The sequence below is a fragment of the Paracoccus sp. J55 genome (assembly GCF_000513975.1).
Lineage (GTDB): Bacteria > Pseudomonadota > Alphaproteobacteria > Rhodobacterales > Rhodobacteraceae > Paracoccus.
In genome coordinates this window covers 54,300-165,471 of record NZ_AZVA01000004.1, presented here as the reverse complement: position 1 = coordinate 165,471, position 111,172 = coordinate 54,300, and the positions used below count along the sequence as shown (strand labels likewise).

The 111,172-nt window shown below is 67.9% G+C and carries 108 protein-coding genes, 4 tRNA genes and 1 riboswitch (2 of these 113 only partly in view); of the genes, 55 read left to right on the top strand and 57 right to left on the bottom strand.

Annotated elements, in window-relative coordinates; translation table 11 throughout:
• The 6 genes from PARJ55_RS0106060 to PARJ55_RS21540 all read right to left on the bottom strand — a co-directional run.
• Positions 1-2,050, bottom strand: partial view of a 3-hydroxyacyl-CoA dehydrogenase NAD-binding domain-containing protein gene (locus PARJ55_RS0106060; protein ID WP_028712211.1) — the 5' portion only. 128 nt of this gene lie to the left of the window's left edge; only the first 2,050 of its 2,178 coding nucleotides appear in the window; it begins with the start codon at positions 2,048-2,050; its stop codon lies beyond the left edge, outside the window.
• A gap of 11 nt (positions 2,051-2,061) precedes the next feature.
• Entirely contained in the window at positions 2,062-3,273 is a 1,212-nt protein-coding gene (locus PARJ55_RS0106055) for an acetyl-CoA C-acetyltransferase (RefSeq protein WP_028712210.1), read from the bottom strand.
• Complete coding sequence (locus tag PARJ55_RS0106050) at positions 3,270-3,911, bottom strand: glutathione S-transferase family protein (protein ID WP_028712209.1); 642 nt, start codon at positions 3,909-3,911, stop codon at positions 3,270-3,272. Before PARJ55_RS0106050 ends, PARJ55_RS0106055 begins: the two co-directional genes overlap by 4 nt.
• Positions 3,912-4,188: 277 nt before the next feature.
• Positions 4,189-5,967 (bottom strand): acyl-CoA dehydrogenase C-terminal domain-containing protein, encoded by a 1,779-nt coding sequence (locus PARJ55_RS0106045; protein ID WP_028712208.1) that lies wholly within the window; start codon positions 5,965-5,967, stop codon positions 4,189-4,191.
• A gap of 24 nt (positions 5,968-5,991) precedes the next feature.
• On the bottom strand, positions 5,992-6,381 hold the full coding sequence (locus PARJ55_RS0106040) for a MerR family DNA-binding transcriptional regulator (RefSeq protein ID WP_028712207.1): 390 nt from the start codon (positions 6,379-6,381) through the stop codon (positions 5,992-5,994).
• An 80-nt stretch (positions 6,382-6,461) separates the two neighbouring features.
• Positions 6,462-6,887: a MerR family DNA-binding transcriptional regulator gene (locus tag PARJ55_RS21540; protein WP_036697707.1), complete on the bottom strand. Its 426-nt coding sequence runs from the start codon at positions 6,885-6,887 to the stop codon at positions 6,462-6,464.
• A 128-nt stretch (positions 6,888-7,015) separates the two neighbouring features.
• Between PARJ55_RS21540 and PARJ55_RS0106030 the strand changes: the two genes are divergently transcribed.
• Genes PARJ55_RS0106030 through PARJ55_RS0106020 form a run of 3 tightly spaced genes read left to right on the top strand, consistent with a single transcriptional unit; the run spans position 7,016 to position 9,294 of the window.
• Positions 7,016-7,459 (top strand): PaaI family thioesterase, encoded by a 444-nt coding sequence (locus PARJ55_RS0106030; protein WP_028712206.1) that lies wholly within the window; start codon positions 7,016-7,018, stop codon positions 7,457-7,459.
• 1 nt (position 7,460) lies between these two features.
• Entirely contained in the window at positions 7,461-7,964 is a 504-nt protein-coding gene (locus tag PARJ55_RS0106025) for a PaaI family thioesterase (RefSeq protein WP_028712205.1), read from the top strand.
• Entirely contained in the window at positions 7,957-9,294 is a 1,338-nt protein-coding gene (locus tag PARJ55_RS0106020) for an MATE family efflux transporter (protein WP_036697704.1), read from the top strand. The genes PARJ55_RS0106025 and PARJ55_RS0106020 overlap by 8 nt, the downstream gene beginning before the upstream one ends.
• A gap of 39 nt (positions 9,295-9,333) precedes the next feature.
• Here PARJ55_RS0106020 and PARJ55_RS0106015 read toward each other — a convergent pair whose 3' ends face one another.
• Positions 9,334-9,648 (bottom strand): DUF1476 domain-containing protein, encoded by a 315-nt coding sequence (locus PARJ55_RS0106015; protein ID WP_028712203.1) that lies wholly within the window; start codon positions 9,646-9,648, stop codon positions 9,334-9,336.
• Between the two features lie 147 nt (positions 9,649-9,795).
• Between PARJ55_RS0106015 and purC the strand changes: the two genes are divergently transcribed.
• The 9 genes from purC to rnr all read left to right on the top strand — a co-directional run bounded on the left by purC (position 9,796) and on the right by rnr (position 20,094).
• Positions 9,796-10,560, top strand: a complete 765-nt coding sequence (purC, locus tag PARJ55_RS0106010; protein ID WP_028712202.1) for a phosphoribosylaminoimidazolesuccinocarboxamide synthase — start codon at positions 9,796-9,798, stop codon at positions 10,558-10,560.
• Positions 10,561-10,571: 11 nt separating this feature from the next.
• Complete coding sequence (gene purS / locus PARJ55_RS0106005; RefSeq protein ID WP_024843653.1) at positions 10,572-10,811, top strand: phosphoribosylformylglycinamidine synthase subunit PurS; 240 nt, start codon at positions 10,572-10,574, stop codon at positions 10,809-10,811.
• 99 nt (positions 10,812-10,910) lie between these two features.
• Positions 10,911-11,783 carry a LysR family transcriptional regulator gene (locus PARJ55_RS21535; RefSeq protein ID WP_036713857.1) on the top strand — a complete coding sequence of 291 codons (873 nt, stop codon included), beginning with the start codon at positions 10,911-10,913 and terminating at the stop codon, positions 11,781-11,783.
• Between the two features lie 75 nt (positions 11,784-11,858).
• Positions 11,859-12,338 carry a formate dehydrogenase subunit gamma gene (locus PARJ55_RS0105995; protein ID WP_028712201.1) on the top strand — a complete coding sequence of 160 codons (480 nt, stop codon included), beginning with the start codon at positions 11,859-11,861 and terminating at the stop codon, positions 12,336-12,338.
• Positions 12,335-13,861 (top strand): NADH-ubiquinone oxidoreductase-F iron-sulfur binding region domain-containing protein, encoded by a 1,527-nt coding sequence (locus PARJ55_RS0105990; RefSeq protein WP_028712200.1) that lies wholly within the window; start codon positions 12,335-12,337, stop codon positions 13,859-13,861. Before PARJ55_RS0105995 ends, PARJ55_RS0105990 begins: the two co-directional genes overlap by 4 nt.
• Positions 13,858-16,737 carry a formate dehydrogenase subunit alpha gene (gene fdhF / locus PARJ55_RS0105985; RefSeq protein WP_028712199.1) on the top strand — a complete coding sequence of 960 codons (2,880 nt, stop codon included), beginning with the start codon at positions 13,858-13,860 and terminating at the stop codon, positions 16,735-16,737. Before PARJ55_RS0105990 ends, fdhF begins: the two co-directional genes overlap by 4 nt.
• 4 nt (positions 16,738-16,741) lie before the next feature.
• Positions 16,742-17,557, top strand: a complete 816-nt coding sequence (gene fdhD, locus PARJ55_RS0105980; RefSeq protein WP_028712198.1) for a formate dehydrogenase accessory sulfurtransferase FdhD — start codon at positions 16,742-16,744, stop codon at positions 17,555-17,557.
• A gap of 6 nt (positions 17,558-17,563) precedes the next feature.
• The gene (locus tag PARJ55_RS21530) at positions 17,564-17,785 is read left to right on the top strand and encodes a formate dehydrogenase subunit delta (RefSeq protein WP_036697700.1); all 222 of its coding nucleotides are present in this window, start codon (positions 17,564-17,566) and stop codon (positions 17,783-17,785) included.
• 44 nt (positions 17,786-17,829) lie between these two features.
• Positions 17,830-20,094, top strand: a complete 2,265-nt coding sequence (gene rnr, locus PARJ55_RS0105970) for a ribonuclease R (RefSeq protein ID WP_028712197.1) — start codon at positions 17,830-17,832, stop codon at positions 20,092-20,094.
• Between the two features lie 213 nt (positions 20,095-20,307).
• Here rnr and PARJ55_RS0105965 read toward each other — a convergent pair whose 3' ends face one another.
• Positions 20,308-21,906, bottom strand: a complete 1,599-nt coding sequence (locus PARJ55_RS0105965; protein ID WP_028712196.1) for a phosphoenolpyruvate carboxykinase — start codon at positions 21,904-21,906, stop codon at positions 20,308-20,310.
• A gap of 232 nt (positions 21,907-22,138) precedes the next feature.
• Here PARJ55_RS0105965 and PARJ55_RS0105960 point away from each other — a divergent pair, with 232 nt between their 5' ends.
• From PARJ55_RS0105960 to PARJ55_RS0105935, 6 genes are all read left to right on the top strand, one after another.
• Positions 22,139-22,567 (top strand): HPr kinase/phosphorylase, encoded by a 429-nt coding sequence (locus PARJ55_RS0105960; RefSeq protein ID WP_028712195.1) that lies wholly within the window; start codon positions 22,139-22,141, stop codon positions 22,565-22,567.
• A gap of 8 nt (positions 22,568-22,575) precedes the next feature.
• Positions 22,576-23,535, top strand: coding sequence for an RNase adapter RapZ (rapZ, locus tag PARJ55_RS0105955; RefSeq protein ID WP_028712194.1), 960 nt, complete (start codon positions 22,576-22,578; stop codon positions 23,533-23,535).
• Positions 23,536-23,559: 24 nt separating this feature from the next.
• On the top strand, positions 23,560-23,985 hold the full coding sequence (locus tag PARJ55_RS0105950) for a PTS sugar transporter subunit IIA (protein WP_028712193.1): 426 nt from the start codon (positions 23,560-23,562) through the stop codon (positions 23,983-23,985).
• Complete coding sequence (locus PARJ55_RS0105945) at positions 23,982-24,272, top strand: HPr family phosphocarrier protein (protein WP_028712192.1); 291 nt, start codon at positions 23,982-23,984, stop codon at positions 24,270-24,272. Before PARJ55_RS0105950 ends, PARJ55_RS0105945 begins: the two co-directional genes overlap by 4 nt.
• A 9-nt stretch (positions 24,273-24,281) precedes the next feature.
• Positions 24,282-24,893 (top strand): TetR/AcrR family transcriptional regulator, encoded by a 612-nt coding sequence (locus tag PARJ55_RS0105940; protein ID WP_028712191.1) that lies wholly within the window; start codon positions 24,282-24,284, stop codon positions 24,891-24,893.
• Between the two features lie 150 nt (positions 24,894-25,043).
• Entirely contained in the window at positions 25,044-25,466 is a 423-nt protein-coding gene (locus tag PARJ55_RS0105935) for a DUF2852 domain-containing protein (RefSeq protein WP_028712190.1), read from the top strand.
• 60 nt (positions 25,467-25,526) lie between these two features.
• On the opposite strand, the gene PARJ55_RS0105930 is transcribed toward PARJ55_RS0105935, so the two are convergent.
• The 5 genes from PARJ55_RS0105930 to PARJ55_RS0105910 are packed head-to-tail and all read right to left on the bottom strand — an operon-like array spanning position 25,527 to position 29,833.
• Positions 25,527-26,906, bottom strand: a complete 1,380-nt coding sequence (locus PARJ55_RS0105930) for a glutamate--cysteine ligase (RefSeq protein WP_028712189.1) — start codon at positions 26,904-26,906, stop codon at positions 25,527-25,529.
• A gap of 49 nt (positions 26,907-26,955) precedes the next feature.
• A complete protein-coding gene (locus tag PARJ55_RS21525; RefSeq protein ID WP_036697696.1) occupies positions 26,956-27,471 on the bottom strand; it encodes a hypothetical protein in 516 nt (171 codons plus the stop codon).
• Positions 27,471-27,887 (bottom strand): GNAT family N-acetyltransferase, encoded by a 417-nt coding sequence (locus tag PARJ55_RS0105920; RefSeq protein ID WP_028712188.1) that lies wholly within the window; start codon positions 27,885-27,887, stop codon positions 27,471-27,473. The genes PARJ55_RS21525 and PARJ55_RS0105920 overlap by 1 nt, the downstream gene beginning before the upstream one ends.
• Positions 27,884-29,032, bottom strand: a complete 1,149-nt coding sequence (dapE, locus tag PARJ55_RS0105915; protein ID WP_156929433.1) for a succinyl-diaminopimelate desuccinylase — start codon at positions 29,030-29,032, stop codon at positions 27,884-27,886. Before dapE ends, PARJ55_RS0105920 begins: the two co-directional genes overlap by 4 nt.
• Positions 29,033-29,059: 27 nt before the next feature.
• On the bottom strand, positions 29,060-29,833 hold the full coding sequence (locus PARJ55_RS0105910) for a sulfite exporter TauE/SafE family protein (protein WP_028712186.1): 774 nt from the start codon (positions 29,831-29,833) through the stop codon (positions 29,060-29,062).
• A 165-nt stretch (positions 29,834-29,998) separates the two neighbouring features.
• Here PARJ55_RS0105910 and PARJ55_RS0105905 point away from each other — a divergent pair, with 165 nt between their 5' ends.
• Complete coding sequence (locus PARJ55_RS0105905; protein WP_036697745.1) at positions 29,999-31,654, top strand: acyl-CoA dehydrogenase family protein; 1,656 nt, start codon at positions 29,999-30,001, stop codon at positions 31,652-31,654.
• Positions 31,655-31,681: 27 nt separating this feature from the next.
• Here the strand turns inward: PARJ55_RS0105905 and PARJ55_RS0105900 are convergent, their stop codons facing one another.
• Genes PARJ55_RS0105900 through cyoA form a run of 5 tightly spaced genes read right to left on the bottom strand, consistent with a single transcriptional unit; the run spans position 31,682 to position 36,609 of the window.
• On the bottom strand, positions 31,682-32,389 hold the full coding sequence (locus PARJ55_RS0105900; RefSeq protein ID WP_028712184.1) for an SURF1 family protein: 708 nt from the start codon (positions 32,387-32,389) through the stop codon (positions 31,682-31,684).
• Positions 32,386-32,766: a cytochrome o ubiquinol oxidase subunit IV gene (cyoD, locus tag PARJ55_RS0105895; RefSeq protein WP_028712183.1), complete on the bottom strand. Its 381-nt coding sequence runs from the start codon at positions 32,764-32,766 to the stop codon at positions 32,386-32,388. Before cyoD ends, PARJ55_RS0105900 begins: the two co-directional genes overlap by 4 nt.
• The gene (gene cyoC, locus PARJ55_RS0105890; protein ID WP_028712182.1) at positions 32,766-33,383 is read right to left on the bottom strand and encodes a cytochrome o ubiquinol oxidase subunit III; all 618 of its coding nucleotides are present in this window, start codon (positions 33,381-33,383) and stop codon (positions 32,766-32,768) included. The genes cyoD and cyoC overlap by 1 nt, the downstream gene beginning before the upstream one ends.
• A 3-nt stretch (positions 33,384-33,386) precedes the next feature.
• Positions 33,387-35,393, bottom strand: a complete 2,007-nt coding sequence (gene cyoB / locus PARJ55_RS0105885) for a cytochrome o ubiquinol oxidase subunit I (RefSeq protein WP_028712181.1) — start codon at positions 35,391-35,393, stop codon at positions 33,387-33,389.
• 13 nt (positions 35,394-35,406) lie between these two features.
• Complete coding sequence (gene cyoA, locus PARJ55_RS0105880) at positions 35,407-36,609, bottom strand: ubiquinol oxidase subunit II (RefSeq protein ID WP_028712180.1); 1,203 nt, start codon at positions 36,607-36,609, stop codon at positions 35,407-35,409.
• Positions 36,610-36,840: 231 nt separating this feature from the next.
• Between cyoA and PARJ55_RS0105875 the strand changes: the two genes are divergently transcribed.
• Positions 36,841-38,169, top strand: coding sequence for an MFS transporter (locus tag PARJ55_RS0105875; RefSeq protein WP_028712179.1), 1,329 nt, complete (start codon positions 36,841-36,843; stop codon positions 38,167-38,169).
• Positions 38,170-38,197: 28 nt separating this feature from the next.
• On the opposite strand, the gene PARJ55_RS0105870 is transcribed toward PARJ55_RS0105875, so the two are convergent.
• Together PARJ55_RS0105870 and tpa are read right to left on the bottom strand one after the other, a co-directional pair.
• Complete coding sequence (locus tag PARJ55_RS0105870; RefSeq protein ID WP_028712178.1) at positions 38,198-39,664, bottom strand: PLP-dependent aminotransferase family protein; 1,467 nt, start codon at positions 39,662-39,664, stop codon at positions 38,198-38,200.
• 62 nt (positions 39,665-39,726) lie between these two features.
• On the bottom strand, positions 39,727-41,106 hold the full coding sequence (gene tpa / locus PARJ55_RS0105865) for a hypotaurine--pyruvate aminotransferase Tpa (RefSeq protein WP_028712177.1): 1,380 nt from the start codon (positions 41,104-41,106) through the stop codon (positions 39,727-39,729).
• A gap of 329 nt (positions 41,107-41,435) precedes the next feature.
• On the opposite strand from tpa, the gene PARJ55_RS0105860 reads away from it, so the two are divergent.
• The 8 genes from PARJ55_RS0105860 to PARJ55_RS0105825 all read left to right on the top strand — a co-directional run bounded on the left by PARJ55_RS0105860 (position 41,436) and on the right by PARJ55_RS0105825 (position 49,540).
• Positions 41,436-42,647, top strand: coding sequence for an ABC transporter substrate-binding protein (locus PARJ55_RS0105860; RefSeq protein ID WP_028712176.1), 1,212 nt, complete (start codon positions 41,436-41,438; stop codon positions 42,645-42,647).
• Between the two features lie 65 nt (positions 42,648-42,712).
• Positions 42,713-43,567: a branched-chain amino acid ABC transporter permease gene (locus PARJ55_RS0105855; RefSeq protein WP_028712175.1), complete on the top strand. Its 855-nt coding sequence runs from the start codon at positions 42,713-42,715 to the stop codon at positions 43,565-43,567.
• Positions 43,568-43,569: 2 nt separating this feature from the next.
• Positions 43,570-44,541: a branched-chain amino acid ABC transporter permease gene (locus PARJ55_RS0105850; protein WP_232215669.1), complete on the top strand. Its 972-nt coding sequence runs from the start codon at positions 43,570-43,572 to the stop codon at positions 44,539-44,541.
• Between the two features lies 1 nt (position 44,542).
• Positions 44,543-45,310, top strand: a complete 768-nt coding sequence (locus tag PARJ55_RS0105845) for an ABC transporter ATP-binding protein (RefSeq protein WP_028712173.1) — start codon at positions 44,543-44,545, stop codon at positions 45,308-45,310.
• On the top strand, positions 45,307-46,011 hold the full coding sequence (locus PARJ55_RS0105840; protein WP_028712172.1) for an ABC transporter ATP-binding protein: 705 nt from the start codon (positions 45,307-45,309) through the stop codon (positions 46,009-46,011). Before PARJ55_RS0105845 ends, PARJ55_RS0105840 begins: the two co-directional genes overlap by 4 nt.
• A gap of 9 nt (positions 46,012-46,020) precedes the next feature.
• Entirely contained in the window at positions 46,021-47,280 is a 1,260-nt protein-coding gene (locus tag PARJ55_RS0105835) for a Zn-dependent hydrolase (RefSeq protein WP_028712171.1), read from the top strand.
• Positions 47,277-48,761 carry a M81 family metallopeptidase gene (locus PARJ55_RS0105830; protein ID WP_028712170.1) on the top strand — a complete coding sequence of 495 codons (1,485 nt, stop codon included), beginning with the start codon at positions 47,277-47,279 and terminating at the stop codon, positions 48,759-48,761. The genes PARJ55_RS0105835 and PARJ55_RS0105830 overlap by 4 nt, the downstream gene beginning before the upstream one ends.
• A gap of 8 nt (positions 48,762-48,769) precedes the next feature.
• Entirely contained in the window at positions 48,770-49,540 is a 771-nt protein-coding gene (locus PARJ55_RS0105825; protein WP_028712169.1) for a FadR/GntR family transcriptional regulator, read from the top strand.
• Between the two features lie 59 nt (positions 49,541-49,599).
• Here the strand turns inward: PARJ55_RS0105825 and ssb are convergent, their stop codons facing one another.
• Entirely contained in the window at positions 49,600-50,100 is a 501-nt protein-coding gene (gene ssb / locus PARJ55_RS0105820) for a single-stranded DNA-binding protein (RefSeq protein ID WP_028712168.1), read from the bottom strand.
• Positions 50,101-50,314: 214 nt separating this feature from the next.
• On the opposite strand from ssb, the gene PARJ55_RS0105815 reads away from it, so the two are divergent.
• On the top strand, positions 50,315-50,962 hold the full coding sequence (locus PARJ55_RS0105815) for a lytic transglycosylase domain-containing protein (RefSeq protein ID WP_028712167.1): 648 nt from the start codon (positions 50,315-50,317) through the stop codon (positions 50,960-50,962).
• Between the two features lie 59 nt (positions 50,963-51,021).
• Here the strand turns inward: PARJ55_RS0105815 and PARJ55_RS0105810 are convergent, their stop codons facing one another.
• Both PARJ55_RS0105810 and hemB read right to left on the bottom strand, forming a co-directional pair.
• Positions 51,022-51,591 carry a YSC84-related protein gene (locus PARJ55_RS0105810; protein WP_198019317.1) on the bottom strand — a complete coding sequence of 190 codons (570 nt, stop codon included), beginning with the start codon at positions 51,589-51,591 and terminating at the stop codon, positions 51,022-51,024.
• Positions 51,592-51,679: 88 nt separating this feature from the next.
• Positions 51,680-52,678: a porphobilinogen synthase gene (gene hemB, locus PARJ55_RS0105805; protein WP_028712165.1), complete on the bottom strand. Its 999-nt coding sequence runs from the start codon at positions 52,676-52,678 to the stop codon at positions 51,680-51,682.
• Positions 52,679-52,839: 161 nt separating this feature from the next.
• Between hemB and PARJ55_RS0105800 the strand changes: the two genes are divergently transcribed.
• On the top strand, positions 52,840-53,406 hold the full coding sequence (locus PARJ55_RS0105800; RefSeq protein WP_028712164.1) for a hypothetical protein: 567 nt from the start codon (positions 52,840-52,842) through the stop codon (positions 53,404-53,406).
• Between the two features lie 42 nt (positions 53,407-53,448).
• Positions 53,449-56,913: a transcription-repair coupling factor gene (gene mfd, locus PARJ55_RS0105795; RefSeq protein WP_028712163.1), complete on the top strand. Its 3,465-nt coding sequence runs from the start codon at positions 53,449-53,451 to the stop codon at positions 56,911-56,913.
• 162 nt (positions 56,914-57,075) lie between these two features.
• On the opposite strand, the gene clpA is transcribed toward mfd, so the two are convergent.
• Entirely contained in the window at positions 57,076-59,397 is a 2,322-nt protein-coding gene (gene clpA / locus PARJ55_RS0105790) for an ATP-dependent Clp protease ATP-binding subunit ClpA (protein ID WP_028712162.1), read from the bottom strand.
• Positions 59,398-59,659: 262 nt separating this feature from the next.
• Positions 59,660-60,406 (bottom strand): hydroxyacylglutathione hydrolase, encoded by a 747-nt coding sequence (gene gloB, locus PARJ55_RS0105785; protein ID WP_028712161.1) that lies wholly within the window; start codon positions 60,404-60,406, stop codon positions 59,660-59,662.
• Between the two features lie 51 nt (positions 60,407-60,457).
• Between gloB and PARJ55_RS0105780 the strand changes: the two genes are divergently transcribed.
• The 7 genes from PARJ55_RS0105780 (at position 60,458) to PARJ55_RS0105750 (ending at position 67,003) form a co-directional block, all read left to right on the top strand.
• Positions 60,458-61,240, top strand: a complete 783-nt coding sequence (locus PARJ55_RS0105780; RefSeq protein ID WP_028712160.1) for a methyltransferase domain-containing protein — start codon at positions 60,458-60,460, stop codon at positions 61,238-61,240.
• A gap of 437 nt (positions 61,241-61,677) precedes the next feature.
• Positions 61,678-62,238 carry a F0F1 ATP synthase subunit delta gene (locus PARJ55_RS0105775; protein ID WP_198019320.1) on the top strand — a complete coding sequence of 187 codons (561 nt, stop codon included), beginning with the start codon at positions 61,678-61,680 and terminating at the stop codon, positions 62,236-62,238.
• A complete protein-coding gene (gene atpA / locus PARJ55_RS0105770; protein ID WP_028712158.1) occupies positions 62,238-63,773 on the top strand; it encodes a F0F1 ATP synthase subunit alpha in 1,536 nt (511 codons plus the stop codon). The genes PARJ55_RS0105775 and atpA overlap by 1 nt, the downstream gene beginning before the upstream one ends.
• Before the next feature lie 12 nt (positions 63,774-63,785).
• A complete protein-coding gene (locus PARJ55_RS0105765) occupies positions 63,786-64,658 on the top strand; it encodes a F0F1 ATP synthase subunit gamma (RefSeq protein WP_028712157.1) in 873 nt (290 codons plus the stop codon).
• A 17-nt stretch (positions 64,659-64,675) separates the two neighbouring features.
• Complete coding sequence (atpD, locus tag PARJ55_RS0105760) at positions 64,676-66,100, top strand: F0F1 ATP synthase subunit beta (protein WP_028712156.1); 1,425 nt, start codon at positions 64,676-64,678, stop codon at positions 66,098-66,100.
• 9 nt (positions 66,101-66,109) lie between these two features.
• Entirely contained in the window at positions 66,110-66,556 is a 447-nt protein-coding gene (locus PARJ55_RS0105755; protein ID WP_028712155.1) for a F0F1 ATP synthase subunit epsilon, read from the top strand.
• A 96-nt stretch (positions 66,557-66,652) separates the two neighbouring features.
• Positions 66,653-67,003, top strand: coding sequence for an H-type lectin domain-containing protein (locus PARJ55_RS0105750; RefSeq protein WP_028712154.1), 351 nt, complete (start codon positions 66,653-66,655; stop codon positions 67,001-67,003).
• 8 nt (positions 67,004-67,011) lie between these two features.
• Here the strand turns inward: PARJ55_RS0105750 and PARJ55_RS0105745 are convergent, their stop codons facing one another.
• The gene (locus PARJ55_RS0105745; RefSeq protein ID WP_028712153.1) at positions 67,012-67,782 is read right to left on the bottom strand and encodes an alpha/beta fold hydrolase; all 771 of its coding nucleotides are present in this window, start codon (positions 67,780-67,782) and stop codon (positions 67,012-67,014) included.
• Positions 67,779-68,378, bottom strand: a complete 600-nt coding sequence (locus PARJ55_RS0105740; protein ID WP_028712152.1) for a 2-hydroxychromene-2-carboxylate isomerase — start codon at positions 68,376-68,378, stop codon at positions 67,779-67,781. Before PARJ55_RS0105740 ends, PARJ55_RS0105745 begins: the two co-directional genes overlap by 4 nt.
• An 81-nt stretch (positions 68,379-68,459) precedes the next feature.
• On the opposite strand from PARJ55_RS0105740, the gene PARJ55_RS0105735 reads away from it, so the two are divergent.
• A complete protein-coding gene (locus PARJ55_RS0105735) occupies positions 68,460-69,479 on the top strand; it encodes a ribose-phosphate pyrophosphokinase (protein WP_028712151.1) in 1,020 nt (339 codons plus the stop codon).
• Positions 69,480-69,550: 71 nt separating this feature from the next.
• Here PARJ55_RS0105735 and PARJ55_RS0105730 read toward each other — a convergent pair whose 3' ends face one another.
• The 3 genes from PARJ55_RS0105730 to rlmB all read right to left on the bottom strand — a co-directional run bounded on the left by PARJ55_RS0105730 (position 69,551) and on the right by rlmB (position 71,497).
• A complete protein-coding gene (locus tag PARJ55_RS0105730) occupies positions 69,551-70,003 on the bottom strand; it encodes a CoA-binding protein (RefSeq protein ID WP_028712150.1) in 453 nt (150 codons plus the stop codon).
• Positions 70,004-70,186: 183 nt separating this feature from the next.
• Entirely contained in the window at positions 70,187-70,546 is a 360-nt protein-coding gene (locus PARJ55_RS0105725; RefSeq protein ID WP_230378441.1) for a YHS domain-containing (seleno)protein, read from the bottom strand.
• 153 nt (positions 70,547-70,699) lie between these two features.
• Positions 70,700-71,497, bottom strand: coding sequence for a 23S rRNA (guanosine(2251)-2'-O)-methyltransferase RlmB (gene rlmB / locus PARJ55_RS0105720; protein WP_028712148.1), 798 nt, complete (start codon positions 71,495-71,497; stop codon positions 70,700-70,702).
• Positions 71,498-71,661: 164 nt separating this feature from the next.
• Here rlmB and PARJ55_RS0105715 point away from each other — a divergent pair.
• The 5 genes from PARJ55_RS0105715 to PARJ55_RS0105695 all read left to right on the top strand — a co-directional run bounded on the left by PARJ55_RS0105715 (position 71,662) and on the right by PARJ55_RS0105695 (position 75,279).
• Positions 71,662-71,745, top strand: a tRNA-Tyr gene (locus PARJ55_RS0105715).
• Positions 71,746-71,978: 233 nt separating this feature from the next.
• Positions 71,979-72,836 carry a hypothetical protein gene (locus tag PARJ55_RS0105710; protein ID WP_028712147.1) on the top strand — a complete coding sequence of 286 codons (858 nt, stop codon included), beginning with the start codon at positions 71,979-71,981 and terminating at the stop codon, positions 72,834-72,836.
• Positions 72,829-74,310, top strand: coding sequence for a plasmid recombination protein (locus tag PARJ55_RS21520; protein WP_232215668.1), 1,482 nt, complete (start codon positions 72,829-72,831; stop codon positions 74,308-74,310). The genes PARJ55_RS0105710 and PARJ55_RS21520 overlap by 8 nt, the downstream gene beginning before the upstream one ends.
• Before the next feature lie 45 nt (positions 74,311-74,355).
• Positions 74,356-74,601, top strand: a complete 246-nt coding sequence (locus tag PARJ55_RS0105700) for a type II toxin-antitoxin system ParD family antitoxin (RefSeq protein WP_028712146.1) — start codon at positions 74,356-74,358, stop codon at positions 74,599-74,601.
• Positions 74,602-74,775: 174 nt separating this feature from the next.
• Positions 74,776-75,279: a hypothetical protein gene (locus PARJ55_RS0105695; RefSeq protein ID WP_156929432.1), complete on the top strand. Its 504-nt coding sequence runs from the start codon at positions 74,776-74,778 to the stop codon at positions 75,277-75,279.
• A gap of 223 nt (positions 75,280-75,502) precedes the next feature.
• Here PARJ55_RS0105695 and PARJ55_RS0105690 read toward each other — a convergent pair whose 3' ends face one another.
• The 6 genes from PARJ55_RS0105690 to PARJ55_RS0105660 all read right to left on the bottom strand — a co-directional run bounded on the left by PARJ55_RS0105690 (position 75,503) and on the right by PARJ55_RS0105660 (position 78,609).
• Complete coding sequence (locus PARJ55_RS0105690; RefSeq protein WP_036713852.1) at positions 75,503-76,675, bottom strand: ATP-binding protein; 1,173 nt, start codon at positions 76,673-76,675, stop codon at positions 75,503-75,505.
• A gap of 327 nt (positions 76,676-77,002) precedes the next feature.
• Positions 77,003-77,212, bottom strand: coding sequence for a hypothetical protein (locus PARJ55_RS0105680; protein ID WP_010399187.1), 210 nt, complete (start codon positions 77,210-77,212; stop codon positions 77,003-77,005).
• A gap of 137 nt (positions 77,213-77,349) precedes the next feature.
• Entirely contained in the window at positions 77,350-77,628 is a 279-nt protein-coding gene (locus tag PARJ55_RS0105675; protein WP_010399189.1) for a hypothetical protein, read from the bottom strand.
• The gene (locus tag PARJ55_RS0105670) at positions 77,628-78,134 is read right to left on the bottom strand and encodes a hypothetical protein (RefSeq protein WP_028712143.1); all 507 of its coding nucleotides are present in this window, start codon (positions 78,132-78,134) and stop codon (positions 77,628-77,630) included. The genes PARJ55_RS0105675 and PARJ55_RS0105670 overlap by 1 nt, the downstream gene beginning before the upstream one ends.
• On the bottom strand, positions 78,131-78,313 hold the full coding sequence (locus PARJ55_RS0105665; protein ID WP_028712142.1) for a hypothetical protein: 183 nt from the start codon (positions 78,311-78,313) through the stop codon (positions 78,131-78,133). Before PARJ55_RS0105665 ends, PARJ55_RS0105670 begins: the two co-directional genes overlap by 4 nt.
• Positions 78,310-78,609 (bottom strand): zinc ribbon domain-containing protein, encoded by a 300-nt coding sequence (locus tag PARJ55_RS0105660; protein WP_232215667.1) that lies wholly within the window; start codon positions 78,607-78,609, stop codon positions 78,310-78,312. Before PARJ55_RS0105660 ends, PARJ55_RS0105665 begins: the two co-directional genes overlap by 4 nt.
• Positions 78,610-78,706: 97 nt before the next feature.
• Here PARJ55_RS0105660 and PARJ55_RS0105655 point away from each other — a divergent pair, with 97 nt between their 5' ends.
• The 3 genes from PARJ55_RS0105655 to PARJ55_RS0105645 all read left to right on the top strand — a co-directional run bounded on the left by PARJ55_RS0105655 (position 78,707) and on the right by PARJ55_RS0105645 (position 82,102).
• A complete protein-coding gene (locus tag PARJ55_RS0105655; RefSeq protein ID WP_028712140.1) occupies positions 78,707-78,934 on the top strand; it encodes a helix-turn-helix domain-containing protein in 228 nt (75 codons plus the stop codon).
• A 240-nt stretch (positions 78,935-79,174) separates the two neighbouring features.
• Positions 79,175-79,295, top strand: a riboswitch (TPP riboswitch).
• Between the two features lie 105 nt (positions 79,296-79,400).
• On the top strand, positions 79,401-81,200 hold the full coding sequence (gene thiC / locus PARJ55_RS0105650; protein WP_028712139.1) for a phosphomethylpyrimidine synthase ThiC: 1,800 nt from the start codon (positions 79,401-79,403) through the stop codon (positions 81,198-81,200).
• A gap of 449 nt (positions 81,201-81,649) precedes the next feature.
• Positions 81,650-82,102 carry a GNAT family N-acetyltransferase gene (locus PARJ55_RS0105645; protein ID WP_028712138.1) on the top strand — a complete coding sequence of 151 codons (453 nt, stop codon included), beginning with the start codon at positions 81,650-81,652 and terminating at the stop codon, positions 82,100-82,102.
• A 72-nt stretch (positions 82,103-82,174) separates the two neighbouring features.
• Here the strand turns inward: PARJ55_RS0105645 and PARJ55_RS23255 are convergent, their stop codons facing one another.
• Both PARJ55_RS23255 and PARJ55_RS0105635 read right to left on the bottom strand, forming a co-directional pair.
• On the bottom strand, positions 82,175-82,747 hold the full coding sequence (locus tag PARJ55_RS23255; protein WP_084637787.1) for an adenylate kinase: 573 nt from the start codon (positions 82,745-82,747) through the stop codon (positions 82,175-82,177).
• A 210-nt stretch (positions 82,748-82,957) separates the two neighbouring features.
• Positions 82,958-83,566 (bottom strand): helix-turn-helix domain-containing protein, encoded by a 609-nt coding sequence (locus PARJ55_RS0105635; protein WP_028712136.1) that lies wholly within the window; start codon positions 83,564-83,566, stop codon positions 82,958-82,960.
• Between the two features lie 118 nt (positions 83,567-83,684).
• Between PARJ55_RS0105635 and PARJ55_RS0105630 the strand changes: the two genes are divergently transcribed.
• From PARJ55_RS0105630 to PARJ55_RS0105615, 4 genes are all read left to right on the top strand, one after another.
• Complete coding sequence (locus tag PARJ55_RS0105630) at positions 83,685-83,927, top strand: hypothetical protein (protein ID WP_028712135.1); 243 nt, start codon at positions 83,685-83,687, stop codon at positions 83,925-83,927.
• A gap of 199 nt (positions 83,928-84,126) precedes the next feature.
• Positions 84,127-85,200, top strand: coding sequence for a tyrosine-type recombinase/integrase (locus tag PARJ55_RS0105625; RefSeq protein WP_028712134.1), 1,074 nt, complete (start codon positions 84,127-84,129; stop codon positions 85,198-85,200).
• Positions 85,201-85,699: 499 nt separating this feature from the next.
• Complete coding sequence (locus PARJ55_RS23250; protein ID WP_028712133.1) at positions 85,700-86,908, top strand: Hint domain-containing protein; 1,209 nt, start codon at positions 85,700-85,702, stop codon at positions 86,906-86,908.
• Between the two features lie 122 nt (positions 86,909-87,030).
• Positions 87,031-87,621 (top strand): hypothetical protein, encoded by a 591-nt coding sequence (locus tag PARJ55_RS0105615; RefSeq protein ID WP_028712132.1) that lies wholly within the window; start codon positions 87,031-87,033, stop codon positions 87,619-87,621.
• Between the two features lie 282 nt (positions 87,622-87,903).
• On the opposite strand, the gene PARJ55_RS0105610 is transcribed toward PARJ55_RS0105615, so the two are convergent.
• The 14 genes from PARJ55_RS0105610 to PARJ55_RS21510 all read right to left on the bottom strand — a co-directional run bounded on the left by PARJ55_RS0105610 (position 87,904) and on the right by PARJ55_RS21510 (position 102,921).
• Positions 87,904-87,979, bottom strand: a tRNA-Phe gene (locus tag PARJ55_RS0105610).
• Positions 87,980-88,055: 76 nt separating this feature from the next.
• Positions 88,056-88,205 carry a DNA gyrase inhibitor YacG gene (locus PARJ55_RS23245; RefSeq protein WP_084637785.1) on the bottom strand — a complete coding sequence of 50 codons (150 nt, stop codon included), beginning with the start codon at positions 88,203-88,205 and terminating at the stop codon, positions 88,056-88,058.
• On the bottom strand, positions 88,202-89,263 hold the full coding sequence (locus PARJ55_RS0105605; protein WP_028712131.1) for a ribonuclease E/G: 1,062 nt from the start codon (positions 89,261-89,263) through the stop codon (positions 88,202-88,204). The genes PARJ55_RS23245 and PARJ55_RS0105605 overlap by 4 nt, the downstream gene beginning before the upstream one ends.
• On the bottom strand, positions 89,260-89,886 hold the full coding sequence (locus PARJ55_RS0105600) for a nucleoside triphosphate pyrophosphatase (protein WP_051416162.1): 627 nt from the start codon (positions 89,884-89,886) through the stop codon (positions 89,260-89,262). Before PARJ55_RS0105600 ends, PARJ55_RS0105605 begins: the two co-directional genes overlap by 4 nt.
• A gap of 43 nt (positions 89,887-89,929) precedes the next feature.
• On the bottom strand, positions 89,930-90,148 hold the full coding sequence (gene infA, locus PARJ55_RS0105595; RefSeq protein ID WP_010397442.1) for a translation initiation factor IF-1: 219 nt from the start codon (positions 90,146-90,148) through the stop codon (positions 89,930-89,932).
• 184 nt (positions 90,149-90,332) lie between these two features.
• Positions 90,333-91,394, bottom strand: coding sequence for a flagellar motor switch protein FliM (locus PARJ55_RS0105590; protein ID WP_232215666.1), 1,062 nt, complete (start codon positions 91,392-91,394; stop codon positions 90,333-90,335).
• Between the two features lie 179 nt (positions 91,395-91,573).
• Complete coding sequence (locus tag PARJ55_RS0105585) at positions 91,574-94,231, bottom strand: ATP-binding protein (RefSeq protein WP_028712128.1); 2,658 nt, start codon at positions 94,229-94,231, stop codon at positions 91,574-91,576.
• Positions 94,221-94,463: a hypothetical protein gene (locus PARJ55_RS0105580; protein WP_036713847.1), complete on the bottom strand. Its 243-nt coding sequence runs from the start codon at positions 94,461-94,463 to the stop codon at positions 94,221-94,223. Before PARJ55_RS0105580 ends, PARJ55_RS0105585 begins: the two co-directional genes overlap by 11 nt.
• 8 nt (positions 94,464-94,471) lie before the next feature.
• Positions 94,472-94,834, bottom strand: a complete 363-nt coding sequence (locus tag PARJ55_RS0105575; protein WP_028712126.1) for a response regulator transcription factor — start codon at positions 94,832-94,834, stop codon at positions 94,472-94,474.
• 58 nt (positions 94,835-94,892) lie between these two features.
• Positions 94,893-96,179, bottom strand: a complete 1,287-nt coding sequence (locus PARJ55_RS0105570) for a helix-turn-helix transcriptional regulator (RefSeq protein WP_028712125.1) — start codon at positions 96,177-96,179, stop codon at positions 94,893-94,895.
• 3 nt (positions 96,180-96,182) lie between these two features.
• Entirely contained in the window at positions 96,183-96,857 is a 675-nt protein-coding gene (locus PARJ55_RS0105565) for a response regulator transcription factor (RefSeq protein WP_028712124.1), read from the bottom strand.
• Positions 96,854-98,251, bottom strand: a complete 1,398-nt coding sequence (locus PARJ55_RS0105560) for a LapD/MoxY N-terminal periplasmic domain-containing protein (protein WP_028712123.1) — start codon at positions 98,249-98,251, stop codon at positions 96,854-96,856. Before PARJ55_RS0105560 ends, PARJ55_RS0105565 begins: the two co-directional genes overlap by 4 nt.
• Before the next feature lie 121 nt (positions 98,252-98,372).
• Positions 98,373-101,495, bottom strand: a complete 3,123-nt coding sequence (locus PARJ55_RS0105555; RefSeq protein ID WP_028712122.1) for an efflux RND transporter permease subunit — start codon at positions 101,493-101,495, stop codon at positions 98,373-98,375.
• Between the two features lie 37 nt (positions 101,496-101,532).
• Positions 101,533-102,921 (bottom strand): efflux RND transporter periplasmic adaptor subunit, encoded by a 1,389-nt coding sequence (locus PARJ55_RS21510; protein WP_084637784.1) that lies wholly within the window; start codon positions 102,919-102,921, stop codon positions 101,533-101,535.
• A gap of 188 nt (positions 102,922-103,109) precedes the next feature.
• On the opposite strand from PARJ55_RS21510, the gene PARJ55_RS0105545 reads away from it, so the two are divergent.
• Complete coding sequence (locus tag PARJ55_RS0105545) at positions 103,110-104,741, top strand: acyl-CoA synthetase (RefSeq protein WP_028712121.1); 1,632 nt, start codon at positions 103,110-103,112, stop codon at positions 104,739-104,741.
• 138 nt (positions 104,742-104,879) lie between these two features.
• Positions 104,880-104,953: transfer RNA gene (locus tag PARJ55_RS0105540), tRNA-Gly, on the top strand.
• Positions 104,954-104,981: 28 nt separating this feature from the next.
• Here the strand turns inward: PARJ55_RS0105540 and PARJ55_RS0105535 are convergent.
• Positions 104,982-105,404: a DUF1489 family protein gene (locus PARJ55_RS0105535; RefSeq protein ID WP_028712120.1), complete on the bottom strand. Its 423-nt coding sequence runs from the start codon at positions 105,402-105,404 to the stop codon at positions 104,982-104,984.
• A 114-nt stretch (positions 105,405-105,518) separates the two neighbouring features.
• Between PARJ55_RS0105535 and PARJ55_RS0105530 the strand changes: the two genes are divergently transcribed.
• A complete protein-coding gene (locus PARJ55_RS0105530) occupies positions 105,519-106,733 on the top strand; it encodes a multidrug effflux MFS transporter (RefSeq protein ID WP_051416161.1) in 1,215 nt (404 codons plus the stop codon).
• A 93-nt stretch (positions 106,734-106,826) separates the two neighbouring features.
• A tRNA-Glu gene (locus tag PARJ55_RS0105525) sits at positions 106,827-106,901 on the top strand.
• Between the two features lie 364 nt (positions 106,902-107,265).
• On the opposite strand, the gene PARJ55_RS0105520 is transcribed toward PARJ55_RS0105525, so the two are convergent.
• The 4 genes in view from PARJ55_RS0105520 to PARJ55_RS0105505 are tightly spaced (at most 2 nt apart) and all read right to left on the bottom strand, a layout consistent with a single transcriptional unit that may run on beyond the window.
• Positions 107,266-108,021, bottom strand: coding sequence for an ABC transporter ATP-binding protein (locus PARJ55_RS0105520; protein ID WP_156929430.1), 756 nt, complete (start codon positions 108,019-108,021; stop codon positions 107,266-107,268).
• Positions 108,022-108,023: 2 nt separating this feature from the next.
• Complete coding sequence (locus PARJ55_RS0105515) at positions 108,024-109,022, bottom strand: iron ABC transporter permease (RefSeq protein ID WP_028712117.1); 999 nt, start codon at positions 109,020-109,022, stop codon at positions 108,024-108,026.
• Positions 109,019-109,870 (bottom strand): ABC transporter substrate-binding protein, encoded by an 852-nt coding sequence (locus tag PARJ55_RS0105510; protein WP_028712116.1) that lies wholly within the window; start codon positions 109,868-109,870, stop codon positions 109,019-109,021. Before PARJ55_RS0105510 ends, PARJ55_RS0105515 begins: the two co-directional genes overlap by 4 nt.
• Positions 109,864-111,172, bottom strand: the 3' portion of a protein-coding gene (locus PARJ55_RS0105505; RefSeq protein ID WP_028712115.1) for a TonB-dependent siderophore receptor. It continues 596 nt past the right edge of the window; the window shows 1,309 of its 1,905 coding nt (coding positions 597-1,905); its start codon lies off the right edge, out of view; it ends in the stop codon at positions 109,864-109,866. The genes PARJ55_RS0105510 and PARJ55_RS0105505 overlap by 7 nt, the downstream gene beginning before the upstream one ends.

Here is a 111,172-nt window from a genome sequence, read left to right as displayed (position 1 = left end):
GCGGGGCGCCCAGCATGTCGAGCCAGCCGAAGGGGCCGCCCGACCAGGGCGCGAAGCCCCAGCCGAGGATGGCGCCGACATCGCCTTCGCGGATGTCCTCGAGCACGCCTTCCTCGAGCGCCCGGACCGCTTCCAGAGATTGCGCGAACATCAGCCGGTGCTGGATCTCGGTCAGTTCCGGCTGGCTGTCCGCTTCCGGCCATTCGGTCGCGAGGCCGGACCAGAAGCCCTGGCGCTTGGTCCCCTCGTCATAGTCGTAGAAGCCGGCCCTGGTCTTGCGGCCCAGCCGGCCCTGGTCGGCGAGCTTGAAGATCACCGCATCCACCGCTTCGTCCGGATAGGCGTCGCCCATGGCGGCCTTCGTCGCCTTGGCGATCTTGACGCCGAGGTCGATCGAGGTCTCGTCCACCAGCTGCAGCGGACCCAGCGGCATGCCCATCATCTTGGCGGCGTTCTCGATCAGCACCGGGCTGACCCCTTCGGCCACCATGCGGATGCCCTCGTTGATATAGGGGATGATGCAGCGGTTGGCGTAGAAGAAGCGCGCGTCGTTGACCACGATGGGGGTCTTGCGGATCTGGCGCACGAAATCCAGCGCCTTGGCCACGGCGCGCGGGCCGGTCTGTTTGCCCTTGATGATCTCGACCAGCAGCATCTTGTCCACGGGGCTGAAGAAGTGGATGCCGATGAACTGGTCGGGGCGGGCGCTGGCGCGGGCCAACTCGCTGATCGGCAGGGTCGAGGTGTTGGTGGCGAAGATCGCCTCCGGCGGAAGCACCGCCTCGGCCTTCTTGGTCACCTCGGCCTTGACGGCGGGATCCTCGAACACCGCCTCGACCACCAGGTCGCAGCCTTGCAAGGCGGCGTAATCGGTGGTGGGCGTGATGCGGGAAAGCACCTCGGCCTTCTTCTCCTCGGTGGATTTCCTGCGGCTGATCGCCTTGTCCAGCAGGCCGGTGGAATAGGACTTGCCGCGCTCGGCCGCCTCTGGCGTCGAATCGATCAGCACCACCTCGATCCCGGCCATGGCCGAGACATAGGCGATGCCGGCGCCCATCATGCCGGCGCCGAGGATGCCGATCTTCCTCACGCTTTGATCGGGGGCTTCGGGGCGGTTCGCGCCCTTTTCCAGCGCCTCCTTGTTGATGAAGAGGCTGCGGATCATCGCGGTCGAGCTGGGGTTCATCAGCACCTTGGTGAACCAGCGCGCCTCGATCTTCAGTGCCGTGTCGAAAGGCACCATGGCGCCCTCGTAGACGGCGCTCAGCAGGGCCTTCGCCGCCGGATAGACGCCCAGCGTCTTGCCGTGCACCATGGCGCTGGCGCCGACGAAGGTCATGAAGCCGGCCGGGTGATAGGGCTCGCCGCCCGGCATCTTGTAGCCCTTGGCGTCCCAGGGCTTGACCAGGTCGGCGTCGCTGGCCTTCAGCACCCAGTCGCGGGCCGCGGCGAGCGGATCGGCCACCACCTCGTCGATCAGCCCGGCGCTCTTGGCCCTGGCCGGGTCGCTGAGCTTGCCTTCCAGGAGGAAGGGCGCCGCGCCCATCGCGCCCAGCTTGCGCACCAGACGGGTGGTGCCGCCGGCGCCGGGAAAGATGCCGACCATGATCTCGGGCAGGCCGATCTTGGCCTTCGGGTTCTCGGCGGCAAAGATGCGATGCGTGGCCAGCGGCAGTTCCAGCCCGATCCCCAGCGCGGTGCCGGGCAGGGCGGCCGCGATGGGCTTGCCGCCCTTTTTCGTCTTGGGGTCCATCCCGGCCAGTTCGATCTTGCGCAGCAGATGATGCAGCGTCATCACGCCGTCGAAGACCGCCTGCGCGCCGCCCTGCTTCATGCCGGCGATGACGTTCAGGTCCATGCCGGCGGCGAAATCCTTCTTGCCGCTGGTGATGATGATGCCCTTCACGGCCGCGTCGGCCAGGGCGTCGTCGATCAACCCGTTCAGCTCGGCGGCGCCGTCCAGCGACAGCACGTTCATCGACTTGCCCGGCACGTCCCAGGTGATGATGGCGACGCCGTCGGCGCCCTTATCCATGGTGAAATCGGTCATCTTCCCCTCCCTCAGACGCGCTCGATGATGGTGGCCGCGCCCATGCCGGACGCGATGCAGAGCGTGGCAAGGCCCACGGTCTTGTCCTGCCGCTCCAGCTCGTCGAGCAGCGTGCCGATGATGATGGCGCCGGTTGCGCCCAGCGGGTGACCCAGCGCGATGGCGCCGCCGTTGACGTTGACCACGCCGGGATCGACCTGGAAGGCCTGCATGAAGCGCAGCACGACCGAGGCGAAGGCCTCGTTCACCTCGAAGAGGTCGATGTCGGAAATCGCCATTCCCGAATCGCGCAGGATCTTTTCCGTCACCGGCACCGGGCCGGTCAGCATGATCGTCGGATCGGTGCCGATCTTGGCGGTGGCGCGGATGCGGGCGCGGGGTTTCAGCCCGTGGGCCTTGCCGAATTCCGCATTGCCGATCAGCACGGCGGCGGCGCCGTCCACGATGCCCGAGCTGTTGCCGGCATGGTGGATATGCTCGATGCGGTCCAGATGCGGGTATTTCAGCATCGCCACCTTGTCGAAGCCGGGCATGGTCTCGCCCATCTCCTTGAAGCTGGCCTTCAGCTTGGCCAGATCCTCCAGCGTGGTGCCGGGCCGCATGTATTCGTCGCGGTCGAGGATGGTCAGGCCGTTCTGGTCCCTGACCGGCACGATGGACCTGGCGAAGCGACCTTCCTCCCAGGCGATGGCGGCGCGGCGCTGGCTCTCGACGGCCAGGGCATCGGCCTCTTCGCGCGAAAAGCCGTATTCGGTGGCGATGATGTCGGCGCTGATGCCCTGCGGCACGAAATAGGTCTTGAAGGTCAGGCTGGGATCGACCGCGATGGCGGCGCCGTCGCTGCCCATGGCGACGCGGCCCATCATCTCGACGCCCCCGGCGATATAGGCCTGGCCGGCGCCGCCCCGGACCTGGTTCGCGGCCAGGTTCACCGCCTCCATGCCCGAGGCGCAGAAGCGGTTGATGGCGAGGCCGGGGATCGACTCGTCCAGATCGGATTCCAGCACCGCCGAGCGGGCGAGGCAGCCGCCCTGTTCCTTGACCTGAGTGACATTGCCCCAGATCACGTCCTCGACCGCATGGCCGGTCAGCCCGTTGCGTTCCTTGACGGCGTTCAGCAGCCGGGCGGAAAGCGCGACAGAGGTGACTTCGTGCAGGCTGCCGTCGGGGCGGCCCTTGCCGCGCGGGGTGCGGGCGGCGTCATAGATATAGGCTTCGGTCATGCGTCCTCCTTCGCGGCCCGGTCCGCGGGGTTGCCGGGCATCAGGTCATAGGGGTGTTTCCAGCCGGGCAGCGCCTGAATGCGGCCCAGCCAGGCGTCGATATGGGGCCATTCGGCGCGGTCGAAGCCGAAGGGCTCCGGGTAATAGAGATAGCTGCAGCAGGACAGGTCGGCGATGCTCGGTCCCTCGCCCGCCAGCCAGGCGCGGCCGGCCAGGTGCCCGTCCAGCGTCTTCAGCGCCGCCCTGCAGCGCCCCTGCAGCCAGGCGATGACCTCGGCCGGGCGCTTCTCGGGCGGCAGGAAGTTCATCAGGAAGCGCAGCGCGCCGAATTGCGCCGAGCCCTTGTGATTGTCCCAGAACAGCCAGCGCAGGATCTCGTCGCGATCGCCATCCAGGAAGCGCCCGGTCCTCTCGGCCAGATGCAGCAGGATGACGCCCGACTGGGTCAGTCTGCGGCCGTCCTCGACGAAGACCGGCGCCTCGCCCATCTCGTTGAGCGCCCGGTATTCGGCGCCGCGGGTGGCGCCGCCGAAGAAATCCACGAAGACCGGGTGCCAGGGATAGCCCGTCAGCTGCATCATCAGGGCCACCTTGTAGGAATGGCCGGATTCTCCGAAACAATGAAGCTGGGCGGTCATCTGGGCTTCCTTTTCTGCTCGGGACGGGCTGTTGAACACTTGGGAATGGGTATTTGTGAAACAAAGAAGGCTTTAGGGCTTTCTTAACGCTTCCGTCCTAGTATCGGTCTCGCGGTACAGGCTGGGGAGCCGATGACCGCAAACAGAGAAGGCGCTTCGAGTTCCCCGCTTCTCTCCTGTCTCTCAGGCGGAGCCGGGTCCTCGAAGCCCACCTTCGGCTTTCTCTGTTTTTCAAATACCCATGCGGCCTTGCCTCCTGGCGTTCCCGCCGTTGATTTCAGAACTGCGTTGCATCCAGCGCCATCACCGGCTCGGCCCCCGAACGGATGCGGGCGAGATGCATCCCGGTCGCCGACAGTTGCCGGGCCATGTAATAGCGGCCCGTCGCCAGCTTGGTCTCGTGGAAGGCGGCGTCCTGCGTGCCTTCGCTCAGCGCCTTGCGCGATGCGGCGGCCATGCGGGTCCACATCAGACCCAGCGCCACATGGCCGAAGAGATGCATGAAGTCGTAGGAACCGGCCAGCGCCGCGTTCGGGCTTTTCATGCCCTGCTCCATGAAGAACATCGCTGCCGCCTGCAGGTCCTTCGAGGCGGCCTTCAGCGGTTCGCAGAAACCCGCTTTCAGCGTCTCGTCGGCTTCATGCGCCTTGATCTCGGCCTTGACCAGCTCGAAGAAGGCCATGATCGGCTTGCCGCCCTCGGCCGCCAGCTTGCGGCCCACGAGGTCCAGCGCCTGCACGCCGTTCGCGCCCTCGTAGATCATGGCGATGCGCGCGTCGCGGACGAATTGCGACATGCCCTGTTCCTCGATATAGCCGTGGCCGCCGAAGACCTGCTGGGCCTGCACCGCCGATTCGAAACCCTTGTCGGTCAGGAAGCCCTTGATCACCGGCGTCAGCAGCGAGACGAGGTCGTGCGCCTCCTTGTCCTCGGCCAGCACCGCGCGGTCGATCAGATGCGCGCCCCAGAAGGCCAGCGCGCGCGCGCCTTCCAGGAAGCTTTTCTGGTCCATCAGGTTGCGGCGGATGTCGGGATGCACGATCAGCGGGTCGGCCGGTCCCGCGGGGTTCTTGTCCCCGGTCACGGCGCGGCCCTGCAGCCGGTCGCGGGCATAGGCGGCGGCGTTCTGATAGGCGGCCTCGGCCACCGAATAGCCCTGCAGGCCGACGCCGATCCGGGCTTCGTTCATCATGGTGAACATGGCGCGCATGCCCTTGTGCAGCTCTCCCAGCAGCCAGCCTTTCGCGCCGTCATAGTTCATCACGCAGGTGGCATTGCCGTGAATGCCCATCTTTTCCTCGAGATTGCCGACCGAGACGGCGTTGCGCTCGCCCAGGGAGCCGTCCTCGTTCACCAGGAATTTCGGCACGATGAAGAGCGAGATGCCCTTGGTGCCCTCGCCGCCGCCCGGCGCCTTGGCCAGCACCAGGTGGATCACGTTCTGCGCCATGTCGTGGTCGCCGGCCGAGATGAAGATCTTCTGTCCGGTGATCCGGTAGCTGCCGTCCTCCTGCGGCTCGGCCCTGGTGCGCAGCAGGCCCAGGTCGGTGCCGGCATGGGGTTCGGTCAGGTTCATGGTGCCGGTCCATTCGCAGCTGACCATCCGGGGCAGGTAGGTGGCCTTCTGCTGGTCCGTGCCATGGGCGTGGATGGCGGAATAGGCGCCATGGGTCAGGCCCTGATACATGGTGAAGGCCATGTTCGAGGCCGAGAACATCTCGCCCGCGGCCAGGCCGATCACATAGGGCATGCCCTGGCCGCCATAGTCCGGGTCGCAGTCGAGCGCGGTCCAGCCGCCCTCGCGCATCTGCCCGAAGGCTTCGAGAAAGCCCCTGGGCGTGTGCACCACCCCGTTTTCCAGCCTGCAGCCCTCGCGGTCGCCGACGGCGTTCAGCGGCGCCAGCACCTCGGAGGCCAGCTTGCCGGCCGCCTCCAGCACGGCCTGGGTGAAGTCGCGGTCGAGCTCGCCATAGCCCGGAAGATCCTGCTTCGAGATCTCGAGCACGTCATGCAGCACGAACTGCATGTCGCGGACAGGGGCGGAGTAGGTGGTCATCGGTCCCTCCCAGGGGATATGCCGTCAGGCATCGGATTTCAGTTTCTGCAGCGAGACCTCGCCCTCGGCAATCTGCTGGCGCAGTTCGGCGATGGCCTCGCCCAGTTCGAGATGCTGCCGCTCCATGTCGGCAAGCCGCTCGCGGGCGGTGGCCAGGACGGCCTCGGTCTGGGTGATGTTGCGTTCGGCCGGATCGTAAAGCTCCAGCAACTGGCGGATCTGTTCGAGCGAGAAGCCGAAGCGCTTGCCGCGCAGGATCAGCGTCAGGCGGGCGCGGTCCGAGCGGCCGTAAAGCCGGTGCTGGCCGCGCCGCTGCGGAAACAGCAATTCGCGGGACTCGTAAAAGCGCAGCGTGCGCGGCGTGACGTCGAAGGCGTCGCACATCTGGCGAATGGTCATCAACGCGTCGCTCATGGCCAATCCCTCCTGTTCGACACCGTCGCGTGACGGGGAATATAGGACAGGTTGACGTTCGCGTAAGGGGCGACGTGGCGTCAGTCCGCGGCTCGGTCGCCTTTCGCCGCCGCGGCGTTTTCGCCGGGTCCCATGCCGTCGAGAAGCGAGACCGTTTCGTTGCGCAGCGTCAGCAGCTCGGACATCGAGGCTTCGAGCTCGTCGCGCTGCTGGCGCAGCACCTGGAGCTGGCGGTCGGCCAGTTCGATCCAGACCCGGTATTGTTCGCGCGTGCCCTTCTCGCCATAGATCAGCAGCCATTGCCGGATGTCCTCGAGCGAGAAGCCGAAGCGGCGGCCGCGCAGGATCAGCTTCATCCGGGCGATCTCGCGCGGGCCGTAGAAGCGCGAGCGGCCTTCCTTGCGGGGGCTGAGCAGCTCGATATATTCGTAATAGCGCAGGGTCCGCGGCGTCACGTCGAAACGTGCGCACATTTCCTTGAAGCCAATGTATTCGTTATCGGACATCGGATGAACTCTATCCTCGGACGCGCTGCAGCCTAACCCGGCGCCGGTCCAAACTCAACCATCGGCGGCTTGCCTGCGTGCCGCGGGCTGCTACCATCCCGCAGCAAGCCAACGAGGGAGCCCGCGCCATGAGCAGAGCATCGGACGAGGACGAGCAGGAGCAGCGCCGGCGGATCGCCCGCCAGTTCATCGAGGTGATCCCACATGCCCGGGCGCTTGGCATGCATCTCGACCAGCTGACGGGCGAGGGGGCCGAGATCTCGCTGCCCTGGCGCGAGGACCTGGTCGGCGATCCGCGCAACGGGGTGATCCATGGCGGGGTGATCTCGGCGTTGATGGACACCTGCAGCGGCGCGGCGGTGATGGCGCATCCGACCGGGGCGCGCTCGACCGCGACCATCGACCTGCGCATCGACTACATGCGCGCCGCCACGCCCGGCCAGACCATCCGCGCCAAGGCGAGCTGCTATCACATCACCCGCTCGGTCGCCTTCGTGCGCGCCTGGGCGATGGATGACGACGAATCCCGTCCCGTGGCCTCGGCCACCGGGGCCTTCACCATCGAGCGTTGACATGGCCGGACGCAACGAACCCCTCGACGCCATCAAGACGCGGCGCAACAACACGCTGAACGCGCTGGTGACCAGCGTGCCCTATATCCGCTGGCTGGGCATCACCTTCGACCGGCGCGGCGACGAGCTGACCGCGGTGCTGCCCTTCGACCAGAAGCTGATCGGCAATCCGATGCTGCCCGCGATCCATGGCGGCGTGACCGCGGCCTTCCTGGAGGTCACCGCCATCGTCGAGCTGACCTGGACCGCGATCTGGGAGGACATGGAGCAGGGCCGCATCGCCCCCGACGCCGCGGTGCCCGAAAGCCTGCCGCGCCTGCCCAAGACCATCGATTTCACCGTGGACTATCTGCGGTCCGGCCTGCCGCGCGACGCCTATGCGCGGGCGCGGGTGGTGCGGTCCGGCCGGCGCTATGCCAGCGTGCATGTCGAGGCCTGGCAGGACCAGCGCCAGAAGCTTTTCGCGCAGGCGACCGGCCATTTCCTGATGCCGCAGGATGGTTGAGGCGCTGCCCGGCCAGCCCGGGGCGCGCGCGGCCGCCGAGATCTCGAACCGCCGCGTGCTGGCCATCGCCCTGCCGGTGGTGCTGTCGAACGCGACGATCCCGATCCTGGGCGCGGTGGATACCGGCGTCATCGGCCAGCTGGGCGAGGCGGCGCCCATCGGCGCGGTCGGCCTTGGCGCGGTGATCCTGGCCTCGCTCTACTGGATCTTCGGCTTCCTGCGCATGGGCACTTCGGGGCTGGTGGCGCAGGCGCATGGCGCCGGGGACGATGGCGAAGCCGGTGCGCATCTGCTGCGGGCGCTGGCCATCGGGCTTGCGGCCGGGCTGGTCTTCATCCTGCTGCAGGGGCTGCTTTTCGCGGGGGCCTTCCGGCTGGCCCCGGCCTCGGCCGAGGTCGAGGCGCTGGCCCGGCAATATCTGGGGCTGCGCATCTGGGGGGCGCCCGCCGCCATCTCGCTTTACGCCGTGACCGGCTGGCTGATCGCCATCGAGCGCACCCGCGCGGTGCTGGTGCTGCAGCTGGTGATGAACGGGCTGAACATCCTTCTGGACCTGTGGTTCGTGCTGGGGCTGGGCTGGGGGGTGCCCGGCGTCGCCGTGGCGACGCTGATCGCGGAATGGACCGGGCTGGCGCTGGGGCTGTGGTTCGCCCGCCATGCCCTGCGCGCCGCCGTGCAGCGTGCCGGGCTGCTGGCCCGCAACCGGATCGAGGAGCTGGCGCGGGTCAATGGCGACATCATGATCCGCTCGGTCCTGCTGCAGGGCTCGTTCACCACCTTCATGTTCCTGGCCGCGGGGCAGGGCGACGTGACCCTGGCCGCGAACCAGGTGCTGCTGCAATTCCTGGAGATCGTCGCCTACGGGCTGGACGGTTTCGCCTTTGCCGCCGAATCGCTGGTCGGCCAGGCGGTGGGGGCGCGGCGGCGCGACCGCCTGCGCCGGGCGGCACGGCTGGCCTCGGCCTGGGGCGTGGCGGGGGCGGGGCTGCTTTCGGCCGCGTTCCTGCTGGGCGGGCCGGCGATCATCGACCTGCTGACCACCTCGGCCGAGGTGCGGGCCGAGGCGCGGCGCTTCCTGCCCTGGCTGGTCGCGGCGCCGCTGATCGGCATCGCCTCGTGGATGCTGGACGGCATCTTCATCGGCGCCACCCGCACGCGCGAGATGCGCAATGCCATGCTGGTCTCGGTCGGGATCTATGCCGTTCTGGTGCTGCTGCTGCCGCCGGCCTTCGGCAATCACGGGCTCTGGGCGGCGCTGATGGCGCTCAACGCGCTGCGCGGCCTGACCATGTGGCGGCTCTATCCCCGGGTCGAGGCGGCCGCGGCCTGAAAGGGCGCCGCCCTCGGGGGCGGCGCGCCGGTCCCGGGCTTAAAGCTCGTCGACGATCTGCTGGCGGGCGGTGGCGCGCAGCTCGACCATCTTGGCGCGGATGGCTTCCTCGTCGGCCTTGCCTTCCAGGTCGGCCGCCAGCTTGCGGAACACGTCCTCGTCGCCGGGCTCGGTGAAATCCGAGGTGACCACGGTCAGCGCATAGGCGCGGGCCTCGTCGCCCGTCTTGCCCAGCAGGCCGGCGGCCCATTCGCCCAGCAGCCGATTGCGGCGCGCCTCGGCCTTGAAGTTCAGTTCCGCATCATGGGCGAATTTCGCCTCATGCGCGCGCTCGCGGTCGTCAAATGTGGTCATGGCGGCCTCCGGCTTGGGATTATCCCGTGGATATTGCGCAGGATATGCCCCTGCGCGCGCCCCATCGCAAGCCCGTATTGCCCCTGACCCCGTTTCTGGCCTATAGCCGCATAAAGATTGTCACCTTGCGGACGGGAGACGCGCAGCATGGCACCAAGGCGCAAGAAAATCTACGAAGGCAAGGCCAAGATCCTTTACGAAGGCACCGAGCCCGGCACGCTCATCCAGTATTTCAAGGATGACGCCACCGCCTTCAACGCCCAGAAGAAGGCCACCATCGAGGGCAAGGGCGTGCTGAACAACCGGCTCTCCGAGTTCTTCATGACCGGGCTGACCAATATCGGCGTGCCGAACCACTTCATCCGCCGCATCAACATGCGCGAGCAGCTGGTGCGCCAGGTCGAGATCATCCAGCTGGAAGTGATCGTGCGCAACTTCGCCGCCGGTTCCATCGCCAAGCGGCTGGGCATGGAGGAGGGCACGCCGCTGCCCCGCCCCATCGTCGAATACAGCTTCAAGAACGACGAGCTGGGCGATCCCTTCGTGTCCGAGGAATACATCATCGCCTTCGGCTGGGCCAGCCAGCAGGACCTGGACGACATCGTCAGCCTGGCGCTGCGGGTGAACGACTTCCTGTCGGGCGTGTTCTTCGGCGTCGGCATCAAGCTGATCGACTTCAAGATCGAGGTCGGCCGCATCTGGGACGGCGATTTCATGCGCCTGGTGGTCGCCGACGAGATCAGCCCCGACAGCTGCCGGCTCTGGGACGTCAAGACCGGGCAGAAGCTGGACAAGGACGTGTTCCGCCGCGACCTGGGCAGCCTGACCGATGCCTATACCGAGGTGGCGCGCCGGCTGGGCCTGATGCCCGCCAACACCACCTCGCTGACCAAACCCACCCTGATCAACTGAGAGGCCCGCAGATGAAAGCCCGTGTCACCATCATGCTGAAGGATGGCGTTCTGGACCCCCAGGGCGAGGCGATCCGGCACGCGCTTGGCGGGCTGGGCTTTGCCGGGGTCTCGGGCGTGCGCCAGGGCAAGGTGATCGAGCTGGACCTGGCGGCATCGGATGCCGAGGCGGCCAAGGCCGAGGTGGCGCGCATGTGCGAGGGCCTGCTGGCCAATACCGTGATCGAGAAATACGCGGTCGAGATCGTCTGATCCGCCGGATGATCCGCCGGGCCGGGGGCTTCGCGCCCCCGGACCCCCGCGGGGTATTTGGAAAACGGAGAAGGCCGGCCGGGCGGGGAGGGCAGGTCCGTGATCGACAAGCTTTCCATGTTCATGGCCCTGGCGCGCGAGAAGCATTTCGGCCGCGCCGCCGAATCGCTGGGCATCACCCAGCCGACGCTGTCATCCGCCATCCGGGCGCTGGAGGAGCAACTGGGCGTGCAGCTGGTGCGGCGCGGCTCGCGTTTCCAGGGGCTGACGCCCGAGGGCGAGCGCGTGCTGGGCTGGGCGCGGCGCATCGTCGCCGATGCCCGCGCCATGCAGGCCGAGATGCAGGCCAGCCGCAAGGGCGTGTCGGGGCGGCTGCGCATCGGCGTGATCCCCACCGCCATGCCGCGCATCGCCGAGTTGACCGGGCCCTTCCTGCGCCGCCATCCCAATGCCGGGGTCTCGATCCTGTCGCGCAGCTCGGACGAGATCCGCGACCAGATCGAGGCGCTGGAGCTGGATGCCGGCGTGACCTATCTGGACAGCGAGCCCCTGGGCCGGGTGCAGAGCCTGCCGCTGTATCGCGAGACCTATTGCCTGATCGACCGCAGCGAGCTGGGCGATCCGGTGGACTGGGCCGAGACCGCCACCCGGCCGCTCTGCCTGCTGACCCCGGACATGCAGAACCGCCGCATCGTCACCCGCCACCTGGTCGAGGCCGGGGCGGATGCGCTGCCGCGGGTCGAGTCGACCTCGATGCTGGCGATCCTGTCGCATGTGGCGACCGGCGACTGGGCGGCGATCCTGCCCCGGGCGCTGGCGCGCGGCCTGCCGCTGCCCGAAGGGGTTCGCGCGCGCGACCTGACCGGCGAGGGGCATATGGTGGGGCTGGTCGTCGCCCGGCGCGAACCGCATCCGCCCCTGGTCGAGGCGCTGATCCGCATCGTCTCATCGATTGATGGTTTCAATCGATAAACGATATATCACGATTGTTTCGTCTATCATCGGTCTCTAGTCTGGACAAAACAGCAGAGCCCGGACCACCTAGCCATGACCTCACCAGCCACCGACGCTGATTTCCTTCTGCGTCTCGACGAAATCATCGCCGCCCACAAGGGTCGCGAAGGGCCGCTTCTGCCCATCCTGCACTACATCCAGGCGGAATGGGGCCATGTTCCCGAGGAGGCGCAGCCGGTGCTGGCGGCCGCCCTGGGCATGACCCGCGCCGAGGTGCATGGCGTCGTCAGCTTCTATCATGATTTCCGCGACCATCCGCAGGGCCGGCATGTGCTGCGGCTGTGCCGGGCCGAGGCCTGCCAGTCGATGGGCGCCGATGCTCTGGCCGAGGAGGTGCGCGCCGCGCTGGGGATCGACTGGCACGAGACCACGCCGGACGGGCGGCTGACGCTGGAGCCGGTGTTCTGTCTGGGGCTTTGCGCCTGTGCGCCCTCGGCGCAGGTCGGCGACAGGCTGCTGGGCCGGGCGAATCTGGCCAAGGTGCGGCAACTGGTGGCGGAGGCGGGCGCATGAGGGTCTGGGTTCCCCTGGATGCCGCCGCAAGGGCGCTGGGTGCCGATGCGGTGGCCGAGACGCTGGGGCGCGAATTCGCCGTCACCCGCAACGGCACCCGCGGCATGATCTGGCTTGAGCCGCTGGTCGAGGTCGAGCGCGACGGCGTGCGTTACGGCTATGGGCCGGTCGGGCCCGAGGATGCGGCCTCGGTCGCCGAGGCGATCCGCACGGGCGGCGAGCATCCTCTGGCGCTGGGGCCGGTCGAGGAATTGCCCTGGATGAAAGCGCAGAGCCGGCTGACCTTCGCCCGCGTCGGCGTGATCGACCCGCTGTCGGTCGAGGAATACGAGGCGCATGGCGGGCTGGCCGGCCTGCGCCGCGCCATCGGCATCGGGCCGGAGAAGATCGTCGAGGAGGTCACCGAATCCGGGCTGCGCGGCCGCGGCGGCGCCGGTTTCCCGACCGGGATCAAGTGGAAGACCGTGGCCGGCGCCAAGGCCCCGCGGAAATACATCGTCTGCAATGCCGATGAGGGCGATTCGGGCAGCTTTGCCGACCGCATGCTGATGGAAGGCGATCCGCTGGTCCTGATCGAGGGCATGGCGATCGCCGGCATCGCCGTGGGCGCGGTGCAGGGCTATGTCTATATCCGCAGCGAATATCCCGACGCGATCCGGCTGATGGAGGCCGCCATCGGCAAGGCGCGGCAGGCCGGTATCCTGGGCCAGTCGGTGCTGGGATCAGACCATGCCTATGACATGGAGGTGCGGGTCGGCGCCGGCGCCTATGTCTGCGGCGAGGAGACCAGCCTGCTCAACAGCCTGGAGGGCAAGCGCGGCGTGGTCCGCGCCAAGCCGCCGATCCCGGCGCTGGAGGGTTTCCTGGGCCGGCCGACGGTGGTGAACAACGTGATCTCGCTGGCCTCGGTGCCCTGGATCCTGACCCATGGCGGGGCGGAGTATGCCAAGCTGGGCATCGGGCGGTCCAAGGGCACGATCCCGATTCAGATCGCCGGCAACGTGAAATATGGCGGGTTGTTCGAGGCCGCCTTCGGCATGAGCCTGCGCCAGATCATCGAGGAGATCGGCGGCGGCACCGCCTCGGGCCGGCCGGTCAAGGCGGCGCAGGTGGGCGGGCCGCTTGGTTCCTACATCCCGCATTGGAATTTCGACGTGCCCTTCGGCTACGAGGAACTGGCGACGAAAGAGGGCCTCTTGGGCCATGCCGGCATCACCGTCTTCGACGACACGGCCGACATGCTGAAGCTGGCGCGCTTCGCGATGGAGTTCTGCGCCGTGGAAAGCTGCGGCAAATGCACGCCCTGCCGCATCGGCTCGGTCCGGGGCGTCGAGACCATCGACCGCATCGCCCAGGGCGACGAGACGGGAATCCCGATCCTGACGGATCTGTGCAACACGATGAAATGGGGCTCGCTTTGCGCGCTGGGGGGCTTTGCGCCCTTCCCGGTCATGTCGGCGCTGACCCATTTCCCCGAAGATTTCAGCGGGCGGCGAGAGCCGCGCAAGGAGGCCGCAGAATGAAGGATTTCATCATTCCCGACCGCGACATGGGCACCCCGGCGGTCAAGTCCGACGTCACCGTGAACCTGCTGGTGGACGGGATTCCGGTTTCGGTTCCCGCCGGGACATCGGTGATGCGCGCCGCTGCCGTGGCCGGGATCTCGGTGCCCAAGCTCTGCGCTACCGATCATCTGGAAGCCTTCGGCTCCTGCCGGCTTTGCGTGGTGCAGATCGAGGGCATGCGCGGCCTGCCGGCATCCTGCACGACCCCGGTGGCCGAGGGCATGGTGGTCCATACCCAGACCGACGAGGTCGCGCAGATCCGCAAGGGGGTAATGGAGCTTTACATCAGCGACCACCCGCTGGACTGCCTGACCTGCGCCGCCAACGGCGATTGCGAGCTTCAGGACATGGCCGGCGCCGTGGGCCTGCGCGAGGTGCGCTATGAGCCGGGCGCGAACCATTTCGCCCGCCGCGACGCCGAGGGGCCGAATCCGGAATACCGGCCCAAGGACCAGTCGAACCCCTATTTCACCTTCGACCCGGCGAAATGCATCGTCTGCTCGCGCTGCGTCAGGGCCTGCGAGGAGGTGCAGGGCACCTTCGCGCTGACCATCGAGGGGCGGGGCTTCGACAGCCGCGTCTCGGCCGGGATGGAATCGGACAGCTTCCTCAGCTCGGATTGCGTCAGCTGCGGCGCCTGCGTGCAGGTCTGCCCGACCGCGACGCTGATCGAGAACAAGGTGATCGAGATCGGCACGCCCGAGCATATCGTCAAGACGACCTGCGCCTATTGCGGTGTCGGCTGTTCCTTCGACGCGCATATGCGCGGCGAGGAAGTGGTGCGCATGGTGCCCAGCAAGGACGGCAAGGCGAACCACGGCCACAGCTGCGTCAAGGGCCGCTTCGCCTGGGGTTATGCCACGCATCGCGAACGCCAGACCCAGCCCATGCTGCGCGAGCGGATCACCGATCCCTGGCGCGTGGTCAGCTGGGACGAGGCGCTGGACTTCGCCGCCACCCGGCTGCGCCAGGCGCAGGACGATTTCGGGCGCGATGCCATCGGCGTCATCACCTCGTCGCGCTGCACCAACGAGGAAACCTATCTGGTGCAGAAGCTGGCGCGCGCCGTCTTCCACAACAACAACACCGACACCTGCGCCCGGGTCTGCCATTCGCCGACCGGCTACGGGCTGAAGACCACCTTCGGCACCTCGGCGGGCACGCATGACTTCGATTCGGTCGACGATACCGATCTGGCGCTGATCATCGGCGCCAACCCGACCGACGGCCATCCGGTCTTTGCCAGCCGGCTGCGCAAGCGGCTGCGCGAGGGGGCCGGGCTGATCGTCCTCGACCCGCGCCAGATCGACCTGCTCAAGACTCCGCATATGGCCGAGGGGCTGCACCTGCCCCTGCGGCCCGGCACCAACGTCGCCGTGCTGACCGCCATGGCGCAGGTGATCGTGGCCGAGAAGCTCTATGACGAGGCCTTCATTCGCGAACGCTGCGACTGGGACGAGTTCCTGGCCTATGCCGAGTTCCTGATGGACCCGCGCCATGCGCCGGAAGAGGTCGAGAAACTGTCCAAGGTCCCGGCCGAGCTGATCCGCAAGGCCGCCCGCGCCTATGCGGCCGCGCCGCGCGCCAGCATCTATTACGGCTTGGGCGTGACCGAGCATTCGCAGGGCTCGACCACGGTGATGGCCATCGCCAACCTGGCGATGATGACCGGCAATATCGGCCGGACCGGCACCGGCGTGAACCCGCTGCGCGGCCAGAACAACGTGCAGGGCTCCTGCGACATGGGCAGCTTCCCGCATGAATATCCGGGCTATCGCCATGTCTCGGACCCCGAGGCGCGGGCGATCTACGAACGCGCCTGGGGCGTCGAGCTGTCGCCCGAGCCGGGCCTGCGCATCCCCAACATGTTCGACGAGGCGCTGGCCGGCCGCTTCAAGGGGCTTTACTGCCAGGGCGAGGACATCGTGCAGTCCGACCCCGACACCCGGCATGTCACCTCGGCGCTGTCGGCGATGGACATCGTCATCGTGCAGGACCTGTTCCTGAACGAGACCGCGAACTATGCGCATGTCTTCCTGCCCGGTTCCAGCTTCCTGGAAAAGAACGGCACCTTCACCAATGCCGAGCGGCGCATCAACATGGTCCGCCGCGCCATGACGCCGAAGAACGGCTACGAGGACTGGGAGGTCACGCAGCTGCTGGCCAACCGCATGGGCGCGGCCTGGTCCTATGCCCACCCGCGCGAGATCATGGCCGAGATCGCGCTGACCACGCCCAGCTTCGCCGGGGTCAGCTACGACCTGCTGGACCGCGAGGGTTCGGTGCAATGGCCCTGCAACGACAAGGCGCCGCTGGGCACGCCGGTCATGCATATCGACGGCTTCGTGCGCGGCAAGGGCAAGTTCGTCCATACGGAATATGTCGCGACCGAGGAACGCACCGGGGCGCGCTTCCCGCTCTTGCTGACCACGGGGCGGATCCTGTCGCAATACAATGTCGGCGCGCAGACCCGGCGGACCGACAACAGCGTCTGGCACCCCGAGGACATCCTGGAGATCCATCCCTCGGACGCCGAGAACCGCGGCATCCGCGAGGGCGACTGGGTGCGGGTGGCCTCGCGTTCGGGCGACACCTCGCTTCGGGCGCATATCACCGAGCGGGTGGCGCCGGGGGTGGTCTATACGACCTTCCATCACCCGACGACTCAGGCCAATGTGGTGACCACGGACAATTCCGACTGGGCCACCAACTGCCCCGAATTCAAGGTGACGGCCGTGCAGGTCAGCCCCTCGAACGGCCCCTCGGAATGGCAAGAGGAGTATCGCCATCATTCCGACCTCGCCCGCCGCATCCTGCCCACCGCTGCCGAGTGACGGCATGCGGGACGTGACGGCCGGCGTGCTGCGCTGGGACGGCGAAGGCCGGGGCGGCGGCTGGCGGCCCATCGAGCCGCCCCCGGCGCCGCAGGAATGCCCCGTGGCCATCGTCATCGACGGCATGAGCCAGGCGGTGCTGATGGCGACGCCGCATGACCTGCGCGACTTCGCGCTGGGATTCGCGCTGACCGAGGGGCTGATCGCCGCGCCCGGCGATGTCGAGGGCTTCGAGGAGGCCGAGGTCGAGGCCGGCGGCTTCCCGGCGCGCGAGGCGCGGCTGTGGCTGCGCCCCGGCCTTGCCGCCCGGCTGGCCGAGCGGCGGCGCAGCATGGTCGGCCCGGTGGGCTGCGGGCTTTGCGGCGTGGACAGCATCGAGGCGGCGCTGCCCCGGATCGTGCCGGTCGCCTCGGACTGGTCGATGCCGCCCGAGGACGTGGCCCGCGCCATGGCCGCGCTGTCCGAGGGCCAGGTCCTGCGCCGCCGGACCCCGGCCATCCACGGCGCCGCCTTCTGGGACGGCGCCCGCGCCGTGACGCGCGAGGATGTCGGCCGCCACAATGCACTGGACAAGCTGGCCGGGGCTTTGGCCCAGGCCGGGCTGGCGGCGGGGCAGGGCGCCGTGGTCATGTCCTCGCGCCTGTCGGTCGATCTGGTGCAGAAGGCCGCCCGCATCGGCGCGCCGATCCTGATCGGTGCCAGCGCGCCGACGGCGCTGGCGCTCGGCTGGGCCGAGCGCGCCGGCATCACCCTGATCGCCCGCGCCCGGCAGGCGAGCTTCGATCTTTACACCCACCCCCGGCGCATTGCCGGAAGCTGAGGCGACATGTCCCACGACCATTCCAAGCTGATCCGCATGGCCACGCAGATGGCGCAGTTCTTCACCAGCCAGCCCGACCGGCCGGCGCCCGAGGCGGTGGCCGCGCATATCAACGATTCCTGGTCGCCGCGGATGCGGCAGGATTTCGTGGACCAGATCCGCGCCGGGGCCGAGGCCGACCCGGTGGTGCGCGAGGCCGCGGCCTTCGTCCGCCTGCCCGCCGCCTGATTTTGCCCCTGCCGCCCCGTCCGGCAGCATGCTAGCGTGACGGCATGGCACAGCTACCTTCCCGTCAAGAGATTCTCGACTGGGTGTCCGCCCATCCGGACGCCACCGCCAAGCGCGACATCGCGAAAGCCTTCGGCATCAAGGGCGCCGAGCGCATCGAGCTGAAGCGGCTTCTGAAAGAGCTGGAGGCCGAGGGCCTGCTGGAACGCCGCCGCCGCCATTACCACGATGCCGAGCGGCTGCCGCCGGTGACGGTGCTGCAATTGTTGCCGCCCGACCGCGACGGCGACATCTTCGCCAGGCCCTTGGAATGGCAGGGCGAGGGGCCGATGCCGCGCATCCTTTACGCGGCGCTGAAATCCGATCCCGCCGTGGCGCCGGGCGAGCGCATCCTGGCCCGGCTGATCGAGACCCGGGGCGAGGATCACGACTATCAGGCCCGGCTGATCCGCCGCATCGGCACGGTGCAGCACCGCATCGTCGGCATCTTCCGCGCGGCCACCGGCGGGCCCGAGGCGGGCGGCCGCATCCTGCCCATCGACAAGGGCCAGGACAAGGAATGGCAGGTGCGCCCCGGCGATGCCCATGGCGCGAAAAGCGGCGAGCTGGTCGAGGCCGAGCAGGTCGGCCCGCGCGGCCGCCTGGGCCTGCCGCTGGCGCGGATCGTCGAGCGGCTGGGCGACCCCTCGGCGCCCAGGGCCGTCAGCCTGATCGCCATCCACCAGCACGGCATTCCCGACGATTTCCCCGATGAGGCGATCGCCGAGGCCGATGCCGCCCGTCCCGCGACGATGAAGAACCGCGAGGACCTGCGCCACCTGCCCTTCATCACCATCGACCCCTCGGATGCCCGCGACCGCGACGATGCCGTCGCCGCCGAGACGCATGAGGATGGCGGCGCCACGGTCTGGGTCGCCATCGCCGATGTGGCGCATTACGTCCGCCCCGGCTCGGCCCTGGACCGCGAGGCGCGCAATCGCGGCAATTCCACCTATTTCCCCGACCGGGTGGTGCCGATGCTGCCCGACATCCTGTCGAGCGACCTGTGCTCGCTGCATCAGGGCGTGGACCGGCCGGTGATCGCGGTCAGGATGCGGCTGGACGCGCAGGGCAACAAGACCGGCCACAGCTTCCATCGCGGCATGATCCGCTCGGCCGCGAGCCTGGCCTATGAACAGGCGCAGGCGGCGGCGGACGGCAATCCCGACGAGCAGACCGCGCCGCTGGTCGAGCCGGCGATCCGGCCGCTCTGGCATGCCTACGGGCTGCTGAGGGCCGCGCGAGCGCGCCGCCAGCCGCTAGAGCTGGACCTGCCCGAGCGCAGGATCGTACTGACCGCCGACGGAAGGGTGAAATCGGTCAACTTCCGCGAACGCTACGATGCGCACCGGCTGATCGAGGAATTCATGGTGCTGGCCAATGTCGCCGCCGCCGAGGAACTGGAACGGCTGCGCCGGCCGCTGCTCTATCGCGTACACGAGGAGCCGACGGTGGAAAAGCTCGACGCGCTGCGCGAAGTGGCCGAGGCTTCGGGATTCACGCTCGCCAAGGGCCAGGTCTTGCAGACGCGCCACCTGAACCGGCTGCTGGAACAGGCCGAGGGCTCGGAGTTCGACGAGCTGATCAACATGACGGCGCTGCGCTCGATGCAGCAGGCCTATTACAACCCCGAGAATTTCGGCCATTTCGGGCTGGCCCTGCGCTCCTATGCGCATTTCACCTCGCCGATCCGGCGCTATTCCGACCTGATCGTGCATCGCGCGCTGGTCATGGGCCATAAATGGGGCGATGACGGGCTGTCGGCGCAGGATATCGAGATGCTCTCGGATACCGCGCAGCATATATCCGAGACCGAGCGGCGCTCGATGGCGGCGGAACGCGACACCACCGACCGCTATCTCGCCGCCTATCTGGCCGACCGGGTGGGGGCCGAGTTCACCGGCCGCATCAGCGGCGTGCAGAAATTCGGCGCCTTCGTGCGGCTGGACGAGACCGGGGCGGACGGGCTGTTGCCGATCCGAGAGATCGGCCGGGAATATTTCCATTACGACCCGGATGCGCAGGTGCTGATGGGCTCCGAGACCGGCCTGGAAATCGGCATCGGCCAGCGCGTGACCGTGCGGCTGACCGAGGCGGTGCCGCTGACCGGCGGGCTGATGCTGGAGCTGCTGGAAGTCGAGGGCCGGCCGCTGCCGCAAGGGTCGGGCGGCGGGCGCGGCAAGGGACCGATGCGCAAGCGCGCCACCCAGGCGCGGCTGGCCGAGATCAAGCGCGCGCAGAAGCGCCGGCGGGTACGACGGCAACATTGATAAGAGGGGGCTTTGCCCCCGCGCGTTCCGCGCTCCCCCAGGGTATTTGGAAAACAGAGAAAGCCGCGAGGGATGCAGGGCTTCTTTCTTGCCCAAATATCCTGCGGGGGAGTCGGCCGCAGGCCGGCGGGGGCGCAAAGCCCCCTCGGGCGGTGCCGAAAGCGAAAGGGGCGGCCCCGTGGACCGCCCCTCGCATCATCTCTCCGTCAGGCTTCAGCCGATGGCGGCGGCGCGGACGTCGTCGTCGATCTTGTCGGCATATTGCGCGAAATTGTCGCTGAACATGCCGACCAGCTTGCGGGCCTGGGCGTCATAGGCGGCACCATCCGCCCAGGTCTGGCGCGGGTCGAGCAGCCGGTCCTCGACGCGGGGCACCGAGACCGGGACCTCGAAGCCGAAATTCGGGTCCTTGCGGAACTGGGCGTTGTTCAGCGAGCCGTCCAGCGCCGCGGTCAGCAGGGCGCGGGTGGCCTTGATCGGCATGCGCTTGCCGGTGCCGAAGGCGCCGCCGGTCCAGCCGGTATTGACCAGCCAGCAGGCCGCGCCGGTCTTGGCGATCTTTTCCTGCAGCAGCTTGCCATAGACTTCCGGGCGGCGCGGCATGAAGGGGGCGCCGAAGCAGGTCGAGAAGGTCGGCGTCGGCTCGGTCACGCCGACCTCGGTGCCGGGCGTCTTCGAGGTGAAGCCCGACAGGAAGTGATACATCGCCTGCGCCGGGGTCAGCCGCGCGATCGGCGGCAGAACGCCATAGGCGTCGCAGGTCAGCATGATGACGTTCTTCGGCTGGCCGCCCAGCGAGGTCGGCGAGGCGTTCGAGATCTGCTCCAGCGGATAGGCGCAGCGCATGTTGTCGGTCAGCGAGTTGTCCTCGAAGTCCAGCTCCAGCGTGTCGGGGTCGTAAACCATGTTCTCGATCACCGTGCCGAACTTGTAGCAGGTGGCGTAGATCTCCGGCTCGGCCTCGGCCGAGAGGTTGATGGTCTTGGCGTAGCAGCCGCCCTCGAAGTTGAAGATGCCGGTGTCGGACCAGCCATGCTCGTCATCGCCGACCAGCGTGCGCGAGGGATCGGCCGAGAGCGTGGTCTTGCCGGTGCCGGAGAGGCCGAAGAAGATGGCGCTGTCGTCCGGGTTGCCGAGCGCGTGGTTGGCCGAGCAATGCATCGGCATCACGCCCTTTTCCGGCAGGATGTAGTTCAAGAGCGTGAAGACCGATTTCTTGTTCTCGCCGGCATAGGCGGTATTGCCGATCAGGATCAGCTTCTTGTCGAAATTCAGCGCGATCACGGTTTCCGAGCGGCAGGCGTGGCGGGCCGGATCGGCCTTGAACGAGGGGCAGTTGATGATGGTGAATTCCGGCGCGAAGCTGGCCAGCTCGGCCGCTTCGGGACGGCGCAGCAGGTTGCGGATGAACAGCCCGTGCCAGGCCAGTTCGGTCACGACCCGGACGTCGAGGCGCAGGGCAGGATCCGCGCCGCCGTAGAGGTCCTGAACGAAATAGTCCTTGCCCTTCATGTGTTCCAGCATGTCGGCATGCAGCCGGTCGAAGGCCTCCGGCTCCATCGGGCGGTTGTTTTCCCACCAGATGCTGTCCTCGACCGCGGGGGTGCGCACGACATGTTTGTCCTTGGGCGAGCGGCCGGTATGGGCGCCGGTCGAGACCAGGAAGGTGCCGCCAAGGCCCAGCTTGCCTTCGCCGCGCTGGATGGCCGCCTCGATCAGCGCCGGTTCGAGCAGGTTGTAGTGGACATTGCCGAGCCCCGTGATCCCCTGGTCTTCGAGACGGCAATTCGGATTGACGCGCGGTTCGCTCATGGCACCTGTGCTCCTGCTTGAATTCCGGGCCGGCAACCGGCCGTTGCGCGTCCTATAACACGGCATTTCCCGGGCGAAAGCGCACTTATGGACAGGGTTAGCGCAATCAGACACGGTTAGCGCTATCATTTGCCGAAGCGTGGCCTTGCCCGCAAGAATCCGCCACAAGGACAGCCGGCCCGGCATCGCGGATCGGGGCGATTCGGCCGGGGGTGAAACGGAGGCGCGCGCGATGATCCTGCATGCATCCTGCATTGCCCATCGGGGCAGGGGACTGCTGATCCTGGGGCCCTCGGGATCGGGGAAATCCGGCCTGGCGCTTGAAATGATGGCCCTGGGCGCGGCGCTGGTGGCGGACGACCGCACCGTGCTGCGCCGCGAGGGCGCCGCCGTCATTGCCGATGCGCCCGATTCGATTCGCGGCCGCATCGAGGCGCGCGGCGTCGGCATCCTGCATGCCGTGCCGCACGGGCCGGTCGAACTGGCGCTGGCGGTCGATCTGGAGCGCACCGAGCCGGACCGCCTGCCGCCCGACCGCCGCCTTGACCTTATGGGCAGGTCCTTGCCCCTTGTCCTTGGCGCGGGCCGTGTTCATCTTGCGTCAACATTGTTGCAATATCTTGTGGCCGGACGGGCGGACACGGATTTGCGCGAGAGGTAGGCCGAACCATGCCGGAGGCGAGAAGCCCCTTGGGCAGTCAGGACGAGCAGGCCCAGCGGCTGGTGCTGATCACCGGGCCGTCCGGGGCCGGGCGCTCGACGGCCATCAACGTGCTCGAGGATCTGGGCTACGAGGCCATCGACAACCTGCCGCTGTCGCTGGTGCCGCGGCTGCTGGACGGGCCCGCCCGGCCGGTGCCGCTGGCGCTGGGTCTGGATGTCCGCAACCGCGACTTTTCCGTCGCCAACCTGACCGAGCTGATCGACAAGCTGACCCGGCTGCCCGAATACGCGCCCGAGGTGCTGTTCCTGGACTGCACGACCGAACAGCTTCTGCGACGGTTCAATGAAACCCGCCGTCGCCATCCGCTGCGGGCCGAGGGCTCGCCGCTGGACGCCATCCGGGCCGAGCGCGACATGCTCGCCCCCATCCGGGCCCGGGCCGACGTGCTGGTCGACACCTCGGACCTGTCGCCGCATGACCTGAAGGCGGAACTGGCCCGCTGGTTCGAGACCGAGCCGGGGCGGCGGCTGACCGTCTCGGTGCAGTCCTATTCCTACAAGCGCGGGGTGCCGCGCGGCGTGGACATGATGTTCGACTGCCGATTCCTCGCCAACCCGCATTGGCGGGCGGAGCTGCGGCCGCTGGACGGCCGCGACCCGCCGGTTCAGCAATATGTGATGGCCGATTCGCGGTTCGACGAGTTCTTCCGCAAGGTGCTGGATCTTGTGCTTTTCGCCCTGCCTGCCCATCTGGAAGAGGGAAAGGCCCACCTGGCGATCGGCTTCGGCTGCACCGGGGGGCGACACCGTTCTGTCACAATGGCGGAAAAAATGGCAGATGCGCTTGCGAAAGCAGGCTGGCAAGTGTCAATTAGACATCGGGAACTTGAACGCCGTGAAAAGGCGCCGGCACCTGGGGATGAGGGTCCTGTTCGGGCCTCTCGCACAGCTTTGGCGCAAGGGTGAACGGCTGGTGCGTGGTGAGGCGAATTGATCGGAATTGTCATCGTGGCGCATGGTGGGCTGGCCAGGGAATATCTCTCGGCGGTCGAGCATGTCGTGGGGCCGCAGACCGGGATCAAGGCCGTGACGATCGAGGAAAACCATGATCGCGGCGAGAAGCAGGCCGAAATCTGCGCCGCCGCCGATGCGGTGGATGCGGGCGACGGCGTGGTGGTGGTGACGGATCTGTTCGGCGGCTCGCCCTCGAACCTGTCGCTGATGGCCTGCGCGATGCGGAATCGCTCGATTCTCTACGGGGCGAACCTGCCGATGCTGGTCAAGCTGGCCAAATCGCGCAAACTGCCGGTTGCGGATGCGGTATCGCTGGCCAAGGATGCGGGACGCAAGTACATCAACAGCTATGACGTTCTGCCTGCCGATGTGCTTCCCATCCCGAACCGTGCCGCTTCATGAATGACATGACCAACGGGGCCGTCACCCGCGAATTGGCGATCATCAACGAAAAGGGCCTGCACGCGCGGGCCAGCGCGAAATTCGTCGAGACGGTCGAGCGTTTCGACGCCCAGGCCACCGTCGAGAAGGACGGGATGAGCGTCTCGGGCGATTCGATCATGGGCCTGCTGATGCTGACCGCGCCGCGCGGCAGCACCATCCGCGTCACCACGCGCGGCGCGCAGGCGGCCGAGCTGGCCGATGCGCTGAGCGCGCTGGTCGGGGACTATTTCGGCGAAGGCATGTAAGGGCCGGACATGGCCCGATCCTCCTATCACCATGGCAACCTGCGCCAGGCCCTTGTCGAGGCCACGGTGCGGCTGATCGAGGAGAACGGCCCGCAGGCCTTCACCCTGGCCGAGGCCGCGCGGCTGGCCGGGGTCAGCGCCGCCGCGCCCTATCGCCATTTCACCGGCCGCGAGGACCTGCTGGAAGAGGTCGCCCGGCAAGGGTTCGAGGAATTCGCCGAGAGGCTGGAGACCGCCTTCGACGAGGGGCGCCCGCGGCCGCTGACCGCCTTCCTGCGCATGGGACAGGAATACCTGAGCTTCGCGGCCGAGCGGCGCGGCTTCTACATCGCCATGTTCGAATCCGGCATCTCGATCGCCGGCAATGCCGGGCTGTCGCAGGCCTCGGAACGGGCGCGCGGCATCCTGGTGCGCGGCGCCGAGGCGCTGTTCGCGCAGCTGCCCGCGGGGCGCCGCCCGCCGCCCGGCATGGTCGCGGACCACATCTGGGCGCTGAGCCACGGCGTGGTCGAGCTGTTCGGCCGCGGCAAGCCCGGATCGCGCTCGCCCATCTCGCCGGCCGACATGCTGGAAAGCGGCGCGCTGATCTATCTGCGCGGCCTGGGCGTGATCCCCGACTGAACGCGGCCCGACCGGCGAACCCGCCACCCGAAAACGGCGAACCCGCCACCTGAAAATCCGGCAGAAAATTTTCGCCGCTTCCCTTGAACCCGGCGGGCTCGGCTCCATCTATGTAAATGTGATTAACATTCACATCGGAAAGGGACCGCAATGAACACTGACATCGCCCCGCGCCCCTCCGCCTTCGACCGGATCGGCGCAGCACTGGCCGGCATCCGGGACTGGCTGGACGAACGCGGGAAGGGCGCCTGGATCGCCGCCATGATCCTGGCCTTCATCGCCTGCTGGCCCTTGGGCCTTGCCATCCTGGGTTACATGATCTGGAGCAAACGCATGTTTTCCTGTCGCCACCGCCATCATCACCACGGCCGCCATTATCGCCACGGTTTCGGCGCGCCGACCGGCAACAGCGCCTTTGACGCCTATCGCGAGGAAACGCTGAAGCGGCTGGAGGACGAGCATCGCGAATTCCTCGACTTCCTGCAGAAGCTGCGCGAAGCCAAGGACAAGGCCGAGTTCGACCAGTTCATGCAGGGCCGCAGCCAGCCGCAGCCCCCCGCGCCGCAGGCGTGAACCGGCGCAGGCGTGATGCGAACGTGATGCGAAAAGGGCCGGGGATCACCCGGCCCTTGGTCAATAGGAATACTCGGCGTAGATGCGGCTGAGATCGCCCGCCCATTCGCCGTGATATTTCTCCAGCAACTCGTCGGCGGGCACCTTGCCCGTCTCGACGCTTTCCTTGAGCGCGTTCAGGAAATGCGTCTCGTCCGGCACCAGCCCGCCCGAGCCGGTGCGGGCCCGCGCCTTCAGCCCGGCTTCCGAGATCGCCAGCACCTCGCGCGCCAGGTCGCGCATCTTCACGCCGTTCACCTCGGCATCCAGCGCCTTGAGCCCGGCGCCGCGCCGCCAGGCCTCGCGCGTCTCGGCATCCCAGCCCTTGACCAGGTCCCAGGCCGCGTCCAGCGCCGACTGGTCATAGACCAGCCCCACCCAGAGCGCCGGCAGGGCGCAAAGCCGCCGCCAGGGACCGCCGTCGGCGCCGCGCATCTCGATGAATTTCTTGACCCGCGCCTCGGGGAAGACCGTGGTCAGGTGGTCGGCCCAGTCCGACAGCGTCGGGATCTCGCCCGGCAGCGCCGGCAGCTTGCCCTGCAGGAAATCGCGGAAGCTCTGCCCCAGCGCGTCGATGTATTTGCCGTCGCGATAGACGAAATACATCGGCACATCGAGCACGTAATCGACCCAGGCCTCATAGCCGAACCCGTCTTCGAAGGCGAAGGGCAGCATGCCGGTGCGCGCCGCGTCGAGATTTTGCCAGATATGCGCGCGCCAGCTTTTCCAGCCGTTCGGCTGGCCGTCGAGGAAGGGCGAATTGGCGAACAGCGCATTCGCCACCGGCTGCAGGGCCAGCGCCACGCGCAGCTTCTGCACCATGTCGGCTTCGCTGGCGAAGTCGAGGTTCACCTGCACGGTGCAGGTGCGATACATCATCTGCGTGCCCAGCGTGCCGACCCGGCCCATGTAATCGGTCATCAGCCGGTAGCGCCCCTTGGGCATCATCGGCATCTGCTCCTGCGTCCAGATCGGCGCGGCGCCCAGGCCGATGAAGCCGGCGCCCAGTTCGTCGGCGACGGTCTTGACCTCGGCCAGGTGGCTGTTCACCTCGTCGCAAGTCTGGTGGATGGTCTCCAGCGGCGCGCCCGAGAGTTCCAGCTGCCCGCCCGGCTCCAGGCTGACATTGGCGCCGTCGCGCTCCAGCCCGATGATGTTGCCGGCCTCCAGAACCGGGGTCCAGCCGAAGCGGCTCTGCAACCCCTCCAGCATGGCCTTGACCGAGGGCTGGCCGGGCGCGGCCTCATAGGGCAGGGGCATCAGGTCGGCATGGCGATAGCCGAATTTCTCGTGCTCGGTGCCGATGCGCCAGGCGTCGCGCGGTTTTTCGCCCGCGGCGAGATACTCGGCCAGTTGTTCGGGACGCTCGATCGGGCCGCCGCCCTGTTGGGGAATGGACATCGGTGGCCTTTCGTTTGCCTTGCGTGCCACAGGTGGCAAGCAAGGCGCGTCAAGTCAAGCGGGCGCGAACCGGCCTCGTCCAAACGGTCTGGATCGCGGGCGCATCCGGCGCCAGCGCCGAGGCGAGGCGCCCCATCTCGATCCCCGGCAGCGTGGCGAAGGCGCCGGCCAGATGCTCGGCCCCCGCCGCATCGACGGGGATCAGCAGCGCCTGGCCGTCGCCGCTTTTCAGCCGCCAGTGCCGGCGGCCGTTCAGCCGCATCAGCCGGATCTCGGCCAGCTCGCGCAGCGCGATCTCGCCGCCCAGCAGCCGGTTGGGCGACAGGTAGCGGATCGCGCCCTCGTCCAGCTCGACCATGCCGGGGCCGAGCGTGTCGTGGCGGAAGCGCATCCGCCGCCGTGCGTCCAGCGCCCAAAGCGCCGAGGCCGCGGCAATGACCGCGCCGATGGGCCACAGGATCCAGCCGCCCAGCGAAAACACCCACAGCCCGAACCCGGTCGCGGCCAGCGCGGCGCCGGTTTCGGCCCAGGGGCGCAGCTTCTCGGCCAGTTCCGGGCGGATCATCAAAGCTCCAGCGCCATGTCGCGATGCGGGATGCCGGCGTCGTCGTATTCGGGGCCGTAGGCGGCGAAGCCCAGCTTCTCGTAAAAGCCGATGGCATGGGTCTGGGCGCCCAGCTTGGCGCGGGTGACGCCGGGCAGGGCGCGCAGCTCGTCCAGCGCCGCGCGGATCAGCGCCGCGCCGGTCCCGGTGCCGCGCGCCGGTTTCAGCACCGCGACGCGGCCGATCTTGCCGGTCGCGCCCTCGACCAGGATGCGGGCGGTGCCCAGGGCCCGGCCGCTGTCATCCCGCGCCAGCAGGTGGATCGCCGCGCCGTCGCGGCCGTCCCATTCCTCGGCCTCGGGGACGTTCTGCTCGACGATGAAGACCTCGCGGCGGATGGCGCGGCAGGTGTCGAGGTCGGTGGTCTTCTCGATCATGCGAAATAACGCTCCAGGATGCGGCGATAGATGCGGGCAAGCTGGCGGACCTGATCGGCCGGCACGCGCTCGTCCACCTGATGCATGAAATGCCCGACCAGCCCGAATTCAAGCACCGGGCAATGATCCTTGACGAAACGCGCATCCGAGGTGCCGCCCGAGGTCGAGAGCACGGGGATCAGCCCGGTCTCCTCCTGCACCACCTCGGCGACCAGATCGACGAAGGGGCCGGGCCGGGTCAGGAAGCTTTCGCCCGACACATCGGTCGAGATGGCGAAATCCACCCTGGTCTCGGCCGAGATCGCCGCCGCGCGGGCGCGGATCATCCGGTCGAGGCTCTCCGAGCTATGGGCGTCGTTGAAGCGGATGTTGATCACCGCCCGCGCCCGTTCCGGGATCACGTTCGAGGCCGGGTTGCCGCAATCCACCGTCGTCACCTGCAGGCCCGAAGGGTCGAAATGCTCGGTCCCTTCGTCCAGCGGCGTCTCGGTCAGCTCGTTCAGCAGCCGCACCAGCGCATGCAGCGGGTTGCGGGCGCGATGCGGATAGGCGGCGTGGCCCTGGATGCCATGCGCCTCGATCTGCAGGGTCATCGAGCCGCGCCGGCCGATCTTGATCATCTCGCCCATGCGGTCGGGATTCGAGGGCTCGCCGACGATGCAGACATCCATCCGCTCGCCCCGCGCCGCCATCCAGTCGAGCAGCGCGCGGGTGCCGTGCTTGCCGGGGCCCTCCTCGTCGCCGGTGATGGCCAGGATCACCGCGCCGTCCGGCGGCGGCGTCTCGGTCACGAAACCGATGGCGGCGGCGGCGAAGGCGGCGACGCCGGATTTCATGTCGGTGGCGCCACGGCCCCAGATCCAGCCGTCCTGCTCGTGCCCGGAAAAGGGCGGATGCGTCCAGCTGGCCGGATCGCCGGGCGGCACCACGTCGGTATGGCCGTTGAAGCCGAAGCTGCGCGCGCCCCTTGCCCCCCAGCGCGCGAACAGGTTCGGCACCCCCTCGCGGTCGACGCGGTGGCATTCGAAACCCGCCGCGCCCAGCACGGTCATCAGCAGGCTCAATGCGCCGCCCTCGTCGGGCGTGACCGAGGCGCAGCGGATCAGCCTTGCGGTCAGTTGGGCGGGGTCGGGGATCAGGGTCATGGCGGGCCTTTCGCTTTTGGCCTGTGGTTACACCGCCGGACCCGCAAGCTCCAGCGCGCGGCGCAGCAGGTTGGCGCCGGTCAGCGCCAGCAGGATCAGCGTCCAGCGCCGGAACCGCGCCGCGTCCAGCCGGTCATGCGCCAGATAGCCCAGCCCCATGCCGACCAGCGCCGGGACGACGAGGATCGCCGAAAACGGCAGGGTCTGGGCGTTCAGCAGCCCCGATTGCAGATGCGAGACGGTCAGCACCGCCGCGCCCAGGAAGAACACCACCCCCTGCACCCGCATCTGTTCCTGCTTGGGCGCGTGCAGCGACAGCAGCAGCACCAGCAGCGGCGGCCCCCAGATGCCCGAGATGCCGCCGATCAGCCCGCCGACGACCCCGGTCGCGATCTCCATGCGCCGGCGGTGATGCACCGGCAGGACCAGGCTGCGGCCCAGGATCTGCCACAGCGCGAAACCCGAGATCGGCAGGCCGATGATGGCATACATCAGCCATTGCGGCACCCGCGGGGCAAAGAAGGCGCTGACCGGGATGAACAGCACCACCATGCCGATATGCCAGCGATAGGCCCAGCTTGCCTGCCAGGCGGGCCGCCAGCCGCCGCGCAGCGCCTGGCGGATATTGGTGACCAGCACCGGCAGGATCACCGCCGCCACCGCCTGCTGCGCGGTCAGGAAGGACCCCAGCGCCGCCAGCATGATCATCGGCATGGCAAAGCCGATGGCGCCCTTCACGAAGCCGGAAAACAGCGTGATCGCGATGGCGGTCCAGAAATGGAAGGGGTCGAGGCCGAACATGGCCGCAGGTTGCTGCGCCGCGCTGCCCGCCGCAAGGGCCGTTCTTGCGCAATCTGCGGGACATTTTAGTTCGCGTTTCGTCTGGATTGCGCATGATAGTTGCGCTGCGGTTGCGAAACGGCTAGTCATGCTGCAACGCCGCACAAGGAGTCTGCCATGAAGGACATGCCCCCGATGCCCCCGATGCCAGCCGATACGCCCTCCGCCCTGCTGGCGCTTGCCGCCGCGGCCCTGCCGGAGCTTGAAACCCTGCAATCGCGCGCCACCGAGGCGCTGCGCGCGCTGGTCGCCCCCTCGGGCAAGCCACAGCCGGCCTTGCTGGAACAGCATCAGCATGCCGCCCATGCGCTGTCCTGGCTTGCCACCTATGTCGAATCGATTCGCCAGCTGACCGGCTGGGCGGCGCGGCTGGCCGAGGCGGGCAGCCTGGGCCGGACCGAGGCGCTGATCCTGCAGATCGGCCTGGGCGAATACCTGACCCAGATCGCCGGCGGCATCCCGATGAGCCAGACGGAATTCGCCCGGCTTGCGGACCTTGGGATCGACTGGCAGCCGGGCGAGGCGGCGGCGGGGCTGATGCGCGGCAACACCGCGCCGGCACGGGCCGAGCTGGCGCGGCTGATGCAGGACAACCAAGGCCGCGCCACCTTCGGGGCCACCGGGCTGGACGAGGATCTGGAGATGATCCGCGACCAGTTCCGCCGCTATGCCGAGGAGCGGGTGATCCCCAACGCCCATGAATGGCACCTGAAGGACCAGCTGATCCCGATGGAGATCATCGAGGAACTGGCCGAGCTCGGCGTCTTCGGCCTGACCATCCCCGAGGAATTCGGGGGCTTGGGCCTCTCGAAAGCCTCGATGGTGGTGGTGACCGAAGAGCTGTCGCGCGGCTATATCGGCGTGGGCAGCCTTGGAACCCGCAGCGAGATCGCGGCCGAGCTGATCCTCTGCGGCGGCACCGAGGAGCAGAAGGCGAAATGGCTGCCGGGCCTCGCCTCGGGTCAGATCCTGTCGACGGCGGTCTTCACCGAGCCGAATACCGGCAGCGACCTCGGGTCCCTGCGCACGCGGGCGGTCAGGGACGGCGACGACTGGGTGATCACCGGCAACAAGACCTGGATCACCCATGCGCAGCGCACGCATGTCATGACGCTCCTGGCCCGCACCGACCCCGAGACCACCGACTGGCGCGGGTTGTCGATGTTCCTGGCCGAAAAGACCCCGGGCACCGACGACGATCCCTTCCCGACCCCCGGCATGACCGGCGGCGAGATCGAGGTCCTGGGCTATCGCGGCATGAAGGAATACGAGCTCGGCTTCGACGGCTTCCGCGTCAAGGGCGAAAACCTGTTGGGCGGCGAGCCGGGGCGCGGCTTCAAGCAGCTGATGGAGACCTTCGAATCGGCGCGCATCCAGACCGCCGCCCGCGCCGTGGGCGTGGCGCAATCGGCGGCCGAGATCGGCATGCGCTATGCCATCGACCGCAAGCAGTTCGGCAAGTCGCTGATCGAATTCCCGCGCGTTGCCGACAAGCTCGCCATGATGGCGGTCGAGATCATGGTCGCCCGGCAGCTGACCTATTTCAGCGCCTGGGAAAAGGACCACGGCCGGCGCTGCGACCTGGAGGCCGGGATGGCCAAGCTTCTGGGCGCCCGCGTCGCATGGGCGGCGGCGGACAATGCCTTGCAGATCCACGGCGGCAACGGTTTCGCGCTGGAATACGCCATCAGCCGCGTGCTGTGCGATGCGCGCATCCTCAACATCTTCGAGGGCGCGGCCGAGATCCAGGCCCAGGTGATCGCGCGCAGGCTGCTGGACTGACCGCAGGCGCGCTGCCGGCGCGCGGGTTCAGGACCGGCCGCTGCCGCGGTCGTCCCGCCGTCCCCGGCGCCAGGCCCAGAAAAGCCAGCCGGCCCATAGCGCCGCCAGCGAGAACCAGGTCAGCGCATAGCCCAGATGGCTGTTGCGGAAACGGATCACGGTCAGCCCGCCGATCGGCTGCGCGCCGTCGCCCTGGGCATCGGCGTCGAGGAACCAGGGTGCCACCGGGCCCAGCCCCTGCGCCGCGGCGATGGCGGCCGTGTCGCGGGAATACCAGCGCCCGGCCCCGGGGTCGTTGCCGCGCAGGAAGGCGCCGCCGGGCTGGCTCATGCGCAGAAGGCCCGTCACCGTCACCTCGCCGCCCGGCAGGGGGCGGTCGTCGCGGGCGGCATCCGCGACGAAGCCGCGATTGACCAGCACGGTCCAGCCCTGCGCGGTCTGCATCGGTGTCATCACCCAGAAACCCGGGCCGCGTTCCGTCACCGCCTTGACCAGCGTGTCGCTGTCCGCGCGATAGGTTCCCGTCACCGCGATGCGGCGATATTCCGCATCGCGCGCGTCCATTCCCGCCCATTCGGCAGGGGCGGGGGCGGGCGGCTCGGCCAGACGCGCCTCGACCCGGGCGATCAGGTCGGTCTTCCAGGCCAGCCGCTGCACCTGCCAGACCCCCAGCGCCATCAGCGCCAGGAACACCGCCAGCGCCCCGGCCGGCGCCGCCAGCCGGCGCAGGGTCACGAACCGAAGCCCTGCATCAGCTCATGGTCCATCTGCGGCATCATGTTGGTGTTCATGTGATACATGACCCAGAGCGAGCCGGCCAGCAGGATGACCACCACCACCACGGTGAAGATGGTGGAGAGCATGGTCCAGCCCTCTTCCTGCCTGCCGTTCATGTGCAGGAAATAGACCATGTGGACCAGGATCTGCACCACGGCGAAGCCGATCACCGTGACAGCGGTCAGCGCCCGGCTTTCGAAGCCGCCGGCCATGACCAGGCCGAAGGGGATCGCGGTCAGGATCACCGAGAGCAGGAACCCCTTGAGGTAAGAGGCATGGCTGCCATGGTCGTGGCCGTGATCGTCGTGATGCGCATGAGCGTGTTCGGCGGACATCAGATCATCCCCAGCAGATAGACGAAGGTGAAGACGCCGATCCAGATGACGTCGAGGAAGTGCCAGAACATCGACAGGCAGACCATGCGGCGCTGGTTCGCCGGGATCAGCCCGGTCCGGGCGATCTGCACCATCAGCGTCACCAGCCAGATCGAGCCGAAGGTGACGTGCAGCCCATGCGTGCCGACCAGCGTGAAGAAGGCCGACAGGAACCCGGACCGCTGCGGCCCGGCGCCGATATGGATCAGGTGGTGGAACTCGTAAAGCTCGATGCCCAGGAAGCACAGGCCGAAGAACAGCGTCACCGCCAGCCAGCGCAGCGTGCCGCGCTGGTCGCCCTTGCCCATGGCCAGCATGGCGAAGCCGAAGGTGATCGAGGACAGCAGCAGCATGGCGGTGTTGACCGCCACCAGCTCCAGGTCGAACAGGTCTTTCGGTCCCGGCCCGGCGGCGAAGCTGGTGCCCAGCACGCCATAGACCGCGAAGAGCACCGCGAACATCAGGCAGTCGCTCATCAGGTAGACCCAGAAGCCCAGGCTGGTCGAGGCGCCCTCGGGGTGGTGATGGGGCTCAAGCTCCCAGTATTGGCGCATGGTGTCGGTTGTCGCGTGGCTCATCTCTCAAACCCCCTGCGCAAGCTGGCGCGTTCGGGCATCCTCGGTCGCCTCGATCTCCGAGGCGGGGATGTAATAGTCGCGGTCGTAGTTGAAGGTATGGGCGATCCCGACGGCGATGATGCCCAGGAAGCTTGCCGCCGCCAGCCACCAGACATACCAGACCAGCGCCATGCCGCAGATGGTCGCCAGCGCGGCCAGGATCACGCCGGTGCCGGTGTTCTTCGGCATGTGGATCGGCATGAAGCCGGCGGTCGGGCGGGCGGCGCCCTGCTGCTTCATCTCCCACCAGGTATCCAGCCCGTGCGAGATCGGGCTGAAGGCGAAGTTATAGGCCGGGGGCGGCGAGGAGGTCGCCCATTCCAGCGTCCGCCCGTCCCAGGGATCGCCGCTGACGTCGCGATAGTCCGGCCGGTTGCGGCGCAGGATCGAGACGCCGAACTGCACGAACATGGCCGCGATGCCCGCCGCGATCAGCACCGCGCCGAAAGCGGCGATGGCGAACCAGATCCGCAGGTCCGGGTCGTCGAAGACGCGCAGCCGCCGGGTCACGCCCATCAGGCCCAGGATATAGAGCGGCATGAAGGCCACCCAGAAGCCCACGACCCAGAACCAGAACGAGACCTTGCCCCAGAACACGTCCAGCTTGAAGCCGAAGGCCTTCGGCCACCAGAAGTTGATCGCCGCGAACAGGCCGAACAGCACGCCGCCGATGATGACATTGTGGAAATGCGCGATCAGGAACAGCGAGTTGTGCAGCACGAAGTCGGCAGGCGGCACCGCCAGCAGCACGCCGGTCATGCCGCCCACGACGAAGGTCAGCATGAAGGCCACCGTCCACATCATCGGCAGCTCGTAGCGGATGCGGCCGCGATACATGGTGAAGAGCCAGTTGAAGAGCTTGGCCCCGGTCGGGATCGAGATGATCATCGTGGTGATCCCGAAGAACGAGTTCACCGAGGCGCCCGAGCCCATGGTGAAGAAATGGTGCAGCCAGACCAGATAGCTCAGCACCGTAATGCAGACGGTGGCATAGACCATCGAGGAATAGCCGAACAGCCGCTTGCCCGAGAAGGTCGAGGTGACTTCCGAGAAGACGCCGAACAGCGGCAGGATCAGGATATAGACCTCGGGGTGGCCCCAGATCCAGATGAGGTTGATATACATCATCGGATTGCCGCCAAGGTCGTTGGTGAAGAAGTTGGTGCCGACATAGCGGTCCAGCGTCAGCAGGATCAGCGTCATGGTCAGCACCGGGAACGAGGCGACGATCAGGATATTGGCGCAGAACGAGGTCCAGGTGAAGATCGGCATCCGCATCATGGTCATGCCCGGCGCCCGCATCTTCAGGATCGTCACCAGCAGGTTGATGCCCGACAGCGTGGTGCCGACGCCGGCGACCTGAAGCCCCCAGATGTAATAGTCCACCCCGACCCAGGGGCTGTAGCCGATGCCCGACAGCGGCGGAAAGGCCAGCCAGCCGGTCTGCGCGAACTCGCCCAGAAACAGCGAGGCCATGGTGATGACCGCGCCCCCCACCGTCATCCAGAACGAGAAATTGTTGAGGAAGGGGAAGGATACGTCGCGCGCGCCGATCTGCAAGGGCACGACATAGTTCATCAGCCCGGTGATGAAGGGCATCGCCACGAAGAAGATCATGATGACGCCATGCGCCGTGAAGATCTGGTCGTAGTGATGCGCGTTCAGGTAGCCCTCGGAGCCGCCGAAGGCCCAGACCTGCTGCAGCCGCATCATGACCGCATCGGCAAAGCCGCGCAGGAACATGATCAGCGCCAGGATGATATACATGATGCCGATCTTCTTGTGGTCGACCGAGGTGAACCACTCGCGCCAGAGCCAGCCCCAGAGCCGGTATCGCGTCAGCGCCGCAAGCAGCGCGATGCCGCCCAGGGCGACGACGACGAAGGTGGCCCAGACGATCGGCTCCTTCGGGATCGCGTCCCAGTTCAGCCGGCCGAGAAGAAAGGTGGTCTCGTTGGAAAAGGTAGCCATGCTTTGCGTCCGATCAGAAGTTCCGCGCCCGGCCCTCGGTCGGGTCCAGCAGCGTGACGGCATTGTCTTGCGAGGGGGCGAAGGGCCCTTTCGGCGGCACCAGCGCATGGCCGCGCAGCGGGGCCGTGTCCAGCGGCGCGCGGGCCAGCTCGGGCGATTGGCCGAACATCCGCGCCGAATCCTCGGACGTGCAGAACGAGGCGACCTGGAACGGCTCCCATCCCAGCACCGGCGCGCGGGTGCCGCGGCGCTGATGCTTGTCATAGGTCAGCCGGGTCACGTTCATCGTGCCGGCCAGCCCGGTGCCGCCCTGCGCGTCCAGCGCCATCATCTCGGCCATGCAGATCTTGCCCGGCTCGACGCACATGTTGACGATGCGCTGGAACAGCTGCGGATCGACTTCGGCGAAGGACATCGGCGGCACGTTCTCGCTGGGCGCCTCCAGTTCCAGGTAGCGCGGGCGGTCCAGCGAGCCGCCCGAGGCCCGCGCCTTCTCGACCCAGGCGTCGAATCCCGCCTCGTCGGTGGCCAGCGCCTTGAAATGCATGCCCGAAAAGCCGTGCCCCGAGTAATGCGAGGCGATGCCCTTGTATTCGCCGGGATGGTTGAAGACGCCGTTCAGCTTGGTCTCCATCCCCGGCATGGCATAGATCATCCCGGCCATCGCCGGAATGTAGAAGGCGTTCATCACCGAGGTCGAGGTCAGGGTGAACGCGACCGGGCGATCCACCGGCACCGCCATCTCGTTGACCGAGGCGATGCCCTGCTCGGGATAGATGAACAGCCATTTCCAGTCCATCGCCACCACCTGCACCGGCAGGGGCCTGTGCTCTTCGGTCACCGGCCGGTCAGAGGCGATGCGGTCCAGCGGCCGGTAGGGGTCCAGAAGATGCGTGCCGACCCAGGTCAGCGCGCCCAGGGTGATGATGATCAGCAGCGGCGCCGCCCAGATGACGAATTCCAGCTTGGTCGAATGGTCCCAGTCCGGGCGGTAGACCGCGTCCCTGTTCCTTTCGCGGTAGCGGCGGGCGAAGACCACGGTCAGCACCATCACCGGCACGATGATCAGCAGCATCAGCAGGGTCGAGATCACCAGAAGGTCGCGCTGGCGCGCGGCGATGTCGCCGGCCGGGGCCAGGACCTCGGCCTTGCAGGCGGCAAGGGGAAGCAGAAGGGCAAGCCATGGCAGGCGGGCGAATGTTCGTTTATGGGTCATGGAACGATCCGAGGTCCGTGAAGCGTCGAGGCAGACGGCGGGAAAGGGGGCCGAGTCGCGGATGCGCGGCACGATATCAGGTTAGTTACCTTGACCTGGATCAAATCGGTATGCGACGATTTGCCGTATGCTTTTTGCCCCCCGCTTACGGCAGCAATAGGGGCGGAAACGCCGCGGCGGGCTTGGTCCATGCGCGGTGCGGATCTGGATCGGATCGGATTCTTCGGGAACATGAGCACAACCTCCTCCATGCCCGCCGGGCAAGCCGCGCAATCGCCCGCCTCGCCGGGGCGTCACAAGGTCTCGCCCTCGGATATCGCCGTGGGCGTCATCATCGGGCGCACCTCGGAATTCTTCGATTTCTTCGTCTTCGCCATCGCCTCGGTGATCGTCTTTCCGCAGCGGATCTTTCCCTTCACCGATCCGCTGACCGGGACGCTGTTGTCCTTCGCGCTGCTGGCGCTGGCCTTCGTCGCCCGGCCGCTGGGCAGCGCGCTGTTCATGAGCATCGACCGCCGCCACGGCCGCGTCACCAAGCTGACCGCGGCGCTGTTCCTGATGGGGACCGCCACCGTGGCGATGGGCCTGATCCCCAGCTACGAGAATGTCGGCGGCTGGGCCGTGATCATCCTGGCCGTGCTGCGCATCGCGCAGGGCCTGGCACTGGGAGGGGCCTGGGACGGCATGCCCGCGCTTCTGGCGCTGACCGCGCCGCGCAGCCGCCGCGGCTTTTACGCCATGGTGCCGCAGCTGGGCGCGCCGATCGGGCTGATCGTCGCCACGCTGCTTTTCGCCTATCTGGCGGCCAACCTGACGGCGCAGGACTTCCTGGACTGGGGCTGGCGCTATCCGTTCTTCGTCGCCTTCTCGGTCAATGTCGTGGCGCTGTTCGCGCGGCTGCGCATCGTCGCCACCGAGGAATTCGCCGAGCTCTTCGAATCGCGCGAGCTGCAGCCGACCCGCATCGGCAGGACCCTGCGCGAGGATGGCGGCGCCATCCTGCTCGGCATCTTCGTGCCGCTGGCCAGCTTTGCCATGTTCCACATGGTCACGGTCTATCCGCTGTCCTGGATCTTTCTTTACACCAACGAGACGCTGCTGAGCTTCCTGATCATCGAGGCCGTGGCCGCGACCGGCGGCATCGCCGCCATCCTGCTGTCGGGCTGGCTGGCCGACCGCATCGGCCGGCGGCGCCTGCTGCTGATCGGGGCGCTGCTGATCGGCGGCTTCGCCGTGCTGGCGCCGCTGCTGCTGTCGGCGGGCAAGACCGGCGAGGTGGTCTACATGATCGTCGGCTTCTTCATCCTGGGCCTCAGCTTCGGGCAAAGCTCGGGCGCGGTCGCCTCGCTGTTCGAGGCGCGCAACCGCTATACCGGCTCGGCCATCGTCTCGGACCTGGCCTGGATGTTCGGCGCCGGCTTCGCGCCGCTGACGGCGCTGCTGCTCTCGACCTGGCTGGGCCTGCCGGCGGCGGGGCTGTATCTGCTGTCTGGCGCGGTCTGCTCGACCATCGCCATCCTGCTGTCGGGCCGGCTGGATTTCCGCGACGCCGGAACCTGAGATCCGGCGGGCGGAGCCGGCGCCCCCCTTATCCCGCCATCTCGCGCAGCGCATCGCCGATGCGGCGGATGCCCTCGGGGATGCGCTCGGCCGAGATCGAGGAATAGGCGAGGCGATAGAAGCCGCTGCCGCGGCCGGGAGAGGCGAAGAACGGCGCCCCCGGCTCGATCAGCACCTCGCGCGCCTTGAGCCGGGCCGCAAGCGCGGCCGAATCCACCCCCTCGGGCGTCGCCAGCCAGAAACTCGACCCGCCGGTCGCCCCGGGCGAGGCGAGGCGCAGCCTCTCGCGCGCGATGGCGGCCAGCATCACCTCGCGCCGCCGGGCATAGGCGCGGCGCATGCGGTTGGCCTGCGCGTCGTAATGGCCCAGCGACAGGAAATGCGCCAGCGTGCGCTGCATGTGGCCGGGCGGGTGGCGCAGCACCATGCCGCGCAGCGCCCGCGCCTCGGCGATGAAACGGGGATCGGCCACGACATAGCCCAGCCGCACGCCCGGAAACACCGATTTCGAGAAGGAGCCGATATAGATCACCGCCCCGGCCCGGTCGATGGCCTTGAGCGCGGGCGAAGGCGCACCGGCGAAGGACATTTCGAATTCGTAATCGTCCTCGACGACCGCGAAGCCCTGCGCCTGGGCGCGGGCCAGCAGTTCCTTGCGCCGGGCCAGCGGCATGGTGGAGTTGGTCGGGCATTGGTGGCTGGCGGTGGTGAAGACCGCGGCGATGCCGGGCGGGATGGCGTCGGGCGGCAGGCCGCGCGCATCGACCGGGACCGGCAGGATGCGGGCGCGGCTGGCCAGCAGGATCTCGCGCTGGCCGGGATAGGAGGGATCCTCGACCGCGCAGGAGGTGCCGGGGCGCAAGAGCAGCTGCGCCACCAGCCACAGCGCGTTCTGCGCCCCCATGGTCAGCAGGATCTCGTCGCGCCCGGCGCTGATGCCGCGCCGGGGCAGGATCTGGCGGGCGATGTGATCGACCAGCTCCGGGTCGTCGGCATCGTAGAGATCGCCGGTGACGGAATCGAATTCGCGCCGGCCCAAGGTGCGCATGGCGCAGTCGCGCCAGGCGGCATGGTCGACCAGCGCCGGATCGGCTTGGCCATAGACGAAGGGATAGGCGAAGCGGCGCCAGTCGCGCTCGCGATCCGTGCGGGCCGCGCGGGCGAAACGGCCTTCCAGCTGGCTGTCCCAGTCGAAGCGCGGCGTGTCCGGGGCGGGGGGCTCGGCCTCCAGCCGCCGCTCGATGCCGTCCGAGATGTAATGGCCCGAACGGTCGCGGCTGGCCAGGTAATCGGTCGAGACGAGTTCCGCGAAGGCCTGGGCCACCGTCACCCGCGCCACGCCCAGATGCCGGGCCAGCGCCCGGGTCGAGGGCAGTTTCTCGCCCGCGCGGAAGCGGCCGGCGGTTACCGCGGCGATGATCTGGCGGCGCAGCTGCACCTGCAGGGGCAGGCCGGCGGCATGGTCCAGGAAGAAGGCGTCGGGGGGAATCGGCATGGGGTGATCCGCGGCGGCTGACGGGGTCCATCAGTTCCCCGAATGCCGCCGCGGATCAAGGGTCAGGCAAAGACCTTGGTCAGGGCGTTGTCGATGGCATCGGTGATGCGGTCGATGTCGTCGGCCGTGGCGACCAGCGCCGGCGACAGGCAAAGCGTGTTGTTGAAGCCGGGCAGCGAGCGGTTGGTCGCGCCGATGATGACGCCCTGCGCAAGGCAGTCAGCCACGACGGCCTGCACCTTCTTCTCGTCCATCGGCTCTTTCGTGGCGCGGTCCGAGACCAGCTCGGCGCCGCAGAACAGGCCCTTGCCGCGCACGTCGCCGATGACCTTGTGCTTTTCCATCAGCGCGTTGAGGTTCGCCAGCGTCCTTTCGCCCATGGCGACGGTGTTGGCCAGCAGGCCCTCGTCCTCGATGATGCGCATGTTCTCGATCGCCGCCACCGGCCCCGAGGTGCAGCCGCCGAAGGTCGAGATGTCGCGGAAGAAGCTCATGCCGTCCTCGGGCGCGTCCTTGAACATCTCGAAGACGCGTTCGGTGGTGACGGTGCAGGAGATCGCCGCATAGCCCGAGGCGACGCCCTTGGCCATGGTGACGAAATCCGGCTGAATCCCGTATTGCTGATAGCCGAACCAGGTGCCGGTGCGGCCAAGCCCGCAGACCACCTCGTCGATATGCAGCAGGATGTCGTATTTGCGGCAGATCTCCTGCACGCGCTGCCAATAGCCTTCGGGCGGGGTGATGACGCCGCCGCCCGCCGTCACCGGCTCCAGTACGAGGCAACCCACGGTATCGGGGCCTTCGCGCAGGATCACCTCCTCGATGGCGTCGGCGGCGCGCTCGCCATAGTTTTCCACGTCCCATTGCTTGCGGTATTCAAGGCAATGCGGCACGCGCACGAAGCCGTCGGGGAAGGGGCCGTAGGCGATGGCGCGCTGGTCCTGGCCGCTGGTCGCCAGCGTGCCGATGGTGGTGCCGTGATAGTCGCGGTCGCGATAGAGGATCTTCCATTTCTTGCCGCCATGGTGGCGCGCCGCGATCTGGCGCACCATCTTGTAGACCTTCTCGTTCGCCTCGGAGCCCGAGTTCGAGTAATAGACCCGGGTCATGCCCGGCATCTTCTCGATCAGCTTTCGGGCGAAGACGGCGCCCGGCACGGTGCCCGCCGCGCCTGCGTAATAGTTCAGCTTGACCAGCTGGTCGCGGATCGCATCGGCGATGCTTTCGCGGCCATAGCCCACGTTCACGGTCCAGACGCCGCCCGAGACGGCATCGAGGAACTCGCGCCCGGTGGCGTCCCACAGCCGCATGCCCTTGCCCTCGACAAAGACGCGCGGGTCGATGGTCTCATACTGCTTGTGCTGGCTCAGGTGGTGCCAGACATGGGCGCGGTCGGCGGCGACCACATGCGACATGTCGTTGGGGTTCAGATCGAGCGTCATGGCCGGACTCCTGCGCAAAGGGGTTTTCTCCTGACTGCGCCCGAACGCGGCAAAGCGATAGAGCCAGATTGTGCCAATATATGGGGCCAGTTTGGCGAGCCTGGGCCGAATCGGATCCGGTGGCATGCCCTTGTCGCGCATTTCCACGCGGCCGCTTTTGCGGATGCGAAAGTATTGCTGCGTCGCAGAAACAGTTAACAGATTGATTTAAAACTGAAATATTTGGAGCGCAAGGCGAGACCGCTTATAGACAGATAATCATATCTATACGTATAGTTTTGAAAGTTGCCTCCCAAGAACCAATGCAACGCCAACAACAGGGTTTGCTCATGCTCAATCGTCGCCGTTTCCTGACCACATCCACGCTGGCCGCGGCCTCGCTCGCCGCGCCGGGGCTTGTCACCCGCGCCCTTGCCCAGGGCGAGGCGCTGAAGATCGGCGTGCCGGTGCCGATCTCGGGCGCCTTCGCCGCCAACGGCAAATTCGCCACCATCGGCGCGGTGATGGCCGCCGAAGAGGTCGCGGCCGCGCATGGCGTGCAGGTCTCGACCCTCGACCTCGATACCGAGGGCAAGCCCGCGACCGCAGTGCGCAAGGTGCAGGATGCGCTGGCACAGGACGGGGTGAAGCTGTTCGCGGGCGGCATCCTCTCGTCGGAATCGCTGGCCATGGGCAAGGAGGTCGAGCGCGGCGGCGGCGCCTTCATGACCACCGCCGGCGCCGACGAGATCACCGGCGTCGATTGCAACAAGGCCACTTTCCGCTGGTCGGTGCCGACCTATGGCGCCATCAACGAAACCGTGCGCCCGATCATCGACGCGCTGCCCGATGCCAAGAAATGGTATACGATCACCCCGCAATATGTCTTTGGCGACGGGCTGCTGAACGCCGCCAAGGATGTGTTCGCGGAAAAGGGCATCGAGCATGTCGGCAACAGCTACCATTCGCTGACCGACAAGGAATTTTCCGGCTACCTGACCAATGCCATCGCCGCGCAGCCCGACGTGCTCTTGCTGCTGAACTTCGGCGCGCAAAGCTCGGACACGCTGCGGCAGGCGGTCAGCTTTGGCCTCAAGCAACGCATGACCATCGTCGTCGCCTGGGCCTCGGGGCTGGAGCAGTTCGAGGCGCTGGGGCCGGATATCTGCGAAGGCGTCTATTTCGGCGCGCAATACTGGCACGGCGCCGATTCGGCGCTGAACCGCGAGCTGGTCGCCAAGGTGCAGGAAAAGCACGGCTTCAACCCGAACTATTCCTTTGCCGGTTCCTATATCTGCGCGAAACTGCTGCTGGAGGCGGCGGTCAAGGCCGGCTCGCCGGATGGGGCGGGCGTCGCCGCGGCGCTGAACGGGCTGAAATATCAGGGCCTGACCGGCGAGGAAGAGATCCGCGCCGCCGACCATCAGGTCATCAAGGACTACTACCTGCTCAAGGGCAAGGCCAAGGCCGACATGGCCGACAAGGACGATTACGCCGAGATCATCAGCGCCGGCAAATCCTTCCTTGCGCCCGAGGATGCCGGCTGCGCCATGCCCGCGTGATCCCCCGCCTCCCCGCGCGATTGCGGTCGCGCGGGGCCTTTTCGCCCGGTTTCAGGGAGAAGCCCGTGATCTACCTTTTCCAGGTTCTGAACGGCATCGGTCTGGGGATGCTGTATTTCCTCCTCGCCGTCGGCCTCAGCGTCATCTTCGGCCTGTTGCAGTTCGTGAACTTCGCCCATGGCGCCTTCTACCTGCTGGGCGCCTATCTGACCTATGACCTGACCATGCGCGGCTTCAGCTTCTGGGCCGCCATGCCGCTGGCCACGCTGATCGTCGCCGGCCTTGCCGCGCTGATCGAGGCGGTGCTGCTGCATCGCATCTACAAGCTGCCGCATACCTTCCACATCCTGGTGACGGTCGGCCTGGCGCTGGTCGTGCAGGAACTGGTCATCATCGCCTGGGGGCCGCTGGGCGGCTCGGTGCCGGCGCCCGAGGGGCTGCAGGGCGTCGTGATCCTGGGCGATTTCATCTATCCGCAATACCGGCTGTTCACCATCGGCCTCACCGTCGTGCTGGCCGGGCTGCTGTGGTGGCTGCTGGAGGGCACGCGGCTGGGCGCCATCGTGCGCGGCGGGTCCGAGTCGCCGGCGAACATGGCGCTGCTGGGCTACAACACGCTGCGCATCAACACCGCCGTCTTCGGTTTCGGCGCCGGGCTGGCGGGGCTTGCGGGCGCGCTGGCCGCGCCGATCCGCGGCGTCGAGCCCTTCATGGGGATCGAGGCGCTGTCGGTGGCCTTCGTCGTCGTCGTGATCGGCGGCATGGGCAGCTATACCGGCGCGCTGGTCGCGGGCCTGCTGGTCGGGGTGGTGCAAAGCGTCATGACCACGCTCTGGCCCGAGGGCGCGCGGCTGATGATCTATGTCGGCATGGCGCTGGTCATCGCGCTGATGCCCCGCGGCCTCTTGGGGAGGGCATGAGCATGAACCCGCTGGACAAACCCTATGCGCAGCTGGCGCTGGCGCTGCTGACCGTGCTGGTCCTGCCGCTGTTCCTGAAATCCGGCATCCTCGCGACCGAGATCCTGATCTTCGCCATGGTCGTCGCTGCCTGCAACCTGCTGCTGGGCTATACGGGCTTGCTGTCCTTCGGGCAGGGCATCTTCTTCGGCATCGGCACCTATGTCGCGGGCATCTGCCTGACGCGCTGGCAGGTCCCGGTGCCCCTGGTGCTGGCCGGCGCGGCGGTGCTGGGCGCGGCCACGGCCACGCTGGTCGGCTGGCTGTCGATCCGCCGGCAGGGGGTCTATTTCGTCATGCTGACGCTGGCCTTTTCGCAGCTGTTCTATTTCGTCGCCTATACGTTCAGCGGCGTGACCGGCGGCGACAACGGGCTGCTGGGCGTGCCGCGCCCCTCGGTCGGCGGCACGGCGCTGAACGCGCCCTGGTCCTATTACACCTTCGTCGCCATCTGCTTCGTGGCGGTCTTTGCGATCCTGGTCATGGTCACGCAATCGACCTTCGGTCGCACCCTGCTGGCGATCCGCGAGAACGAGGGGCGGGCGGCCGCCATCGGCTTCCCGACCAAGCTGTTCAAGCTTGAGGCTTTCGCCATCTCGGGCGCGGTCACGGCCTTCGGGGGCGCGCTGCACGCGATGCTGATCGGCGTCGCGCCCTTGTCGAACATCGAATACCACACCAGCGAGCTGATCCTGATCATGACCATCATCGGCGGCAGTTCCAGCCTGTTCGGCTCGGTGCTGGGGGCGGGGTTCTACCTGCTGCTGGCCGATGCGCTGTCCACCGTCTGGCCGCGCTGGCTGCTGCTTCTGGGCCTGGTGCTGGTCACGGTGGCGCTGTTCCTGCAACGCGGGCTCTGGGGGCTGGTCGAGCGGGGCTACGACCTGGCCTTCCGCCGCGAGCGCGCGCCCGAAACCCCGGCCGAGGAGCATTGAGATGACCGACATCGCCTTGCAGACCCGCGGCCTTGGGGTCAAATACGGCACCTTCCACGCGCTGGCCGAGGTGGACCTGCAGATCCGCCGCAACTCGGTCCATTCCATCATCGGGCCGAACGGGGCGGGAAAGACCACGCTGTTCCACGCGCTGACCGGGCGGGTGCGGGCATCCTCGGGCCGGATCGAGCTGGACGGGCGCGACATCACCGACACCTCGGACGACGACCGGGTGCGGCTTGGCATCGCGCGCTCGTTCCAGGTGACCAGCCTGTTTCCGAACCTGGCCCTGCGCGAGAACCTGCGCCTTGCCGCCCAGGGCCGCACGCCCTGGCAGGCGCTGGCGCCCTGGCGGCGGGCGGAAGCCAATGCCGAGGCGCTGGCCATCGCCGACGAGGTGATCGAGCGTCTGGCGCTTGCCCCCGTGGCAGGCCGGCTGGCGGGCGAGCTGTCGCATGGCCAGCAGCGCCGGCTGGAGGTGGGCATGGCCATGGCCGCGCGGCCGCGCGTCATCCTGCTGGACGAACCGACCTCCGGCATGGGCATCGACGATATCGAGGCGATGAAACAGCTGATCCGCGACCTCGGCCGCGACCATACCGTGCTGTTCATCGAGCATAACATGGGCATCGTGATGAACATCTCGGACATGGTCACGGTGATGCGGCTGGGCCGCAAGCTGGTCGAGGGTCCGCCCGCGCAGGTCCGCGACGACCCCGAGGTGCAGCGCGCCTATCTGGGCAACATGATCACGGGGGACATCGCATGACCGCCGCGCTGAAACTGACCGACCTGCACGCCTATTATGGCAAGAGCCACATCCTGCAGGGCGTCACGCTGGAGGTCGGGCCGGGCGAGATCGTCACCCTGCTGGGCCGCAACGGCGCCGGCAAAAGCACGACGCTGAAGACCGCCGTCGGCCTGATCGCGCCGCGTCAGGGCCGGGTCGAACTGGCCGGCCGCGACGTCACCGGCCAGCCGGCGCATCGCATCGCCGCGGCGGGGCTGTCGCTGGTGCCCGAGGATCGCGGCATCTTCCAGCTGCTGACCGTCGAGGAGAACCTGCGCATCGCCGCGCGCCGCGGCTCGCCTTGGGCTCTGGCCGACATCTATCGCATCTTCCCGCGGCTGGAGGAGCGCAGGAAGAACGGTGGCGGCCAGCTTTCGGGCGGCGAGCAGCAGATGCTCTCGATCGCCCGGGCGCTGCTCAATGGCCCCAAGGTGCTGATGCTGGACGAGCCGGTCGAGGGCCTCGCCCCGATCATCGTCGAGGAGATCGTCGCCCAGATCCGCCTGATCCGCGAGGCCGGCGTGCCGATCCTGCTGGTCGAGCAGAACCTTGCCGTCTGCAGCCAGCTTGCCGACCGGCATTACATCCTGGAACTGGGTCGCATCGTGCATTGCGCCACGGCCGGGCAGTTCCGCAGCGACCCCGAGACCATCGACCGCTATCTGGGCGTCAAGGCGTAAGGAAAACCCATGTCCAACCTGAATATAGACGCTGCCCGGCTGTGGGACAGCCTGATGGAGACAGCGCAGATCGGGGCCACGCCCGACGGCGGCATCGCCCGGCTGACGCTTTCGGACGAGGATCGCCGCGTGCGCGACTGGCTGCGCGCCCAATGCGACGCGCTGGGGCTGGAGATGGTGGTGGACGAGGCCGGCAACATGTTTGCCACCCGTCCCGGCGCCCGCGCGGACCTGCCCGCCATCGCCATGGGCAGCCATCTGGATACCCAGCCCACGGGCGGCAAGTTCGACGGCGTGCTGGGGGTGTTGGCCGGGCTTGAGGTGCTGCGCACGCTCGACGCCGCCGGCTACCAGACCGAGGCGCCGCTGATGCTGGTCAACTGGACCAATGAGGAGGGCTCGCGCTTTTCGCCGGCCATGCTCGGTTCGGGCATCTGGGCCGGGGTCTACAGCCGCGACTATGGCGACGGGCGGGTGGACGCCCGCGGCGACAGCTTCGGCGCCAGCCTCGACCGCATCGGCTATCGCGGCGAGGCCAAGGCAGGGTCGATCCGCTTCGGCGCCATGTTCGAGCTGCATATCGAGCAGGGTCCGATCCTCGAGGCCGAGGGCGCGCAGATCGGCGTGGTGCAGGGCATCCAGGGGATGCGCTGGTTCGAACTCACGCTGACCGGCACGGCGGCGCATACCGGCTCGACCCCCATGGCGATGCGCCGCAACGCGCTGCTGGGCATGGCGCGGGTGATCGAGGGCATCGACCGCATCGCCAAGGCGCATGAGAACGCGGTGGGCAGCATCGGCTTTCTGGAAATCGCCCCGAATTCGCATAACGTGATCCCCGGCCAGGTGCGCGCCACCATCGACCTGCGCCATCCTTCGGACGCGGTGCTGGATCGGATGCAGGCCGAGGTCGAGGAACTGGTGGGGGATGCCGCCCAAGCGGTCGGGCTGGAAAGCCGGCTGGAGCAGATCTCGCGCACCGCGCCGGTGGTCTTCGACGCCGAATGCATCGCCTCGGTCAGGGCGGGGGCGCAGGCGGCGGGCTATGCGACGCGCGACATCATCTCGGGCGCCGGCCATGACGCCGCCCATGCCGCGGCGGTGGCGCCGACGACGATGATCTTCGTGCCCTGCAAGGACGGGCTGAGCCACAATCCCGCGGAATCGACCCAGCCCGAGGAATGCGCCGCCGGCGCGCAGGTGCTGCTGGAGGCGGTTCTGGACTATGACCGCCGCATGGCCGAGGCCCGCAAGGAGGCCGCCGCATGACCCGCCTTGTCCTGGCCCGGCTGAACCACGAGACCAACAGCTTCTCGCCCGTCAAGACGCCGCTGGCCGCCTTCGCCCCGAAATGGGGCGAGGAGGCGCTGGCGGCGGCCGGGAACTATCCGGCCGCCATCGGCGCCTTCCACGCCTTCGCCCGCCGCATCGGCGCCGCGGTGGAGGTGCCGTTGATCGCCCATGCCATGCCCTCGGGGCCCGTCGAGGACGAGGCCTTCGAGGCCATGGCGCAGGCGATCCTCGCGGCGGTCGAGAAGGGCTGCGACGGCATCCTGCTGGACCTGCACGGCGCCATGGTCACCCGCAGCCATGACGATGGCGAGGGCGAGCTTCTGCGCCGGGTCCGCGCCGCCGCGCCGGGCGTGCCCATCGGCGTGGCGCTGGACCTGCATGGCAACATTACCCAAGCGATGCTGGAGCATTGCGACGTGATCGTCGGCTTCAAGACCTACCCGCATGTGGACATGGTCGAGACGGGCGAGCACGTGCTGCGCCTGTTCCAGCCGCTCCTCTCCGGCGCAGCGCGCCCGGCCATGGCGCTGTGCCATCCGCCGATGCTGGCGGCGACGCTGTGCATGAACACCACCACCGATTGCGCCATGACCGACCTGATCGCGCTGGCGCGGCAGGCCGAGGCGCGGCCGGGCGTGCAGGCGGTGACGGTCTTCGGCGGCTTTCCCATCGCCGACCTGGCCGAGACCGGCCTGTCCATCGTCACCGTCGCGGACACGCCCGAGCTTGCCCGCGAGGTCGCGCGGGAACTGGGCCGCGAGGCATGGCGGCGGCGCGCCGAATATGTCTATGCCGAGGAGCCCCTTGCGCAATCCATTGCCCGCGCCGCCGCACTGGCGGACGGTTCGGCGCCGGTGCTGCTGCTGGATCATGGCGACAATTGCATGTCGGGCGGCAGCTGCGACGTGATGGACGTGCTGGAGGCGCTGCTGGCCGCCGATCATGACGGGATCATGGTCGGCCCGATTGCCGATCCCGAGACCGTAGCCCGGCTTTTCGCGGCGGGCGAGGGGGCCGAGGCCGAGATCCGGCTGGGCAACAAGACCCCGGCCGAGGGCCTGCCCGCGCCGCGCCCGCCGCTGCGGCTGACGGGCCGGGTCGCGGCGCTGTCGGACGGGCGCTATCGCGTCTCCGGGCCGATCTATCACGGGCAGGAGCTGTCGATGGGCCGCGCCGCCGCCTTCGATACCGGCGCCGCGCGCATCGTCATCTGCGAGCAGCCGCACGAGCCGCTGGACCTGGGCTGTTTTTCCTGTGTCGGCCTTGACGCCGCGCAGGCGCGCTTCCTGCACCTGAAATCGCGCATGTATTGCCGCCCGGTCTTCGAGCCGCTTGCGCAAGCCGTGGTGGAATGCGCAAGCTCGGGCGTAACCGCTTCGGATTACGATCTGTTCGCTTTCAAAAAACTCGCCCGGCCCATATATCCGCTGGACCCCGGGACAATCTGGCAAGGCTGAAGGACCGCATGGATCAGGACGCGCCGGCAGGCAAGGAACGCAGGCTTACCCGCATCAAGCTGTCGGACCAGGTGGCCGAGGACATCCGCCGCCGCATCGCCCGCGACGGGTTGCTGCCCGGCGACCGCCTGCCGCACGAGCGCGCGCTGATGGAGCATTACGGCTGCTCGAAAGGCACCATCCGCGAGGCGCTGAAGGCGCTGGAGGTCGAGGGGCTGGTGCGCATGCTCTCGGGTCCGAACGGCGGGCCCGAGATCCAGCCCGCCTCGATCGACATCGTCACCCAGCAGCTGCGGCAATACCTGCATTTCCAGAAGATCGACTTCGCCCAGGTCTACGAGCTGCGCCAGTCGCTGGAGGTCAGCCTGGCCCGCAACGTCATCGGCAAGCTGACCGAGGCGCATTTCCGCCGCCTGGAAGAGAACATCCGCATCTGCGAAGCGGCGAACGCGGCGCAGGACCGCGCCGTGGTGCGCCGGGCCGAGACCGAGTTCCACGACATTCTCTGCGAGGCCTCGGACAACGTGATCCTGGTCTTCATGTGCCGCTTCCTGAACAGCATGCTGCGCGATCTGGTCAGCTATCGCAGCGAAAGCATGCGCGAGCACGAGATCTTCGGCGAGGCGAATATCGAAAGCCACCGGCAGCTGCTGGCCGCCTTCCGCGCCGAGGACGGCGATGCCGCCGGCCGGATCATGCACGATCACATGTGCTGCGCCGAAAGCTACATGCGCCGGCTGGATGCCTCGTTCCGCTCGGACCTGCTGAGCCGGTTCTGAAACGGAAAATCCCGGCCGCGAGGGGCCGGGATTCTTGGGGCCGGATTTGGCATCCGCGATCAGAACGGGATGTCGTCGTCGAATTCGGGACGGTTCTGCGACTGCCCGCCGCCGGACGCGCTGCCGCCCGAGGAGGCGCCGCCGCCATAGCCGCCGCCCCCGTAGCTGCCGCCGCCATAGCCCTCGTCGCGGCCACCGCCGCCGGCGCCGCGGCCGTCAAGCATGTGCAGCTCGCTGCGGAAGGGGCGCAGGGCGACCTCGGTCGAATAGCGGTCGTTGCCGCTCTGGTCCTGCCATTTGCGGGTTTCCAGCTGGCCCTCGACATAAACCTTGGAGCCCTTTTTCAGATATTGCTCGGCCACGCGGACCAGCGGCTCGGAATAGATCGCCACCGTATGCCATTCGGTGCGCTCGCGCCGCTCGCCGGTATTGCGGTCCTTCCAGGTTTCGGACGTCGCGATGCGCAGGTTGGCAACCTTGCCGCCGCTGGGGAAGGTGCGGACTTCCGGGTCCTGACCCAGATTGCCGACCAGGATCACCTTGTTCACGCTGCCTGCCATGCTGCGGGTCCTTTTTGTTGGGGTTGTCTTGCGCGGAGGTGTAGCGCGGAGGCCCTGCTTAAGGTAGCGCGCCGGCGAGCGGAAGAGGATATCGGCGGAAATCCGCCGAAGATTCCGGCGTCGGCCGCGTCAAGGAATCCTCTTGCGGCGCCCGCCCGGCTTTGCGCTATAGTGCCGCACAAAAAAAGACGACGGCATGCATGAGGGACCAGAGATGCTTTCACGCAATCGGGCGATGCTGCGCCAGTTTGGCCGGGCCGCGATGGCCCTGACGATTTCGGCCGGGCTGGCCGTTCCCGCCGCGGCCGATGGGCTGCGGCTGCAGGCGAAAAGCGGCAAGTCGCGGCTGGCGCAGTTCGAGCGCCAGACCCGGCTGATGGATTCGCGCCTGGCCGGGCAATACCAGCAATCGGCGCGGCTGCGCCCCGGCGGCACCTCGACCAAGAGCGTGGTCGAGCTGGACTTGCCGACCGCAGTTCCCGCCTATAACGGCAACCGGCGCAGCCAGTATCTGCCCCATGCCCGCGCCATGGCCCGCAAGCACGGCATCCCCGAGGACCTGTTCCTGCGGCTGGTGCAGCAGGAATCGGGCTGGAACCCCTCGGCGCGCTCGCACAAGGGCGCGCGGGGGCTGGCGCAGCTGATGCCGGGCACCGCCGCCAAGCTGGGCGTCGATCCGAACGACCCGATCCAGAACCTGGAAGGCGGCGCGCGCTATCTGCGCATGATGTACAACACCTTCGGCAACTGGCGGCTGGCCCTGGCGGCCTATAACGCCGGGCCGGCGGCGGTGGCGAAATACGGCGGCGTGCCGCCCTATCGCGAGACGCGCAACTACGTGCGCATCATCCACGGCAGCTGAAGCACAAAAGGCCGGGCAGGGCGCCCGGCCTTTCCGGTTCCGGTCGCGGGGCCGCGGCCTCAGAAGGTCGAGGGGATGATGCGGGTGTATTTCGTCCCGGCGATCGAGGCGCCGGCCATCAGCCCGGACTGGCCGAAGACCATCGCCACCACCGGCTGCTGCGAGGTGATGGTGTCGGTGCCCATCGAGACGCCGCCGGCGGGCAGGGCGTAATAGGCCCCGGCCTCGGCCACCCAGCCGGGCGCCTTGCGGAAATCGGCCAGCGCCGCATCGGTCTGGAAGATCAGCACATGCGCATATTGCTGGGCGCCGATCTGCAGGCCGACGCTGGCCTGGGTCGCCGAATAATAGTCCACCGTCACGTTGTTGATGCGCAGCGCGCCCTGGCCGTAGGCGCCGCCGACGCCGAATCCCGCCTCGGTCATCAGCGGCATGTAAAGCACGCCCTTGGCGTTCTGCACCATGGGCGCGACATTGGGATAGCTGCGCAGCAGGAAGTCCCGCGTCGCATCCACCCGCGCGTCCAGCCGCGAGGGCGCGTCCTGCCCGACCGCGTTCGAGCAGCCCGCAAGCCCCAGCGCCGCGCCGCCCAGCAGCAGGCCGCCCCGCAGCACAAGGCGCCGGCTCATCCCTCTGGAATTCATCATCTTTCGCCCTCGTTCCTGTTCGGCGGCTGGCCCGCCTGTCAAGGCGGCGATGATAAAGGACCGCCCGCCCTCATGCCAGCCTTTCGGCGACCTGCGGCGCGTAATAGGTCAGGATGCCGTCGCAGCCGGCGCGGCGGAAGGCGAGCAGGCTTTCGGCCACCACATCGCGCGACAGCCAGCCGTTGCGGATCGCGCCCTCGATCATCGCGTATTCGCCGCTGACCTGATAGGCGAAGGTCGGCGCCGCGAACTGGTCCCTGACCATGCGGCAGATGTCCAGATAGGGCATGCCGGGCTTGACCATGACCATGTCGGCGCCCTCGGAGAGGTCGCGGGCGACGCAGCGCATCGCCTCCTCGCGGTTCGCCGGGTTCACCTGATAGGTCTTCTTGTCGCCCACCAGCCGCCCCGAGGCGCCCACCGCGTCGCGGAACGGGCCATAGAAGCCGCTGGCGAATTTCGCCGCATAGGACAGGATCGCCACGTCCTTGTGGCCGTTCGCCTCCAGCAGGCCGCGCAAGGCGCCGATGCGCCCGTCCATCATGTCCGAGGGACCCAGGATATCCGCCCCCGCCTCGGCCTGGACCAGCGCCATGCGGCCGAGCGCCTCGACCGTCTCGTCGTTCAGGATCACGCCGTCGCGCACCAGCCCGTCATGGCCGTTGGCGTTATAGGGGTCCAGCGCGATATCGGTCATCACCGCCAGCTCGGGCGCGACCTCCTTGATGGCGCGGATGGCGCGGTTGCCGATGTTCTCGGGGTCCCAGGCGCGCTCGCAGCTCTCGGTCTTCAGGTCCGGATCGGAATGCGGAAAGATGCAGATCGCCGGGATGCCCAGCCGCATCGCGGTTTCCGCGGCGCGTTTCGCGCCCTCCAGCGTCAGCCGCTCGACCCCGGGCATCGAGGGGATCTCGCCCTCGCCGCCGGCGATCTCGGTCACGAAGATCGGCCAGATCAGGTTGGCGGGGGTCAGGTTCACCTCGGTCACCATGGCGCGCAGCGCCGGCGTGCGGCGCAGCCGGCGCAGGCGGGCGGCGGGGAAGGGGGCGGCGATCGGGGTCGGGGACATGGCGGGGCCTGTGGCTGCGGGGATCTGGACCCGAAACTGCACCCTGGGCCGGCAGCGTGCAACCCCCGTGGCGCCGCCTTCTGCCGGCGGCGGAAAATCGTGGTTTTCCTTTGCGTCACGCCCGGTTAGTTTGCCTGTCGCAACCGATGCAAGGAGAAGACGTGCTCCGACCCGAGGGAATCCTCGCCCTGCTGGACAGCCGGTCCTTCGGCTCGATCTGGTTCTGGGTGATCCTGACTCTGGCCTGGACCATGGCGGGGCGACGCATTCTCGGCGTGCCCTCGGACGTGATCGCGGGGGCCATCGGGGCCGAGCCGGGCCCCGAGGACGACCCGGCGGCGCTGACGCTGCTCGACTGGCTGTCGCTGACCCTGCCGCGCTGGCGCGTCGACCGGCGCGAAGGCGCGATCCTGCTGGGGCTGGGCTCGTTCCTGCTGACGACGCTGGCCATCCTGGGCTTCGGCTACGGGCTTGAGATGGCGCAGGCGCTGGTGCTGCTGGTCCTGCCCTTCGCCCTGCTTTTCGCGCTGGAACTGCGGCTGGCGCGGCGGCTGCGCGCGGTGCTGGCCCGCGCCGAGGTCGGCCAGCCGGTGAACGAGGCCGGGGCCGAGGCCGCGCGGCTGATGCGCCGCCACAAGGCGGTGATCGTGGCGATGTCGATCCTGGCCGTGGCGCTGACCGCCTTCTACGGCGCGGTCTGGATGATCGCGCATCCCTTCGGGTTCTGAACCGGTCTTGACTTCGCCCGTGCCGGCTTTACCTCGGGGCGCATGGCACCGCATCCCGAACACCTGATCCTGTCCGGCGCGCCCGAAGGCATGGACGCCGCGCTGGTCGCGCGCGAACTGGCCCGCGGCAATCCCGTCATCCACATCGCCCGCGACGACCGGCGCATGGCCGCGATGCGGGCGGCGCTGGGATTCTTCGCGCCTACGGCCGCGGTGCTGGAGTTTCCGGCCTGGGACACCACGCCCTATGACCGGGTCTCGCCCGCCGCCGGGGTGATGGCGGCGCGCATGGCGGTGCTGACGGCGCTGGTGCATGGCGCGCTGAAGGGGCCCTTCGTGCTGCTGACCACGCTGTCGGCCGCGATGCAGCGCGTGCCCGCGCGCGAGGCGCTGCGCGACGCCGGCTTCTCGGCCGCCGTGGGCGACCGCATGGATGAGGCCGCGTTGCGCGCCTTCCTTGCCCGCATGGGATTTTCCCAGGCCCCGACCGTGACCGAGCCCGGCGATTTCGCGGTCCGGGGCGGCATCATCGACATCTTCCCGCCCGGCGAATCCGGGCCGATCCGGCTGGACATGTTCGGCGACGTGCTGGAGGGCGCGCGCAGATTCGACGCGGAAACACAGCGTTCCATCGAAAAGCTCGACCGGATCGAGCTTGCGCCCATGTCCGAGGTGATCCTGGACGAAGCCGCCATCACCCGTTTTCGCCAGAACTACCGCGTGGAATACGGCGCCGCCGCCAACGATCCGCTTTACGAAGGCATCAGCGCCGGCCGCAAGATGGCGGGCATGGAGCATTGGCTGCCCTGGTTCCATGCCCGGCTGGAAAGCCTGTTCGACTACCTTCCCGACGCCTCGGTGGTGGCCGACGACCATCTGGACCAGGTCCGCGACGCGCGCTGGCACACGATCTCGGAACAGTTCGAGGCCCGGCGCGAGGCGCTGGCCCGCAAGGGGGGCACCGACACGGTCTATCGCCCGGTCCCGCCCGCCGAGATGTTCCCGGACGAGGCCGAATGGTCGCGCTGGCTGGCCGCGCATCGGGTGCTGCGCCTGTCGGTGCTGCCGCAGCCCCCCGGCCCCGGGGTGCTGGATGCCGGCGGCCGGGTCGGCCGCAGCTTCGCGCCCGAGCGGCAGGCCGAGAAGGGAAACCTTTTCAAGGCGCTCGCCGATCATATTCGAAGCCTTCAAGCTTCGCGCCGGGTGGTGATCGCCAGTTTCTCGGAAGGCGCGCGCGAACGGCTTGCCGGGCTGATCGCGGACGAGGGCATCAAGGGCGCCAAGCCCATCGCCGACCTGCGCGACCTGCCCGGCCAGCCCGGCGCGCTGGGTCTGGCAGTCTGGCCGCTGGAGGAGGGCTTCACCTCGGACGGCGCGGCGACCGGCGCGCTTGCGGTGATCTCGGAACAGGACGTGCTGGGCGACCGGCTGATCCGGGGCGCGAAACGGCGCCGCAAGGCCGAGAATTTCCTGCGCGACACCACCACGCTGACCCCCGGCGACCTGGTCGTGCATGTCGAGCACGGCATCGGCCGCTATACCGGGCTGGAAACCGTCAAGGCGCTTGGCGTGCCGCATGATTGCGTGGCGCTGGAATATGCCGGCGGCGACCGGCTTTACCTGCCGGTCGAGAATATCGAGCTGCTCAGCCGCTACGGGCATGAGGAGGGGCTGCTCGACAAGCTGGGCGGCGGCGCCTGGCAGGCGCGCAAGGCGCGGCTGAAGGAACGGATCAAGCTGATCGCCGACCGGCTGATGCGCGTCGCGGCCGAGCGTCTGCTGCGGCCCGCCCCGGTGCTGGAACCCGAGCATCACGAGATCGAAAGCTTCGCCGCCCGCTTTCCCTATGCCGAGACCGAGGACCAGGCCAGCGCCATCGCCGACGTGGCCGAGGATCTGGCCGCCGGCCGGCCGATGGACCGGCTGGTGGTGGGCGACGTGGGCTTCGGCAAGACCGAGGTCGCCATGCGCGCCGCCTTCATCGCCGCCTCGCAGGGCCGGCAGGCCGCGGTGGTGGCGCCGACCACGCTGCTGGCGCGCCAGCATTTCCGCACCTTCGCCGAACGTTTCCGCGGCACCGCGATCAATGTCCGGCCGTTGTCGCGCTTCGTCTCGGCGAAAGACGCGGCCGAGACCCGCAAGGGCTTGGCCGAGGGCACGGTCGACATCGTCGTCGGCACCCATGCCGTGCTGTCGAAGCAGGTGCGGTTCAAGAATCTCGGGTTGCTGATCGTCGATGAGGAGCAGCATTTCGGCGTCGCCCACAAGGAGCGGCTGAAGGAGCTGCGCAGCGACATCCACGTCCTGACCCTGACCGCGACGCCGATCCCGCGCACCTTGCAACTGTCGCTGACCGGGGTGCGGGACCTGTCGATCATCGGCACGCCGCCGGTGGACCGGCTGTCGATCCGCACCTACGTATCGGAGTTCGACAGCGTGACCATCCGCGAGGCGCTGCTGCGCGAGAAATATCGCGGCGGGCAGAGCTTCTTCGTCGTCCCGCGCCTGGCTGACCTGCCCGAGGTCGAGGAGTGGCTGAAGGAACACGTCCCCGAGGTCAGCACCATCGTCGCCCATGGCCAGCTGGCGGCGGGCGACCTGGACCGGCGCATGAACGCCTTTTACGACCGGGGGGCGGATGTGCTGCTGGCGACGACCATCGTGGAATCGGGGCTGGATATTCCGACCGCGAACACCATGGTGGTCTGGCGCGCCGACATGTTCGGCCTGGCGCAGCTTTACCAGATCCGCGGCCGGGTGGGGCGTTCCAAGACCCGGGCCTATTGCTACCTGACCACCAAGCCGCGCGTGCCGCTGACGCCCCAGGCGATGCGGCGGCTGAAGTTCCTGGGTTCCATCGACAGCCTCGGCGCCGGCTTCAACCTCGCCTCGCAGGACCTGGACTTGCGCGGCGCCGGGAACCTGCTGGGCGAGGAACAGTCCGGCCATATCAAGGAGGTGGGCTTCGAGCTTTACCAGCAGATGCTGGAGGAGACCATCGCCAAGCTGAAATCCGGCGAGATCGAGGGCACGCCCGAGGACGAATGGGCGCCGCAGCTGAACCTGGGCGTGCCGGTGACGATTCCCGAAAGCTATGTGCCCGACCTGGACGTGCGGCTGGGCCTTTATCGCCGGCTGGCCGAACTGACCACAAAGGTGGAGCTGGAAGGCTTCGCCGCCGAACTGATCGACCGGTTCGGTCCCCTGCCGCGCGAGGTCAACACGCTTCTGCTGGTCATCCGCATCAAGGCCATGGCCAAGCGCGCGAACATCGCCAAGCTGGACGCGGGGCCGAAGGGCGCGACCATCCAGTTCCACGGCGACAAGTTCCCCAATCCGGCCGGGCTGGTCGAGTTCATCCACGACCAGCGCGGCCAGGCCAAGGTCACCGACAACCGGATCGTCGTCCTGCGCGACTGGCCGACGGATGCCGACCGCATCAAGGGCAGTTTCGCCATCGCCAAGGAACTGGCGGCGAAGATCAAGGAAGGCAAGGCGAAGGGCTGAGGCCGGCCTGGCTTTTGCGGACCGCGCGGGCTTTTTCCGCCGCACCGGGGGCGCCGCCCCCGGACCCCCGGGATATTTCGGCAAGAAAGAAGCAGGCGGTCGGCCGGGATGCGCAAGAAAAAGGCGGCGCGCGAGGCGCCGCCCCAAAGGCTTTGGGCGGTATCAGTCCGCCGTCAGCAGCGGCGGCTTGGAATTGCTGATCCTGGGCGTTTCGGGTCCGGTGATGTCGAAGACGGGCTTGTCGTCCTCGATCCTCACCCGGACCACGCCGCCCTTGGTCAGGCGGCCGAACAGCAGTTCCTCGGCCAGCGGTTTCTTGATCGATTCCTGGATCACCCGGCCCAGCGGGCGGGCGCCCATCTTCTCGTCATAGCCGCGTTCGGCCAGCCAGTCGGCGGCTTCCGGCGTCAGCTCGATATGCACGCCGCGGTCGATCAGCTGCGCCTCGAGCTGGAGGACGAACTTCTCGACCACCTGGACGATGATCTCGCGCGAGAGCGGCGCGAAGCTGATCACCGCATCCAGCCGGTTGCGGAATTCCGGCGTGAAGGTGCGCTCGATGGCGGCGGTATCCTCGCCCTCGCGGCGCTCGCGGCCGAAGCCGAAGGCGGCCTTGGCCTGGTCCGCCGCCCCCGCGTTCGAGGTCATGATCAGGATCACGTTGCGGAAATCCACTTGGCGGCCGTTATGGTCGGTGAGCTTGCCGTGGTCCATGACCTGCAGCAGGATGTTGTAGACATCCGGATGCGCCTTTTCGATCTCGTCCAGCAGCAGCACGCAATGCGGATGCTGGTCCACCCCGTCGGTCAGAAGCCCGCCCTGGTCGAAGCCCACATAGCCCGGAGGCGCGCCGATCAGCCGGCTGACCGCATGTTTCTCCATGTATTCGGACATGTCGAAACGCAGCAGCTCGACGCCGAGGGTCGCGGCCAGCTGCTTGGCGACCTCGGTCTTGCCGACGCCGGTGGGGCCGGCGAAGAGATAGTTGCCGATCGGCTTTTCCGGCTCGCGCAGTCCGGCCCGGGCCAGCTTGATCGCCGAGGACAACGCCTCGATCGCCGCATCCTGGCCGAAGACCAGGCGCTTGAGCGTCGCGTCGAGGTCCTTGAGCACCGCCGCATCGTCCTTGGAGACGCTTTTCGGCGGGATGCGGGCGATCTTGGCCACCACGGCCTCGATCTCCTTCGGGCCGATGGTCTTGCGGCGCTTGCTTTCGCTGACCAGATGCTGCGCCGCGCCGGCCTCGTCGATCACGTCGATGGCCTTGTCGGGCAGCTTGCGGTCGTGGATGTAGCGGGCCGAGAGCTCGACCGCCATCTTGATCGCGTCATTGGTATAGCGCAGATCGTGATGCTTTTCGAAGCTGGGCTTCAGCCCCATCAGGATCTTGATCGTGTCGGGCACGGTCGGCTCGTTCACGTCGATCTTCTGGAAGCGGCGCGACAGCGCGCGGTCCTTTTCGAAATGCTGGCGGAACTCCTTGTAGGTGGTCGAGCCCATGCAGCGCAGCTTGCCGCCGGCCAGCGCCGGCTTCAGCAGGTTCGACGCGTCCATCGCGCCGCCCGAGGTGGCGCCGGCGCCGATCACGGTATGGATCTCGTCGATGAAGAGGATGGCGTCGGGATGCTCTTCCAACTCCTTGACCACGGCCTTCAGCCGCTCCTCGAAATCGCCGCGATAGCGGGTGCCGGCCAGCAGCGCGCCCATGTCGAGCGAGAAGATGGTCGAGCCGGCCAGCACGTCCGGCGTCTCGCCGCGGGTGATCTTGAGCGCAAGGCCCTCGGCGATGGCGGTCTTGCCGACCCCCGGATCGCCGACCAGCAGCGGGTTGTTCTTGCGCCGGCGGCAGAGCACCTGGATGCAGCGCTCGACCTCGTCGGCGCGGCCGATCAGCGGATCGACATCGCCCTTGGAGGCCTTCTTGTTCAGGTTCACGCAATATTTCGCCAGCGCGGATTCGTCCTTGGCCTGCACCTGTTCGGCCTGGGCCTGTTCGCCCTGCTGCTCGGAGCCCTGCACCGGGCGGTTTTCCGAGAAGGACGGGTTCTTGGCGACGCCATGGGCGATGAAGTTCACCGCGTCGTAGCGGGTCATGTCCAGCTCTTGCAGGAAGAAGGCGGCGTTCGATTCCCGCTCGGCGAAGATGGCGACAAGGACATTGGCCCCCGTCACCTCGGTCCGGCCCGAGCTTTGGACATGGATCGCGGCGCGCTGGATCACGCGCTGGAATGCGGCGGTGGGGACAGCCTCGGAACCCTCGACATCGGTGATGAGGGTCGAAAGGTCGTCTTCGATGAACTCGACCAGCATCCGGCGCAACTCGTCCAGATCGACATTGCAGGCCCGCATTACCTTCACGGCATCGGGCTCCTCCGTCAGCGCGAGCAGCAGGTGCTCGAGCGTGGCAAGCTCATGGCGATGTTCGTTGGCCAGCGCAAGCGCGGCATGGATGGCCTGTTCCAACGAGGTCGAAAAGGACGGCACTTCAAGCTCCTGTCAGTCGGCTGGCGGTATGGGCCGCCAGATTTAGCGGTCCACCTGACCAGACTGTCACGATACAGTTAAGATTTGGTGGATTTGGCCGCAATTCAAGCGGTATTTGCTTTTACGCCTGCGGATTTTCCCGCGGTTGAGGCAGAAGTGATATCCCGGTGGCCAGATTTCAAGCAGATGGTCCGGCGCAGGCGACCGGCCGCGCGCGGGGCCGGCCTGCCGCCGAATAATCTTGCCGCGTTGCAGAAATGGTTCAGAATCGGTCCTTCCTGGCGCGCAGCTCGGCAAAGACCCGGGCATCGGTTTCCCCGGACAATCCAAGGGAATCAGCAAGTTCCGCGACCCGCAGGAAGGGATTCGTCGCCCGTTCCTCGGCCAGGGTCGAGGGCGCGCAGGGCCGGGCGCCCGAGGCGGTTTCGGCCAGTCTTTTCTGCAACGCGGCATTGTCGGGATCGACCGAAAGGGCGAAGGCGCCATTGCCGCGGCAATAATCGTGGCCCGAGCAGACCAGCGTCTCGGCCGGCAGCGCATTCAGCCGCGACAGCGAGGCCCACATCATTTCCGCATCGCCCTCGAACAGCCGGCCGCAGCCGAGCGCCATCAGGCTGTCGGCGGTGAAGACCATGGCCGAGCCCGGAAGGTGGAAGGCGACATGGCCGACGGTATGGCCGGAGACGTCGAGGACCTCCGCCGTCTCGCCGCACAGGGCGAAACGCTCGCCGGGGCGGACCGGGCGGTCCAGCGGCGGCAGGCGGGCGGCGTCATCGGCATTGCCGATCACCTGCGCGCCGGTTTTCCCGACCAGCTCGGGCACGGCCTGGATGTGGTCGGCATGGTGATGGGTCAGCGCGATCTGGTCCAGCGACCAGCCGCGCGCCTGCAGCTCCTGCAGGATGGGCGCGGCCTCGGGCGCATCGACCAGCGCCGTCTGCCCGTTTCCGTGCAGCAGCCAGGCATAGTTGTCGGTCAGGCAGCGGACGGGAACCAGCTCCAGCGGCATTGGCAAACTCCTCTCTTTGCCGCAGTCTGGCCCCGGGAGGCCGGAGGCGCAATGCATCACGACGTGTTCGAGCTGCGGAAATTCTACTACACCCGCGCCCTGGGCCGGGTGGTGCAGCGCGTGCTGCGCGACCGGCTGACGGCGCTGTGGCCGCCGGAGCAGACGCAGGGCATGACGGTCGCCGGCTTCGGCTTCGCCGCGCCGCTGATGCGGCCCTATCTGGCGCGGGCGCGGCGGGTGGTTTCGCTGATGCCGGGGCCGCAGGGGGTGATGGCCTGGCCGGCCGGGATGTCGAACTGCTCGGTGCTGTGCGAGGAGACGGCCTGGCCGCTGGATACCGGCAGCGTCGACCGGCTGGTGCTGCTGCATGCGCTGGAGACGGCGGACCATCCGGCGGTGCTGCTGGACGAGGCCTGGCGTGTCTTGGGGCCGGGGGGGCGGATGCTGGCCATGGTGCCGAACCGGGCCGGGCTCTGGGCGCGGTCCGAGTCCACGCCCTTCGGCCTTGGCCGCAGCTATACGGCGGGCCAGCTCGAGGTGCAGGCCCGCGCCGCCGGCTTCGTCACCGAACGCACGGGCGCGGCGCTCTACATCCCGCCCTCGGACCGCCGCTTCTGGCTGAAAAGCGCGCAGATGTGGGAGCGGGCCGGCCTGCGCATCAGCCAGGTGCTGGTGGCGGGGGTGGTGCTGACCGAGTTTTCCAAGCAGGTGCAGGCGCCGGTCGGGCCCGGACGGCGTGTCAGCGTGCCGAGCCCGCTCGACGTTCTGGAGGGGATCGCCCGGCCGCGGCCGGCGGGGCAGGGCGCAGGACGCACGGCCCGGGATCCCGGCTGACGGGGCCGGCGCCGCTCGGGTTCCGGGCGAATCCCGGGGGTTGGGCAGGGGGCGGCGAATCCTGTTCGCGCGCCGGCCGGGCCGCGGGCTTGGTTCCGGCGGCTGCGGCGCGCCGAGGCGCAGCTGCGCGGGCCCGCCTCGGTGCCTTTCGGACACGACGGGATGGGAAAAAGGGAATCTGTTCGCGCGCGCGAAGGGCGGGGTGGGCCGCATGTTTGCGCAATCGGTCGCCGCGCCGCTCCGCCAAGGGTCGCAAAGCCTCATATTTCCGTGTTCAAGGCGGTTGCGGCAGGGAAAATCACCTGCTAGAGACGCCGCAGATTTCGGGAAGGCCTCAGCCCGATCCATGCCAGGGCCGACCCTTGACCCGCGCTCCGCGACAGACCGGCCCGCCAGCCGGCCCGCCAGCGGAGCTTGCGCTAACCGGAAGGATGACCGTGGCCAATTCCGCTTCGATTTCCGCTGATATCGCCGGGCGTTACGCGCAGGCCCTGTTCGATCTGGTTCGGGACTCGGGCGGCCTCGACGCCCTCTCCGCCCAGATCGACGATCTGGCCTCGGCCTTTGACGCCAGCGAGGATCTGCGCGCTCTGACCGTCTCGCCCCTTTACGACCGTCAGCAGCAGGAGGCCGCGATCGGCGCACTGGCCGGGCGCATGGGCCTGTCGGCCGAGCTGGCCAACACGCTGCGCCTGATGGCCCGGAACCGCCGGCTGTTCGCCCTGCCGCAGTTCGCGGCCAAGCTGCGCGGCCTGATCGCCGACGCCAAGGGCGAAGTCACCGCCGACGTGGTCAGCGCCCAGGCGCTGAGCGACGAACAGAAGACCCGCCTTGCGGACACGCTGGCCGCGAAATCGGGCAAGAAGGTCAAACTGAACGCGCGCGTCGATGAAAGCCTCATCGGCGGCATGATCGTCAAACTGGGCTCGCAGATGATCGACAGCTCGATCCGCTCGAAGCTCGCCTCCCTCCAGAATGCTATGAAAGAGGTCGGATAATGGGAATCCAGGCAGCCGAAATCTCGGCCATCCTCAAGGATCAGATCAAGAATTTCGGTCAGGACGCCGAGGTGGCCGAGGTCGGGCAGGTGCTGTCCGTCGGTGACGGCATCGCCCGCGTCTATGGCCTGGACAAGGTTCAGGCCGGCGAGATGGTCGAGTTCCCGGGCGGCATCCGCGGCATGGTGCTGAACCTTGAAACCGACAACGTCGGCGTCGTGATCTTCGGCGACGACCGCGACATCAAGGAAGGCGACACCGTCAAGCGGACCGGCGCCATCGTGGAGGTTCCCGCCGGCAAGGAGCTGCTGGGCCGCGTCGTGGACGCGCTCGGCAACCCGATCGACGGCAAGGGCCCGCTGAACGCCTCGGAGCGCCGCATCGCCGACGTCAAGGCCCCCGGCATCATGCCGCGCAAATCGGTGCACGAGCCGATGGCGACCGGCCTGAAATCGGTGGACGCCATGATCCCGGTCGGCCGCGGCCAGCGCGAGCTGATCATCGGCGACCGCCAGACCGGCAAGACCGCCATCGCGCTGGACACCATCCTGAACCAGGCGAACTACAACGGCCGCGAGGCCGATGGCATGAAGACCCTGCACTGCATCTATGTCGCCGTCGGCCAGAAGCGCTCGACCGTGGCCCAGCTGGTGAAGAAGCTGGAAGAGACCGGCGCCATGGCCTACACCACCGTCGTGGCCGCGACCGCCTCGGACCCGGCGCCGATGCAGTATCTGGCGCCCTATTCGGCCACCGCCATGGGCGAGTATTTCCGCGACAACGGCATGGATGCGCTGATCATCTATGACGACCTGTCGAAGCAGGCCGTGGCCTATCGCCAGATGTCGCTGCTGCTGCGCCGCCCGCCGGGGCGCGAGGCCTATCCGGGCGACGTGTTCTACCTGCATTCGCGCCTGCTGGAGCGTTCGGCCAAGCTGAACGAGGCCAATGGCGGCGGCTCGCTGACCGCGCTGCCGATCATCGAGACCCAGGCGGGCGACGTGTCGGCCTATATCCCGACCAACGTGATCTCGATCACCGACGGCCAGATCTTCCTGGAAACCGAGCTGTTCTTCCAGGGCATCCGCCCGGCCGTGAACACCGGCCTTTCGGTGTCGCGCGTCGGCTCGGCCGCCCAGACCAAGGCGATGAAATCCGTCGCCGGCCCGGTCAAGCTGGAACTGGCGCAGTATCGCGAGATGGCGGCCTTCGCGCAGTTCGGCTCGGACCTCGACGCCGCGACGCAGAAGCTCCTGAACCGCGGCGCCCGCCTGACCGAGCTGATGAAGCAGCCGCAATACTCGCCGCTGACCAATGCCGAGATCGTCATCGTCATCTATGCCGGCACCAAGGGCTATCTGGACGGCATCCCGGTCCGCGACGTGACCAAATGGGAGCAGGGGCTGATCCAGTATCTGCGCAACCAGAAGGCCGATCTGCTTGAGGACATGACCAGGAACGACCGCAAGGTGGCGGGCGAGCTTGAGGATGCGATCAAGGCAGCGCTGGACGGCTACGCCAAGACCTACGCCTGAGGGGAGGGATAGATGCCCAGCCTCAAGGATCTCAAGAACCGGATCGGCAGCGTCAAGAACACGCGCAAGATCACCAAGGCGATGCAGATGGTCGCCGCCGCGAAACTGCGCCGCGCGCAGGAAGCGGCGGAAGCCGCGCGCCCCTATGCCGACCGGATGGCCTCGGTGATGGCCGGGCTGACCGCTGCGGCGGCGGGCTCGGACCTGGCGCCGCGGCTGCTGGCGGGGACCGGCGAGGATCGCCGTCACCTGCTGGTGGTGATGACCTCGGAGCGCGGGCTTGCGGGCGGGTTCAACTCGTCCATCGTCAAGCTCGCCCGCCAGCGCCTGCAGGACCTGCAGGCGCAGGGCAAGCAGGTGTCGATCCTGACCGTCGGCAAGAAGGGCCGCGAGCAGCTCAAGCGCGAATATGGCGAGCTCTTCGTCCATCACGTCGACATGAGCGAGGTCAAGCGCATCGGCTATGACAATGCGCGCGCCATCGCCGACGAGATTCTCGACCGGTTCGACGCCGGCGGGTTCGACGTGGCGACGCTGTTCTACAACCGCTTCGAATCCGTCATCAGCCAGGTTCCGACCGCCCGGCAGATCATCCCCGCCGTGGTCGAGGAGGGCGAGGCCGAGGCTTCGGCGCTCTATGACTACGAACCGGACGAGCACGCGATCCTGAACGACCTGCTGCCGCGCTCGGTGGCGACGCAGGTCTTTGCGGCGCTGCTGGAGAACGCGGCCTCGGAACAGGGCGCGCGGATGACCGCCATGGACAACGCCACGCGCAATGCCGGCGACATGATCGACAGGCTGACGACGGAATACAACCGCTCGCGTCAGGCCGCGATCACCAAGGAACTGATTGAAATCATCTCGGGCGCAGAGGCGCTCTGACACGTAGAGGTAGAGACATGGCAGAGGCCAATGGAAAAATCACGCAGGTGATCGGCGCCGTCGTCGACGTGCAGTTCGACGGCCAGCTTCCCGCGATTCTGAACGCTCTGGAAACCGAGAACAACGGCAAGCGCCTGGTGCTGGAAGTGGCCCAGCACCTGGGCGAGAACACCGTCCGCACCATCGCCATGGACGCGACCGAAGGTCTGGTCCGCGGCCTGCCGGTGAAGGATACCGGCGGCCCGATCATGGTTCCGGTCGGCGATGCGACCCTGGGCCGCATCCTGAACGTCGTCGGCGAGCCGGTCGATGAAGGCGGCCCGGTCGAGGCGTCCGAGACCCGCGCCATCCACCAGCCGGCCCCGGATTTCGCCGCCCAGGCGACCGCGTCCGAGATCCTCGTCACCGGCATCAAGGTCATCGACCTGCTGGCCCCCTATTCCAAGGGCGGCAAGATCGGCCTGTTCGGCGGCGCCGGCGTGGGCAAGACGGTTCTGATCATGGAACTGATCAACAACATCGCCAAGGTGCATTCGGGCTATTCGGTGTTCGCGGGCGTGGGCGAGCGGACCCGCGAAGGCAACGACCTTTACCACGAGATGGTGGAATCGGGCGTCATCAAGCCCGACAGCCTGTCGCAATCGCAGGTGGCGCTGGTCTATGGCCAGATGAACGAGCCTCCGGGGGCGCGGATGCGCGTGGCGCTGACCGGCCTGACCCTGGCCGAACAGTTCCGCGACCAGTCGGGCACCGATGTGCTGTTCTTCGTGGACAACATCTTCCGCTTCACCCAGGCGGGTTCCGAGGTGTCGGCGCTTCTGGGCCGCATCCCCTCGGCCGTGGGCTACCAGCCGACGCTGGCCACCGACATGGGCGCGCTGCAGGAACGCATCACCTCGACCAAGGCCGGCTCGATCACCTCGGTGCAGGCAATCTACGTTCCGGCCGACGACCTGACCGACCCCGCGCCGGCGACCTCCTTCGCGCATCTCGACGCCACGACCGTGCTGTCGCGCGCGATCTCGGAGCTTGGCATCTATCCGGCGGTTGACCCGCTCGACTCGACCTCGCGGATCCTCGATCCGGCCATCGTCGGCGAAGAGCATTACCAGGTCGCCCGCGACGTCCAGGGCATCCTGCAGAAATACAAGTCGCTGCAGGACATCATCGCCATTCTCGGCATGGACGAGCTGTCGGAAGAGGACAAGCTGACCGTGGCCCGCGCCCGCAAGATCCAGCGTTTCCTGTCGCAGCCCTTCGACGTGGCCAAGGTCTTCACCGGCTCTGATGGCGTGCAGGTGCCGCTGGAGGACACGATCCGCTCGTTCAAGGCGGTGGTGGCCGGCGAATACGACCACCTGCCGGAAGCGGCCTTCTACATGGTCGGCGGCATCGAGGAAGTGAAAGCCAAGGCTCAGCGTCTCGCCGCTGACGCGGCGTAAGGAGGCGACATGGCCGACACGATGCAGTTCGACCTCGTCTCGCCGGAACGGAACCTGGTTTCCGTCCCGGTGCGCGAGGTGCGCCTGCCCGGCGCCGAGGGCGACCTGACGGCGATGCCCGGCCATGCGCCGGCCATCGTCAACCTGCGCCCCGGTCTGGTGACCGTGGTGGCAGGCGACGGGTCCGAGACGGAATTCGCGGTGACCGGCGGCTTCGCCGAGATCAACAACGACTCCGTCACCCTGCTGGCCGAACGCGGGCATCCCCGGGCCGAGATGACCCAGGAGGTCTTCAACGAGATGATGGCCCAGGCCCATCGTCGCGTTCAGGCCGCCAAGGAACGCGAATCTGCCGGAGAGGAGCTGGTCGCCGCCGCGGTCAAGCTGCTGGCCGACATGGAGGCGCTTGGCACCCATATCGGGCTGGACCCGAACCAGGCCAATTTCCCGCATTAGCTGGATATTGACTAAAAGGATAATAAGCCCCGGTTTTCCCGGGGCTTTATTTATCCGCTGCCGTGGAATTTCATGGTGCGAAGGGAGGAGCGCGCCTTGAGACGTTTTGGACATTTCGCCGTGGGCGTCGCCCAGGGCTCGGCCGAGATGTTTTCGGCCTTCGAGAGCGGCGGGCCGATGTGGACCGGCCACGGCCCGCGGGTCGAAACCCAGGACGTGCGCTTTGACGAAAGCTTCGCCGAGCCGCCGGTGGTGCATGTCTCGCTGAGCATGTGGGACATCGACCGCAACGCCAACCAGCGCGCCGACATCCAGGCGGTGAACATCACCCGGCAGGGTTTCGCGCTGCAGTTCCGCACCTGGGGCGACACCCGCGTGGCGCGGGTGCGGGCCAGCTGGTTGGCCGTCGGCCCGGTCCGGCATGAGGAGGACTGGGATCTGGAATGATCCGCCGCTCAGGCGCGGTCCAGATTCAGCCCGATCAGCTCGGCGACCTGCCGGGGATGGGTGATCGGCAGCATGTGGCCGGCCCCCGGAACGCGGGCGCGCCCGACATCCGGCAGGCGGGCCGCCAGCGCGTCGGCGATTGCCGGGATCACCGGCGGGGATTCCTCGCCCATGACGATCAGCACCGGCGCGTCGATGGCCTCCAGCCCGCCCTCGCGCAGGATATTGGCGGTATCCTGGCGCAGCGCCTCGTTGCTGGCCTGGACCAGATGGATCTGCCGCGCCAGGCGCGCCTTGCCCGCGGGGGTCTGCGATTGCCAGTCGAGCCCGCCCCAGATGGCCAGGAAAGCCTCGGCCGCCTCGGCATCCGCGCCGGCGGCAAGCCGCGCCGCGATATCGTCCAGCAGCGCGTCGTTCATGGCCTCGGGCGCGGCGGCGAACAGCACCGGCTCGATCAGGGTCAGGCTGCGCACTGCCTCGGGCGCCGCCACGGCGATGCGCAGCGCGACGGTGGCGCCCATGCTGTGCCCGATCAGGTCCAGCGGCCGGTCGATCAGCGACGCCGCCTCGCGGGTCACGAAGGTATGGTAATCGGGCGGCCGGCCGGCCCAGTCGGGGCTCTGGCCATGGCCGGGCAGGTCGGGCGCGGCGATCTGCACGCGGTCGTGCAGATCCGCGGCGATGGGCCGCCAATAGCGGGCATTGCCCATCATGCAATGCAGCGCCAGGGCCGGGCGGTCCTCGTGCCCCGGCCAGCGCCTCAGATGCAGCGCGCTCACAGGCTTTCCAGGTGCCGGTCGAGAAAATCCAGCCGGTCCTGGCCCCAGAAACGCTCGCCGCTTTCGCGCACCACATAGAAGGGCGAGCCGAAGACGCCGGCCTCGACCGCCTCTTCGAGGTTGCGGCCGAAGGTCTCGGCCCCGACAAACAGGCCCTTGTTGGCAAGCTCGGGATCGAAGCCGGCGGCGGCGAGCCTGTCGCGGATCACCGCGTCGTCGGCGATGTCGGCATCCTCGGCCCAGACCGCGCGCAGGAAGCCCTGCACCAGCCCCGGCAGGTCGCCGCCGCCGGCCTCTTGCGCGGCGATGATGGCATAGGAGGAGGGCGCCGGGTTCACCGGCCAGAAGGCGGGCTTCAGCTTCAGGGGCATGCCCAGATGCTCGGACCAGCGCCGCAACTCCTGCGCGCGGTATTCCATCCGCGAGGGGTGGCGGTTCGCGGGCCGCACGCCGCCGGTGCGGTCGAAAAGCTGCAGCAGATCCACCGGCTTGTAGGTGATCGTCGCGCCGTGGCCCGCGGCGATCCGTTCGAGCCGGTCGCCGGCCAGATAGGCCCAGGGGCTGGGTGTGCCGAAGTAATAGTCGATATGCGCCATGGGTGAGCCTCCGGGGTTTGCGGGCAGGCTAGCCCGGTGCTAAGCGGGGTGCAATCGCACGAATCCAGACAGGGAAAGCCCATGCCGGCCATGACCGAACCGAAGCTCATCGCGGGGAATGCGAACCGGCCTCTGGCCAATGCCATCGCCCGCCGCATGTCGATGCATCGCGGGATGAATGTCGCCCCCGTCGAGGCGCGGGTCGAGCGTTTCAACGATCAGGAGATCTTCGTCGAGGTCTATGAGAACGTCCGCGGCGAGGACATGTTCATCATCCAGCCGACCTCGAACCCGGCCAATGACAACCTGATGGAGCTGCTGATCATGACCGACGCGCTGAAGCGTTCGTCGGCGGCGCGCATCACCGCGGTGATCCCCTATTTCGGCTATGCCCGCCAGGACCGCCGCGCCAAGGCCCGCACGCCGATCAGCGCCAAGCTGGTCGCCAACCTGCTGACCGAGGCGGGGGTGGACCGGGTGCTGACGCTGGACCTGCACGCGGCGCAGATCCAGGGCTTTTTCGATATTCCGGTGGACAACCTCTATGCCGCGCCGGTCTTTGCCCTGGACATCAAGCATCATTTCCGCGAGCGGCTGTCCGATCTGATGGTGATCTCGCCCGATGTGGGCGGCGTGGCGCGGGCGCGGGAACTGGCGCAGCGCATCGGCGCGCCCTTGGCCATCGTCGACAAGCGCCGCGAGAAGCCGGGCGAGGTGGCCGAGATGACGGTGATCGGCGACGTGACCGGCAAGACCTGCATCATCGTCGACGACATCTGCGATACCGCCGGCACGCTGTGCAAGGCGGCGCAGGTGCTGACCGAGCACGGCGCGACCGAGGTGCATGCCTATATCACCCACGGCGTCCTTTCCGGCCCGGCGGTCGAGCGGGTGCAGGGCTCGGTGATGAAATCGCTGGTGATCACCGATTCCATCGAGCCGACCGAGAAGGTGAGATCCGCCTCGAACATCCGCATCGTGCCGACCGCGCCGATGTTCGCCCAGGCGATCCTGAACATCTGGAACGGCACCTCGGTCAGCTCGCTTTTCGAGGTCGATACGCTGGGGCCGATCTACGAAGGGCTCTATTCCGGCGTCTGACCGCAACCCGGACAAGGCAAGGCCCCGGATCCCAAAGGTCCCGGGGCCTTTTTCATGCGCTTCGGGCCGCGCTAGAGAAAGCGCGGGAACTCGATCTTGGGGCAACGGTCCTCGATCACCGTCAGGCCGCGGGCGCGGGCGCGGCTGGCGGCAATCGGGTGGCGGATGCCAAGCTGCATCCAGATCGTGCCCAGCCGGGGCAGGTGGCCCATGGCTTGCTCGACGATGGCCGGCACCGCCTCGGGGCGGCGGAAGATGTCCACCATGTCCACCCCGGTTTCGGGCGGAATCGCCCGCAGGTCGGGATAGACCCTTTCGTCCAGGATGGTGCTGCCGGCATGGCCCGGATTGACCGGGATGATGCGGTAGCCCTGCGATTTCAGGTAACGGGCGACGCCCCAGGATGGTCGGGCCTCGTTCGGCGACAGGCCGACGATGGCGATGCAGCGCGCCGTGCGGGCGATGCGCGCAATGTCGTCATCGACCGGCGAGGTGCCGATATCGCGAAGTATTGCCAGGCTCATATGATCCTCCCCCAGATCTCAACCGAAAGTGGCATGGAAAAAGCGCCCGGTCCAGTAGTCTGGCCGGGCGCAAGTCGCGGAACGAGGGACAGTGATCTGAACATGACCGTTCCGTGGTCATGTCCGGTAAATAAATGGGAACCGTGGCCAAAAAGTTCCACCCCCATCGCAAAAAAGTGAGTTTCAGGGGTTCATGCGCGACCAGACGGCCTTGGCGCGCATCAGGATTTGCTGCGGATCGGCAAGAAGTCGCTCACGTGCCTGTTCCGAACGCAGCAGATAGGTGCGCTGGCCGATCACCACGAAATGGCGCGGATTGCCCGGCTCTGACCGGCCCTCGGACAGGGCGACCACGCAAAGGCCGCCCAAGCCTGGGGCGTAAGCCTTTGGATTGGCTTCGAAAAGATTGCGGTTATGCTCGCTGGCGAAGTGCCAGGCCTGGCCGCGCCAGACCGTGACCAGATCGGTGCGCCCCGGCACCGCGGCGTTCTCGGTCCCGTAGGAGACCGGATCCATGCCGTCGAGCGCCCAATTCTGTGCCATTGCCCCGGAAACGGGCAAGGCGAGCAGCAGGCTGGCGAGAAACGGTCGAATCATGGCGGCGCTGGGGTGAGGGGCGATGCCTTCGATCTGGCAAAGCCATGGCCGATTCTCAACCCGGCCGGGCGATTTCTAGCGCCGATGTGATGGCCGCGCTCAGCTCTGTGAAGCGGCATAGAGCGCCACCGCCGCCGCGTTCGAGACGTTGAGCGAGCCGAAATCCGCGGCGAAGGGAATCCGCAGGATGCGATCGCAGGTTTCTCGGGTGCGCTCGCGCAGGCCGGGGCCCTCGGCCCCCAGCACCAGGCAGAGCGGCCGGCCCGCCAGTTCGCGCAGCGCCCCGGGCAGGGCCTCGGTGCCGGTGCCGTCCAGCCCCAGCACCACATAGCCCATGGCCTGCAGTTCGATCAGCGCCTCGGCCAGATTGGTAACCCGCAGATAGGGCTGCCGCTCCAGCGCGCCCGAGGCGGTCTTGGCCAGCGCCCCGGTCTCGGGCGCCGAGTGGCGCGCCGGGGCGATGACCGCGCGCGCGCCGAAGACCTCGGCCGAGCGCAGGATGGCGCCGACATTATGCGGGTCGGTCACCCGGTCCAGCGCCACCAGCAGCGGCCGCCCCGGGCCCGACAGCGCCAGATCGGCCAGGCTGTCCCATTTCAGCGGCTTCACCTCCAGCGCCGCGCCCTGATGCACGCTTTCCGGCGGCAGCGGCACGGTTCGGTCGAAGCTGCGGGCATCCGCGATCTCGGCTTCAAGCCCCTCGGGCAGGGGGCCGAGGCGGTCCAGCGCGTTGCGGGTCACGACCAGCCGCAGCTTCTCGCGCCGCGGATTGGCCAGCGCGTCGCGCACGGCGTGCAGGCCGAACAGCCAGACGGTTTCGGCCGCGGCGGCGCGGCGGGCGCGTTCCTTGTCGATGACCCAGGCGGGCTTCTTGGTCTTCTGCGGTTTTTCGGCCATGTCGGATTCCCGGTTATGGTTCCGACTGCGCAGAAATCGCGGCCGAATGCAAGTTTTCCGGCCGCCGCGCCGCCCGGCCGAGAAAGCGCAAGATTCTGGCCGCATCCCGCTTGACGCCCCCGAGCGGGCGGGATAATCACCCCTCCACGCCGAGAGCGTTCGGCGGGCGACGTGCTGCAAGGTGCGGCAGCGGACTGTAACTCCGCCGGGGAGACCCATGCCTGGTTCGATTCCAGGGTCGCCCACCACTTCTTCTGAAAATCGAACGATATCAACGAAGTGGTGTCCCGCATTCGTGCAATGCGGCAGCATGCAAATCAATGGGTTATGACGCAGGTGTCCCGCAGTTTTGCGGCTTGACCTCTGCGCAAAAGAAAACCGTCGGAGGAGCTGGCACTCCATCCGACGGCACTGTCAAAAGTCTTCTGGCAAAAGAATATGTCACAGCTTCCCGCCGTGCAACCCCGTGGGGAGGTGCGGCATGAGTTGGAAGGTCGCGAATCTTTGCGCCGGGCGGCGCTTCGGCAGTCCGGTGCGAAAGCAGATCATCATGTTTCTGGCCGACAAGGCCAGTGATGACGGGTCGGGCATCTGGTGCTCCAAGGGGACGATCCAGCGCCACACCGAGCTTGGCGAAACCACCGTCAAGCGCACGATCAATGAGTTCCTGAGCGAAGGCATCCTGATCGAGACCGGCCGCCGTGCCTGCAAGAACGGTTTCACCGTTGTTTATCGCATTTCCCTTGCCGCCGTCCGCACCCTGGAGGGCATTGCCGAACCCGACGACGAGACGGGGTCCGCAGAGGACGGGGTCTACCGTGAACCCGGAACGGGGTCCGCTGCGGACCCGGTACCCCGTCCACAGCGGACCCCAAACCATCCTGAAACCATCCATAAACCACCTTCGCGCGCAGGCGCGCGCGAGGCGGCGGCTGAATCTCTTGAGATATTGAAGGCCTATCCAACCGACCGATGTCGCAACGAAGCGGCCTGCCTGCACCACGTTGAGGCTGCCATGCAGGAGGTCGGGTATGAAAAGCTTCTCTCGGCTGTAAAGCGCTATGCGCTGGAGACCGCAGGCTATACGCGCTCAAAGGTCTGTTTCTCGGATAACTGGTTCAGGACGGGCCGCTGGCGCGATTATATCGAGGACGAGCCGGGATCACCTCCTGACCCGACCCCGGCGCATGCGGCAAAAACTGCCGACTGGATCAAATCCCATCATCCCCTGTGCCGAACCCTGAGCGTTGGACAGGTCCGCATGGCGCTGGACCTGGAACTGGTTTCCCGCAGCGAAGTGCGCGCCGCAGGCTTCAGCGAGGGATTGCGTTATGTCTGATCGCAGCGGGAAATCCATCTTCGCGCACAAGCAAACCTATTCGCGCAAGGGCAACAGCAAGAGTCGGTCGGTCAGCGATATCGCTGATGAGGCGGAGCGGCTGGACGGGGCTTGCCCGCATGTTGGGAATCCGCAGCCGCCCACCATCCTGGAAGGCATCCTGCCCTCGGAGGTGGTTGCGTTGATCGAGCAGCGTATCGCCGAGCAGAACAAGCAGTTGCGTCGGTTGCGCAAGGAGCAGCCGGATCGAAAGGACGCCTTGCGGACCATCCGCTCGGACACGCATGTGCTGATCGGCAGCGTTTTCAGTTTCCCCGATCCGGTCGAGGACATGGACGAGGCCGATTATCTGCGCTGGCGCAGGGACGTGATCGCCTTCGCCAGGGACGATGCCGTGCGAAACGGCGCCGAGGTGCTGAGCATCGTTGAGCATCTCGACGAAGCCCACCCGCATGTGCATGTGCTGGCCGTGCCCCTATGTGCAGATGGTAATATGCGCATGGACGCCAAGCGCTGCCACGAGGGCCATCGCGAGCAGGACCGGCATGCGGCGCAGCATTGGTCCGGCTCGCCATCGCGCAGCTACAAGCAGGCGATGCGCGACTGGCAGGACCGCTATCACGCCGAGGTCGGCGCGAAGCATGGTCAAGCCCGTACGGGGCCGCGCCGCCGCCGTCTGGACCGGGCGGCGTGGAAGGCCGAACAGGAACGGCTGAAGGCGCAGAAGGCGGCAGAGATCGCGACTGAGCGAGCCGCAGAAGCCCGCCGTCTCGCCGACGAGGAGGAGCGCCGCCTCAGCGCGGTCTCGTGGGACACGGTCGCCAGACGGCTTCGGGAGGCCGAGGCGGTGCATGCCATCGCCACCGGCGGGCTGATTGCCGCCATCCGGCAGGTCGATCCTGATCCGGTGCTGCTGGAGCGGCTGGAGACCCCCGGACAGATGGGCAGCTGGACGAACCACGACGCGGATCGCAACCGCGAGATGTCCCTCGCGCTGGCGCCTGTGCTCAGCGACGGGTTGGAAGCCTTGCGCCAGCCACCGGCAGGACCGGGGTTGTTCGAAGGGCTCTCCGGTTTCCTGCGCGGCTTGGCTGGCTGGGTCAATCGCCTCGCAGATGCCAGTCCGCGCTGGCTGAAATGGCCGGAGACCGTGGCCTATGTGGCGCAAGGGGCGAAGCAGGCGTTCGGCACGACATACTCGGCCTCGACCCTAGCCGGGGTCATCGAAGCCTCGCCGGTATGGCAGTTCTTCACCCGTGAGGCACAAGCGCGGCTGGATCAGGCACGCGCGGTGCAGGCGGGGTGCCTGGAGAACGCGCGGGACCAAACCCAGGCTGGATCAGGCACGCGCGGTGCAGGCTCTGGCGCATCCGCGCGACTCTCGGCCAGATGCTTCATCGCAGAGGGGCGTATGACAACATGCGCCTATACCAATATGCACATCCGGCGGCGGAGAGCCGACAATTGCGATTGATACGATTTCTTGGTAATATTCGGTATCAACGCACAGGAGGCCCGCATGTCCCGCAACACTTCGGTTTCGCTCGGCGATCACTTCGTCAGCTTCATCGACGCGCAGGTGAAGGGCGGCCGCTATGGCTCGGCGAGCGACGTGGTGCGGGCGGGGCTGCGGCTCCTGGAGGAGCACGAGGCCAAGGTAAAGGCCCTCCAGGACGCCCTGATCGCCGGAGAGGACTCCGGCCGGGCGGAAGGCTTCGACCTCGACCGGTTCATTGCTCGCAAGATGGCCGGTCGCAACGCATGAAGGCACTGGCCTTCACCGTCGCGGCAACGGTCGATCTGGAGGATATCTGCAATTATACGGAAGTCGAATGGTGGCCTCGGGGCCGAGGTCACGCACGGCATCTGTGACGGGACATGCGCCGATGAGCGGATTGCAATATTGGCATATGCGTCTGTGGGCATGGAGGGCTTGGCGATGACCTATCGGCTCAGCGAATATCCGGTCCTGGCGCGGCTCGCGGCCGGCAGAACCATGGCTACGCGGCTTGACGTCCGCGCCTGCCGCCGGCTCTACGCGCTGGCGACGGCCGACGATCTGGGCGCGATGGGGCCGAAAGAGCGCGGGTTTTACGACAGCTTGGCCACGAGCGAGCCGGTGCCGGGCTCCGGCGGGCCGATTGCAGCGATTCAGGCGCAGGTCAGGGCCGATGGTTTCCGGCGCATTGCCGACGAAAAGGCCTTCCTGGACGATCTGTCCGGCGAGCCGGACATGATCCCCGGTCCCTTCAGGGTGAAATGCCTGCTTTGCAATAGCGTCGCTGAGAGCTGGCATCGGGACTTTCCTGCTCCTGCAAAGGCAAGGATCGGCGTGGCCAGTTGTGCATGCGGGAATGTCAGTGCCGATTCGATGGGGTTTCTCGGCTATGGGCGCATCCTGTCGTGCCAACCCGATAGTTTCGAGGTCCTGGATCTTGCCTGATCCGGGCGGTGCAAAGCTGTCCTGCGCCGGCTGCAGGCCGTAGCCCAGAGTGGCCTACTTTTTGCGATTTCGCCAAATATTAGTGACCGACTATTATTTTGCGGGGCCCGGTGCAAAGCACCACCCGCAAAATGTCGGACCAGGCGCTGCGCCCCGGTACCCCGCTTTCTCCGCCCAGGAAGAAGATCGATCCCCGACGCCGCCCGATGGGCGGCCGCATTGCTTACGGATGAAGCGCCAGCAGATCCTGCCCGAACTGGTGCAGCGACATGACCTCGATGCCGTTCGGCAGCGGGAAAGCCTCGTCCCCCGGATAAACCACGATCCGCCGCGCAGGTTGCAGGTCTTCGCAGGCCGAGTGAAAGCCGCGCTCGACCTTCGGCGCCAGATTGCGCTTGACCTCGACGGCCCAGACCGCGCCGCCCGGCAGGGTCAGCACCAGATCGACCTCGGCCCCCGCACCGCTGCGATAGAACCGGGCCTGCGTCCCATCCGGCATCAGGGCATGGGCGGTCTCGATGATCAGACCTTCCCAACTGGCGCCCGCGACGGGGTGGCCGAGAACGTCGTCCAGCGTCGTCAGTCCCAGCAGGGCATGCAGGATGCCGGTGTCGCGCACATAGATGCGCGGGGACTTGACCAGCCGCTTGCCGATATTCGCGTGCCAGGGCTCCAGCCGGCGCACCAGCATCAGATCGACCAGCAGGTCGAGATAGGAGGCGACGGTCTTGGCATCGACCCCGAGCGCGCGGGCAAGCTCGGCGGCGTTCGACAGGCCGGACTGCCGATGCGCCAGCATGGTCCAGAAGCGCCGCAGCGTCTCGGCCGCGATGCGGGGGCCGAGTGCGGGAATGTCGCGTTCCAGATAGGTGCGGATGAAGTCGCGCCGCCAGCGCAGGCTGGCCTGATCGTCGCGGGCGAGGAAGCTGTCGGGAAAGCCGCCGCGCAGCCAGAGCCGATCCAGATCGGCGGCGGGAACCTCCAGCGCATCAAGGGGAGCAAGCTCGGCATAGGCGATCCGGCCCGCCAGCGTCTCACCCGACTGCCGCAGCAGGTCGATGGAGGCCGAGCCGAGCAGCAGGAAGCGCCCCGCCCGCAGCCCCTTGCGCCGTCCCCGGTCGATCAGGCCGCGCAGGTTCTGGAACAGGTCCGGCACCCGCTGGACCTCATCAAGGATGACCAGCTTGTCCTCATGCGCCGAAAGGTAGAGCTCGGGATCGGAGAGCTTCGCCTGGTCGGCGCTGGATTCGAGGTCGAGATAGAGCGACGGCCGCTCTTCCCCCAGTTCTTGGGCCAGCGTGGTCTTGCCGACCTGGCGCGGCCCCAGCAGGGCAACGGCGGGACTGTCGTCCAGCAGGGACTTCACGGTGTCGGTGATGCGGCGCTCGATCAACATCCTTGCAATTATGGAGATTGATTCCCGATTTGCAAGGTTAATAGGGGGATATTTCCATTTGCTGTCGGGCTGACTTCAATGAGTCCAGTTGTCGGAAGGCACACGGCATGTCTTCGGGCTTGTGCATGACAACCAACAGTGCGGCGCATGCACAGTCAAAGCGCGATGGAGATGTAGGGTATCTTGACCGGCGGCAGCTTGAAGGATGCCGCCCGATGGGCGGCCGCAAACCGCATTCCGCCCCAGCCTCGTGGGGGCGGTCGGAATGCGGTTTGCGCGCAGCCTGACCCCGGCCCGCTCGCTTCACGACGGGCCGTAGGGACGGGGTCAGGCGAATTCGTTTTCCCAGCAGGCCATCATCCAGCGCTCATCGCTGTCGGGCAGGTCGATGCCGTAGAATTCCAGCACCTGGGTCAGGTCGTAGATGCGCTCTTCCTGTTCCGGCTCGGTCAGCGCGGCCCACCAATTGCGTGCTTTGACCTCATCCGGCTCGAAGATCGATGCGGGCAGTTCGCCTTTGAACGGTTGCGGGGGCATTATTTGTCTCCTGTCATTTGTCGCTGGGTCATATCCAGCGCTGCCGCTGATCCGGCGAGGCGGTGGCGGTGGCCCGTGCCTCGCCTGGCCCATTTCCTGGGCGGGAGCCCCCCGATCAGCGCGTGAGGTTCCTGCCCTCAGCCCTTGTAACGGGAAGCGTCTGGAGGTTCCGGGAGATATCGCAGGGCTGCCAATGCCATCTCCGCATTCACGCCTGCCGGCAGATCGACGGTATCTCCCTCAGCGATATGCATCAGCCGTGCCCGTAGCGTATTCCAGCTGAGGGGGCGGCCGGTCGTCATCTTTGCCATCACGACCCGCCCGATGGTGAACGCAACCATGTCCGGGTTGTTCAGGTAGTCAGGCCCTTTGCGCCGATATCCGTTGGTTGCGTGCATGGTCCCGTGGGAGGTCATCACTTGCCTCCCGTCATCCATGGCCGGATCGCGTCCAGAGCCGCCGCCGATCCAGCGAGGCTGAAGCGGTGGCGCTTGCCACCGAAGCCGATCTCGACCCATTCCGCTAGCCGGACATTGTGGACGAAGAGGTTGGTCGCGCCCATCCCGGCCGTGTCGAAATTGCTCAGCAGAATGTCACCACCGTCTGCCACGAAATCCAGCTTCTCACCATTCGAGAACCGGATGCTGACCCGTTCGCCCGCCTCGGCGTTGCGGCCGTTCAGCGTCACGCTGACGCGGCAGTTGTTGAAGTCACAGGTGCCGTTGGCGTCGAATTCGTTCATCTGGTCGGTGCGGGTGATACAGATCTCGTTGCCGCGCACCCGGCGCGGGCTGACCTCACCGGTCTCGTTGGTGAAAGTCCAGTATTCGGCGCCGCCCTCGATGGAGGCCTCGAAATACCAGCCGGCGGCAAGGGCCGGGCTGGCGAGGCTGATCAGCGCGGCGGTGATCAGATGCTTCATGCTTCCAGATCCTCCGGAGGAATGTCGATGCCGGCATCGGCCAGCGCCTGTGCGATCAACTGGCTCATGGTGATGTCGCGCCGCAGGGCCTCGATCCGCAGGGATTTGTGCGCCTCGGCACTGAGGCAGATCGAGGTGCGCTTCGGGCCGACGGTCGGTTTCCGCTTCGCGGCCCTCATCGGTACCAGCCCTCCTGCATGCGGGGGATCACGTAGCGCAGGAACAGGCCGACACCGCCAGCGAACAGCATGAACGGCGAAAGGAACAGGAAGGCGATCAAGCCGTCGAATGCCGTCGTTTGGTCATCGACCGATGCAACCCAAGTGCCAAAGACTATGCCGGCAAGAACGAAGAATGCGGCCACGCCGAGCATGAAGGTCGATGCCTGGCGCCAGCTTTCGACCGAGCGGCCCCACACCCCGCGGATCGCCCCGCAGGCGGGGCAGGTGGAGGCCTCGGCATGAATCTCGGTCATGCAATGCGGACATTGGTGGGGCATGAAGGGCTCCTGGATGTCGAATGAATGTTAAAACAGGTAGAGTTAAAAGCGTCGACGCACAATAGCATTGTGCATGAAGACGACCCCCAAGAGTCCTCTGCGAGACATCGTGGCGCGCAACATGCGCAGGCTGCGGGCCGAGCGCGGCTGGTCGCAGGAGTATCTGGCGCATGAATGCGGGTTGAACCGGACCTATCTCAGCGCGGTGGAGCGGTCGGAGCAGAACATCTCCATCGACAACCTATATCGCGTGGCACAGGGTTTAGGGGTGGAGAGTTGGACATTGCTGAAGGCCGAGTAGTCGGTGGTAAGGACGGAAAGCTGCCGGCTGCGATGCGGTATGGCAGCCGCAAAAACTTTGGCATAGCGGTCGTTCATCCGCAGTGCTGCGGCTGCCACTGATTTAGGACGAGATTTTCCCCTCGCACCAGGAGCGCCCTGCGACCTCGCCGCGCCTGGTTGCAGGGCTGATATATCTCCGGCAGGCCATCAAGATCCATCGCCTCCGATATTGACACGACGGGGAAAATGTCCAACCTTTGCGCTTCGTCAGGGGAGTCCCGCCACGGGGACTGAGAGGCTGACAGGGGGCAACCCCGGTGACGCGACCCTTTGAACCTGACCCAGTTGACACTGGCGTAGGAAGACCGAAGGGCAATCAACCTCCGTTATCTCGGGGCGCGGTCCTTTCGGGCCGCGTTGGCCCATTGGCCGCGTGGCCCCTTTCGAAGCCCCTGTCAGCCGGGTCCCCAAACAGGGAGACCGCAATGAAGGACCACCCCCAGCCCCGGATTACCACCGGCGCCATGCCCGCCTCGGACAAGATCCATCTGCCCGGCGTATTGCACGACATCCGCGTGCCGATGCGCCGCATTGCCCTGACCGGCGAGCCGGCGCTGACCGTCTATGACAGTTCCGGGCCCTATACCGACCCGCAGGCCGATATCGCGATCACGCGCGGCTTGCCGCGGTGGCGCGGGCAATGGCAGCAGATGCGCGGCGATGTCACGCCGGTCGCCGCGCGGCCGGTGACCGCCGCCGATAACGGCTTTGCCGAGGGCGCGCGCCTGACCCCGGCCTTTCCGGTCCGTCATGCGCCTCTGCGTGCCGCCCATGGGGCGGTAACCCAGCTTGCCTATGCCCGGGCCGGCATCATCACCCCGGAAATGGAATATGTCGCCATCCGCGAGAACGAGGGCCGCATCACCGCCTATGTCCGCGACGGTGAGGATTTCGGTGCCCAGATCCCCGATTTGGTCACGCCCGAATTCGTCCGCGACGAAATCGCCGCAGGCCGCGCCATCATTCCCGCAAACATCAACCATCCCGAACTTGAGCCGATGATCATCGGCCGCAATTTCCTGGTCAAGATCAACGCCAATATCGGCAACTCGGCCGTCACCTCCTCGATGGAGGACGAAGTGGACAAGATGGTCTGGGCGATCCGCTGGGGCGCCGACACGGTCATGGACCTGTCCACAGGGCGCAATATCCACAATATCCGAGACTGGATCATCCGCAATTCGCCGGTGCCGATCGGCACGGTGCCGCTGTATCAGGCGCTGGAAAAGGTCGGCGGCGTGGCCGAGGACCTGACCTGGGAGATCTTCCGCGACACGCTGATCGAGCAGGCCGAACAGGGGGTGGACTATTTCACCATCCATGCCGGGGTGCGGCTGCACATGATCCCGCTGACGGCGAGCCGGGTGACCGGGATCGTGTCGCGCGGTGGCTCGATCATGGCGAAATGGTGCCTGCATCATCACCGCGAGAGCTTTCTCTACGAGCATTTCGCCGAGATCTGCGAGATCATGCGCGCCTATGACATCAGCTTCAGCCTGGGCGACGGGCTGCGGCCCGGCTCGATCGCGGATGCCAATGACGCGGCGCAGTTTGCCGAGCTGGAAACCCTGGGCGAGCTGACAAAGATCGCCTGGGCGCATGACTGCCAAGTGATGATCGAGGGGCCGGGGCATGTTCCCATGCACAAGATCAAGGCCAATATGGACAAGCAGCTGGCGCATTGCCACGAGGCGCCGTTCTATACGCTGGGGCCGCTGACCACTGATATCGCGCCGGGCTATGACCATATCACCAGCGCCATCGGCGCGGCGATGATCGGCTGGTTCGGGACGGCGATGCTGTGCTATGTCACGCCCAAGGAACATCTGGGCCTGCCGGACCGCGACGACGTCAAGACCGGCGTGATCACCTACAAGCTGGCCGCCCATGCGGCGAACCTGGCCAAGGGCCATCCCGGCGCGCGGTTGCGCGACGACGCGCTGTCGCGCGCCCGCTTCGATTTCCGCTGGGAGGATCAGTTCAACCTCGGTCTCGATCCGGACACGGCGCGCGCCATGCATGACGAGACCATGCCGAAGGAGGCGCACAAGCTGGCGCATTTCTGTTCGATGTGCGGGCCGAAATTCTGCTCGATGCGGATCAGCCACGACATCCGCGCCGAGGCCGAGCGCCGGAACGGCATGGACGCCATGGCCGAACGCTTCCGCGATCAGGGCGGCGCGCTTTATGTCCCCACGGTAACCGCAGCATCCCGCCCGGATTGAGCCCGGCAGGAACATGGATCGGCCTGCCGCCCAATGGACGGCAGGCTTCCATTCCTGGTCGCCGTAATCGGGGGAGACGTGAGTATGCGAGCGGTAGCTTGGCCTCCAATTTCCCCTTGCTGCGCCCTTGCGCCGCTCTGCTCTCCGATTTTCTGCGCTACCCACGAGCGACCGCACCGGGAACGCTGCGCGGCAGCAGATTAGGCCAGCGAATGACCGCGAAGGGCCGAGTGCGCGGGCCAGAGGCTGACTGGCGCCGCCCCTGGTGCAAAGAGCGGCAGATCGACGTGAAGAGCCCTCTGCCGTCATTGAAACTGGTGGCGGGGCGGCCTATGTTCGGCCCGCCACAGACGGAGATTTATGCACAGAGGCTTCGATTGACCCGCATATAGCGGCATCGCTCGGCACTTGGGTGCCGACCCTTTTTGCATGATTTCTGTGGAGTTCTCTTGAAGAACGAAAACGTGGTGATCCGGCCCTTTGACGCGGTATCGGATTTGAAAAGACTGTCGACCATCTGGTTCGAAGCCTCGCTAAAGGCGCACCCCTTCATCGGTGAAGAAAGGCTGATCGAACAGCGCAAGCTGATCGAGGAGGTGTATCTGCCGAAGGCGGAGACTTCCGTGGCCTTCCTCGAGGGAAAAGCCGTCGGCTTCATCAGCCTTCTCGACTGCTTCATAGGCGGGATATTCATCGCTCCGGAGTGGCAAGGTCACGGTGTCGGGCGCACGCTCATCGCCGATGCCCTGGCCCGGAAGGGCGAACTGTCCCTCGAGGTCTATACCGAGAATGAACAAGCCGTCCGGTTCTACAGGCGGCTAGGATTTCAGGAGGTGTCCCGGCGCGCGGTCGATGATTTCGGCTTCCCGTTCCCGAATGCCTCACTCTGTATAATGACCTGAGAACAAGTCTGGCAGGGCCACTCCCTGCCAGACCATGTTGTCGACGGTCGGGATCGGGCTCTTCGTGACCTTTCAGAGCCGGTCCAGCGCGGTTGTGACTGTCTCGGCCAACACGTCAGCAGGCTCTGTGCCGTCAAGCTTCAGAACCGGAGCGGTTTGTACTTCGAGCCAGCGTTCATGCTGGGCGAGATTGCGTCCCGTGAACGAGGGGTCATCATAGCGAGAGGCCCAGTCACGGAATGCCAGATGGCTGTCATGCATGTCGCCACCCGGCAGGATACGACCACCATGTCTTTGTGCCTCTCGGCGCTCCAGACGCTGCAGCCGTATCGAGGTCGGTGCATACAGGAAGGCGATGATCTCGACATCCTGAATTAGGATATCTCCCCACCCCATGAACGAGCCTGACAGAACCCAGCCCTCCGTCCGGGATTGCCGCTGTCGGATCAAGCGGACCCGATCTTCTGGCAGGCGCTTTGTCGTGAATGGCGGGTCTGTCGGCATCCAATAGAAGTCGTCGACGTCCAGCACGGGAACGCCCATCCGCGCCGACAGTGTCGCGCCAAGCGTCGAGACGCCCGAACATGATGCTCCGATCAAGTATATTCTTGGCACGTCAGTCCCGCCGTTAGCAGTCAAAACCATGAGGGCAATAGCGGCGCGCGTCACCTTCTACAATGTCCGCTCCGTCCCGCAGAGCAGACCGTGACCCGACGATCTCGCCGCGCCAAGCACGAACGTCTGGTATAGGGATGCTGCAAGGCGGCGCCAGGCCGGGGCCGTAGGGCAGCAATGGGCCGGGATTGTTCGCGCTCGCTACGAGGCTGAGCAGCAGCAGTCCCTTCGGGTGGCGGTCTACCGACCGTCATCGGGCTCTTCAGCGAGAGCACGCCGATAACGCAGGCTGTACTCCGTGTGCTCCCAGACCGCATCGGCAATATCCCCTCGTGTGTACTGGGCAGAGGGATTTCCGGTAAGCTGCCGTCTTTCTTCACGCTCGGCAAGCACCCTGATGACAACTGCCTGGATGTCGTCGTAGGAGAGCCGTTCCTCACCGGCGTGGATATGCTTCGCAAGGTGCTCTGCCAGACGAAATGCGTCATCAAGGATCGGCCCATGGTCGATGTAACGTGCCCGCCCGGTTAGGATGAACTCGGCATCAACGTCGGTTGTTGCCGCGATTCGTCTCAGCACTTCGGCGGGCACCTTGGCTGTTTCCTGCGTTTCGTAGGATATGTACGTGCGCTTCGGGATACCCAGCCGTTTCGCCATCTCTTGTTGCGAGATACCTTTAGGGCCGATCTGCTGACGTACTTGCTTGAGGATAGTGCCGACCGGCGCGACAGGTGCGCGCTCACTCTGCACGTCCGGCGAATCAAAATCGGCGGTTATCCAATCATCCCAGTCGAGATCATCATCGTCAAAGCTGAAATCCACGGCTGCTTCTGGCAGTTTTCCGTCCATCTCGCGACATCTCCCTGCAAAAGGTGCAAGTTCCTGCACTAAAATAAGGACCATTTTCCAGAGTCTTGACCAAAGCGAACCTTGCGTGGTCTCCAGCTTACAGGAAAGGAGACCTGCCATGTCGAAAATTTTCGATCTGGGCCGCACCCCCGAGGAGTGGTCGGCAAAGCTTCGCCCGCGCGGTGTCGAGCTGTCGCCACGGACGCTAAGGTCCAAGGCGCGGGAACACGGACAGTATTTTTCCATCGGGCGCGCCATCTTTATCACCCCCGATCAGATGGATGAGATCCTGCTGCGGGAAGCCGACCGCACATCGCGCTTTGCTGAGCTTCAGCACAACAGCGGTTCGAAGGGGGGATGACATGCCGGCACCAACTACTACTCAGGCTGCGATCCGCCGGGCGCTTGAGGCGGCTAAAGATATCGGGCTGAACGTCGCTGGCTATACTGTGGCGAAAGACGGTACGATTTCTGTGACGTTAGCCGGGGCCGAGGCCGGACAGCATGCACGCCCCGCGCCCCGCCAGATCGCCCCGAAATCCTGGGCAACGAGGTAGATCGTGAGAGTGGACTTCCCCGGATTGTTGATCGAGAGCCATCGCAACGGCTCTCCTCGCTATCGCGTCCGCGTCGAGGGCCGGAAGCATGTTCGTATTCACCTTCCGGTCGGACCGGAGGACAAGGACTTTGCCAACTACTATTACGCGGCGCGAGCAGGCGAGAGATGGCTTCCATCTGAGCCGAAGGCGGTCAAGGGCTCGATTGACTGGCTCTGTGCGGAATACCTGTCCTTTGTCGCGCGGATGGTCGAGGCCGGGCAGATGTCGCCTGCAACGCTGAAGCAGCGGCGCAGCGTCTTGCGCCGCCTCTGCGACTATTCGGGTGAGGGCAGCGTGCGCTATGGCGATTTCGACATGGATGCCCCCGCTGCCGCTTTCATCGAAATCCGGGATGCCTGGGCCACCCATCCGGGCGCTGCGGACAATCTCATCAAGACTGTCCGAGCGGTCTATGCATGGGCGCAGGAGCGCGAGTACATCGCGCACAATCCGGCGGCGGGGATAAAGGCCATCAACGTCAATCCTGCTGGTGGCGCCGTCCCCTGGTCCGTTGCCGAACTGAAGAAATTCCGCGAACATCATCCTAAGGGAACGGCCGCGCATCTGTGGCTCACGCTGCACGCCTTTACTGCTTGCAGGATCGGCGATGCGATCTGGTTGGGGCGCGCACAGGAAGTGATGCGCGACGGGCAGCTCTGGCTGAATTGGCAACCCAGAAAACGCGGATCGGCCTTCGTTTCCATCCCCATGATGCCGCCCCTGATCGCGGCAACTCGTGCAGCCGACGGCCCGGCATACCTTCTGAACGAAAAGGGTAAACCCTTCGCCAGCGTCGAGGCGCTGCGCGTGCGTGTCCAGCGTTGGTGCAGCGCGGCAGGGATACCGGATCGCTCGTCCCACGGCATTCGCAAGGCGGTAGGCGAACTGATGGCCCAGAACGGGTGCTCGCAGTATCAGGTCATGGCGGTCATGGCTCATACCCAGGCCAAGACCAGCGAAATCTACACCAAGGGTGCTGAGCGACAAATTCTTGCGGCGGATGGCGTTAAGGTGCTGGCCGCGCTAGACTGGTGAGTGTCCCGCAGCATGGATTTGCGGGACACATAGGGCAACAATCACTGAGGGAAATGAGAGAATGGGATTCCAGGGTCGCCCACCATTTTCCCAATCCCCGGAACCGGATGGTGAGGCCAGTCGAGGCCGGATGACGGATCGCTGACCGCGATGCGCCGCCGCGCGTTTCCGCCACGGCCCACAACCGCGCCCCTGCAGTCATCGCCCTCGCGCAATGGTTGCATAGCAGAGTCGATCGCTCTCCGCCGGCCCTAGGCCCGGGTCCTCGATATCCGTGAAAAATACCCTAAGAACCGGCTGAACGGGCGGGCAGAAAAAATGCGCGCCGCGATGGGTTAACGTTTGCGTGAAAAGATCGAATCGCGCATAAGTTGATAGCGGGTTGCCTGGTTTCCTATTTCCTTGTGCCGCAGTCACGCCATTCCCCACCGCAGGGGTGGCGCGAACTCGTCAACCCAATCGACCGCAATTGCTGCAGGTCTGTAACAAGGTTTATCCTATGCCCTATTTCACGGAAATTCCCTCCAGTTTGATCACGGTGGGGCTCGATGGCGTGATCGCCTTCGTGCCGAACACCTCGCTGCTCAACGCCTTCGAGAGCTCGCAGGAATTCGCGCAATATGACGTCGATGCCACCAGCGCGACGACGCTCAGCGCCGGCGACAACCTGACCCCGGTGGACGATACCGGCAATCCGCTGACCGCTCCCGGCACCTATCAGGGTTCGGCCACGGTGGCGAATGCCGCGGCCAGCGTGGGCATCCCCGGCGTGGCCACCGTCAGCCTGCAGGTCAATCCGATCAGCGGCCACCTGATGGAGGCCGATGGCACCTATTACTTCATCAGCGAAGAGCCGCTGGACGACGACCATCTTGCGGTGACCGCCAGCCTTACCCTTCCGCTGGTCGGGCCGATCTCGGTGACCGGGCCGATCTCGGGGATCGCCGATCAGCTTGCCGAAGCCGTCGGGCCGCTGCTCGGGCCGTTGGTTCTTCAGTCGGCCGACCTGCTCCAGACCACCGCCAACGGTGTTGTCGTGACCATGAATCACGACGTCAACGGCACGCTGACGCTGACCGATGACGAGGTGTTCTGCTTCGTCGCCGGCACCCTGATCGAGACCGACAGGGGCTTCGTGCCGGTCGAGGAGCTGAAGCTGGGCGACATGGTGGTGACCCGCGACAACGGCTTGCAGCCCGTCCGCTGGATCGGTTCGGTCAGGCTGAACGTGGCCAGTCTGCGGGCGCAGCCCAAATTGCGCGCGATCCGCATCCGGGCCGGCGCCCTGGGCCGCAACACCCCCTCGACCGACCTGCTGGTGTCGCCGCAGCATCGCGTGCTGGTGCGTTCGAAGATCGCGATGAAGATGTTCGGTGCCATGGAGGTTCTGGTGGCGGCCAAGCAGCTTCTGCAGGTCGAAGGCGTCGATATCGCCGAAGACCTGACCGAGATCGAGTATTTCCACATCCTCTTCGACCGGCATGAGGTCGTGAACTCGAACGGTGCGGCGACCGAATCGCTGTATACCGGGGCGCAGGCGCTGAAATCGGTGGGCCGCGCGGCCCGGGAGGAGATCTTCACCCTGTTCCCGATGCTGCGCGATGCCGGTTTCACGCCGGAAACGGCGCGGCATCTGCCTTCGGGCCGGCAATCGCGCAAGCTGGCCGTCCGCCATGCCCAGCATGGCCGGCCGCTGGTGCAGCACTGAACCAGGACGGGCCGCGGCATATGCCGCGGCCCGTGCCGGACCGCCCGGCGCGCGTGCCCGATTGACAGGGCGCCGGGCGCCAGCAGAATGGAGGCAACCCCCTGAACGGAAAGGAAGGGTCGATGTTGCGCCGGTTCTGTTTGCTAGCCTTTTCGACGATCGGCGCTGCGGCGCTCCTGCATGGCGGCCCCGCCCGGGCGCAGATGGATGCCGGGCAGCTTTGCGTCAACCAATGCCTGTTCCACCATGGCCCCGCCTCAAGCCCTGCCTATCACGCCTGCGTGGCCGAGATCTGCGAGGGCAAGGGGCAGGTCTCCGGCGGACAGGCCGCACCCTCCCGCCAGCGGCCGGCCGGCCCGGTCTGGGTCAGCGGCGTGGCCGGCGGCGGCCAGGGGCGGTACGCCGGCATCGAATCCGGGCGCCATTCGCTGAGCTACATGTGCAAGCGCGGCGAGAGCGGCATCCTGGCCGTCGAGGGAATGACCGGCTCGGGCCGCTCGCTTGCCATTCGCGTCGACGGAACCTCGTTCCGGCCGCAATTCATCAGCAGGGGCGGCATGCGCTATACCAGTGCGGCCAGGGATTCTGCCTTGCTCCGCGCCCTGCTGTCCGGAAATGCGGTCGAGATTTCGGACGACCGCGGGCGCGTCCGCTTTTCGCTGTCCGGTTCCGGCGCGGCGATCCGCGCGGCGATGGCGGGTTGCGGCCTGTAAGACCGGCCTGGGCAGGGGTGTGCCCGCGCTTCGAATTGCGCCTTTCACGAAGCACCTTCTACCGCTTTTCGCACCGTCCCGACCGCCGCGGGGACGGGGCGCCGCCCGCCGGGCAGCGTATCCGGCGCGCGGCAACCGCCTTCCCGGTTGCTTGGGCCCGGTTGTTTGGGCCCAGTCGCACAGGAGGGCCAGCAGCAGAGCTGGGCGACGGGTGACGTCTGCCGATGGACGACGCCGGAGGCCATCACCGGCCCAACGGACTGTTGCGATATTCTGGGGAAATGGTGCCCGGAGGCGGATTCGAACCACCGACACGCGGATTTTCAATCCGCTGCTCTACCAACTGAGCTATCCGGGCGCCGGAGCATCTTGCTTCGGACTGGCGCGTTGTTATGGCAGCTCCGGGCCGGTGTCCAGAGCCAAAAATGAAATTTTCACTCTTCCCCGTCACTCTCGGGAACCGGCTCGCCGGGAATGCGGTAATCGCCGCGAAACCAGCGTGCCAGGTCGACATCCGCGCAGCGGCGCGAGCAAAACGGCCGGTAGCGATCCGAAGCGGGTTTTCCGCAGATCGGGCATTTCATCGCCGGTCCTCCGCCGTCAGCAGCCGCGCCAGCGGCATGCGGTCACGCTTGCGGCTGATCTCGTAAAGCCCCATCGCCGTCCAGCCGATCAGCACCGTTTCGGCCGATTCCGAGCGGAAGGCGGCGCGCAGGGTCTGTTCCAGCGTGCCGCGGTCGCGCTTGGGCATCGGGGCGAAATCCACCACGATCTGGCCGCCCAGGCCGCGCAGCCGCAACTGGCGCGGCAGATCGCGGGCCAGGGCGATATTGGCCTTGAGCCCCGCCGCCGGCGAATGGTCGCTGCCGGTATTGACGTCGACGGCCACCAGCGCGCGCAGCGCCTCGATCTCGGCCCAGGCGCCGCCGCCCAGCTCGACCCGCGGCTGCAGCATCTGCTGCACCGCCGCCTCCGCGCCGGTCGCCTCGAAGGCATCGGCGCCGTCCTCGATGCTGTCCGGCGGCGGATCGGCCCAGTCCTGCCAGGCCTGGTCGGCAGGTTCGGGCGCGTCGAGCAGAAGTTCCGGCCCGCCTTCGCGATCCGCCAGGATCGCCTGCGCCAGGTCCAGAATCTGCCCCAGCTCGGCGGCGATCTCGTCGTCCGGGGCAGTGGCCGCAATGCTGCGGAAGACGATGCCGGGCGGATCGCTCCGGCCGGCCAGCGCGGTTTCGCCCAGCCGCACCAGCAGGTCGCGCAGCGCATCGTCGCGAATCCGGCGCGAGACGTTCACGCCGGGCGCGCCAGGCGTCACGATGACATGCCGGCCGCGGAAGTTCAGCCGGGCGGAAACCGGAACGGCCTTGCCCTCCTCGGCGCTGCCGCTGACCTGCACGAGCAGGGCCTGCCCCTCGCGCAGCCCGCCGCGGTCGCGCAGGAAGCCGCGCGCGCCTTCGGGCAGGCGCAGGAAGACGCCGCCCTGTCCCTTGACCAGCCGGTCGACCCGCGCGCGGCAGATCGCGCCCGGTGCGAAGGGCGTGGCGCCGGCCGGATCGATGATCAGATCCTCGAGCCTGCCGTCCTGCATCAGTGCCGCAGCAGCGCGGCCAGCCAGCTGCCCCAGGACGATCTGGCGTCCCCTCATGCCGGTTTCCCCCGAATTCCCACCGCCTCGAGCAGGGCTGCGGTTTCGGCCAGTGGCAGGCCGACCACCCCGCTGTAAGAGCCCTGCATCCAGGCCGCGAAGGCCGAGGCATGGCCCTGGATGGCATAGGCGCCCGCCTTGCCCTGCCATTCGCCGGTGGCGATGTAATATTCGATCTGTGTGGTGGTCAGCGGGCGGAAGCGGATGACGGTTTCCACCAGGCGCTCGCGCAGCCGGCCGCCATGGGCCAGCGCGACCGCGGTCAGCACCCGGTGCCGACGCCCGGAGAGCAGCCGCAGATGCCGCCGCGCCTCGGCCGCATCGGCGGGCTTGTCCAGGATTCTGCGGCCCGCGACCACCACCGTGTCGGCGCAGAGAATCGCCCCCTCGGCGCGGCCGGCCAGGGCCGCTGCCTTTTCGCGTGCCATGCGCCGGGCATAGTCGCGCGGGCTTTCGCCGCGCAGCGGGGTTTCGTCGATTTCGGCCGGCAGGATGCGGTCGGGTACGATGCCGATCTGGGCCAGCAGCTCAAGCCGGCGCGGACTGGCCGAGCCGAGGACCAAGGCCGGCACCCTCTCCCTCTCTGCCGCCAGGGATGCGGGGCGTCCTGTCGCATCCGGCATGACATCCGGCGCCGTCAGGTCGCGGTCCGGATTGCCGGCGGTCTTACTTGAAGCGGTAATTGATCCGCCCCTTCGTGAGGTCGTAGGTGTTCATTTCCACCTGAACCTTGTCGCCGGCGAGGACGCGGATGCGGTTCTTGCGCATCTTTCCTGCCATATGTGCGATGATCTCATGGCCGTTTTCTAGCTCGACCCGGAATGTCGCATTCGGCAGGAGTTCCTTCACGACGCCGGGAAATTCGAGCATTTCTTCCTTGGCCATGTTCTCTCCTGTAGGGGTGACCCGCGCTGCAGCGGGCGCAAGCTACATGCGTCCAGACGGGGCGTTTTTCAAGGGGAATCTGGACTTGGCAGGGGTTTCTGCGGCTTGATGGCGCATTGCGGCGGCTAATATCGTGGAAAAGTTGCGGGATTGCGACGGTCCGCGCGTGGGCAAGGCAGGACATTCAGCCCGCCCTGGCCGCCGGCGCGGAAGGGTCCAGCGCGCGAAAGGCATCCGGATGGCCAAGATCGGCGAGCGGCGGTTCGGCCTGGTCCGGCAGGATCGGCAAGATCGGCAGCGGGCCGGCGGGCGGCGAGGCGAAGCCCGCCTCGCCGGGCGTCCCGGAGGGCGCGGCGGCCGCCGGCCCGCTGCCGATATCGCGCAGCCGGATGGCGTGGAAGCCGTCCTTTTCCCCCAGCCGCCCGCGGGCGAGCAATTGGCCCCGAACCGTTTCCACCCTGGCCTCGTCCAGCACGTTCTGCGGCAGGGGCAGCAGCGATCCGGGCGTCAGGCCGCGCAGCTGGTGCAGGCTGAGCCTGCGGCGGCAGAGGATGCCGGCCAGCCGGATCGGCGCGGCCTGCACCGCCTCGGCCAGCGACGCCTTGGCGGGATGCGGCCCGGCGGCCCGCTCCGGCGGCTGTATCGGGTCCATCCCGGAAGAGGGCGGCGGTCCCGCCAGCATTCCCGCTTCGGCCGGCAGGGCGATGGTCACCGTGCCGTCGCGCTGCCCGCCGGGACCGATGCGGAACCGGAAGGTCAGGCGCGTCATCTCGCCATCCTCCAGCATCAGCGCCAGCGGGCGCGGGTCGTCCATATAGGTGGCATAGCGAAAGGCGCCGAAATCGGGGCAGCCGTCCCGCGCTGCGCATTCCCGGGCCAGTTCGACCAGCAGCGCATTCACGAAATCGGCCGAGATCGTCGCATCGGTCCGCGTGGGCTTTCGCTGCGGCGCCGGGCGCGACGTCACGCGGCCGATGGCCTGCATCTCGATCAGCGATGCCAGCAGGCCGGGGCAGATGGCGACCACGCCCAGGGCGTCGCCGCGCCCCTGCACCACCGCAAGCAGGGCGCGTTCCGGCAAAAGCTCGGGCAATTCGGAGAGGGTCATGCGCGCCAGTTCGATCCTTTCGACAAAGACCGGTAGGCGTGCCTGTTTCTCGGCCGCGCGGGCGAGGGCGGTGGCGGCGGCACGTTCCAGCCGGAATCCGGCGCTGGCCTGCGGCTGCCCGGCCGGGACGTCGCGCATTCTTTCCCGTTCCGCGATCCAGCGGCGCAGGACCCGGCCGGATGCCGCCGTCGCGGGTCCGTTCCGTCCCGTCCCGGCATGTTCCGGGCCGCCCGCCTGTTCCGTTGCTGCGCTTTCCATACCCGACCGAATCGATACTGCCTTTGGCGCAGGATGGCACGGACTGGTTGCGGAAAGGTTTAACCCGCGGCATTTTCCGGATTTTCCGCCCGGCGCGGCGGTCGCGGCGGCAGGGCGATGCGGAAACAGGCGCCGCCCTGGCCCGGCAGATAGCTGATCGAACCGCCCAGGAAACCCATGATTTCCTTGCAGATCGCCAGGCCCAGCCCGGCGCCTCCGGCGCGCGACGGATCGTCCAGCCGGGCGAATTTCTCGAAGATCAGCGCCCGGTCTTCCGGGCCGATGCCCGATCCGTTGTCGTGAATGTCGATCTCGGTCCCGCCGCTCGCCGTGCGGCGGGCGTCGATGCGGATGGCCGGCTCTGCGGCGTCGCAATATTTCCGCGCGTTCGCGATGACGTTGATCAGCACCTGCAACAGCCGGTCCGGGTCGGTGATGACCGGCAGATGCTCGGCCAGGGGGTTGCGGCGGATGGCGAAATCGCGCCCCGCGGCGTTCGCCCCGGCCGCGGCCAGCGCCCGCTCGATCAGGTCGTGCAGGTTGGCGACGCCGGGCTTGAGCTGCGCGCGGCCGGATTCCAGCACCGAGATGTCCAGCAGATCGTCCAGCAGCCGGGTCATGCGCCCGGCCTCGTCCTGGATGATGCCGGCGAAGCGGGCGCGATCCTCGGCCGGCAGGTCCGGCTCCATCAGGATCTCGGAAAAGGCGCGGATCGAGGTCATCGGCGTGCGAAGCTCATGGCTGATCTGGCCGAGGAACGCATCCTTCTGCTCGGACAGCGCGGTCAGCTTTTCGTTGCTTTCCCGCAGCATGGCGGCGGTTCTTGTCAGTTCTGACGAGGTCTGCTCCAGGCGGCGGTTGTCCTCGCGCGCCCGGCTCGCCTCGTCCGCGACCTCCATGAGTTCGGCCACGGTGACGCCGCCGCGCCCGCCCACGCGGGTCATCAGGGCCGAGGCCGTCGCCGCGCCGACCGTGCCGGCCAGATGGCGTTCGTAATCGGCGAGGAAGCGCGGGGTCAGGTCGGGAAGATAGCCGGATTTCCCCTGGTCCTCGGCCGCCCGGCGGAACACGTCGAGCGCATGTTCGTTGCCCCAGATCCGCCCGGCCAGCGTCAGCAGCGCCTCGGCCTGCACGGCGGCGCCGGCCTCGCTGGCCGAGGCGTCGGGCGCGATGGCATGGACGAAGGACAGCGCCTGCAGCCGCTCGGTCGGATCGGGGAAATCCATCAGCGAAATCAGGGTCATGAGCAGAAGGTTGACCGCCAGCGCCAGCAGCACCGCCCCGGCGAAAGGGTCGATCCCGGCCGGCATCGCCGGCGGCGCGGCCAGCCCCAGCGAGGGCAGGAAGATCATCCGCCCCCAGATCAGCGCCCCGGCGAGGATGCCGGCGATGGCGCCGCGCCGGGTGGCGCCGCGCCAGATCAGCCCCGCCACCATGGCCGGCAGCACCTGCGCCATGCCCGAGAAGGCGACCGTGCCCATCGCCGCCAGCGCGGTGGTGCCGCCGGTGCTGCGGTGATAGAGCCAGCCGGCGCCGATCACCGAGACGATGGCCAGCCGCCGCGCGTTCAGCATCAGCGCGCCCAGATCCTCGCGCGCCGCGGCCGGCTCGGACAGCGCCGTCTGGCGCAGCCACAGCCACAGCGGCACCAGCCAGTGGTTCGCCATCATCGTCGACAGCGCGATGGCGCTGACCACCACCATGGACATGGCCGAGGAAAAGCCGCCCAGGAACACCAGCGCCGCCAAGGTGTCGCGCCCCTGCGACAGCGGCAGGGCGAGCACGTAGAGATCGGGATTCGAGCCCCGGGGCAGCAGGTCCGCGCCGACCACCGCGATGGGCAGCACCAGAAAGGACATCGCGGCCAGATAGGCGGGAAAGGCCCAGCCGGCCTGGCGCAGCCGGTCCTCGTCGCTGGCCTCGACCACCAGGACGTGGAACATGCGCGGCAGCACCATGACCGCCGCGCCCGAAAGCATGATCAGCGCGAACCAGCGGTCGGGCCGGATCAGCCAGCCCTCTCCCCCGGCCGAGACCGCCATGCGGTCGATGCGCGCCAGCACGTCGGCAGGCCCGTCGGCGATGCCCCAGAGCACATAGGCCCCGACCGCGACGAAGGCGGCGAGCTTCACCACCGCCTCGACCGCGATGGCCATGATGACGCCGTGATGGCGCTCGTTGGCGGCCAGGTGGCGGGTGCCGAACAGGATGGCGAAGGCGGCCAGCCCCAGCGCCACCCACAGCGCGACGTTGCCGGGCAGCGGATGGCCCGGCACGGCAAAGGCCGAGAGCGCCATCGAGACCGACTGCAGCTGCAGCGCGATATAGGGGGTCGAGGCCAGCACCCCGATCAGCGTCACCAGCGCCGCCAGCCCGGCGGATTTGCCGAACCGGCTGGAGATCAGGTCGGCGATCGAGGTCACGCGATGCAGCCGCGCCACGCTGACCAGCCGCCGCAGGCCCCACCAGGCGCCGGCGAAGACGATGCCGGGGCCCAGGTAGATGGTCAGGAATTCCAGACCCGAGCGGGTGGCGTAGCCCACGGCGCCGTAGAAGGTCCAGGCCGAGCAATAGACCGACAGCGACAGCGTATAGATCGCCGGGCGGTTCATCCAGCGCCAGCGGCCGGCCGCGGCGGCGCGGTCGGCGGCATGGGCCAGAAGGAACATCAGCGCGACATAGGCGACCGAGGCGGCGCCGAGGGTTTCAGGCGTCATCCTCGTCCTCCGCCCCTCCGCCCCTGATCGCGCCATGCAGCGCGGCGGTGACGGCGATGGTCAGCGCCCAGCTGGCGGCCAGCCAGACCGCACCGCGGGCATAGCTGAAATATTGCGGCAGCCACATCGGCGGCAGCACGGCCAGCAGCGCGAACAGCACCGGCAGGACGCGGGTGGCATCGCCCAGCCGCCGCTTGCGATAGGCGTCCCGGCCCAGGAACAGGCGGCGCATCCGCGCTCTCATTCCGGGCCGAGCAGCTCGCGCACGGCGGCGCGCAGATCGGCATTGGCGAAGGGCTTGGCCAGGATGCGGTCGGCACCCTCGGGCAGGTTGGCGATGCCGCGCGCCGTCAGCAGCAGCACCGGCAGCGCCGCCAGCCCGGGATCGGCGCGCAGATCGGCCAGCACCTCGGCGCCACTGCGGCCGGGCAGCATCAGGTCCAGGATCACCAGCCGCGGCGCCAGGGCGCGGATGCGCTGAAGGGCGCCGTTGCCTTCGGGCCATTGCTCGCATCGCCAGCCCTCGCGCGACAGGATGAAGCGGACCGCTTCGGCAATGCTGGGTTCGTCCTCGATCAGCAGCACATCGACGGTCGCGGTCACGGGCGGCACTCCTGAAGCTTTGCGGCGATCATGGCGGGGGGCGGGGGCGTTGTCAAAATCAGACCGGCCCCAGGATCGAGGGCTCGTGCCGGGCCGCGCAGGCCGGTCGCGGGCAGATCCGGCAGGCCGGCCCCACCCCCAGCGCCGGGCGGGGGTCGCGGCTGGCGGCGGGGCGGACCAGCATCTGCGCGCGGCTGAGCGCCGGGCCGTCGAAGCCCATCGGCAGCAGGCGTTCGGCCACGGCCCAGGCGGCGAAACGGTTGCCGTTCGTGGTCTCGATCAGCCGGGCCACCGGCAGCTGCGGCTGGGCCAGCGCCTCGAACAGCGGCCAGAGCGCGCAGCCCTCGCCCGGGCGCGGCAGTTCGAAGCCCGGCGCGGCCTGGCGGAACAGCGGCGCGCCCGAACCGTCGCAGACGATCAGCCCGGCCTGCGCCCAGGGGCCGGGGCGCAGCATGCCCAGCCGGCGCAGCACCAGATCCAGCGGCCGGCCCAGCCGCGCGGCGACCAGCGCCGGGTCGCAGGCCGCCTCGCCCGCCTCGTCCACCACCGCCGCCAGCGCCGCGTTGGGCAGGGCGGCGCGGTCGCGCGCCTGCGCCGCCAAGAGCTCCTGCGCGATGACCCGCGCCGCGTCCGAGACGAGTTCCGCCGCCTCGCCGGGCTCCGGCTGGCCGGCGGCGATCCAGGCCTCGACCTCCTCCTGCGGCGACATCGGCACCGCCTCGTCCTCGAAACTGTCGAGATAGGCGACCAGCGACTGCGCCGTGCGCGACAGGCGCTGGCTGTCCGTGTCCAGGTTGGCGTGGAAGCGGTCGCGCCATTCCGGCTCGATCTCGGGCGTCTCGGCCAGGATCGAGGCGGTCGAGCGCAGCGCCGTCACCGCCGATTGCACCTCGTGCAGCGTCGCCAGCAGATAGGGGTCGCGGGTCATGCGGTCCGACAGCGCGACCAGCCGCCGCTCCAGCGCGTCGGCGCGGCGCGTCGTCCCGGCCAGGGCCGAGGCCCAGCCGGGAAACCGGGCGGCGAATTCGGCGATCTGGTCCAGCTCGACCGGGGCGCCGGGCTGTTCGGCGGCGCGCGCCGCCGCCTCGCGTAGCGTGCCGATCAGCGCCTCCTCGCGGTCCGAGGCGAGTTCGGTCGCGTCGATCTCCAGCGCCTCGGCCAGCCGCGACAGCAGCTCTTCTCCGACCGGGCGGCGGTTGTGCTCGATGAGGTTCAGATAGGCGGCCGAGATTTCGGCCCGCCGCGCCACCTCGGTCTGGCGCCGGCCGAGCGACAGCCGGCGCTCGCGGATGCGGGTGCCGATCAGCGGCCGGGCGACGGGGTGGCGGGGCAAGGAACGTGGCATGGCTCAGATCCCGTCGCGGGTCTCCTCCAGATGGCGGATCGCCTTGACGACCAGATCGGCGAAGCTTTGCGCCGACAGCTTGTCCTTCAGCGTCTGGCTGACGTTCGACACCGTCTTGTAGCTGATATTCGCCCGCTCGGCGATCTCGCGATAGCTGAGCCCCTCGGCGATGGCGCGCAGGATGTCGAGCTCGCGCGGGGTCAGGCGCGGGCGCGGCGGCGCGGCGCCGGGCCGCTCCAGCAGGGCGATGCGGCGCGCCAGATCGGCCGGGACGTAGTCGCCGCCGCCCGCCACCGCGCGCAGCGCCTCGCAGATCTCCTCCGAGGGCGAGTCCTTCATGGTGATGCCGTTGCAGCCGGCCTGCAGCGCCCGCCGCGCGATGATCGGGCTGCGATGCATGGTGAAGACCAGGATCGGCTGGCTGGCCCCGGCGGCGCGCAGACGCTCGATCAGCCGCAGCCCGGCCAGCCTGGCCTCGCCCATGGTCAGGTCCACGACGATCACGTCCGGCGCCTGGCGCCGCCAGGCCCGCCAGCCCTGCGAGGGCGTGGCGGCGGCGATCACCTCGCAATCCAGCCGGCCGCGGGTGATCCATTCCCAGCCTTCTGCCACCACCGGGTGGTCGTCCACGATCAGCACGCGCAGCGGCGGGGTCGGGCTGGGGGCGGTGGCGGTCATCGGGCTGTTCCTTGGTCGGGCGGGCAGGGCAGGTGGAATTCGGTGAGGGTCCAGCCCCCTTCGCGCCGGGGCGGCAGGTAGCGCCCGCCAAGCGCGCTGGCGCGGTCGCGCATCCCGGTCTGGCCCAGCCCGGGGCGGCCCGCGGCGGCGGGGCCGCCGCCATCGTCGCCGATCCGGGCGGCGATGCCCCCGTCCTCGCATGCAAGCCGGACCCGGATCGCGCCGGGCGCGGCATGGCGCAACGCGTTGAGCACGCTTTCCCGCACGAAGCGGTAAAGCGCGATCCGTCCGGCCTCGCCCGGCTCGGGCAGATCGGGCGGGCAGTCCAGCGCGATGGCGGTATCGGGCGCGATCTCGGCGAACTCGACCAGCAATTCCTGCAGCATCTCGGGCAGGCTGGTGTCCTCGGCCGGGGCCAGGCGCAGGTCGTCGATGGCGGCGCGGGCGCTTTGCCGGATCGCCTGCGCATGGCGGGCGACGGCGGAAAGCGCCTCGGCCAGCACCGGGTCGCGCGCGGCCCCGGCGGCGCGGCCGGCCTGGCCCGCCGCCGCCTGCAGTGCGAAAAGCTGCGGGCCGATGCCGTCATGCAGGTCGCTGGCGATGCGGGCGCGCTCGGCCTGGGCCAGGGTCAGCATCCGGCCCTGCAGTTGGCGGTTGCGGGCCCGTTCCTCGGCCAGATGCGCGGCCAGCGCGTTCACGCCGTCGGTCAGCACCGCCAGCTCTGCCAGCCCGGTCTGCGGCGCGGGGTGGTCCAGATCGCCCGCCCGCATCCGGTCCAGCGCCGCGCCCAGCAGGCCGAGCCGGCGCAGCACCAGCGCGGTGATGGCCATGGTCACGCCGATCGCCGCCAGCGCCGTCGCGGCCAGCAGCGGCAGGATCAGCCGGAAATTCTCCCAGGCCTCGGCGATCTCGTCCTGCGGGTCGGTGCGGATCTCCAGCACGCCCAGCACGTTGGGATATTGCGCGACGGCGATCATCTCGCGCAGCGGCTCGGGGCGGATCAGCCCCGCGAACCATTCCGGCACCCGCTCGGGCGGCAGGCGCGGCGGCAGGGCCAGCGCGACCGGCCGGCCCCCGGCATCGCGCAGCTCGGCGGACAGGTGGCGCTGCGCCTCGATCTCGGCGGCGATGCGGGCGGCCTCGGCCATCATGTCGCGCCGCTCGAAGGCGGTGGGCAGGTGCAGGGTGGCGAAGGCATTGGCCAGCCGGAAGGCCGATCCGGTCTCGTCCCGGACCGAGCCGCGGGCGTTCAGGATCAGCACCGAGGCGACGATGGCGACCATGGCAAGCCAGGCCAGCGCCGAGCCGCCAAGCGCCAGCGACCGCAGCGCCACGCCGCGCCCGCGTCGGGCCGGCGCGTCCCCCACAGCCGCGATATGGCCGGTTGCGTCCATGATCCTCCCTGCCGCCGCGGCGGCCCCTCGGGGAAAGACTAGGACGCGGATGGGGGCGGGGCAAGCGGGCGCGATGCGCCATGCGAAAGGGGCGGGGCGCGGCATCCCGCCCCCTTCCGGTTCAGGCGCGCGAGCCGGCGGGCTCGGGCGCCTCGGGCCGGCCGAGCGCGCGCCGCACCAGCACGAAGAACAGCGGCACGAACAGCACCCCCAGCACCGTGGCCGCGACCGTGCCGCCCAGCACCGTGGCGCCGATGGTGTTGCGGCCATTGGCGCCGGCGCCGGTCGACAGCACCAGCGGCAGCACGCCCAGCGAGAAGGCGACCGAGGTCATGATGATCGGCCGGAACCGCTGCCGCGCCGCCTCGACCACCGCGGCATAAAGCGGCTTGCCCATCTCGGCCTGTTCGCGGGCGAATTCGACGATCAGGATGGCGTTCTTGCCGGTCAGGCCGATCACCGTCAGCAGGCCGACCTGGAAGAACACGCCGTTGTCGAAGCCGCCCAGCCAGGCCCCGACCAGCGCGCCCAGCACGCCGATGGGCATGGCCAGCATCACCGCGAAGGGGATCGACCAGCTTTCGTAAAGCGCCGCCAGGCACAGGAACACCACCGCCAGCGACAGGCCATAGAGCAGCATGGTCTGGTTGCCGGCCTGCTGTTCCTCGAGCGAGAGCCCGGTCCAGGCCACGGCGAAGCCCGCCGGCAGCTGCGCCGCCAGTTCCTCGACCGCCGCCATGGCCTGGCCGGAGGAGACGCCCGGCGCCGGGCTGCCCTGGATCTGCATGGCCGGCACGCCGTTATAGCGGTCCAGGCCCTGCGGCCCGTAGCTCCAGCGTCCCTCGGCGAAGTTCGAGAAGGGCACCAGCCCGCCCGAACTGTTCCGCACCCGCCACTTGTCGATATCGGTCGGCACGGCGCGGGATTCGGATTCGCCCTGCACATAGACGCGCTTGATGCGACCGCGGTCGATGAAGTCGTTCACGTAGCGCCCCGCCCAGGCGACCGAGAGCAGGCTGCCCACATCGGTGGCCGAGACCCCCATCGCGCCCGCCTTGCGCCAGTCGACGTCGAGATTGTATTGCGCCGCGTCCTCCAGCCCGTTCGGACGCGCCGAGGCGATGCGGTCGTCCTGACCGGACATGCCCAGCAACTGGTTGCGGGCGTCCAGCAATTGCTCATGCGCCTGCCCGGCGCGGGCCTGCAGGTAGAAGTCGAAGCCCGAGACGTTGCCCAGCTCGATCACCGAGGGCGGGACGATGGGAAAGACCATGGCGTCGCGGATGCCCATCAGCGCCGGGAAGGCGCGCCCGGCGATGGCCTGCACCGACTGGTCGGCGCGCGGCCGCTCGTCCCAGTCCTTGAGCCGCAGGAAGGCGATGCCCATGTTCTGGCCCGATCCGGCGAAGCTGAAGCCCGAGACGCCGAAGAAGGACTCGACGTTCTCGGATTCGTTTGCCGCGAAATACTGCTGGATCTGGTCGATCACCGCATCGGTGCGCTCGGTCGTGGCGCCGGTCGGGCCCTGCACCAGCACGAACATGATGCCCTGGTCCTCGTCGGGCAGGAAGCCGGTGGGGGTGCGCAGGAACAGGAAGACCATGGCCGCGCCGATGCACAGATAGATCAGCATCATCCGCAGCGGCCGGCGGATCAGCCAGTTCACCGAATTGCCATAGCCCTGCATGGTGCGGTCGAAGCCGCGGTTGAACAGGCCGAAGAAGCCGCGGGTCTTGTGGCCGTGCTCGTTCTTCAGCAGCGTGGCGCAAAGCGCCGGCGTCAGCGTCAGCGCCACCAGCACCGACAGGCCCATGGCCGAGGCGATGGTGATGGCGAACTGCTTGTAGATCACCCCGGTCGAGCCGCCGAAGAAGGCCATCGGCACGAAGACCGCCGAAAGCACCAGCGCGATGCCGATCAGCGCGCCGGTGATCTGGCCCATGGACTTGCGCGTCGCCTCGCGCGGCTCCAGCCCTTCCTCCTCCATGATGCGCTCGACGTTCTCGACCACGACGATGGCGTCGTCCACCAGCAGGCCGATGGCCAGCACCATGGCCAGCATGGTCAGCGTGTTGATGGTGAAGCCAAGCGCCCCTAGCACGCCGAAGGTGCCCAGCAGCACCACCGGCACCGCCAGCGTCGGGATCAGCGTCGCGCGCCAGTTCTGCAGGAACAGCAGCATGACGAAGAACACCAGCACGATGGCCTCGATCAGCGTCTTGACCACCTCTTCGATCGAGATCAGCACGAAGGGCGTGGTGTCGAAGGGGATCACGTAATCCATACCATCGGGGAAGAAGCGGGCGAATTCCTCCATCCGGTCCTTGACCCGCTCCGCCGTGTCCAGCGCGTTCGCGCCCGAGGCCAGGCTGATCGCCAGGCCCGAGGCCGGCTGGCCGTTGTAGCGGGCATTGGTCATGTAGTCCTCGGCGCCGATCTCGACCCGGGCCACGTCCTTGAGCAGGATCAGCCCGCCGTCCTGTTCGGCGCGCAGCACGATCTGCTCGAAATCCTCGGGCGTGGACAGCAGCGATTGCGCGGTGATGGTGGCGTTCAGCATCTGCCCCTGCGGCGCCGGCTGGCTGCCGAAGGAGCCGGCCGAGATCTGCGCGTTCTCGGACGAGACCGCCGCCACCACGTCCGAGGGCGTCAGCTCGTAGGCGGCGAGCTTCGAGGGATCGAGCCAGATGCGCATGGCGTATTGCGCGCCAAAGACCTGCACCGAGCCCACGCCTTCGACCCGCGAAAGGTCGTTCACGAGGTTCGAGATCAGATAGTCGGCCAGGTCCACCTGCTCGTAGCGGTTGTCGGTCGAGGTCAGGCCGATGACCATCAGGAAGCCCGAGGCGGATTTCTCGACCGTGATGCCCTGGCGCTGCACCGGCTCGGGCAGAAGCGCGGTGGCCTGGGCCAGCTTGTTCTGCACCTGCACCTGGGCGATGTCGGGATCGGTGCCGGTCTCGAAGGTCAGAGTCGTGGTCGAGGTCCCGGCCGAGGTCGAGCTGGACGAGAAATAGCGCAGCCCGTCCAGCCCGGTCATCTGCTGCTCGATGATCTGGGTGACGGTATTGGCCACCGTGTCGGCCGAGGCGCCCGGATAGGTGGCGCGGATGGTGACCGAGGGCGGCGCGATCTGCGGATATTGCGCCACCGGCAGGGACGCAATCGACAGGAGCCCGAGCCCCATGATGAGGATCGAGATCACCCAGGCAAAGACCGGACGGTCGATGAAGAAGCGGGCCATGTGCTGTTCCTGTGCTGTTCCCTCGCGGCGTTCGGGGTCAGTCCGCCGGCTGCCCGGTTTCGGCCTGTTCGCCCGGCGCGCCGGTCGCGGATTCGGCTTCGGTCCCGGAGGCCGGCGGCGGGGCCGCGGATTCGGCTTCCGGTTGCGTGGCGGCCCGTCCCGCATCCCCGGCTTGCGCCGCCGGCGGCGCATCGGCGCCTTCTGCGCCCGGCTCGGCCCCTGCCTCGGCGGTGGCTGCCGCGTCCGCGGCGGCTTCACCCTCTGCTGCGGCGCCCTCTGCGGGGGCCTCTGCGCCGGCCTGGCGTTCTTCGGGGGCGACGGTCATGCCGGGGCCGATCTTCTGCAGGCCCTCGACGACGATGCGGTCGCCGTCGGCCAGCCCGTCGCTGACCACCCATTTGTTGCCCAGATCCTGCAGGATGGTCAGCGCGCGGCTTTCGACCACGTTCTCGGCATTGACCACCAGCGCGATGGGCTGGCCGCGCCGGTCGCGGGTGACGCCCTCTTGCGGGGCCAGCACCACGTTGCGCGCCGTCGCCTGCTGCACCACCGCCTGCACATACATGCCCGGCAGCAGGGTGCGGTCGGGATTGGCGAAGGACAGCCGCAGCGTCACCACGCCGGTCGTCTCGTTCACATAGGGCTCGGCGGCGGTCAGCGTCCCCTCCTGGTCGAATTCGGTGCCGTCGGCCAGGCGCAGCGTCACCTTGCGGTCCGGCTGGCCCGCGGCGTCCTGCGCCGCCATCTCGCGGCGAAAGCGGATGAGCTCGGCCGCCGATTGCGTCACGTCCACATGCACCGGGTCGAGCTTGCGGATCACGGCAAGCGGCGTCTGCTGGCTTGCGGTCACCAGCGCGCCCTGGCTGGTCTGCGCCAGGCCGATCTCGCCGTCCAGCTCGGCGCGGATCGTGGTGCGGTCCAGTTCGATGCGGGCGGTCTGCAGCTGCGCCTCGGCGACCTTGACCGCGGCCTCGGCGGCGTCGCGCGCCGCGATGGCATTGTCGGTCGAGCTTTCGCTGGCGACGCGGCGGTCGCGCAGGGCGCCGACGCGCTCGGCTTCGCGGCGCGCCGCCTCGGCCTGGGCGCGGGCCTGGGCCACGGCGGCCTCGGCCTGTGCCACCGCCGCCTGATAGGTGGTCGCGTCGATGCGGAACAGCGGGGCGCCGATCTGCACGTGGCTGCCTTCCTCGAACAGGCGCTCGGTGACGATGCCGTTGACCTGCGGCCGCACCTCGGCCTCGGCCGAGGCAGTGACCCGGCCGGGCAGGGTGGTGGTCAGGGCCACGTCCTGCGCGTGCAGCGTCACCACGGTCACGGGCGGGGGCGGCATCTGCGACGGGTCCTGCGCCATCGCGGCCGCGGGACAGAGCCCCGCCGCGAGCGGGAGGATCACGGTAATCGCCAAGCGGCGCGATAGCGCGAACATCGTTGTGCTCCGGAGATGTGCTGACGAAGCATAACGAACAGTTTAGGTCCGGATGATCAATCCCCAAATCGCTTCGCGCCCCATCGTCGCATCGCGGCCGATAGCCATGGCAAAGCGCCGGATGACTGCATAGTCTCGCCCGCGGAGTGGCGTGGGGACCCGCGCCGGACGAAAAGGGGGAACCGATCATGCCCAGCTATGACATCTACAGCCAGGGGCTGGACATCTGCCCGGCCAATTACGAGCAGCTGTCGCCGCTGCGCTATCTGGAGCGGACGGCGCATGTCTATCCCGACGCGCTGGCCGTGGTGCACGAGGGCGTGCGCCGCAGCTGGGCCGAGACCTATGCCCGCTGCCGCCGCGTGGCCGGCGCGCTGGCCGGCCGCGGCATCGGCAAGGGCGACACGGTCGCGATCCTGGCCGCCAACATCCCCGAGATGTTCGAGAGCCATTTCAGCGTGCCGATGACCGGCGCGGTGCTGAACGCCATCAACACCCGGCTGGACGCCGAGGCGGTGGCCTTCATCCTGATGCATGGCGAGGCGAAGGTGCTGCTGGTGGATCCCGAATTCGCCGAGCTCGCCGACCGCGCCGTCAAGATCGCGCGCGGCCGCGAGATCCTGGTCGTCGACATCCTCGACCCGTCCTTCGCGGGCGGATACCGGGTCGGCAGCCTGACCTATGACGAGCTGCTGGCCGAGGGCGATCCGGAATACGACTGGCAGATGCCGGAGGACGAATGGGACGCCATCTCGCTGAACTATACCTCGGGCACGACGGGCGATCCCAAGGGCGTGGTCTATCACCATCGCGGCGCGGCGCTGAACGCCATGGCCAACATCGTGTCCTGGGGCATGCCGCACCATGCGCGCTACCTGTGGACGCTGCCGATGTTCCACTGCAACGGCTGGTGCTTTCCCTGGAGCATCGCCGCCAATGCCGGGGTCTGCATCTGCCTGCGCGCCGTCCGGGCCGAGCCGATCTGGCGGCTGATCCGCGACGAGAAGGTGACGCATTTCTGCGGCGCGCCGATCGTGCTGAACATGCTGGCGAACGCCCCGGACGAGTTGAAGGACTTCGACCACGAGATCAAGGTGATGACCGCCGGCGCCGCGCCGCCCGCCGCGGTGATCGCGGCGATGGAGGCCATGGGCATCTCGGTCACCCATGTCTACGGCCTGACCGAGACCTACGGCCCCTCGGTGGTCTGCGCCTGGAAGGGGGAATGGGACGCCCGCCCCGCCGAGGAGCGGGCGCGGCTGAAATCGCGCCAGGGCGTGAAGAACCAGGCGCTTGGCGGGCTGATGGTCGCCGATCCCGCGACGCTGGAGCCGGTCCCCGCCGACGGGCGGACCATGGGCGAGATCTTCATGCGCGGCAACAATGTGATGAAGGGCTACCTGAAGAACCCCTCGGCCACGGAAAGGAGCTTTCGCGGCGGCTGGTTCGCCTCGGGCGATCTGGGGGTGATGCATCCGGACGGCTATGTCGAGCTCAAGGACCGCTCCAAGGACATCATCATCTCGGGCGGCGAGAACATCTCCTCGATCGAGGTCGAGGACGTGCTCTACAAGCATCCCGACGTGATGGAGGCCGCCGTGGTCGCCCGACCGGACGAAAAATGGGGCGAGACCCCCTGCGCCTTCGTGGCGCTGAAGCCGGGACGCGTGCTGGCCGAGGCCGATCTGATCGCCTTCTGCCGTCAGAACATGGCGCATTTCAAGGCCCCGAGGACGGTGGTGTTCGGCGAGCTGCCCAAGACCTCGACCGGCAAGATCCAGAAGTTCCTGCTGCGCGAGCGGGCGCGGGCGCTTGGCTGACGCCGCCGCCCTGCGGCTGTCGGAAAGGCCGGGGCCCGGGCTGGCCGGTCCCGGCCCCGCGCTCTTCGGCCGAGGAAGAGCCGCCGGCGCAAATTGGCCTTGCGGCGGCGGGCGCGAGACAGTAAGCAATCCGGGCCCGCGGGTGTAGCTCAATGGTAGAGCCGCAGCTTCCCAAGCTGAAGACGAGGGTTCGATTCCCTTCACCCGCTCCAGCTTTCCCCGAAACGCCGCGATTCCGGTTCAGCGCAGGCCCATGTCGGCCAGGGCGCGGGCGATGTCGGGCGGCAGGTCCGGCTCGGCCTCGCGGCTTGCGGGAAGGTCTGGCGGCGCCTCGGTGCCGGGCAGGTAGCGCCAGCCCTGGAAGGGACGGCGCGGCACGGCGGCCACGCGCACCAGAACCGGATCGAGGATCAGCGCGCAACGGCGGATGCCATCCTCGCCCTGCACCTCCTGCAGGTCCAGGATGCGCTGGCGGGCCTGCATCACGCCCTTGAACACCCAGTAGATCGAGCCGCCGTCCAGGATCTCGGCCGCGCGCTTGGGCCACATGCGGGTGACATGGCGCGCCGGGCCGCCCTGGAAGCGGTGCTTCTGCCAGGCGGCCAGCTCGGCCGGGTCGTCGCAGCCGACGCAGAGTTTCATCAGGTTCAGGGATGCGGTCATGCGCCAGATATAGCCCGGCTGCCGGCGGGCGCAACCGGGCGTCCGGGGCCGGGGGCTTGCACCCCCGGGCCTGCGGCGTTACGCCCCGGGGGGTGCCCTGACGTGGAAGCCACCATGCCCGATCCCGCCGCTCGACCGATACCCAGGCAGCCCCTGCCGGAATTCATCGCCATGCTGGCGCTGATCTTTGCCGTCATCGCCTTTTCGATCGACGCGATGCTGCCTGCGCTGCCCGAGATCGCCGCAGCCCTGACCCCCGGCAATGTCAACCGCGCCCAGCTGGTGCTGACCGCCTTTGTCGGGGGCATGGGGTTGGGCCTTCTGGTCAGCGGGCCGCTTTCGGACACGCTGGGCCGCAAGCCGGTGATCACCGCCGGCTTCGCGCTTTACGCGGCCGCCGCCGTGGCGGCGATCTTCGCCGATTCGCTCGACATGCTGCTGGCGGCGCGTTTCGTGCAGGGCCTCGGCGCCGCCGCGCCGCGCATCGTGGCGCTGGCGATGGTGCGCGACCTGTATCAGGGCCGCGAGATGGCGCGGATCACCAGCTTCGTGATGATGATCTTCATCCTGGTGCCGGCGGTGGCGCCCTCGATCGGCGCGGTGGTGATCCATTTCGTCGGCTGGCGCGGGGTCTTCGGCTCCTTCGTGGTGCTGGCGCTGATCGGCAGCCTGTGGCTGAACCTGCGCCGCCCCGAGACCCTGGCCGAGACCGCGCGCCGGCCGCTGAACCCGGGCAGCCTGGGCGGCGCGGCGCGCGAGGTGCTGGTCAATGGCCAGGTGCAGCTGGTGACGGTGGTGATGACGCTGGGCTTCGGGCAGATGTTCGCGCTGCTGAGTTCGGCCCAGCAGCTGTTCGTCGACACCTATGGCAAGGGCGAGTCCTTTCCGCTGTGGTTCGCGGCCATGGCGCTGCTGTCGGGCACCGGCACGGTGCTGAACGCGCGCTATGTGGTGCGGCTGGGCATGCGGCGCATCGTGCGCATGGCCTATGGCATGCAGGTGGTGGTCTCCGGGGTGATGACGCTGCTGGTCTTCTGCGACCTGCTGCCCGAGGCGCTGCGGTTCCCGGCCTTCTTCTTCTGGGCGGTCAGCGTGTTCTTCATGGCCGGGGTGACCTTCGGCAATCTGAACGCGCTGGCGCTGCAGCGGATGGGCCATGTGGCGGGAATGGCCGCCTCGGTCGTGGGGGCGGTCTCGACCCTGGGGGCGGTGCTGATCGCGGCGCCCGTGGGGCTGCTTTACGACGGCACGGCGCGGCCCATCGTGCTGGCGACGCTGGTCTGCTCGGGCCTGGCGCTGCTGCTGATGCGCCTGGTGCGCGAGGCCTGAGGCAGGGCGAGCCCGGGCGAGTTACCCACAGCGGAATGCGCCCGGCCCCTTGCAGCGGAGGCGGGCCTGGCTTAAGAGCGGGCTTGCCGGCATGGCCCGTTCGTCTATCGGTTAGGACGTCAGGTTTTCAACCTGAAAAGAGGGGTTCGACTCCCCTACGGGCTGCCATTTTCACGAACTCTTCCTTCCCCCGGCGGATCTTGCAAGACGTCCTTTGTCCCGGCCCGTCGGACGGATGGGGCTGCTTCGTGCCGGTTTCCTTCCCCGAGACCACGCCGGCGCTATGGCCTCTGCGCGATGAGCAGCATCCGGTCGGCAGGGAGGTTGCGCGACTCGTCAGCGCGGACATGCCTGCGCATCTGTCTTGGCGCTGCGGTCCTTCAGCCGCCGCAGCGTCGCGGTCGGGCGAGGGCCGCCATTCTGCCGGCCGGAAGGGGATGGCGGAATGGCACGGCGCGCGCTTCTGCAAGCCAAGCCTGGCGGTCCTGCGGTTGATATGCCGGCCGACCCGGATGGGCGGGCAACATGCCGGTCACCGTGCCTCTGACGGAATGGTGCCGAGCGGCTGGAACAGGATGCCGCCGGGGCCCTGCGCCAGATGGGCGGTGATGCCGAAGACGCGGGCGAGGTTTTCCGCCGTCAGCACCGTCCCGGGCGGGCCGTCGGCGGCGATCTTGCCCTGGTCCAGCATGACCAGCCGCGTGCAATGCCGCGCCGCCAGCCCCAGGTCGTGCAGTGAGGCCAGGACGGCATGGCCCTGGTCGGCAAGCCGGCGAAACAGCCGCATCACCTCGATCTGCGCCGCCGGGTCCAGCCCGGCGATCGGTTCATCGGCGATCAGCAGCGGTGTTTCCTGTGCCAGCGCGCGGGCGATCAGCGTGCGGGCCTGCTCGCCCCCCGACAGCTCGGTGGCGCGGCGGTGGCGCAGCGGGTCCAGATGCAGCGCGGCGATGGCGCGTTCGATGGCGGCGCGGTCGGCGCTGCCTGCGGAATGCGGATGGGCGATGCGGCCAAGCGCCACCAGCGCCTCGACCGGCATCGGCCAGGCGATCTCGCGGCCCTGCGGCATATAGGCGGCGGCGCGGGCGCGCTCGCGCACCGGCAGCGCGGCCAGCGAGCTGTGGCCCCGCGCCGGCAAGAGCCCCAGCGCCGCGCGCAAGAGCGTGGTCTTGCCGGCACCGTTCGGACCCAGCAGGCCGACGAACTCGCCGCCGCCAAGGCGCAGGTCGATGCCGTCCAGCACCGGACGGCCGGCGCGGTGCAGGGACAGGGCGCGCAGCTCCAGCATGGTCACAGCCCCTCGCGCCGGGTTTTCAGGATCAGGTGCAGGAAGAAGGGCGCGCCGACCAGCGCCGTCAGCACCCCAAGCTTCAGGTCGCGGCCCGGGGCAATCAGCCGCACGGCGATGTCGGCGGCCAGCACCGTGGCCGCGCCCCCCAGCGCCGCGGCGGGGACCAGCCGCGCCGGGCTGGCGCCGACGGCGCGGCGCAGCACATGCGGCACCACCAACCCGACGAAGCCCACGGTGCCCGCGACCGCCGTGGCGCTGCCGATCAGCGCGGCGATGCCCGCGACCAGCATCAGCCGCAGCCGCCCCAGATGCACGCCGCTGGAGGCCGCCGCATCCTCGCCCAGCGTCAGCGCCTGAAGCGCCCCGCGCGTGGGCCAGAGCACCGCGAAGCCCAAGCCCATGAACGGCGCCGCGATCCAGACATGCAGCATCGAGCGATCCGCCAGCGAGCCCATCATCCAGAACACGATCTCGTTGGCGGCGAAGGGATTGGGCGACAGGTTCAGCACCAGCGAGGTCCCGGCACCGGCCAGCGCCGAGATGGCGATGCCGGCCAGGATCAGCGCCAGCGTGCCGCCGCGCGGCCCGGCCAGCGCCAGCACCAGCAGCACCGACAGCGCCGCGCCCGCCAGCGCCGCCAGCGGCAGGCCCAGCGGAAAGGCCGCCGACAGCCCGGTCTGGATCGCCAGCACCGCCCCCAGCGCCGCCGAGGCGCTGGTGCCGATCAGCCCCGGCTCGGCCAGCGGGTTGCGCAAGAAGCCCTGCAGCACCGCGCCCGACATTCCCAGCGCCGCGCCGACCAGCAGGCCGAGAATGGCGCGGGGCAGCCGCAGCTCGCGCATGATCAGGGCAAGCGTCCCGTCGCCCCCGCCGAACAGCGCGGCGAGGCTCCGGCCCACGCCGATCCCGGCCGGGCCGGTCAGCAGCGATGCCAGAAACAGCACTGCCACCAGCGCCGAAAGCGCGGCGATCAGCAGCGGATAGCGCGGCCCGCTCATCGCGCCTCTCGCAGGGCCAGGCGCGCGGCGCGCAGCTGGGCCACGGCGCGCAGGATGAAGGGGGTGCCGCAGACCCAGTCGGGATCGGCCATGACCTCGGCGGGCCTGTCGGCGGTCAGCGCCTTCAGCGCCGGGTGGTCCAGCACCTCCTGCCCGCGGGCGTGGCCCGGGTAGCGGCGGCCCTCGACCAGCAGGTCGGGGTCGGAAAGCAGCAGGGTTTCCAGCGCCAGCACCCCGCCCGCGGGCAGGCCCAGCTCGTCCGCGACATTGTCGAAGCCGGCCAGCGCCACGATCTGACCGGCCAGGGTGGCCGAGCCAGAGCTGTAGCCGTTCACCGCGTAAAGCGCGGCGCGCGGGCGGGGGGCGGGCGGGGCATCGGCCAGCCGCGCCAGATCGGCGTCGAAACGCGCCAGCAGCGCCTCGGCCGCCGCCTCGCGGCCCAGCACCTCGCCCATGCGGCGGATATTGGCGCGGATGCCGGCAATGTCGGTCTCGACCGGGAAGACCTCGACCGGGACGTCCAGCCGCTGCAACAGCCGGATCGTCCCCGATGCGGTCCAGCCGCCGGCCAGCACCAGATCGGGCCGCATCAGGACGATCTCTTCGGCCAGGCCGTGATTGACGGGCAGGCGCGCGGCCTCCTCGGCCATGGCCGAGGCGGTCGGATCCCGCGCCAGATACGAGACCGAGACCAGTTGCCCCGGCGCCGCCAGCAGCATGGCCAGCTGGTCGGTGCAGAGGTTCATCGACAGCACCCGGCGCGGCGGATCGGCCGCGGCGGGCTGCAGGAAGCCGGGCAGGGCCAGGCCGGCCAGCAGGCAGGCGGCAAGGCCGAGCCGCCCTACCATTGCGCCGTCACCCCGGCATAGAGGGTGCGGCCCTGGCCGTAATAGCCCCAGGCCTCGGAATAGTCCCTGTCGAACAGGTTCACCACCCGGCCGGTCAGCCGGACATTTCCGGTCAGGTCATAGCCGGCGGCCAGGTTCACGGTCACGTAATCCGGCAGTTCGGTGGTGGGCGGGGTCCAGTTGCGGAACCATTCCGTGCCGTAGTTGCCCGCGACATAGCGCAGATCGGCGGTGACCGAGCCGCGGCCCTGCGCGAAGCCGGCCGTGGCACGCAGCCCCAGCAGGTGGCGGGGCTGGCCGGCGATGGGCTCGCCTTCCGCGGTCTGCGCATCGGCATAGGTATAGTTCGCGCCGAAGCGCAGCCGGTCGCTTGCCTGCAGATCCAGTTCCAGCTCGAACCCCTTGCGGGTGCTGGTGCCGGCGATGTTGGTCGAGGTTTCCCCGGCCCCGGCGATCATGTCCTCGACCTTGCTGGTGAACAGCGTGGCTCCCAACTGGCCCCTTCCGCCGGCAAAGCCCAGATCGGCGCCGATCTCATAGCCGCGGCTGGTCTCGGGCGAGAGGTCCGGGTTGCCGCGATAGGTGCCGGGCGTATAGCCGTAAAGCTCGAACATGGTGGGGTTGACGATGGCCTTGCCGGCGGCCGCGCGCAGGCGCAGGTCGCGGTCGGGCATTTGCCACGCGCCGGCGATGTTCCAGGTGGTGGCGTTGCGGAAATCCTCGTTGAAATCGCGCCGCAGGCCGGCCTGGATGCCGATCCCGTTGTCGAACCGGCCCTGATATTCCAGCGCGGCCGATCTCGTATCACGCTCATACCGGCCGCCCGGTGCGAAGGAGGCCTCGTAGATATCTCGTTTCTTCTGCAGCGCGACGTTCAGCTTCTGCGCCGAGTTGCGGGCATCGCCGCCATCAAGCGCCCATGTGCCGGTATATCTGAGATCCCGCAGCCGCGAGGCGTCGTCGTAGTCCGGCCGGCCGTCGTAGAAATGCGCGGTGGCCTGGTTGCTGCCCGAAAGGGCGAAGCGGTTCAGCAGCCGACCCCCCAGCGCCTCGGCTTCGAGCCAGAGCGAGCCGTAAGTCTCGTCCCGGTCGGCGGTCCATGGCTCGTCCCGCAGGTATTCGTCGGGCGAGGCGACGAAGGACACCGATTCGTCATAGCCGTATTCCTGCCAGCTGCGCCGCAGGGTGAAGCCGGCGGTCACCGCCTCGCTGATGTCGTAGGAGCCGCCGAGGGTCAGGCTGTCGCGCTCGTTGAACTCGGTATCGCCGCCCGGCGTGCGCGAGGCGTCCTCGCCATCGGTA

Bases quoted from the DNA above. Each gene is read 5' to 3' on its own strand.
- PARJ55_RS0105680 (WP_010399187.1), bottom strand. From the start codon at position 77,212: ATGCCCCCGCAACCGTTCAAAGGCGAACTGCCCGCATCGATCTTCGAG.
- ssb (WP_028712168.1), bottom strand. From the start codon at position 50,100: ATGGCAGGCAGCGTGAACAAGGTGATCCTGGTCGGCAATCTGGGTCAG.
- rnr (WP_028712197.1), top strand. From the start codon at position 17,830: ATGGCACAGCTACCTTCCCGTCAAGAGATTCTCGACTGGGTGTCCGCC.
- PARJ55_RS0105845 (WP_028712173.1), top strand. From the start codon at position 44,543: ATGACCGACATCGCCTTGCAGACCCGCGGCCTTGGGGTCAAATACGGC.
- PARJ55_RS0105960 (WP_028712195.1), top strand. From the start codon at position 22,139: ATGATCCTGCATGCATCCTGCATTGCCCATCGGGGCAGGGGACTGCTG.
- PARJ55_RS0105945 (WP_028712192.1), top strand. From the start codon at position 23,982: ATGAATGACATGACCAACGGGGCCGTCACCCGCGAATTGGCGATCATC.
- PARJ55_RS0106015 (WP_028712203.1), bottom strand. From the start codon at position 9,648: ATGACCACATTTGACGACCGCGAGCGCGCGCATGAGGCGAAATTCGCC.
- PARJ55_RS0105730 (WP_028712150.1), bottom strand. From the start codon at position 70,003: ATGAGCCTGGCAATACTTCGCGATATCGGCACCTCGCCGGTCGATGAC.
- PARJ55_RS0106030 (WP_028712206.1), top strand. From the start codon at position 7,016: ATGAGCAGAGCATCGGACGAGGACGAGCAGGAGCAGCGCCGGCGGATC.
- purC (WP_028712202.1), top strand. From the start codon at position 9,796: ATGGCACCAAGGCGCAAGAAAATCTACGAAGGCAAGGCCAAGATCCTT.
- PARJ55_RS21510 (WP_084637784.1), bottom strand. From the start codon at position 102,921: ATGTTCGCGCTATCGCGCCGCTTGGCGATTACCGTGATCCTCCCGCTC.
- PARJ55_RS0105635 (WP_028712136.1), bottom strand. From the start codon at position 83,566: ATGGACGGAAAACTGCCAGAAGCAGCCGTGGATTTCAGCTTTGACGAT.
- PARJ55_RS0105655 (WP_028712140.1), top strand. From the start codon at position 78,707: ATGAAGACGACCCCCAAGAGTCCTCTGCGAGACATCGTGGCGCGCAAC.
- PARJ55_RS0105510 (WP_028712116.1), bottom strand. From the start codon at position 109,870: ATGGTAGGGCGGCTCGGCCTTGCCGCCTGCCTGCTGGCCGGCCTGGCC.
- PARJ55_RS0105590 (WP_232215666.1), bottom strand. From the start codon at position 91,394: ATGCGCGACGTCCCGGCCGGGCAGCCGCAGGCCAGCGCCGGATTCCGG.
- gloB (WP_028712161.1), bottom strand. From the start codon at position 60,406: ATGCCGCTGGAGCTGGTTCCCGTCCGCTGCCTGACCGACAACTATGCC.
- PARJ55_RS0105560 (WP_028712123.1), bottom strand. From the start codon at position 98,251: ATGGACGCAACCGGCCATATCGCGGCTGTGGGGGACGCGCCGGCCCGA.
- PARJ55_RS0105755 (WP_028712155.1), top strand. From the start codon at position 66,110: ATGGCCGACACGATGCAGTTCGACCTCGTCTCGCCGGAACGGAACCTG.
- tpa (WP_028712177.1), bottom strand. From the start codon at position 41,106: ATGACGCTCGATCTGAACCCCAACGACATGTCGCATGTGGTCGCCGCC.
- PARJ55_RS0105965 (WP_028712196.1), bottom strand. From the start codon at position 21,906: ATGAGCGAACCGCGCGTCAATCCGAATTGCCGTCTCGAAGACCAGGGG.
- PARJ55_RS0105660 (WP_232215667.1), bottom strand. From the start codon at position 78,609: ATGACCGAGATTCATGCCGAGGCCTCCACCTGCCCCGCCTGCGGGGCG.
- infA (WP_010397442.1), bottom strand. From the start codon at position 90,148: ATGGCCAAGGAAGAAATGCTCGAATTTCCCGGCGTCGTGAAGGAACTC.
- PARJ55_RS0105725 (WP_230378441.1), bottom strand. From the start codon at position 70,546: ATGGCACAGAATTGGGCGCTCGACGGCATGGATCCGGTCTCCTACGGG.
- PARJ55_RS0105850 (WP_232215669.1), top strand. From the start codon at position 43,570: ATGAACCCGCTGGACAAACCCTATGCGCAGCTGGCGCTGGCGCTGCTG.
- PARJ55_RS0105565 (WP_028712124.1), bottom strand. From the start codon at position 96,857: ATGACCGCCACCGCCCCCAGCCCGACCCCGCCGCTGCGCGTGCTGATC.
- rapZ (WP_028712194.1), top strand. From the start codon at position 22,576: ATGCCGGAGGCGAGAAGCCCCTTGGGCAGTCAGGACGAGCAGGCCCAG.
- PARJ55_RS0106050 (WP_028712209.1), bottom strand. From the start codon at position 3,911: ATGACCGCCCAGCTTCATTGTTTCGGAGAATCCGGCCATTCCTACAAG.
- PARJ55_RS0105520 (WP_156929430.1), bottom strand. From the start codon at position 108,021: ATGCTGGAGCTGCGCGCCCTGTCCCTGCACCGCGCCGGCCGTCCGGTG.
- PARJ55_RS0105815 (WP_028712167.1), top strand. From the start codon at position 50,315: ATGCTTTCACGCAATCGGGCGATGCTGCGCCAGTTTGGCCGGGCCGCG.
- cyoB (WP_028712181.1), bottom strand. From the start codon at position 35,393: ATGGCTACCTTTTCCAACGAGACCACCTTTCTTCTCGGCCGGCTGAAC.
- PARJ55_RS0105870 (WP_028712178.1), bottom strand. From the start codon at position 39,664: ATGCCGATTCCCCCCGACGCCTTCTTCCTGGACCATGCCGCCGGCCTG.
- PARJ55_RS0105555 (WP_028712122.1), bottom strand. From the start codon at position 101,495: ATGGCCCGCTTCTTCATCGACCGTCCGGTCTTTGCCTGGGTGATCTCG.
- PARJ55_RS0105990 (WP_028712200.1), top strand. From the start codon at position 12,335: ATGAGGGTCTGGGTTCCCCTGGATGCCGCCGCAAGGGCGCTGGGTGCC.
- PARJ55_RS0105910 (WP_028712186.1), bottom strand. From the start codon at position 29,833: ATGTTCGGCCTCGACCCCTTCCATTTCTGGACCGCCATCGCGATCACG.
- dapE (WP_156929433.1), bottom strand. From the start codon at position 29,032: ATGACCCTGATCCCCGACCCCGCCCAACTGACCGCAAGGCTGATCCGC.
- PARJ55_RS0105860 (WP_028712176.1), top strand. From the start codon at position 41,436: ATGCTCAATCGTCGCCGTTTCCTGACCACATCCACGCTGGCCGCGGCC.
- cyoC (WP_028712182.1), bottom strand. From the start codon at position 33,383: ATGAGCCACGCGACAACCGACACCATGCGCCAATACTGGGAGCTTGAG.
- PARJ55_RS23250 (WP_028712133.1), top strand. From the start codon at position 85,700: ATGCCCTATTTCACGGAAATTCCCTCCAGTTTGATCACGGTGGGGCTC.
- PARJ55_RS0105665 (WP_028712142.1), bottom strand. From the start codon at position 78,313: ATGAGGGCCGCGAAGCGGAAACCGACCGTCGGCCCGAAGCGCACCTCG.
- PARJ55_RS0105935 (WP_028712190.1), top strand. From the start codon at position 25,044: ATGAACACTGACATCGCCCCGCGCCCCTCCGCCTTCGACCGGATCGGC.
- PARJ55_RS0105670 (WP_028712143.1), bottom strand. From the start codon at position 78,134: ATGAAGCATCTGATCACCGCCGCGCTGATCAGCCTCGCCAGCCCGGCC.
- atpD (WP_028712156.1), top strand. From the start codon at position 64,676: ATGGCAGAGGCCAATGGAAAAATCACGCAGGTGATCGGCGCCGTCGTC.
- mfd (WP_028712163.1), top strand. From the start codon at position 53,449: ATGGCACCGCATCCCGAACACCTGATCCTGTCCGGCGCGCCCGAAGGC.
- PARJ55_RS0106040 (WP_028712207.1), bottom strand. From the start codon at position 6,381: ATGAGCGACGCGTTGATGACCATTCGCCAGATGTGCGACGCCTTCGAC.
- purS (WP_024843653.1), top strand. From the start codon at position 10,572: ATGAAAGCCCGTGTCACCATCATGCTGAAGGATGGCGTTCTGGACCCC.
- PARJ55_RS0105940 (WP_028712191.1), top strand. From the start codon at position 24,282: ATGGCCCGATCCTCCTATCACCATGGCAACCTGCGCCAGGCCCTTGTC.
- PARJ55_RS21525 (WP_036697696.1), bottom strand. From the start codon at position 27,471: ATGATCCGCCCGGAACTGGCCGAGAAGCTGCGCCCCTGGGCCGAAACC.
- PARJ55_RS0106025 (WP_028712205.1), top strand. From the start codon at position 7,461: ATGGCCGGACGCAACGAACCCCTCGACGCCATCAAGACGCGGCGCAAC.
- thiC (WP_028712139.1), top strand. From the start codon at position 79,401: ATGAAGGACCACCCCCAGCCCCGGATTACCACCGGCGCCATGCCCGCC.
- PARJ55_RS21530 (WP_036697700.1), top strand. From the start codon at position 17,564: ATGTCCCACGACCATTCCAAGCTGATCCGCATGGCCACGCAGATGGCG.
- PARJ55_RS0105875 (WP_028712179.1), top strand. From the start codon at position 36,841: ATGAGCACAACCTCCTCCATGCCCGCCGGGCAAGCCGCGCAATCGCCC.
- PARJ55_RS0105835 (WP_028712171.1), top strand. From the start codon at position 46,021: ATGTCCAACCTGAATATAGACGCTGCCCGGCTGTGGGACAGCCTGATG.
- rlmB (WP_028712148.1), bottom strand. From the start codon at position 71,497: ATGGCCGAAAAACCGCAGAAGACCAAGAAGCCCGCCTGGGTCATCGAC.
- PARJ55_RS21540 (WP_036697707.1), bottom strand. From the start codon at position 6,887: ATGTCCGATAACGAATACATTGGCTTCAAGGAAATGTGCGCACGTTTC.
- PARJ55_RS0105735 (WP_028712151.1), top strand. From the start codon at position 68,460: ATGCCGGCCATGACCGAACCGAAGCTCATCGCGGGGAATGCGAACCGG.
- PARJ55_RS0105905 (WP_036697745.1), top strand. From the start codon at position 29,999: ATGCCCCCGATGCCCCCGATGCCAGCCGATACGCCCTCCGCCCTGCTG.
- PARJ55_RS0105995 (WP_028712201.1), top strand. From the start codon at position 11,859: ATGACCTCACCAGCCACCGACGCTGATTTCCTTCTGCGTCTCGACGAA.
- PARJ55_RS0105710 (WP_028712147.1), top strand. From the start codon at position 71,979: ATGAGTTGGAAGGTCGCGAATCTTTGCGCCGGGCGGCGCTTCGGCAGT.
- PARJ55_RS0105810 (WP_198019317.1), bottom strand. From the start codon at position 51,591: ATGAGCCGGCGCCTTGTGCTGCGGGGCGGCCTGCTGCTGGGCGGCGCG.
- PARJ55_RS0105570 (WP_028712125.1), bottom strand. From the start codon at position 96,179: ATGCCACGTTCCTTGCCCCGCCACCCCGTCGCCCGGCCGCTGATCGGC.
- PARJ55_RS0105780 (WP_028712160.1), top strand. From the start codon at position 60,458: ATGCATCACGACGTGTTCGAGCTGCGGAAATTCTACTACACCCGCGCC.
- PARJ55_RS0105580 (WP_036713847.1), bottom strand. From the start codon at position 94,463: ATGCGCCGCCTGTTCCTGGGCCGGGACGCCTATCGCAAGCGGCGGCTG.
- cyoD (WP_028712183.1), bottom strand. From the start codon at position 32,766: ATGTCCGCCGAACACGCTCATGCGCATCACGACGATCACGGCCACGAC.
- PARJ55_RS0105920 (WP_028712188.1), bottom strand. From the start codon at position 27,887: ATGATCGAGAAGACCACCGACCTCGACACCTGCCGCGCCATCCGCCGC.
- PARJ55_RS0105765 (WP_028712157.1), top strand. From the start codon at position 63,786: ATGCCCAGCCTCAAGGATCTCAAGAACCGGATCGGCAGCGTCAAGAAC.
- PARJ55_RS0105675 (WP_010399189.1), bottom strand. From the start codon at position 77,628: ATGACCTCCCACGGGACCATGCACGCAACCAACGGATATCGGCGCAAA.
- atpA (WP_028712158.1), top strand. From the start codon at position 62,238: ATGGGAATCCAGGCAGCCGAAATCTCGGCCATCCTCAAGGATCAGATC.
- PARJ55_RS0105840 (WP_028712172.1), top strand. From the start codon at position 45,307: ATGACCGCCGCGCTGAAACTGACCGACCTGCACGCCTATTATGGCAAG.
- PARJ55_RS0105740 (WP_028712152.1), bottom strand. From the start codon at position 68,378: ATGGCGCATATCGACTATTACTTCGGCACACCCAGCCCCTGGGCCTAT.
- PARJ55_RS0105530 (WP_051416161.1), top strand. From the start codon at position 105,519: ATGCCCGATCCCGCCGCTCGACCGATACCCAGGCAGCCCCTGCCGGAA.
- PARJ55_RS0105585 (WP_028712128.1), bottom strand. From the start codon at position 94,231: ATGACGCCTGAAACCCTCGGCGCCGCCTCGGTCGCCTATGTCGCGCTG.
- PARJ55_RS21520 (WP_232215668.1), top strand. From the start codon at position 72,829: ATGTCTGATCGCAGCGGGAAATCCATCTTCGCGCACAAGCAAACCTAT.
- PARJ55_RS23255 (WP_084637787.1), bottom strand. From the start codon at position 82,747: ATGGTTTTGACTGCTAACGGCGGGACTGACGTGCCAAGAATATACTTG.
- PARJ55_RS0105515 (WP_028712117.1), bottom strand. From the start codon at position 109,022: ATGAGCGGGCCGCGCTATCCGCTGCTGATCGCCGCGCTTTCGGCGCTG.
- cyoA (WP_028712180.1), bottom strand. From the start codon at position 36,609: ATGACCCATAAACGAACATTCGCCCGCCTGCCATGGCTTGCCCTTCTG.
- PARJ55_RS0105695 (WP_156929432.1), top strand. From the start codon at position 74,776: ATGACCTATCGGCTCAGCGAATATCCGGTCCTGGCGCGGCTCGCGGCC.
- PARJ55_RS0105690 (WP_036713852.1), bottom strand. From the start codon at position 76,675: ATGTTGATCGAGCGCCGCATCACCGACACCGTGAAGTCCCTGCTGGAC.
- PARJ55_RS0106055 (WP_028712210.1), bottom strand. From the start codon at position 3,273: ATGACCGAAGCCTATATCTATGACGCCGCCCGCACCCCGCGCGGCAAG.
- PARJ55_RS0105930 (WP_028712189.1), bottom strand. From the start codon at position 26,906: ATGTCCATTCCCCAACAGGGCGGCGGCCCGATCGAGCGTCCCGAACAA.
- PARJ55_RS0105600 (WP_051416162.1), bottom strand. From the start codon at position 89,886: ATGCCGGATGCGACAGGACGCCCCGCATCCCTGGCGGCAGAGAGGGAG.
- PARJ55_RS0105535 (WP_028712120.1), bottom strand. From the start codon at position 105,404: ATGACCGCATCCCTGAACCTGATGAAACTCTGCGTCGGCTGCGACGAC.
- PARJ55_RS0105825 (WP_028712169.1), top strand. From the start codon at position 48,770: ATGGATCAGGACGCGCCGGCAGGCAAGGAACGCAGGCTTACCCGCATC.
- PARJ55_RS0105700 (WP_028712146.1), top strand. From the start codon at position 74,356: ATGTCCCGCAACACTTCGGTTTCGCTCGGCGATCACTTCGTCAGCTTC.
- PARJ55_RS0106045 (WP_028712208.1), bottom strand. From the start codon at position 5,967: ATGACCACCTACTCCGCCCCTGTCCGCGACATGCAGTTCGTGCTGCAT.
- PARJ55_RS0105605 (WP_028712131.1), bottom strand. From the start codon at position 89,263: ATGAGGGGACGCCAGATCGTCCTGGGGCAGCTGGCTGGCCGCGCTGCT.
- PARJ55_RS0105630 (WP_028712135.1), top strand. From the start codon at position 83,685: ATGTCGAAAATTTTCGATCTGGGCCGCACCCCCGAGGAGTGGTCGGCA.
- PARJ55_RS23245 (WP_084637785.1), bottom strand. From the start codon at position 88,205: ATGAAATGCCCGATCTGCGGAAAACCCGCTTCGGATCGCTACCGGCCG.
- fdhD (WP_028712198.1), top strand. From the start codon at position 16,742: ATGCGGGACGTGACGGCCGGCGTGCTGCGCTGGGACGGCGAAGGCCGG.
- fdhF (WP_028712199.1), top strand. From the start codon at position 13,858: ATGAAGGATTTCATCATTCCCGACCGCGACATGGGCACCCCGGCGGTC.
- PARJ55_RS0105615 (WP_028712132.1), top strand. From the start codon at position 87,031: ATGTTGCGCCGGTTCTGTTTGCTAGCCTTTTCGACGATCGGCGCTGCG.
- hemB (WP_028712165.1), bottom strand. From the start codon at position 52,678: ATGTCCCCGACCCCGATCGCCGCCCCCTTCCCCGCCGCCCGCCTGCGC.
- PARJ55_RS0105545 (WP_028712121.1), top strand. From the start codon at position 103,110: ATGCCCAGCTATGACATCTACAGCCAGGGGCTGGACATCTGCCCGGCC.
- PARJ55_RS0105830 (WP_028712170.1), top strand. From the start codon at position 47,277: ATGACCCGCCTTGTCCTGGCCCGGCTGAACCACGAGACCAACAGCTTC.
- PARJ55_RS0106020 (WP_036697704.1), top strand. From the start codon at position 7,957: ATGGTTGAGGCGCTGCCCGGCCAGCCCGGGGCGCGCGCGGCCGCCGAG.